Annotated in this window: 99 protein-coding genes, 1 tRNA gene and 1 riboswitch (1 of these 101 running past the window's edge); of the genes, 46 read left to right on the top strand and 54 right to left on the bottom strand. The window is 41.2% G+C overall.

The window, feature by feature from the left end; translation table 11 throughout:
* On the bottom strand, positions 1-1,534 hold the 5' portion of the coding sequence (locus B0O44_RS03085) for a SusC/RagA family TonB-linked outer membrane protein (RefSeq protein WP_110827214.1). It extends 1,601 nt beyond the left edge of the window; the window shows 1,534 of its 3,135 coding nt (coding positions 1-1,534); it begins with the start codon at positions 1,532-1,534; its stop codon lies off the left edge, out of view.
* A 427-nt stretch (positions 1,535-1,961) separates the two neighbouring features.
* On the opposite strand from B0O44_RS03085, the gene B0O44_RS03080 reads away from it, so the two are divergent.
* From B0O44_RS03080 to mgrA, 3 genes are all read left to right on the top strand, one after another.
* Positions 1,962-2,567, top strand: a complete 606-nt coding sequence (locus tag B0O44_RS03080; protein WP_146229757.1) for a hypothetical protein — start codon at positions 1,962-1,964, stop codon at positions 2,565-2,567.
* Between the two features lie 62 nt (positions 2,568-2,629).
* Positions 2,630-3,982 (top strand): Gfo/Idh/MocA family protein, encoded by a 1,353-nt coding sequence (locus B0O44_RS03075; RefSeq protein WP_110827212.1) that lies wholly within the window; start codon positions 2,630-2,632, stop codon positions 3,980-3,982.
* A gap of 76 nt (positions 3,983-4,058) precedes the next feature.
* Positions 4,059-5,057 (top strand): L-glyceraldehyde 3-phosphate reductase, encoded by a 999-nt coding sequence (gene mgrA / locus B0O44_RS03070; protein WP_110827211.1) that lies wholly within the window; start codon positions 4,059-4,061, stop codon positions 5,055-5,057.
* 8 nt (positions 5,058-5,065) lie between these two features.
* On the opposite strand, the gene B0O44_RS03065 is transcribed toward mgrA, so the two are convergent.
* The 11 genes from B0O44_RS03065 to B0O44_RS03015 form a co-directional block, all read right to left on the bottom strand.
* Positions 5,066-5,779 carry a HesA/MoeB/ThiF family protein gene (locus B0O44_RS03065; RefSeq protein ID WP_110827210.1) on the bottom strand — a complete coding sequence of 238 codons (714 nt, stop codon included), beginning with the start codon at positions 5,777-5,779 and terminating at the stop codon, positions 5,066-5,068.
* Positions 5,773-6,912, bottom strand: coding sequence for a 2-iminoacetate synthase ThiH (gene thiH, locus B0O44_RS03060; protein ID WP_110827209.1), 1,140 nt, complete (start codon positions 6,910-6,912; stop codon positions 5,773-5,775). Before thiH ends, B0O44_RS03065 begins: the two co-directional genes overlap by 7 nt.
* An 11-nt stretch (positions 6,913-6,923) precedes the next feature.
* The gene (locus B0O44_RS03055) at positions 6,924-7,694 is read right to left on the bottom strand and encodes a thiazole synthase (RefSeq protein ID WP_110827208.1); all 771 of its coding nucleotides are present in this window, start codon (positions 7,692-7,694) and stop codon (positions 6,924-6,926) included.
* Positions 7,660-8,319 carry a thiamine phosphate synthase gene (locus tag B0O44_RS03050; protein WP_110827207.1) on the bottom strand — a complete coding sequence of 220 codons (660 nt, stop codon included), beginning with the start codon at positions 8,317-8,319 and terminating at the stop codon, positions 7,660-7,662. The genes B0O44_RS03055 and B0O44_RS03050 overlap by 35 nt, the downstream gene beginning before the upstream one ends.
* Positions 8,312-9,061, bottom strand: coding sequence for a hydroxymethylpyrimidine/phosphomethylpyrimidine kinase (locus tag B0O44_RS03045; RefSeq protein WP_110827206.1), 750 nt, complete (start codon positions 9,059-9,061; stop codon positions 8,312-8,314). The genes B0O44_RS03050 and B0O44_RS03045 overlap by 8 nt, the downstream gene beginning before the upstream one ends.
* Positions 9,037-9,636 carry a thiamine phosphate synthase gene (locus B0O44_RS03040; RefSeq protein WP_110827205.1) on the bottom strand — a complete coding sequence of 200 codons (600 nt, stop codon included), beginning with the start codon at positions 9,634-9,636 and terminating at the stop codon, positions 9,037-9,039. Before B0O44_RS03040 ends, B0O44_RS03045 begins: the two co-directional genes overlap by 25 nt.
* A complete protein-coding gene (thiC, locus tag B0O44_RS03035; RefSeq protein WP_110827204.1) occupies positions 9,636-11,432 on the bottom strand; it encodes a phosphomethylpyrimidine synthase ThiC in 1,797 nt (598 codons plus the stop codon). Before thiC ends, B0O44_RS03040 begins: the two co-directional genes overlap by 1 nt.
* A 3-nt stretch (positions 11,433-11,435) precedes the next feature.
* On the bottom strand, positions 11,436-11,639 hold the full coding sequence (gene thiS / locus B0O44_RS03030; RefSeq protein ID WP_110827203.1) for a sulfur carrier protein ThiS: 204 nt from the start codon (positions 11,637-11,639) through the stop codon (positions 11,436-11,438).
* Between the two features lie 54 nt (positions 11,640-11,693).
* Positions 11,694-11,782: riboswitch (TPP riboswitch) on the bottom strand.
* Positions 11,783-11,840: 58 nt separating this feature from the next.
* The gene (locus B0O44_RS03025) at positions 11,841-13,346 is read right to left on the bottom strand and encodes a RagB/SusD family nutrient uptake outer membrane protein (RefSeq protein ID WP_110827534.1); all 1,506 of its coding nucleotides are present in this window, start codon (positions 13,344-13,346) and stop codon (positions 11,841-11,843) included.
* A 48-nt stretch (positions 13,347-13,394) separates the two neighbouring features.
* Positions 13,395-16,481 carry a SusC/RagA family TonB-linked outer membrane protein gene (locus B0O44_RS03020; RefSeq protein ID WP_110827533.1) on the bottom strand — a complete coding sequence of 1,029 codons (3,087 nt, stop codon included), beginning with the start codon at positions 16,479-16,481 and terminating at the stop codon, positions 13,395-13,397.
* Between the two features lie 298 nt (positions 16,482-16,779).
* A complete protein-coding gene (locus B0O44_RS03015; protein ID WP_211321297.1) occupies positions 16,780-17,406 on the bottom strand; it encodes a DsbA family protein in 627 nt (208 codons plus the stop codon).
* Positions 17,407-17,656: 250 nt separating this feature from the next.
* On the opposite strand from B0O44_RS03015, the gene B0O44_RS03010 reads away from it, so the two are divergent.
* Positions 17,657-20,794, top strand: a complete 3,138-nt coding sequence (locus B0O44_RS03010) for an efflux RND transporter permease subunit (RefSeq protein WP_110827202.1) — start codon at positions 17,657-17,659, stop codon at positions 20,792-20,794.
* 107 nt (positions 20,795-20,901) lie between these two features.
* On the opposite strand, the gene B0O44_RS03005 is transcribed toward B0O44_RS03010, so the two are convergent.
* Complete coding sequence (locus B0O44_RS03005) at positions 20,902-21,873, bottom strand: quinone oxidoreductase family protein (RefSeq protein ID WP_110827201.1); 972 nt, start codon at positions 21,871-21,873, stop codon at positions 20,902-20,904.
* 268 nt (positions 21,874-22,141) lie between these two features.
* Between B0O44_RS03005 and B0O44_RS03000 the strand changes: the two genes are divergently transcribed.
* Positions 22,142-22,594 carry a GNAT family N-acetyltransferase gene (locus tag B0O44_RS03000; RefSeq protein WP_110827200.1) on the top strand — a complete coding sequence of 151 codons (453 nt, stop codon included), beginning with the start codon at positions 22,142-22,144 and terminating at the stop codon, positions 22,592-22,594.
* Positions 22,595-22,769: 175 nt separating this feature from the next.
* Here the strand turns inward: B0O44_RS03000 and B0O44_RS02995 are convergent, their stop codons facing one another.
* Entirely contained in the window at positions 22,770-23,342 is a 573-nt protein-coding gene (locus tag B0O44_RS02995; protein ID WP_110827199.1) for a DUF5025 domain-containing protein, read from the bottom strand.
* A 251-nt stretch (positions 23,343-23,593) separates the two neighbouring features.
* Between B0O44_RS02995 and B0O44_RS02990 the strand changes: the two genes are divergently transcribed.
* The 3 genes from B0O44_RS02990 to B0O44_RS02980 all read left to right on the top strand — a co-directional run bounded on the left by B0O44_RS02990 (position 23,594) and on the right by B0O44_RS02980 (position 25,908).
* Positions 23,594-24,055, top strand: coding sequence for a sigma factor-like helix-turn-helix DNA-binding protein (locus tag B0O44_RS02990; protein WP_110827198.1), 462 nt, complete (start codon positions 23,594-23,596; stop codon positions 24,053-24,055).
* Complete coding sequence (locus tag B0O44_RS02985; RefSeq protein WP_110827197.1) at positions 24,042-24,533, top strand: hypothetical protein; 492 nt, start codon at positions 24,042-24,044, stop codon at positions 24,531-24,533. Before B0O44_RS02990 ends, B0O44_RS02985 begins: the two co-directional genes overlap by 14 nt.
* 151 nt (positions 24,534-24,684) lie before the next feature.
* The gene (locus B0O44_RS02980; protein ID WP_110827196.1) at positions 24,685-25,908 is read left to right on the top strand and encodes an FAD-dependent monooxygenase; all 1,224 of its coding nucleotides are present in this window, start codon (positions 24,685-24,687) and stop codon (positions 25,906-25,908) included.
* 36 nt (positions 25,909-25,944) lie between these two features.
* Here B0O44_RS02980 and B0O44_RS02975 read toward each other — a convergent pair whose 3' ends face one another.
* On the bottom strand, positions 25,945-26,565 hold the full coding sequence (locus tag B0O44_RS02975) for a DUF6624 domain-containing protein (protein ID WP_110827195.1): 621 nt from the start codon (positions 26,563-26,565) through the stop codon (positions 25,945-25,947).
* 102 nt (positions 26,566-26,667) lie between these two features.
* Between B0O44_RS02975 and B0O44_RS02970 the strand changes: the two genes are divergently transcribed.
* Positions 26,668-27,531: a helix-turn-helix domain-containing protein gene (locus B0O44_RS02970; protein WP_110827194.1), complete on the top strand. Its 864-nt coding sequence runs from the start codon at positions 26,668-26,670 to the stop codon at positions 27,529-27,531.
* 47 nt (positions 27,532-27,578) lie between these two features.
* Here B0O44_RS02970 and B0O44_RS02965 read toward each other — a convergent pair whose 3' ends face one another.
* From B0O44_RS02965 to B0O44_RS02925, 9 genes are all read right to left on the bottom strand, one after another.
* On the bottom strand, positions 27,579-29,495 hold the full coding sequence (locus B0O44_RS02965) for a tetratricopeptide repeat-containing sensor histidine kinase (protein ID WP_211321296.1): 1,917 nt from the start codon (positions 29,493-29,495) through the stop codon (positions 27,579-27,581).
* A gap of 169 nt (positions 29,496-29,664) precedes the next feature.
* Positions 29,665-30,222, bottom strand: coding sequence for a histidine phosphatase family protein (locus B0O44_RS02960; RefSeq protein WP_110827192.1), 558 nt, complete (start codon positions 30,220-30,222; stop codon positions 29,665-29,667).
* Entirely contained in the window at positions 30,219-32,828 is a 2,610-nt protein-coding gene (locus B0O44_RS02955) for an MGH1-like glycoside hydrolase domain-containing protein (protein ID WP_110827531.1), read from the bottom strand. Before B0O44_RS02955 ends, B0O44_RS02960 begins: the two co-directional genes overlap by 4 nt.
* Before the next feature lie 22 nt (positions 32,829-32,850).
* The gene (locus B0O44_RS02950) at positions 32,851-33,372 is read right to left on the bottom strand and encodes a DsbA family protein (RefSeq protein ID WP_110827191.1); all 522 of its coding nucleotides are present in this window, start codon (positions 33,370-33,372) and stop codon (positions 32,851-32,853) included.
* Positions 33,373-33,382: 10 nt separating this feature from the next.
* The gene (locus tag B0O44_RS02945; RefSeq protein WP_110827190.1) at positions 33,383-33,853 is read right to left on the bottom strand and encodes a redoxin domain-containing protein; all 471 of its coding nucleotides are present in this window, start codon (positions 33,851-33,853) and stop codon (positions 33,383-33,385) included.
* Between the two features lie 102 nt (positions 33,854-33,955).
* Positions 33,956-35,269, bottom strand: a complete 1,314-nt coding sequence (locus B0O44_RS02940) for a hypothetical protein (protein ID WP_110827189.1) — start codon at positions 35,267-35,269, stop codon at positions 33,956-33,958.
* Positions 35,270-35,387: 118 nt separating this feature from the next.
* Positions 35,388-36,230, bottom strand: coding sequence for a VOC family protein (locus tag B0O44_RS02935; protein ID WP_110827188.1), 843 nt, complete (start codon positions 36,228-36,230; stop codon positions 35,388-35,390).
* Between the two features lie 143 nt (positions 36,231-36,373).
* Positions 36,374-37,906 carry an ArnT family glycosyltransferase gene (locus B0O44_RS02930; RefSeq protein WP_110827187.1) on the bottom strand — a complete coding sequence of 511 codons (1,533 nt, stop codon included), beginning with the start codon at positions 37,904-37,906 and terminating at the stop codon, positions 36,374-36,376.
* 6 nt (positions 37,907-37,912) lie between these two features.
* Complete coding sequence (locus B0O44_RS02925) at positions 37,913-38,587, bottom strand: phosphatase PAP2 family protein (protein ID WP_110827186.1); 675 nt, start codon at positions 38,585-38,587, stop codon at positions 37,913-37,915.
* A gap of 241 nt (positions 38,588-38,828) precedes the next feature.
* Here B0O44_RS02925 and B0O44_RS02920 point away from each other — a divergent pair, with 241 nt between their 5' ends.
* The 4 genes from B0O44_RS02920 (at position 38,829) to B0O44_RS02905 (ending at position 42,371) form a co-directional block, all read left to right on the top strand.
* Positions 38,829-39,896 (top strand): DUF5694 domain-containing protein, encoded by a 1,068-nt coding sequence (locus B0O44_RS02920; RefSeq protein WP_110827185.1) that lies wholly within the window; start codon positions 38,829-38,831, stop codon positions 39,894-39,896.
* Positions 39,897-40,083: 187 nt separating this feature from the next.
* Positions 40,084-41,034, top strand: a complete 951-nt coding sequence (locus B0O44_RS02915) for an alpha/beta fold hydrolase (RefSeq protein ID WP_110827184.1) — start codon at positions 40,084-40,086, stop codon at positions 41,032-41,034.
* A gap of 1 nt (position 41,035) precedes the next feature.
* Complete coding sequence (locus B0O44_RS02910; protein WP_110827183.1) at positions 41,036-41,623, top strand: Crp/Fnr family transcriptional regulator; 588 nt, start codon at positions 41,036-41,038, stop codon at positions 41,621-41,623.
* A 70-nt stretch (positions 41,624-41,693) separates the two neighbouring features.
* Positions 41,694-42,371, top strand: a complete 678-nt coding sequence (locus B0O44_RS02905) for a hypothetical protein (RefSeq protein WP_110827182.1) — start codon at positions 41,694-41,696, stop codon at positions 42,369-42,371.
* 2 nt (positions 42,372-42,373) lie between these two features.
* Here the strand turns inward: B0O44_RS02905 and B0O44_RS02900 are convergent, their stop codons facing one another.
* Entirely contained in the window at positions 42,374-43,033 is a 660-nt protein-coding gene (locus B0O44_RS02900; protein WP_110827181.1) for a Rossmann-fold NAD(P)-binding domain-containing protein, read from the bottom strand.
* Between the two features lie 432 nt (positions 43,034-43,465).
* Positions 43,466-43,954, bottom strand: a complete 489-nt coding sequence (locus B0O44_RS02895) for a DinB family protein (protein WP_110827180.1) — start codon at positions 43,952-43,954, stop codon at positions 43,466-43,468.
* 128 nt (positions 43,955-44,082) lie between these two features.
* On the opposite strand from B0O44_RS02895, the gene B0O44_RS02890 reads away from it, so the two are divergent.
* Complete coding sequence (locus B0O44_RS02890; RefSeq protein ID WP_110827179.1) at positions 44,083-44,775, top strand: DUF1963 domain-containing protein; 693 nt, start codon at positions 44,083-44,085, stop codon at positions 44,773-44,775.
* 84 nt (positions 44,776-44,859) lie between these two features.
* Here B0O44_RS02890 and B0O44_RS02885 read toward each other — a convergent pair whose 3' ends face one another.
* From B0O44_RS02885 to msrA, 3 genes are all read right to left on the bottom strand, one after another.
* Complete coding sequence (locus B0O44_RS02885) at positions 44,860-45,981, bottom strand: pectate lyase family protein (protein ID WP_211321295.1); 1,122 nt, start codon at positions 45,979-45,981, stop codon at positions 44,860-44,862.
* A 269-nt stretch (positions 45,982-46,250) separates the two neighbouring features.
* Positions 46,251-47,126, bottom strand: a complete 876-nt coding sequence (locus tag B0O44_RS02880; protein WP_110827178.1) for an alpha/beta hydrolase — start codon at positions 47,124-47,126, stop codon at positions 46,251-46,253.
* Between the two features lie 10 nt (positions 47,127-47,136).
* Positions 47,137-47,628, bottom strand: coding sequence for a peptide-methionine (S)-S-oxide reductase MsrA (msrA, locus tag B0O44_RS02875; protein ID WP_110827177.1), 492 nt, complete (start codon positions 47,626-47,628; stop codon positions 47,137-47,139).
* Between the two features lie 177 nt (positions 47,629-47,805).
* On the opposite strand from msrA, the gene B0O44_RS02870 reads away from it, so the two are divergent.
* The 4 genes from B0O44_RS02870 (at position 47,806) to bla (ending at position 50,845) form a co-directional block, all read left to right on the top strand.
* Positions 47,806-48,300: a hypothetical protein gene (locus B0O44_RS02870; RefSeq protein ID WP_110827176.1), complete on the top strand. Its 495-nt coding sequence runs from the start codon at positions 47,806-47,808 to the stop codon at positions 48,298-48,300.
* A gap of 18 nt (positions 48,301-48,318) precedes the next feature.
* On the top strand, positions 48,319-49,176 hold the full coding sequence (locus tag B0O44_RS02865; RefSeq protein ID WP_110827175.1) for a helix-turn-helix domain-containing protein: 858 nt from the start codon (positions 48,319-48,321) through the stop codon (positions 49,174-49,176).
* A 110-nt stretch (positions 49,177-49,286) separates the two neighbouring features.
* Positions 49,287-49,901, top strand: coding sequence for a class I SAM-dependent methyltransferase (locus tag B0O44_RS02860; protein ID WP_110827174.1), 615 nt, complete (start codon positions 49,287-49,289; stop codon positions 49,899-49,901).
* A gap of 77 nt (positions 49,902-49,978) precedes the next feature.
* Entirely contained in the window at positions 49,979-50,845 is an 867-nt protein-coding gene (gene bla, locus B0O44_RS02855; RefSeq protein WP_110827529.1) for a subclass B3 metallo-beta-lactamase, read from the top strand.
* A gap of 8 nt (positions 50,846-50,853) precedes the next feature.
* On the opposite strand, the gene B0O44_RS02850 is transcribed toward bla, so the two are convergent.
* From B0O44_RS02850 to B0O44_RS02840, 3 genes are all read right to left on the bottom strand, one after another.
* Positions 50,854-52,278 carry a hypothetical protein gene (locus B0O44_RS02850; protein WP_110827173.1) on the bottom strand — a complete coding sequence of 475 codons (1,425 nt, stop codon included), beginning with the start codon at positions 52,276-52,278 and terminating at the stop codon, positions 50,854-50,856.
* Between the two features lie 79 nt (positions 52,279-52,357).
* Positions 52,358-53,479 carry a helix-turn-helix domain-containing protein gene (locus B0O44_RS02845; protein WP_110827172.1) on the bottom strand — a complete coding sequence of 374 codons (1,122 nt, stop codon included), beginning with the start codon at positions 53,477-53,479 and terminating at the stop codon, positions 52,358-52,360.
* A 147-nt stretch (positions 53,480-53,626) separates the two neighbouring features.
* A complete protein-coding gene (locus B0O44_RS02840) occupies positions 53,627-54,358 on the bottom strand; it encodes an LA_2272 family surface repeat-containing protein (RefSeq protein ID WP_110827171.1) in 732 nt (243 codons plus the stop codon).
* A 130-nt stretch (positions 54,359-54,488) separates the two neighbouring features.
* On the opposite strand from B0O44_RS02840, the gene B0O44_RS02835 reads away from it, so the two are divergent.
* Positions 54,489-55,442, top strand: a complete 954-nt coding sequence (locus B0O44_RS02835) for a helix-turn-helix domain-containing protein (RefSeq protein ID WP_110827170.1) — start codon at positions 54,489-54,491, stop codon at positions 55,440-55,442.
* 20 nt (positions 55,443-55,462) lie between these two features.
* A complete protein-coding gene (locus tag B0O44_RS02830) occupies positions 55,463-55,849 on the top strand; it encodes a nuclear transport factor 2 family protein (RefSeq protein WP_110827169.1) in 387 nt (128 codons plus the stop codon).
* A 20-nt stretch (positions 55,850-55,869) separates the two neighbouring features.
* Here B0O44_RS02830 and B0O44_RS02825 read toward each other — a convergent pair whose 3' ends face one another.
* A complete protein-coding gene (locus B0O44_RS02825; RefSeq protein WP_110827168.1) occupies positions 55,870-56,763 on the bottom strand; it encodes a DMT family transporter in 894 nt (297 codons plus the stop codon).
* A gap of 99 nt (positions 56,764-56,862) precedes the next feature.
* Between B0O44_RS02825 and B0O44_RS02820 the strand changes: the two genes are divergently transcribed.
* Entirely contained in the window at positions 56,863-58,287 is a 1,425-nt protein-coding gene (locus tag B0O44_RS02820; RefSeq protein WP_110827167.1) for an aminotransferase-like domain-containing protein, read from the top strand.
* A 2-nt stretch (positions 58,288-58,289) separates the two neighbouring features.
* Here B0O44_RS02820 and B0O44_RS02815 read toward each other — a convergent pair whose 3' ends face one another.
* From B0O44_RS02815 to B0O44_RS02800, 4 genes are all read right to left on the bottom strand, one after another.
* Positions 58,290-59,423, bottom strand: a complete 1,134-nt coding sequence (locus B0O44_RS02815; protein WP_110827166.1) for a PepSY-associated TM helix domain-containing protein — start codon at positions 59,421-59,423, stop codon at positions 58,290-58,292.
* Positions 59,404-62,121, bottom strand: coding sequence for a TonB-dependent receptor (locus B0O44_RS02810; protein ID WP_110827165.1), 2,718 nt, complete (start codon positions 62,119-62,121; stop codon positions 59,404-59,406). The genes B0O44_RS02815 and B0O44_RS02810 overlap by 20 nt, the downstream gene beginning before the upstream one ends.
* A gap of 84 nt (positions 62,122-62,205) precedes the next feature.
* Positions 62,206-63,198, bottom strand: a complete 993-nt coding sequence (locus tag B0O44_RS02805; RefSeq protein WP_110827164.1) for a FecR family protein — start codon at positions 63,196-63,198, stop codon at positions 62,206-62,208.
* 136 nt (positions 63,199-63,334) lie between these two features.
* On the bottom strand, positions 63,335-63,883 hold the full coding sequence (locus B0O44_RS02800; RefSeq protein ID WP_146229756.1) for an RNA polymerase sigma-70 factor: 549 nt from the start codon (positions 63,881-63,883) through the stop codon (positions 63,335-63,337).
* 176 nt (positions 63,884-64,059) lie between these two features.
* On the opposite strand from B0O44_RS02800, the gene B0O44_RS02795 reads away from it, so the two are divergent.
* The 3 genes from B0O44_RS02795 (at position 64,060) to katG (ending at position 68,328) form a co-directional block, all read left to right on the top strand.
* Positions 64,060-65,406 carry a DUF2268 domain-containing putative Zn-dependent protease gene (locus B0O44_RS02795; protein ID WP_110827162.1) on the top strand — a complete coding sequence of 449 codons (1,347 nt, stop codon included), beginning with the start codon at positions 64,060-64,062 and terminating at the stop codon, positions 65,404-65,406.
* A 73-nt stretch (positions 65,407-65,479) separates the two neighbouring features.
* Positions 65,480-65,899: a DUF6326 family protein gene (locus B0O44_RS02790; RefSeq protein WP_110827528.1), complete on the top strand. Its 420-nt coding sequence runs from the start codon at positions 65,480-65,482 to the stop codon at positions 65,897-65,899.
* 152 nt (positions 65,900-66,051) lie between these two features.
* The gene (katG, locus tag B0O44_RS02785; RefSeq protein WP_110827161.1) at positions 66,052-68,328 is read left to right on the top strand and encodes a catalase/peroxidase HPI; all 2,277 of its coding nucleotides are present in this window, start codon (positions 66,052-66,054) and stop codon (positions 68,326-68,328) included.
* A gap of 121 nt (positions 68,329-68,449) precedes the next feature.
* Here the strand turns inward: katG and B0O44_RS02780 are convergent, their stop codons facing one another.
* Entirely contained in the window at positions 68,450-69,748 is a 1,299-nt protein-coding gene (locus B0O44_RS02780; protein ID WP_245943544.1) for a M20 metallopeptidase family protein, read from the bottom strand.
* A gap of 128 nt (positions 69,749-69,876) precedes the next feature.
* Positions 69,877-71,298, bottom strand: coding sequence for an aminotransferase-like domain-containing protein (locus B0O44_RS02775; protein ID WP_110827159.1), 1,422 nt, complete (start codon positions 71,296-71,298; stop codon positions 69,877-69,879).
* A gap of 165 nt (positions 71,299-71,463) precedes the next feature.
* Between B0O44_RS02775 and B0O44_RS02770 the strand changes: the two genes are divergently transcribed.
* Positions 71,464-74,901, top strand: coding sequence for an eCIS core domain-containing protein (locus B0O44_RS02770; protein ID WP_110827158.1), 3,438 nt, complete (start codon positions 71,464-71,466; stop codon positions 74,899-74,901).
* Between the two features lie 66 nt (positions 74,902-74,967).
* On the opposite strand, the gene B0O44_RS02765 is transcribed toward B0O44_RS02770, so the two are convergent.
* Positions 74,968-76,125: an FAD-dependent oxidoreductase gene (locus tag B0O44_RS02765; RefSeq protein WP_245943542.1), complete on the bottom strand. Its 1,158-nt coding sequence runs from the start codon at positions 76,123-76,125 to the stop codon at positions 74,968-74,970.
* A 27-nt stretch (positions 76,126-76,152) separates the two neighbouring features.
* Positions 76,153-76,908, bottom strand: coding sequence for a helix-turn-helix domain-containing protein (locus B0O44_RS02760; RefSeq protein WP_110827156.1), 756 nt, complete (start codon positions 76,906-76,908; stop codon positions 76,153-76,155).
* A gap of 304 nt (positions 76,909-77,212) precedes the next feature.
* Between B0O44_RS02760 and B0O44_RS02755 the strand changes: the two genes are divergently transcribed.
* From B0O44_RS02755 to B0O44_RS02715, 9 genes are all read left to right on the top strand, one after another.
* Positions 77,213-78,271, top strand: a complete 1,059-nt coding sequence (locus tag B0O44_RS02755; RefSeq protein ID WP_110827155.1) for a serine hydrolase domain-containing protein — start codon at positions 77,213-77,215, stop codon at positions 78,269-78,271.
* A 240-nt stretch (positions 78,272-78,511) separates the two neighbouring features.
* Complete coding sequence (locus B0O44_RS02750; protein WP_110827154.1) at positions 78,512-79,312, top strand: penicillin-binding transpeptidase domain-containing protein; 801 nt, start codon at positions 78,512-78,514, stop codon at positions 79,310-79,312.
* Positions 79,313-79,355: 43 nt separating this feature from the next.
* Positions 79,356-80,180, top strand: coding sequence for a class D beta-lactamase (gene blaOXA / locus B0O44_RS02745; protein ID WP_110827153.1), 825 nt, complete (start codon positions 79,356-79,358; stop codon positions 80,178-80,180).
* Between the two features lie 364 nt (positions 80,181-80,544).
* Entirely contained in the window at positions 80,545-80,949 is a 405-nt protein-coding gene (locus tag B0O44_RS02740) for a hypothetical protein (RefSeq protein ID WP_110827152.1), read from the top strand.
* Between the two features lie 105 nt (positions 80,950-81,054).
* On the top strand, positions 81,055-81,543 hold the full coding sequence (locus tag B0O44_RS02735) for a DUF3347 domain-containing protein (RefSeq protein ID WP_245943541.1): 489 nt from the start codon (positions 81,055-81,057) through the stop codon (positions 81,541-81,543).
* 158 nt (positions 81,544-81,701) lie between these two features.
* Entirely contained in the window at positions 81,702-82,247 is a 546-nt protein-coding gene (locus tag B0O44_RS02730; RefSeq protein ID WP_110827151.1) for a DUF3347 domain-containing protein, read from the top strand.
* A 2-nt stretch (positions 82,248-82,249) separates the two neighbouring features.
* Entirely contained in the window at positions 82,250-82,720 is a 471-nt protein-coding gene (locus tag B0O44_RS02725; RefSeq protein WP_110827150.1) for a heme-binding domain-containing protein, read from the top strand.
* A 98-nt stretch (positions 82,721-82,818) separates the two neighbouring features.
* Positions 82,819-85,101, top strand: a complete 2,283-nt coding sequence (locus B0O44_RS02720) for a multicopper oxidase domain-containing protein (RefSeq protein ID WP_110827149.1) — start codon at positions 82,819-82,821, stop codon at positions 85,099-85,101.
* 18 nt (positions 85,102-85,119) lie between these two features.
* Positions 85,120-87,291 (top strand): copper-transporting P-type ATPase, encoded by a 2,172-nt coding sequence (locus B0O44_RS02715; RefSeq protein ID WP_245943539.1) that lies wholly within the window; start codon positions 85,120-85,122, stop codon positions 87,289-87,291.
* A gap of 166 nt (positions 87,292-87,457) precedes the next feature.
* Here B0O44_RS02715 and B0O44_RS02710 read toward each other — a convergent pair whose 3' ends face one another.
* On the bottom strand, positions 87,458-87,856 hold the full coding sequence (locus tag B0O44_RS02710; protein WP_110827148.1) for an NUDIX hydrolase: 399 nt from the start codon (positions 87,854-87,856) through the stop codon (positions 87,458-87,460).
* 188 nt (positions 87,857-88,044) lie between these two features.
* Between B0O44_RS02710 and B0O44_RS02705 the strand changes: the two genes are divergently transcribed.
* Positions 88,045-88,482, top strand: coding sequence for a RidA family protein (locus B0O44_RS02705; protein ID WP_211321294.1), 438 nt, complete (start codon positions 88,045-88,047; stop codon positions 88,480-88,482).
* A gap of 133 nt (positions 88,483-88,615) precedes the next feature.
* On the opposite strand, the gene B0O44_RS02700 is transcribed toward B0O44_RS02705, so the two are convergent.
* Positions 88,616-89,455: a DUF5694 domain-containing protein gene (locus B0O44_RS02700; protein WP_211321293.1), complete on the bottom strand. Its 840-nt coding sequence runs from the start codon at positions 89,453-89,455 to the stop codon at positions 88,616-88,618.
* 553 nt (positions 89,456-90,008) lie between these two features.
* Positions 90,009-90,084: transfer RNA gene (locus tag B0O44_RS02695), tRNA-Lys, on the bottom strand.
* Between the two features lie 328 nt (positions 90,085-90,412).
* On the opposite strand from B0O44_RS02695, the gene B0O44_RS02690 reads away from it, so the two are divergent.
* Together B0O44_RS02690 and B0O44_RS02685 are read left to right on the top strand one after the other, a co-directional pair.
* Positions 90,413-91,825, top strand: coding sequence for a serine hydrolase (locus B0O44_RS02690; RefSeq protein WP_110827146.1), 1,413 nt, complete (start codon positions 90,413-90,415; stop codon positions 91,823-91,825).
* A 161-nt stretch (positions 91,826-91,986) separates the two neighbouring features.
* The gene (locus tag B0O44_RS02685) at positions 91,987-94,128 is read left to right on the top strand and encodes a hybrid sensor histidine kinase/response regulator (RefSeq protein WP_110827145.1); all 2,142 of its coding nucleotides are present in this window, start codon (positions 91,987-91,989) and stop codon (positions 94,126-94,128) included.
* On the opposite strand, the gene B0O44_RS02680 is transcribed toward B0O44_RS02685, so the two are convergent.
* From B0O44_RS02680 to B0O44_RS02665, 4 genes are all read right to left on the bottom strand, one after another.
* Positions 94,125-94,490: a DoxX family protein gene (locus B0O44_RS02680; protein ID WP_110827144.1), complete on the bottom strand. Its 366-nt coding sequence runs from the start codon at positions 94,488-94,490 to the stop codon at positions 94,125-94,127. The genes B0O44_RS02685 and B0O44_RS02680 overlap by 4 nt on opposite strands.
* A 168-nt stretch (positions 94,491-94,658) precedes the next feature.
* Positions 94,659-95,699, bottom strand: coding sequence for an NAD(P)-dependent alcohol dehydrogenase (locus tag B0O44_RS02675; RefSeq protein WP_110827143.1), 1,041 nt, complete (start codon positions 95,697-95,699; stop codon positions 94,659-94,661).
* A gap of 108 nt (positions 95,700-95,807) precedes the next feature.
* Positions 95,808-96,581, bottom strand: a complete 774-nt coding sequence (locus tag B0O44_RS02670) for a DJ-1/PfpI family protein (RefSeq protein ID WP_110827142.1) — start codon at positions 96,579-96,581, stop codon at positions 95,808-95,810.
* Positions 96,582-96,646: 65 nt separating this feature from the next.
* A complete protein-coding gene (locus B0O44_RS02665; protein WP_110827141.1) occupies positions 96,647-97,570 on the bottom strand; it encodes a GlxA family transcriptional regulator in 924 nt (307 codons plus the stop codon).
* Between the two features lie 122 nt (positions 97,571-97,692).
* Between B0O44_RS02665 and B0O44_RS02660 the strand changes: the two genes are divergently transcribed.
* The 4 genes from B0O44_RS02660 to B0O44_RS02645 all read left to right on the top strand — a co-directional run bounded on the left by B0O44_RS02660 (position 97,693) and on the right by B0O44_RS02645 (position 105,075).
* Positions 97,693-99,033 (top strand): putative sensor domain DACNV-containing protein, encoded by a 1,341-nt coding sequence (locus B0O44_RS02660; protein ID WP_110827140.1) that lies wholly within the window; start codon positions 97,693-97,695, stop codon positions 99,031-99,033.
* Between the two features lie 75 nt (positions 99,034-99,108).
* Positions 99,109-100,392, top strand: a complete 1,284-nt coding sequence (locus tag B0O44_RS02655; protein WP_110827139.1) for a metal-dependent hydrolase family protein — start codon at positions 99,109-99,111, stop codon at positions 100,390-100,392.
* 111 nt (positions 100,393-100,503) lie between these two features.
* Complete coding sequence (locus B0O44_RS02650; RefSeq protein ID WP_110827138.1) at positions 100,504-101,373, top strand: ABC transporter ATP-binding protein; 870 nt, start codon at positions 100,504-100,506, stop codon at positions 101,371-101,373.
* Positions 101,374-101,379: 6 nt separating this feature from the next.
* Positions 101,380-105,075, top strand: coding sequence for an ABC transporter permease/M1 family aminopeptidase (locus B0O44_RS02645; RefSeq protein ID WP_110827137.1), 3,696 nt, complete (start codon positions 101,380-101,382; stop codon positions 105,073-105,075).
* Between the two features lie 66 nt (positions 105,076-105,141).
* Here B0O44_RS02645 and B0O44_RS02640 read toward each other — a convergent pair whose 3' ends face one another.
* The 4 genes from B0O44_RS02640 to B0O44_RS02625 form a co-directional block, all read right to left on the bottom strand.
* Positions 105,142-105,363, bottom strand: a complete 222-nt coding sequence (locus B0O44_RS02640) for a CDGSH iron-sulfur domain-containing protein (protein WP_110827136.1) — start codon at positions 105,361-105,363, stop codon at positions 105,142-105,144.
* A 119-nt stretch (positions 105,364-105,482) separates the two neighbouring features.
* Positions 105,483-106,391 carry a helix-turn-helix domain-containing protein gene (locus B0O44_RS02635; RefSeq protein WP_245943535.1) on the bottom strand — a complete coding sequence of 303 codons (909 nt, stop codon included), beginning with the start codon at positions 106,389-106,391 and terminating at the stop codon, positions 105,483-105,485.
* A 25-nt stretch (positions 106,392-106,416) separates the two neighbouring features.
* Entirely contained in the window at positions 106,417-107,181 is a 765-nt protein-coding gene (locus B0O44_RS02630; protein WP_110827135.1) for an SDR family NAD(P)-dependent oxidoreductase, read from the bottom strand.
* A 130-nt stretch (positions 107,182-107,311) separates the two neighbouring features.
* A complete protein-coding gene (locus tag B0O44_RS02625) occupies positions 107,312-107,707 on the bottom strand; it encodes an acyl-CoA thioesterase (protein WP_245943533.1) in 396 nt (131 codons plus the stop codon).
* 550 nt (positions 107,708-108,257) lie between these two features.
* Here B0O44_RS02625 and B0O44_RS02620 point away from each other — a divergent pair.
* The 3 genes from B0O44_RS02620 to B0O44_RS02610 all read left to right on the top strand — a co-directional run bounded on the left by B0O44_RS02620 (position 108,258) and on the right by B0O44_RS02610 (position 113,014).
* On the top strand, positions 108,258-110,132 hold the full coding sequence (locus tag B0O44_RS02620) for a M3 family metallopeptidase (protein WP_110827134.1): 1,875 nt from the start codon (positions 108,258-108,260) through the stop codon (positions 110,130-110,132).
* A 77-nt stretch (positions 110,133-110,209) separates the two neighbouring features.
* Positions 110,210-111,250: an LLM class flavin-dependent oxidoreductase gene (locus B0O44_RS02615; RefSeq protein ID WP_110827523.1), complete on the top strand. Its 1,041-nt coding sequence runs from the start codon at positions 110,210-110,212 to the stop codon at positions 111,248-111,250.
* A gap of 174 nt (positions 111,251-111,424) precedes the next feature.
* A complete protein-coding gene (locus tag B0O44_RS02610) occupies positions 111,425-113,014 on the top strand; it encodes an ABC-F family ATP-binding cassette domain-containing protein (protein WP_110827133.1) in 1,590 nt (529 codons plus the stop codon).
* Between the two features lie 30 nt (positions 113,015-113,044).
* Here B0O44_RS02610 and B0O44_RS02605 read toward each other — a convergent pair whose 3' ends face one another.
* Positions 113,045-113,956 carry a helix-turn-helix domain-containing protein gene (locus B0O44_RS02605; RefSeq protein WP_110827132.1) on the bottom strand — a complete coding sequence of 304 codons (912 nt, stop codon included), beginning with the start codon at positions 113,954-113,956 and terminating at the stop codon, positions 113,045-113,047.
* 176 nt (positions 113,957-114,132) lie between these two features.
* On the opposite strand from B0O44_RS02605, the gene B0O44_RS02600 reads away from it, so the two are divergent.
* Complete coding sequence (locus tag B0O44_RS02600; protein WP_110827131.1) at positions 114,133-114,411, top strand: hypothetical protein; 279 nt, start codon at positions 114,133-114,135, stop codon at positions 114,409-114,411.
* 13 nt (positions 114,412-114,424) lie between these two features.
* Positions 114,425-114,766, top strand: coding sequence for a hypothetical protein (locus B0O44_RS02595; RefSeq protein WP_110827130.1), 342 nt, complete (start codon positions 114,425-114,427; stop codon positions 114,764-114,766).
* A gap of 2 nt (positions 114,767-114,768) precedes the next feature.
* Here B0O44_RS02595 and B0O44_RS02590 read toward each other — a convergent pair whose 3' ends face one another.
* The gene (locus B0O44_RS02590; RefSeq protein ID WP_110827129.1) at positions 114,769-115,158 is read right to left on the bottom strand and encodes a hypothetical protein; all 390 of its coding nucleotides are present in this window, start codon (positions 115,156-115,158) and stop codon (positions 114,769-114,771) included.
* Positions 115,159-115,343 lie beyond the last annotated feature (185 nt).

The raw sequence follows: 115,343 nt of genomic DNA, 5'->3' as shown, positions 1-115,343 counted from the left end.
CTGAACGGGAATTGGTTGCTGTATAGCGGTTAGAGGTTGAAAAGCTAATCCAATCGGCGATTTTATAATCTAATTTTACATCTCCGGTCAGGTTTTGTCCTCTGGAATTGTTTCTGTCATACTGACTGGAAAACAAAAAGTTGTTTGCATCCCGGCCATACCATCCTTTAGTGGTAAAATCCACGTACTTTGGACTGCCGTCCGGATTATACGGATTATCCCATGGGCTATTGGTATAGGCCTGATATAAAGCACCGCTTGGATCGTTTTGTGTTTTACTAAAACTGCTGTTGATCCTTGCCGTTACTTTAAAACGTTTATTAATCTGATGCTCCAGATTAACCCTGAAAGTGAAATTTTTATAATCTGTGTTGATTAAGGTTCCCTGCTCATCGTAATAATTTGCCCCTACATAAAATTTCGTTTTTTCATCACCACCGGAAATATTAATAGCCTGATTGTTGGTGTAAGCTTGTCTGAAGGCAATATCTCTCCAGTTGGTATTCTCCGGTACTGCAGGAAGGCTTTGTGCCAGATAAGCACCTGAAGTTAGCGGAATGCCTTTACTGGTTAAATAATCGTCTATTTGCTGTTGCGTCGGATTGGGTACTGTTTTTTTTAAGGTTGTAATATTGGCATTGCGTTTAGTGGTATAATCGGTATTGTATAAAGGTGTATAAAAATCCAGGAGTTGTTGCCCGGTCATGAGCTTAAAGTTACCCTGAGAAGCATTATTAATACCAAACGAACCGCTGTAATCAACCTTTGTTTTTCCACTTTTTCCTTGTTTTGTTGTAATCACAAGAACACCGTTGGCCGCTCTTGAGCCATAAAGACCAGTCGCTGCTGCATCTTTTAGTATGGTTACCGATTCAATGTCTCTCGGGTTGGCCGAGCCCCCGATGATTCCGTCCACAACCGTTAATGGTTCTGCGCCAGAGGTAATTGTTCCGGTACCCCTAATCCGGATGGAAGGAGTGGTACCTGGCTGACCGGAGGTCGTGGATACCATTACACCAGAAGCTTTTCCCTGTAAAAGGCTCGCTGTACTGTTGCTGGTTACGTCCAGTAATTGTTTTGATGTTACTGTAGATACAGAACTCACAATCTGCGATTTGTTTTTAGTGGTGTAACCCACCACAATTACCTCATCCATTAATTTGGAATCTGGTTGTAAGGTTACATTGATGGTGTTTTGCCCTGAAACGGATATTTCCTGTTTCAGGTAACCTACGTACGTAAATTCTAAAATCGCTTTAGCAGATGCCTGGATATTGTATTTACCATTTACATCTGTCATGGCAGCCCCTGGGGCATTTTTTACTTTTACGGAGACGCCAGGTAGGGGTGCTCCGGTTTCATCTGTAACTTTACCTGTAAGGGTTGTTTGTGCATAAGTCATCACAGATAATAAGGTAAGAAGCATTAAAGGAATTGCCTTTTTTAATTGATTCAGAAGAGGCCGCTTTGCTTTTCTGAAATGAGGGGAGGTTCCAGAAGGAACCAGACCAGATTGCTTGTAAATCTTTGTCATGTGTTGAATTTTAGGTTTGGTTAGTTGTGTTTTCTTTTGGGAGCCGCTTCTCCCTCAAAAGAATAGTTGAAAGGTATAAAGCAAATGAACTGAAGCTTCAATTTGAAGCTTTCTAAATTCACGCAAACGTTTGATAGGGATTTTGTTGTTTTTTGGGTTGTGAAAGGAGTTGAAATCGAAAAAAAGTATGCTTTTTACAGCGCTTTTTTATGGTCTTTAAGGGGTTCTGGTTATGTTTTTGGATTTTTAGGCTTTTAGGGTGGATTTTTTTGCACTTAATCCAGGTAAATGTTGTTTTTCGGAAATTTAAAGCAAACGTTTGATTGCTTTGTTGTCAAACGTTTGCGTGATTATTGGAAAGAATGATTGATCACCTTGAAAAGAAAAACTCTACCTTGGAACAACTAAACCAAACCTAATTCCCTGAATGATGCACAGAAGAGATGTCTTTACGCTACTTTTTAAAAGCAGTTCATTCGATGAACCCATTGTGATGGAACCAAATCCGGTGATTTCTGCGCCTGTACATTTGTGTACAGATGGGACAGTAAGTACTTACAGGGAATGGACTGCGTTTCCTGCAGATGGTCGATTTACACATGATGTTGTCCCGGATTACGGTTTTTCAATTCATTTTCATTTTGTTTATAGTAAGGCTATAAAAAATGTAGGCTTGCTCGTTGGACTAAAAGCAAAACAAGAGCAGTCTGCTGAGCCTGTTAAAGTCGGACTGGATGTTGATGGGTGTCTTTTTATAGGCCCGCACAAAACAGAAAGGAAGCTTCCGGCAGAACAACTTATAGGGGATATGAAATTGATAATGGAAATCAGCCCCCGTGAAAATGATAAAGCCTTTGTAAAACTGAAAATCCTGGATAATGGAGGATTAACGCTGTCGACTTTAAAAACGGATTCCTTTAAGATGACAGACTTTTCAGGAGACATAGGCTTATTAGAACAAAGCTATGGAGGTGGTAAGGCGGTGAAATGGAGCTTTTTAAAAATTGAAGGAAGAAAATTAGAAAATAATTAAACAGAGGGCCAAAAGCCTCTTTGAAGAATTTAATAACGATAAAACAAAACGAAAACACAATTATGAACAGACGAGAATTTGTAAGAACAACCAGTCTGACTGCTGCAGCCCTGACCATTCTGCCTGAAAAGACACTTTTTGCCAACTATGCAGGTGAAAAGGTAAAAATTGCCATGATCGGAGTAGGTTTGCGCGGACAAAACCATTTAGCCTTACTTTTAAAAAGGGATGATGTGGATGTGGTTGCCATCTGTGATGTGGATGCAAGAATGCTGGATATGGCCAAAGCAATGATTACCAAAAGCGGAAAGCCGATGCCTAAGGTTTTTACAGGTGACAATAATGCCTGGAAAAAAATGCTCCAGATCAAAGATTTGAAATCTGTTCTGATTGCCACTCCCTGGGAATGGCATAAGCCAATGATTATAGGTTCGCTGGAAGCGGGATTGAAATATGTGGCTACAGAAGTTATGCTGGGTATAACGCTGCAAGATCACTGGGATGTTGTTCAGGCTGCTGAAAAGCACGACGCGCAAGTCATGATGCTGGAAAATGTATGTTACCGAAGGGATGTGCTTGCGGTTTTAAATATGGTTCGGCAAGGTTTGTTTGGTGAAATTACCCATTTGCAGGGCGGATATCAACATGACCTGAGAGAGGTGAAATTCAATGACGGTGTAAAACCCTATGGAGGAGGAGTTGAATTTAATGAAAAAGGTTTCTCTGAAGCCAGATGGAGGACAAATCACTCTGTACACCGGAATGGTGATCTTTATCCCACCCACGGAATTGGACCTGTTGCCCAGTGTATCAATATCAACCGGGGAAACAGATTTCTTAAGTTGAGTTCATTTGCAACACAGTCGAGGGGTTTGCATAAATATATCGTGGATCATGGGGGTGAAAATCATCCCAATGCTAAAGTGAAATTCAGATTGGGCGATATTGTTACAACAACCATACAGTGTGCCAACGGTGAGACCATCATCCTTCAGCACGACACAAACTCACCCAGACCTTATTCATTAGGTTTTAGGGTGCAGGGAACCAATGGTTTATGGATGGACCTGAACAAGAGCGTGTATGTAGAAGGTCAAAGTAAGCCGCACCAATGGGACAGCGCAAAAGAATGGTTGGAAAAATACGATCATCCATTATGGAAAAAGTATGGTAATGATGCGCAGGGTGCAGGTCACGGGGGAATGGACTTCTTTGTGGTCCATGCCTTTATTGAGTCAGTAAAGCGCGGGACGCCAACACCTTTGGATGTGTATGATGCGGCCGCCTGGAGTGCAATCACCCCTTTAAGTGAGCAGTCTATAGAGCTTGGAAATGAAACAATTGATTTTCCGGATTTTACCAGCGGTAAATGGATGACCAGGCAAGCTGTCTTTGCATTAAATGATGATTATTAATAGGTTAGAATAATAATTGAGTGAAAGAGCCCCTGTTAGGGGCTTTTTTTGTTATTTAGCATTAAAATAATAAGATATGACTTATATCCCCGCTGAAGACAGATACGAGAAAATGCAATTTCGCCGCTGCGGGCAAAGTGGCTTAAAACTGCCGGCTTTGTCCCTGGGGCTTTGGCATAATTTCGGTCATGTGGATGTGCTGGAAAACTCCAGGGCCATCCTGAAACTTGCTTTTGACCACGGCGTTACTCATTTTGATCTGGCCAATAACTACGGGCCGCCTCCGGGCTCTGCTGAAGAAAACTTTGGAAAAATTTTAAAAGAAGACTTTAAAACGTTCAGGGATGAGATGATCATTTCTACCAAAGCCGGTTATACCATGTGGAAGGGGCCTTATGGAGATTGGGGATCTAAAAAGTATCTGGTTTCCAGTTTGGATCAAAGTTTAAAAAGAATGCAGCTGGACTATGTGGATATCTTTTATCACCACAGGCCGGATCCGGAAACGCCCATTACCGAAACGATGATGGCATTGGACCAGATCGTAAAACAAGGAAAAGCACTTTATGTCGGTATATCGAATTACAATGCCGAGCAGGCGGCCGAAGCAATTAAAGTCCTTAAAGAACTGGGGACCCCATGTCTTATCCATCAACCCAAATACTCCATGTTTGAACGTTGGGTGGAAAATGGATTAATGGATATTTTGGGACAACAGGGGGTTGGCTGTATCCCATTTTCACCATTGGCCCAGGGCTTGCTTACCGATAAATACCTTAGTGGGATTCCAGCCGATTCAAGAGCGGCCAAAGCCCATGGTTTTCTACAGACCGGTCAGATCACAGAAAGTAAATTGCAGCAAATCCATGAACTCAACGCGCTTGCGAAAAGCAGGGGGCAAAAATTAGCGCATATGGCCTTGTCCTGGTTGTTAAAAGATCCGAGGGTAAGCTCTGTTCTGGTAGGGGCAAGTAAGCCAGAACAATTGGCCGATTCCCTGAAATGCCTGGATAATATTATTTTCACAGAGGCAGAACTTCAGCAAATCAACGAAATTTTAAACCGGAACTTGTAGTTCCGGTTTTAAGAAATACTTAATATCGTTCGATCCATTGTGCTTGTATTAAACACGATAAACTTATCCTGAAAAAGGAACCGTTTTAAAATAACATCAATGGTAAACTGGGCCATTAAAAGCCCTATGATGCCTGGTACGGTCGCCAAAACACCATTTTCAGAACAGGACGGGACGTCTTCAGGGTTTGGTGCTTCTTCAAAAAGGTCCCTGAGGTTTTTTGATCCATTGATGTTAAAACCGGCGATCTGACCATTGTAACCTAAAATACTACCATAAATTAATGGCTTTTCTAAATGGACACAGGCGTCATTTACAACATAACGGGTCGCAAAATTATCGCAGCCATCTACGATCACATCGTACGCAGAAAGGATTTCTGAAACATTTTCTTCATTAAGTAATACATGATGTACTTCAAAGACGGTATGCGGATTTTGAGCGGCGAGCTGTCTGGAGGCCGTTTCGGCTTTTTTTTGTCCAATATGTGCCTGACCATATAGTACCTGTCGGTGCAGGTTGGATTCCTCTACAACGTCGAAGTCAATAATACCTAGAGTGCCAATACCTGTAGAATTGAGGTATTGTAATACCGGGCATCCCAGGCCTCCCGCGCCGACAACGGCAACCCGGGCATTTTTTAATGTATTCTGACCCTCCAACCCAATATCATCCAGCATAACCTGTTTGAGGTATCTTTTAAATTCTTCTTTATTTAACATAATTTAGCGCCCAATGTTTTGTCCCAGTCTTTCCAAACGGGTTCATATCCTTGTTTTTTAATCATTTCTGCAACTTCCTCTGCACTGCGTTCGTCCGAAATTTCAAACTGTTCCAGGGAGCCTTGCTCCACTGCATAGCCACCAGGATTGGTCTTGGAACCCGCACTCATACTGGTGATGCCCAATTTTACAAGGTGGTTCCTGAAACGCTCTTCTTCCCGGGTAGAAATGGAAATTTCCAGCTCCGTATTGAACAGCCTCCATGCACAAATCAGCTGAACGAGCTCCCTGTCATTCATGTAATTGTCGTAATCCTTCAAAACGGTTTGTTCAGTTCCGGCCAGTTCAATTGGTCTTAATCTGGGAAAGGACACAGAGTATTTGGTTTGCCAGTAATTCTTTTCCAGGTAATTCAGGTGAAGGGCGGTAAAGAAACAATCTGTTCTCCAATCTTCCAGTCCAATAAGGGTTCCCAGTCCAATTTTGTGTATTTCTGCTTTACCCAGTCTGTCGGGTGTTTCCAGGCGATAATTGAAATTTGATTTTTTCCCTTTTGGATGATAGAATTTGTAATTTTCCTGATGATAGGTTTCCTGGTAAACCAAAACAGTATTTAATCCTTCTTCAATAAGTTCCGTATAATCAGTTGTATCTAGTGGCTGAACTTCAAGTGATACATTAGAAAAATAAGGCTTAATCAAACGAATGGCTTTTTTCAGGTATTCCACACCGACAGTTTGATTTGCCTCGCCGGTCACGAGTAAAACATGGTCGTAGCCCATCTTCTTGATCATTCTTACTTCTTCCAGGATTTCTGCATCGCTGAGGGTTTTTCTTCTGATCTTATTGTCCAGGCTAAAGGCACAATACGTGCATATGTTCTGGCATTCGTTGCTCAGGTACAGAGGAATATACATTTGTATGGTTTTTCCAAATCGTTTCTGCGTAAGTTTTTGACTTATTACTGCCATTTCCTCCAGATGGGGGGCAGCGGCAGGAGAAATTAATGCTTTGAAATCTTCAAGGTCCCTTTTTTCCTTTTGTAAAGCCATCCGTACATCATGTGCTGTTTTGTTAAGGATGCTTTGTTTTATTATTTCCCAGCTGTACTTGTTAAATTGTTCGGTGAACATATAAATCAGATTTATAGGTTTAAAAAGGCGGTGAGTGGGCTGCTGGCCTCAGCTTGGTTTCGGCTGGCACCGGTCCCGGCCAGAAAAGCTATTCTTCCGGATGTTACGGCTAGTTTAAAGGCAAGGGCCATTTGCACAGGGTCTTTGGAGCTTGCAATGGCGGTGTTCACCAGTACAGCGTCTGCCCCGATTTCCATGGCTTTGGCTGCATCGGAGGGGGCACCTATACCTGCGTCCACAATTACCGGCACTTTGCTTTGTTCAATGATGATCTCTAAAAAGTCAATGGTCTTTAGACCTTTGTTTGTACCTATAGGAGCACCTAGAGGCATCACTGCTGCTGTTCCGGCATTTTCCAGCTGTTTGCAGAGGACCGGGTCTGCATGGATATAGGGTAAAATGATAAATCCCATTTTTGCAAGTTCTTCTGTTGCCCTGAGGGTTTCAAGCGCATCGGGCATGAGGTATTTTGGGTCTGGATGAATTTCAAGCTTAAGCCAGTTGGTTTCCATCGCTTCTCTGGCCAGCTGCGCGGCGAAGATAGCTTCTTTTGCATTTCGAGCCCCGGAAGTATTAGGTAACAGATTAATATGGTGTGGTTTGAAGCAACTGGTTAAAGTATCTGTTTCTGTTTCTGCATCTATTCTTTTTAAAGCAATGGTCACCATTTCGGTTTCCGAGGCGAGTACAGCGGCCTCCATTTCGGCTATGGATCCAAATTTTCCGGTTCCCAGAAAAAGCCTGGAACTAAATTCCTTGTCTGCTATATTCAATTTTTCCATATAAGATTTCTTTTAATTTTTTGATAAGTTCAGCCTGGTGAGGGTGATGGGTAATCAATCCAGATAGGGCAATTCCATATACGCCGGCCTGCAGTAAAGCATCTACATCCCCGGGTGTTATACCGCCAATGGCAAATACCGGTGGGATATTGATTTTTTGTATACGGAGCGACTCCAATAAATGTTTATAGCCCTCAATGCCCAGAATGGGGCTTAATTTTAATTTGGTTGGGGTATACCTGAAGGGCCCAAGACCAATGTAATCGCATTGTTCTTCGTTCCGTTTCATCAGGTCTTCCAGGGTGTTTGCCGTGCCTCCGATAAGTTTATTCGGTCCCAGCAATATTCTTGCTTTTTTTACCGAACTGTCCTGAAGGCCTAAATGTACTCCCTCTGCTCCCGAAGAAAGTGCGGCAGCCGGAAAGTCATTGACAATGAAACGACATGCTGAAAAACTGCTGATGTGTTTTTTTACTTTGTCGGCCAATAGCTGTACTTCTGTTTCTGGTTTGTTTTTATACCTTAACTGTATCCAGTTACAGCCATTATCTAAAGCTTTTCTGATGTTGTTAAGCTGCTCTTTTTCGTTTTCTCCCTGAGAGATGTACTGTAGTTTTTCAAGCATGATAGGCCAATAAGTGGTGATTGCTATTGAGGATTTTTTCGGTGTATCGCTTTGCCTTAAAACAGGCTTCTTCGAGCCTCAGACCGTTGGCTACATTGGCCGCTATTGCGGAGGAAAGAATACAGCCGGATCCATGTTTTTGCGGTAAATTATCTGTCGAAGCGTTCAGGCTAAGGATTTTGTCTGCCGAAAACAGTAAATCTGTTCCTTTATGGTTTGGTGAGTGCCCCCCTTTGAGCAATACATTGCAGTATTGGCTTAGTTTTTTAGCGGCTTGCTGCTCATTCTCCAGGGCGCTAAGGCTTTGTGCTTCATTTGTATTTGGGGTTAAAAGATAAATATTACTGAGAATGTGATACAGAAGGTTCTTGTCTATTTCTGAAATAAAAGTACAGCCAGAACTGGCAGATAGTACCGGGTCCCAGATAATTTTAAGGGCAGGAGAGCAGTTCTTTAACCAGGTAATGAGTTTGTTCATCACGTTCAGGTTTTCTATCATGCCAATTTTCAGTACGGCTGGATGGTAGTGTTTGATCAGGGGTTCAGTCTGGACCAGGATCTGTTGAAAGGAGAGCCATTTGAGGTCGAAAAACTGATCTTCTGTTTGGGCGGTAAGGGCAGAGGCAACCCCAAAGCCCAGGCAATGGTGCTGCTCAAAGGTTTTGATATCGGCCAGTATACCAGCCCCGCCCGAAGGGTCCAGTCCTGCAATACTCGTTACAATATTTCTTTGGTATTCCATGAGTTTAACAATTGTTTGAAATTTTCTTCAGGCCGTTCCATTTGCCATAAGTAACCCATTAAAGCAAGTCCGTTGAAGCCATATTCCAACGCTTTTTTTCCATTACTTTGGGTTATACCGCCAATTCCAATTATATTCATCTTTTTGTTATACAGTTTGTTAGGGTGATTTGATTGATCTATTGATTTATATCCTTTTTTACTAATGCTATCAAATACCGGTCCGAGTAAAACGTAGTCAAACAGGTCTGAAATCCGTTCATATTCTGCAAGGTTATGGATGGAAGTGGAGTAAGTATAACCTGGTTTTTTCAAAAGCCCGGGACATTCTTTTCTTAATTTTTCAGGATAGTGTAATCTGCGGATTTTATATTCATTGATCAGTTCATGGTGATGGTGTAATGCAATTTTAGAATGGTACTCTGTTTTGATCTGCTGGATAAGTAAGGCCAATTGCTCCCTGGTATAATCCGGTTTGCGCAAGTGAAAAACAGAAAGGCCATGCTCAAAAAATGCATTGATAATTTCCGGCTCCCTGTTTAAGGAAGCCGGATTGGATACCACAATAACCTGCATCAGGAATAAATCTGACTGCCTTTACTTTTAAACTCTTCTGCCTTTTCAAATAATCCACTTGCTGCTGAATCCCTGATTTCCTGGGTGATTTTCATAGAGCAGAATTTAGGACCGCACATGGAACAGAAATGCGCAATTTTAGCACCTTCGGCAGGCAAGGTTTCATCGTGAAATTCCCTGGCTGTTTCGGGGTCAAGGGAAAGGTTAAACTGGTCTTCCCATCTGAATTCAAATCTGGCTTTGCTTAAGGCGTTATCCCTGTATTGAGCACCCGGGTGGCCTTTTGCCAAATCGGCAGCATGGGCCGCAAGTTTATAGGTGATGACTCCATCCTTTACGTCTTTCCTATTGGGTAGCCCAAGATGTTCTTTTGGGGTTACATAACAAAGCATGGCTGTACCAAACCAACCAATCATTGCTGCACCAATAGCAGAAGTAATGTGATCATAACCTGGTGCAATATCCGTGGTTAATGGACCAAGTGTATAAAATGGTGCTTCATGACATTCCCGGAGTTGTTTGTCCATGTTTTCTTTGATCAGGTGCATAGGAACGTGTCCGGGACCCTCTACCATCACTTGTACGTCGTATTTCCAGGCAATTTTGGTCAGTTCTCCAAGTGTTTCCAATTCTGCAAATTGTGCTGCATCGTTGGCATCTGCGATTGAACCGGGCCTTAACCCGTCACCTAATGAGAAAGCGACATCATAAGCCTGCATAATTTTACAGATGTCTTCAAAATGAGTATAAAGGAAATTTTCCTGATGATGGGCCAGGCACCATTTGGCCATAATACTGCCTCCTCTGGAAACAATTCCGGTAACCCTTTTTGCGGTGAGTGGAATATACCTCAGCAATACGCCGGCGTGGATGGTAAAATAAGATACGCCTTGTTCTGCCTGCTCGATCAGGGTATCCCTGAACAGTTCCCAGGTCAGGTCTTCGGCTTTTCCGTTCACTTTTTCCAGCGCCTGGTAAATTGGCACAGTGCCAATCGGAACCGGGGAATTGCGGATAATCCATTCACGGGTTTCATGGATGTTTTTTCCTGTGGAAAGATCCATAATGGTATCTGCGCCCCAGCGACAGGCCCATACCGCTTTGTCTACTTCTTCTTCAATACTGGAGGTAACAGCACTATTTCCAATGTTTGCATTAATTTTTACCAGGAAATTGCGACCTATAATCATGGGCTCACTTTCCGGATGGTTGATGTTATTGGGGATAATGGCCCTGCCGGCAGCGATTTCGGTTCTTACAAATTCGGGACTGATAAAGCCTTTTGGAGTGTTCGCCCCAAAACTATGACCGGGATGCTGTGTGCTGAGCATTTCGGTTGTTTCGGGAAATTGACCACTCATTTCGTTGATCAGCTGATTTTCCCTTATGGCAATGTATTCCATTTCGGGGGTAATGATTCCTTTTTTTGCATAATGGAGTTGCGTGACATTGAGGCCCTGTTTTGCACGCAGGGGCAATTTAATATGTTCAAACCTTAAATGGTCCAGCGAGGCATTCTCTTTTCTTTCTTTACCATAATGAGAACTTACAGCCGAAAGTTCTTCTACATCACCACGATCAAGGATCCATTGCTCCCTTAAGCGGGGCAGGCCTTTCTTTAAATCAATCTTTATGTTTTCGTCTGTATAAGGTCCGCTGGTATCATACACCGTGACGGGTGCATTTAATTCTATACCGCCGCTGTGCAGTTTGGTTTCTGTAAGCGTAATCTGACGCATGGCCACTTTGATGTCATGCAGCCGGCCACTGACGTGGATTTTTTTTGAGTTGTTCATGATCTATCCTCCCTGTGTGGCTTTAATGATTAAAATATCGTCATTGTCCCTCAGGGTGTAGCTGCCATAAAGGGGCCGGCTGATTACGGATTGATTGACCGCTACAGCTGTGCCATTCTGCTTTTCGCCTAAATAGTCCGAGACTATGTTTTGCAGGGTAATGTTTTCTGCAACTTCTTTTTCCTGGTTGTTGATTTTGATTTTCATTCCTGTTCTGATTAGCACTTTAGGAATGAATTAGGAGTGCCCGGTAGGCACACAGCGATTCATCTTACTTTTCCCTTCGGCGGTACTAACCGCATCAGGTTCAAAGGGTATTTCTCAGCACTAAGGCACCCCTAAAGTTTGACTAAGGTAGAAAACTTATTGATAAAAACAAAAGCTGTCTTTTCGGGACAGCTTTTGTTTTTAATTGCTCAGGTTTGGATTGGTGTTGAGCTCTGATTGAGGGATGTTAAACAGATAATAAGAACTGTTGGGCACAAATGGACTTCCATCAGGAAATTTCAAAGTGGTATGTTGTTTTGCAGCAACAGTTTTAACGGTCCCATCAGGCGTGGTTATACTTACCTGAAGCGGATCTCCTTTGGCATCGTTATAACTTAGTCTTTTTACGGCTGTTTGTGTTCTGAGGATATCCGAAAGAGAGAAGCCTTCGCCCCACAGTTCCTTTCTTCTTTCTATAAGAATTGCTGAAATTACATCTTCTTTGCTTTTTCCGGTAACATCAAATAGATTGGCCTTTCTGGCTGCCCTTAAATCGTTGAGGTAGCCAGCCGCACCGGTTAAATCTGAATTTCTTGCAGCAGCTTCTGCCTGAATTAAAGTCATCTCAGAAGCCCTCATTAAAACAATATCACCTGTCTGATCTGCCCGGAACTTAAATTTAGCATAACGCAGGTAACCTTCACGGCCGGGTCTTCCGTCCCAGGAGAAAAGTTTGCTCCTGATGTCGTTGTCGTCAAATAAAGTTTTAAAATTGGGATCCGCCATAAAACTATAATAATAGGAGGAAGAGGAGCTGACATCCAGAAAATTGAATGTATAACTGGCATTGCTTTGATCTGGTTTTTGTCCATGGCCCCAGATCCACTCTTCATTACTCAGCTCGTTAAACCCATTATAATAAGCTGTTGAGCTCATATAGGGATAATTTTTTCTTGCAGCAGCTGCCTTTTCAGCTGCCAGTGCCCAGTTCCCCATATTCAGATAAGTTCTAGCCTGTAAACCATGAACCACATCGATATTGATTTTAAATTTAGAAGCTTGTGGTCTTGAATAACCTGCCAGTAGTTTTTCGGCCTGGTTCAAATCAGAAGTAATGAGCTGGTATACCTCTTCCAGGCTGGACTTGGCCTTGCCTTCTGTGGAGCCCACAGTAGGTGTTGTATATAGAGGTACCGCCTTTGCCTGAGGGTCTTTCAGGTAAGAAAACTGATAATAAGTAGCGAGGTTTAAATAGCTATTGGCCCGAAGTGCATAAGCTTGTCCTTTGACTTGTGCTTTTTTGTCTTCAGAACCACTCGCTGCATCTGTCTTGGCGATAATGTTATTGCAGTTGTCAATAACCTTATAAAGAATGGTCCACATGGCATTCAGGCGTGTCTGGTTGTTGGCCTGGGTAAACTGGTACGCATCCCGATAGCCGTACTTATTGGTAATAATGGCAACATCATCGCCCATGGCATCACTGGTTCTTAAAATGGTGGTGTAACCGGGGTTGGCATACGTAAAAAAAGTATCATTCATATAAGCCCATGTTCCATTAAGTACAGTTTCTATATTGTCTGCACTGCTGTAAACCTGGTTTTCAGAAACAGCATTGGTGGGGGCCGTTGTCAATTCCTTTTTGCAACTGGTAAAAACCAGTGTAAGGACAGCGGCAAATAAGGTAATTCGTATATAGGATTTCATCTCTTTGTATTTTTTAATATTGTTCATTTGTCAGATGATGTAAGGCTTCTAGAAAGTTAAATTAACTCCTGCAGAGAAAGTCCGGATTGCCGGGTACCTGTAATAGGTCGCACCATTAACAGTTTGTTCCGGGTCCATACCTTTATGTCCGTAAAAGGTCAGCAGGTTTTCAGCACTCAACGTAAATTTCAGGTTCTGAAGACCAATTTTATCCGTAAGGGTTTTTGGCAGTCTGTAGCCTATAGTGACATTTTTTAAACGTGCATAAGTGGCGCTGTAAAGAAAACGTGTGGAGGCTTGTGTCCAGCCCAAATTATCGGTTGTTAACCTGGGCACATTTGTATTCGGGTTTTCAGGCGTCCAGTGACTGAGCATTTCTGTAGACCAGGCTGCTCCCGGATTGCTTCCGTTTTGCATCAGGGCAACATAATCATTGTCAAGTATTTTACCGCCAAGACTATAAGAAAGCAAAGCAGAGAGTTCAAATTGTTTGTAATTAAAGATATTGGTGATACCGCCTACAAGATAAGGGAGGGCGCTGGGCTGCACATATTGTTTGGCCAGGGTATAGTTGTTGGTGGTTACTTTATGGCCATTGGCATCGTCGGTATACCATAAAGGATCACCATTTGCCGGGTTCACGCCAGCCCATTCTCTTAAATAAAAATCATAAATGGTTCCGCCCACGCGAAGGAGTTTATTGCCAGAAATCAGGTTGTTCTGTGGCAAGTCTGTGATTTTGTTTTTATTGTGACTGGCATTCAGGCTGACGGTCCAGCGAAAATCAGTGGTCTGAACAGGTATTGCATTGATTTGTACTTCAATTCCTGTGTTTTGCAAGGCCCCAATATTGGCATCAATAGCTGTAAAGCCTGTGGAAGGAGCTTTGGGTTTACTGTATAAAAGGTCTTTGGACCTGCGGTTGTAATATTCAACTGTACCACTGATGCGGTCTTTTAAAATACCGAAATCAAAACCTACGTTAAAATTCAGATTGGTTTCCCATTTAAGGTCTGGTGTGGCAAGCCTGGAAGTAACCAGGCCGTTTTCACCCAGATTGTTGTTGATTCTGTACAATGCTTCATAAGCATAATAAACCCCGATATTGTCATTTCCCTGTGCACCGTAACTGCTCCGGAAAGTCAGGTTGCTTAGCCAGGGGAGGTCTTTAAGGAAATCTTCTTTAGATGCCCTCCACGATCCTCCTAATGACCAGAAGGTTCCCCAACGGCTTTGAGGGGAAAACCTGGAAGAGCCATCGGACCTTAAGGAGGCCGAAAGCAGGTATTTGTTTTTGTAATCATATTCAGCCCTGCCAAAAAAACTCAGAAGGGTATAGTCTACTGAAAAGCCACCAAAATCATTTAACTGGGCAGCAGCATCCGGTTCATATAGTCCCGGCAAACCAAAGCGCTGCCTGCTTCCGCTAAGGTATTTGGAATTGTATTTATACATTTCCTGGCCGGCAAGTAAACTCAGGTGATGCCCTTCGCTGAAACTCTTTTCGTATGTTAATATGTTGTTCCAGGTCCAGGAGTAGGTCCGGGTATTGCTTCTGGAAATGGATCCCTTAGTTTCCGCACTTTCTCCAAGAAGCGGATTTGCGTAATCATTGGTATTGCTGTTCAGATAGTCGCCACTATAAGTGGTTTTAAGTTTCAATTCCGGCAGGATGGTCGCTTCCAGAAATACCCGGGCAGAAACATTGTCTTTAAAAATTTCATTTTTGTCCAGGCCTACTGTAGCCGCCAGATTACTTCTTGGGATGGCCGCATTGGGCCTGTAATCACCAAAATCAAATATTTTCTGACCATTGGCGTCCAAGCGGTAGGAGCCGTCGTCGTTCCTTACATACACCGGATAAAAGCTCGGAATTGACCTGGAAAAGTTGATCACATTTGCGGTATTGCTGTCTTCAGACATTGGATAGTCCTGCTTGGAATTGGAAGCTGAAATATTCAGACCAGTTTTTAACCAGTTTTTTGCCTGGGTGGTTAAGTTAACCCTGGCGTTGTAGCGCCTGTAACCGGAACCAAGAGCGATACCCCGGTCATTCAGATAGCCACCTGAAATAAAATACTGGGTTTTATCTGTTCCGCCACTGAAACTCAAATCGGCCTGCGTCCTGAGGGCATTTTGTTCCATCGCTTTTTGCCAGCTGTCGTTCCATAAGGGCACAGCTCCGGCGGTGATTTTGCCATCCAATCCAACTGGCTGGGGATAATTTGCTCCATAGGGGTTAATGCCCAGATCAGTCAGGATATTTTGACTTGCGATACTGCGTGCCCTGGCATCTGTTAAACCATTGGTGAGCTGTTTGTTTTTTAAAGCCAGCCAGTAACTTTCAAAGTACTGGTCTGTACTCATTTGCTCATAATCCTTTACAGCACGTCGGGATATACCAGTGCTAAAATTAGCACTGATTTGTGTGTCGGTTGAATTTTTACCCGACTTGGTGGTTACGATAATCACACCATTTGCGCCTCTGGAGCCATACAATGCGCTGGAAGCTGCATCTTTGAGAATGCTTACTGAGGCAATGTCGTTCACATTAATGGAGTTAATATCACCAGAAAAGGGGTTTCCGTCCACTACATATAAAGGATCACTGGAAGCATTGATCGATCCGATACCCCTGATGCGAATGGAAGCTGTTGTTCCGGGTTGTCCGCTGGAAGAAACGGATTGTACGCCCGGGGCAAGTCCCTGAAGTGCCGAGGAAATATTAGACACCTGTCTGTTATCCAATTGTTCACTTTTGATCTGGGAAACGGAGCCTGCATAATTAGAACGCTTTGCTGTACCATAAGCAATAACCACAACTTCATTTAGGGCGTTTGCAGCAGTGGATAAACTCACGTTAAGCGTAGAAGAACCATTGACCTTAAGCTCTTTGCTTTCGAAACCCAGGAAAGAAAAAATTAAGGTTTGCTGACCCGCGGGCAGATTTAATTTGTACTGACCTTCAGAATTGCTCACTGTACCTGTTTTTGTACCTTTAATCAGGATGCTTACTCCGGGGAGTGGCAGATTGCTGCCATTTTCGGTGACCTGACCGCTTATTGTTGTGGTCTGTTGTGTATAACCGAACTGAAAGCTGATCAGCAATAATACTATTGATAAACTTAGTTTCATTGTAAAAATAATTGGTTTTGTTAAAATTTTGGACATAGATATCCACCCAGCATCCTGTTCAGGATATGGCAAAATAAACTATGAAATGATTCGTTTTTTTTGGATTAGTTGGTGCAACAACAACTGCACATATAACGGCCCGGTGTTCCGTTTAAAGAAGGGGTAGAGCGTAGCATGATGAATTGTAAAAGTGTTTTCATGGCGCAAAAGTAGATAAATAATAACTACTATTCCTATAGGATATTAGATTTGTGTTGCAATTCTGACAAAACTGCGCAGGTGATTCTTTTTGCCTGTTTTAATGGCCGATCAGGGATGTAATTTTTTCTTCTATGTCTTTTAAGCTGGCATAGCCTTGTTCTATTAGATATAATTTCCCTTCCTTTTCCAACAGTAATGTGGGATAGGAGGAAGCGTATTGAAGGGCCTGGTTGAAAGAAGCCAAGGTTTTTAAATGCATTTCTCTGGTATTGAATGCATTTGTAAATGCTTCCGGATCGATATTCAGCCCGCTACAAATGACTTTATAAGTATCCTGCGGATTAAGGTCTTTTCCATGCAAATACCTAGCCTGTTGTACAGCAACCATAAAATTTACATTTTGCTGTGGCCACAATTCCTGTACGGTTATAATAGCCCTGCTGGGAATTTCACTATCAAGCTGTACAGGATGTTGCTCAATGAAACTGAAATAGGCTTCGCCAAAAACAGTACCTGTAAGTCTGGATATCTGCTGATCATGTTTTTTAAAATAAGCGGCCATTTGCGGAGACTGCATTCGGGTGTTTGCCCCTGCCCACATGCCTGCGGGTATGATTTTAAAATTAAACCCAGTTCTGTGGGATTCAAACAGTGCAGTTATGTTGTGGCTGTTTCCATAACACCAACCACATAGAGGATCCATAATATAAATCAGTTGCGTCATTTCTGTTGTTTTTAAGGTTGAAGGTATCCCGGTCTTTAAAATTCTCCTCACCAGGAGAAATGCATTATGGTCTTTTGAATACTAAGGCAGATAAAGTTAAAAATTAATTATATTTAAACAGCAGATGCCTTTTTTATTGCGTATACTATTGTTGTATAACGATTGTGCTACACACCAAATTTTTTAACACGTTTTTCTCTTTGTATTGTTATCAGCTTGATCCTGGAACAGGATTAATTAATTGTGTTTTATGCTCAGAAGATTTATTGAAAGACCTGTACTCAGTACCGTTATATCGGTACTGATCGTATTGCTGGGAATACTTGGTTTAGTGAAGTTGCCCATTGCGCAATATCCTGACATTTCACCACCTACCGTACAAGTCTCCGCCACTTATCCCGGTGCAAATTCAGATGTGGTCCTTAAAAGCGTAATCGTTCCCCTTGAACAGCAAATCAATGGTGTTCAGGGGATGACCTACATCACTTCGTCAGCAACCAATACAGGTACGGCCTCTATTAGCGTGTATTTTGCTGTGGGTACTGACCCTGATCAGGCGGCGGTGGACGTTCAGAACCGGGTTTCCTCTGCAGTAAGTTTGTTACCCCAGGATGTAACCAAAACCGGTGTTACCGTCAGAAAACAACAAAGCAGTAACTTACTGATCATGTCTATTTATAGCGATGATCCTTCCTACGACCAGACTTTTCTTCAGAATTATGCCGCGATTAATATCATTCCGCAGCTGCAACGTGTAAATGGGGTGGGTGCGGCCTCTGTATTTGGTTCGGCCATGACCTATTCTATGAGGATCTGGTTAAAACCTGATGTGATGTCCATTTATGGAGTAACTGCAAGTGACGTGTCTACTGCAATTAATGAACAGAGCCAGGATGCGGCCCCGGGTAATTTCGGCGAAAATGACAAGCAGACTTTCCAGTATGTCATTACTTATACCGGACGTTTGCAGTCCACCGAAGAGTTTGGGAACATCATCGTAAAATCTACTGCTAAGGGACAATATCTCCGTTTAAAGGATATCGCCAGAATTGAACTTGGAGCGCAAACCTATACCGGGTCAACCGCTACAGACGGAAAACAATCTGTAGGCATTGCCATTAGCCAGACCCCGGGAAGTAATGCAAGGGATGTCATCAATAAATCGAAAGTGGTACTTGATAAGGCCGCTAAATCTTTTCCTCCGGGGATCAAATCTGTTTATCTGGTAGACATCAATCAATTTTTAGATGCTTCAATTGATAAAGTTCTGCACACCCTTGTTGAATGTTTTTTGTTGGTGTTTTTGGTTATTTTTATCTTTTTACAGGATTTTCGTTCTACCATTATTCATGGAATATCAGTGCCTGTAGCGATTACCGGTACATTTTTCTTTTTATATCTTTTTGGTTTCAGTATTAATCTTCTGACACTTTTTGCCTTGGTGCTGGCCATTGGTATCGTGGTTGATGACGCCATCGTTGTAGTGGAGGCTGTTCATGCCAAACTGGAAAGCGGTTATAAATCTCCTCGAAAAGCTGCAATTGATGCCATGAGTGAAATTTCGGGAGCAATTGTATCCATCACCCTAATCATGGCCGCTGTATTTGTACCAGTTACCTTTGTAACCGGATCGGCTGGGGTTTTTTACAAGCAGTTCGGAATAACCCTTGCCGTAGCCATTATGATTTCTGCTATAAATGCGCTTACACTTTGTCCAGCGCTCGCCGCCATGTTTCTCAAACCTCCTGATCATGGCAAGGAAGAAGAAAAAAGAACACTTATGCAGCGTTTTGGTGTTGGTTTTAATGCAGCATACGATGCCCTCACCTCTAAATACAGTAAAGCGGTTCATTTCCTGATGGCAAAAAAATGGATGGTTCTGGTCGCCATTGGTCTGTTTATTGGTGGTTTTTATGCGCTGATGAAATCGACACCTTCAAGCTTTGTACCCAGTGAAGATATGGGGACAATTTTTGTAAACATTACTTTGCCAGCCTCTTCAACAATGGAACGGGTAAAGGCCGTTGCTACTAAAGTAGACAGTATTGCCAGGCGGCTACCGGAAGTAGCCAATACCATGAGAACAATGGGTCAGAATTTTATAGGGGGTAGTGGAAGTTCTTATGGGATGGTGATCCTCAGGCTGAAAGCCTGGGACCAGCGACCGGGTATAAGTAACGATGATGTCATCAAAAAATTAAAAAAAGCAACCTCAGGCATAAAGGAAGCAAGCATACTATTTATGTCCCAGCCTACCATTACTGGTTTTGGTACCAGTGGTGGGTTTACTTTCCAGCTGGAAGACCAGGGCGGTCATTCCACAGCAGAATTTTATAAAGTAGCACAAACTTTTCTTGAGAAATTAAATGATCGTCCTGAAATACAATATGCGACAACACCCTTTAATCCTAATTTTCCACAGTATCAGTTAAAAGTGGATGTACCTAAATGTAAGGATGCGGGGGTATCGGTTACGGATGTGCTCAATGCCATGCAGGTTTTTTATGGAAGTTCATATGTCTCTAACTTTAATGAATTTGGCCAGCAGTACAGGGTGACCATTCAGGCCGATACAAATTATAGGGCAAATCCTGCAGGGCTTAACCAGATTGGCATCAGGACAGCCAGTGGTTTGATGTCCCCGATTACGGAATTTATCAGTTTGAAACGTATTTATGGCCCAGAGAGTGTGACCCGGTTCAATTTATTCAGCTCCATGTCCGTAAGTGGTTCACCAAATAGTGGATATAGCACAGGACAGGCTTTACTGGCCATTCAGCAGACTGCCGATCAGTATTTACCTTTAGGTTATGGTTTTGAATATTCAGGAATTAGCCGGGAAGAACAGAATGCCGGTTCCCAAACCCTTTATATTTTCATTTTGTGTCTGGTGTTTGTGTATTTACTGCTGAGTGCACAATACGAAAGTTATCTTTTACCTTTAGCAGTACTGCTTTCATTGCCAGTGGGCTTATCAGGTGTATTTATTTTTGCTAAAATCTTTGGTCTGGACAATAACATCTACATGCAGATATCCCTGATTATGCTTATTGGTTTATTGGCTAAAAATGCCATTCTGATGATCACTTTTGCTCTGGAAAGAAGGGAAAAGGGAATGAGCATTCTTGAAGCGGCTATTGAAGGGGCTAAAGCACGTTTAAGACCTATATTAATGACTTCTTTTGCATTTGTTTTTGGATTGATGCCCTTGATGTTTTCCACGGGGGTAGGTGCGAACGGAAACAGATCTATTGGTACTGGTGCAATAGGAGGAATGTTGTTTGGAACACTATTAGGTGTATTTGTTGTTCCTTCTTTGTTTGTTATTTTTCAAACGTTGCAGGAAAAAGCTAGGGGGTCGAAGAAAATTACCGAAGAAGAAGCCTGAAAATCCAGAGAATATTTTTTTTCGTACATACTGTCAGATAAATGATTACAGGTTAACCAGAGGCTGAAGATGGGCTTTCAGTCTCTGGTTTTTATTTTTAAAAGAAGTTAAATTTTAATAACCAGTCTTTTTCCTGATGGAACTTCCATATCCCATGCTGATGCTATGGCTTGCAGGCTGGCTGTGACGGTTTCAATTTTAAGTTTGCCTTCAGCTGCCAGTTGCAGTAGTTCAGGTAATACTTCCCTGAAAAGTTTTTGCATCGCGTCTTCCGGAAGACTTCCAAAGCCGGAACCCATTAATTCAATATTGGCACTTCTGAGAACAGCAGAGGACAGCTGTATTTTGTCACCAACCATAGCACCAACAGTGATAAACTTTAAGGCTGTTGTAAAGGTGCCGTTTCCTTTTAAAGCGGTGAGAATGAGTTCGGCCGGATGTCCCCATAAATAGTCTATAACAATATCAATTGGTTTAATCTGGTGCATATCCCGCAGTGTTTTTATAAAGAGCTGGTCTTCCTGTTTTAAGGATAGGAACTCATCGGCCCCAAGATCTTTTAATGCTTCAAGAACCTCGATGTTCCTACCTGTTACAATGACCTGGCTGGCACCATAATACTTTGCCAGCTGAATGGCAATTCTGCCGGTCACACCAGCAGCCCCGTTAATAAGTACGGTTTGGCCCGGTGATATTTTAGCTCTGTATAGCAAAGCGGCCGCAGCACCAAGTATTGCATTGGGCAATGCGGCTGCGGTAGCGTCATCGAGCTGAGGAGGCAGTTTTACAAGCCGGTCTTTGTCAATCAGTGCTTTTTCTGCCATCATGCCCTGAACACCCGGTGCATAAACCTTGCTGCCGTCCTCCAGTATACCTACGCCGTCCACACCAACCACAACCGGTTGGAAAGTATCCTTATTGCTGGAGTAATGTGCCCCACTGGCAATGGCCTTATCAAGGTTTTTAACGGCCGCGGCGGTCACTTTAATTAAAATCTGGTCCTCATTTAAAGGAACAGGGTCAGGAAAATCTGTATATATTGGTGCTTTACCTAATGCATGTAATACGGCTGCTTTCATGGCTTTTTATTTTTATTTATCAATAGGAACTTTTAATGATTTTTTACATCTGTTTTTTCCTGATTTTTTCTTTTAAAGATAGGGCTTAACTTATCTGTTTAACAATTGGACTATAGGTTTTGTGTAAAAGTTTTTTTTAAAAAAAAGAGCCACCAAGCTTGCAAATATTAAATAATTAATCGTAGACTTGCAGGGAGAGCGTTAATTAGTTAAGCGGGAGAGATCTTCGGATTTTTCCCGCTTTCTTATTTTAAAACTATAGCTAATTATGGAATTTATTGAGATCTGTAAACCGTTCAGTTCACTTTCTGCAAAAGAGCTTTATGCTATACTTAAATTAAGAAGTGAAATTTTTGTTGTGGAGCAGAAATGTGTCTATTTAGATGCGGATGGGAAAGATCCATCCTGTCAGCATTTAATGCTGTATCAGCAAAAGGAATTGGTCGCTTATGCAAGAATTGTACCCGCTGGGATTTCTTTTTCTGAGCCTTCCATTGGGCGTATTGTCAGTAGTGATGCTGTCAGGGGAAAAGGGTTCGGTAAGGAGCTTGTCCGTCTTGCTATCGAAAATTGTATACGCTTGTACGGAAGACAGCCCATTAAAATCGGTGCTCAGTTGTATTTGAAAAAATTCTATGAGTCTTTTGGCTTTATAAGTGAAGGGGATGTTTATGATGAAGATGGCATTGATCATATTCATATGCGGCGTTCGGTCATTTGAATGTAATTCTAAGAAGCTTTAAAAAACCAGCTTGAAAATTGCATCGTATATAAGGTTATCGTATAAAATTTAGGTTTAAGATTGACATTGAGAGTGGAAAGAGAGCAGATGAAACCCGGAAATCATTAAGAGGTCCGGGTTTTTTATGGTAATGGGTTTTCCCTTGTGGGAACAGTTATAAATTATGGACATCAAAATCTCCATCTCGAATGACAATTGAATCTGTGATGTCTTTTATATTATATAAAACTCCGTTTAGTGTTCCTTTTACATAAGGTAATCCACTGTTTTTAAGGTATTCGTATCTAGTTATGTTAATTTCGAATGGTTTTTTAAGATTGTTAGGCGTATAAAACTTGGCATCTTCATCATTAGGACCAAGTTTTTTATTAAGAAAAATATAAGAGTTACGAAGGTCCAGAATTGGTTCATGACCACTTATTTTAAAGGTCCGGTTTTTCATATTAAAAAGTTGAAACCGGAGGAAAGATGTTTGTAAACGGCCTGCATATGTTTCCTGTAGATTTACAATCACCCTATATACTTCCATATCCGGAGCGGAAACGCTGGAGAGACCTGTCCAATCACCGCTGATTCCTGATTGCGTGACGAGTAAAGGCTTCTCACTTATAAAGCCTTTAAAATATTGAACATATTCCTTTTCCGGAGGAGGCTTGGGGATGGGGTGTTCCTTTTTGCAGGCGCAGATCGTAAAAATAATGAACATGCTTAGTAATAATGATTTCATAGAAATAGATTTTCTTTATCTGAGATGTTGTTTATAGATATACAAATGGAAATGCATTAAGGACTAGTTGAAAATCAGTGGATAAGATTTTTTAAAGCAGTAAACACCAGGTAAATGAGTTTTTTGTAACAAAAACTCATTTACCTGGTGTTTGTTATTGGAAATTAATTTAATTTTTTTGATATTTAATCTGAAATTTATTTGCCGGCATAAAAACAGGCGAAAATTTTAATTAACGCAGTGATAACGATATGCTGAAAATTAATCAGGATGCCTTACATAGGGATAGTTCGGATGAAATCCATATAATTTATGGTAAGTACTCCGGCATGCTACTGGGGTATATTTTTGAAGTGGTAAAGGACCGGAAATTGGCAGAGCAATACCTTGCAGATACCTTTTTTGATTTTGCCAGAGAATTTAACCAGTTACATTGGCAGGGAACAAGTATTTGGTGCCAGTTGCTGAAGTTTACCCGGTCCAGACTGCCTTTGGTCAAAAATGATGAAGATCATGTTCATCTTGAAAAAAATTATGCCCATAGTAAACACCTCAATCATTTAACAGATGAACAAAAACAGGTATTCTGTGAAGCCTACATCTACAGATACCCTATTTCTGCCATTGCAGAGAGATTAAATAAAACAGAACTTTTAACCCGGAAGATTCTTAGAGAAGCCTTCGCTATGATGAAAAAAAGTGGAGAAAATTAAAGAATACATAGAAAGCGGAATACTCGAGACCTATGTACTTGGGATCAGTACCGAAGAGGAAGCCAGAGAAATTTTATTCTTGAAAAAGCAGCACCCCGAAATAAAGGAAGCCCTTTATTTGCTGGAAAATGACCTGGAAAGAATTGCACAAAAAATGGCTATTGAACCTCCTGCAACTTTATGGCCTGGTATAGAAGCTGAAATTAATGAACTGGCCAGGAGACCAAAAATTGAAGCTCTGAAAATTTCCAGGCAGGAAGAAAAAAAGGATAAGGCGCCTGAGCTGATCGATATTGAATCAAAGTCTACCCACATTCGTATCCACAAAATATGGAGGTGGATCTTTGCTGCGGTTTTTGTTCTTGGAAAGATATTTTTGGGTTTTGCTATATACTATTATCTTGAAAAAAGACAACAGGACCGGCAAATTAATGAATTGCAAATTGAATTAAGGCAGCTTAAAACGGCTGGAAAATAGTAAGCTTAAAAGGGAGGCTCTCATTTTTAGTTATCTGTAAAAATTTCACCGGTAAAAACATCCTTTTTACCGTCTTTTATGTCTGTTTTACCAATTTTGTCTATCATTTGTATAAATGATGGCTAGTTTTGCTGGCGCAAATTAGTTATACATGACGAGCGGCAATAGAAATTTACATGTTCTTATTTCAGGTGCGAGCATTGCAGGACCAGCACTTGCTTTCTGGCTAAATCAATATGGTTTTAAGGTAACGATAATAGAGAAAGCTGCCCAGCCGCGTACAGGAGGATACAGAGTGGACCTCAGGGGGGCGGCGGTTACTGTGGCAGAAAATATGGGTATTCTTCACCGGATAAAAGATAAAGCTATCCACATCCGTCAATCTGTTTTGATCAATAAAAAAGGGGGAACAATTGCCGGTTTTAATCCTGATGAATTTGGAATGAGGCAGGAGCGTGATGTTGAAATTCTTCGTGGCGACCTGGCCGAAATTTTATATGAGCAAACAAAAGAAGATACAGAATATCTTTTTAACGACTCCATTTTGAAAATTGAAGAACAAACCGGGGGGATTAAAGTTCATTTTCAGAAAGGAGGGACAAGACATTTTGACCTGCTCGTTGCAGCGGACGGCCTGCGCTCCAATGTCAGGAGATTACTTTTCGATAAAGAAGAGCATTTGGTCAAGCATTTGGGCTATTATATTTCTATTTTCTCTGTTCCAAATCACTTAGAACTTGACCAGGAAGAGGTTGGTTATCCAGGGGCTGGTAAAATTGTAAATGTGTTCAATGCCCATAAAAAACAGCCCTCTAAAGCACTTTTTCTCTTTTCCAGTAAAGGCCTGGAATATGATTTCAAAGACATTGCTCAACAGCAGAAAATATTAAAAGGCGCGTTTGAAAATGAGGGATGGGAGTTGGCTGCTTTACTAAAGGCCATGCCCGAAAGCCCTGATTTCTATTTTGACTCCTTAAGTCAGGTACATGCCCCTGAACTTTTCAAAGGAAGAACGGTTTTACTTGGAGATGCAGGATATTGTCCTTCTCCTGCATCCGGACAAGGCACCAGTCTGGCCATTGTTGGTGCTTATGTATTGGCAGGCGAACTATCCAGAACCGCAGATTATAGGGAGGCATTTGACAATTATAGCGATAAGATGGGCCATTACATTAAAGTGAACCAGGAACTTGGGCTTGCTGTGCTGGAGCAAATGATTGCAAAAAGTAAAACGGAACTCTTTATGCAAAATTTAGTACTTACTTTAATGAAATATATGCCATGGAAGAAAAAGCTTGTTAAATCTTTTATGAATAAAATGCAGAAGAAAGTTGATTATGCGGCAAACGCCATTGACCTGGAAAAATATGCTTAACATCCCTGGGAAGTTAAAAGAGACAGCGTTTCTGATTTAATTTTTTTTATTCATTTCCTTGTGTAGTGCTGTTGTTCTTGTCAAATAATCCTGTAGTTTTTCCATTCCAAGTTTTTTCCGTCTTTCGTCTACAGTTGCCGGATCTTTTAATCTTTTTGAAAAGGCCTTACCTTCCTTATCGTAGCCTACCTGTGTTCCATACAATTGTTCTTCCCCTTTATTAATATGCACCCTATCATATAGAAATGCATAATCCTGGGCTTTAATCAGATTTAAATCGGACCTTTCTTTAAGAACCGGGAGCATTTCTGATTGAAAATCAAGATCTGCATCGGAATGCTGTATCAGTAAAAAAAAATGTTCTACACTTTCCTGGCCAATAGATTCAGTACTTGGATAGCCATTTTCTTTATAAATGTGTTTGATTAAAAGGGTGTGTCTTTTAAAGGTCTGCTCTTTTAGTTCCATAAGTAATTTCAAGCTGTCCTGATTGTGGTGTCTGTTGTAGGCCGACACGATGTCCCATTGTACTTTTTGATCCACCATAAACAGGCTGTCGATATAAGCTTGCAGCTTTGGGTTTTTAATTTTATCCTGTGCCTGACAAAGCCACACAGAAATTAAAAATAAGCTAAGGGTTAAGAATATTTTTCTCATATTTTCGTTTATTTTTCTTCATCAAATAGAATAAATTAACAGACCGAAAAATTGTATTTTTAAGACAGGGAAATTTTAAATTTTATCAAAAATTGGTTGAGAATGGCAAATGAAATAATGGATCCCGTTCTATTCTTCCCAAGACATGAGTTGTTGAAGGAACATATTGAATATTATTATTTTTTAAAGACAGAGGACCCCTTGTTCGAGGTCACTTATTTTGCTTTTCCTTCTGTGAATACGCCGCTGAATATTCATAAGAATGTAGATATTAGCATTTTATCTAACTTTACTTCTGTTTCCGGAGTGCAGAATGAAAACTATTTTTCTATTATACAAGGCATTAGGTCAGTTCCTTTAAAGGTGACTTTTAAAGGGAAAATTGATAAAGTAACCATCGCTTTTAAGCCGTTGGGTATTAATCATTTTTTGGATTGTTCTTTTTTTGAGGTTGCTGCAAAGGATTCCCAAATGTTCTCTCTTTGGGAGGACAGGGATGATTATAAAAAATTTATTGCCGATTTCTACAGTATTAATGACCTGGAGGAAAGGGTAGGGCTATTGGAGAATTTTTTAATCTCTATGTATCGTCCTTTTAGCAGGTATAAGCACCTTCGCGCTGCGATTGATTTGCTGATCAATTTTGAAAGCGAAATGTCTATTGCCGAGGTGGCATTGAAGGTAGAGTTGAATTCCAGAACGCTAAATCGGCTTTTTAGAGAACATATAGGTATTTCTCCTGCTGGCTTCAAAAAAATCGCGCGTTTCCGTCATGCACTTAACAACAAGCTTTTTAAAGACCAGTTTAAAAGATTGACAGATATCGGCAACCAAAGCAATTTTTACGATCAAAGTTATTTTATTAATATCTACAAAAAGATGTCAGGTTCCAGGCCCGGTGAGTTTTTTGAAAAGGTGCGGAAATTAGGAAATGATCAACTGTTGTTCCGCTTTCTAGAAATTTGATGCCCGAGCTTGTGCCCCTTGACAAAGTTTTCGGAAAATTGACAATTTTAAATACGAGCAGGCCAGCTGAAATAAAAAGTCGCTCCTGTTTCTTCTTTGCTTTCCAACCACATTTTTCCGCGGTTGGCGCGGACAAATTCTTTGCTGAGGGTGAGGCCTATACCAGTACCTTTTTCTCCTTTTGTACCAAAGGAAACCTCCAGCTCCGTACTGATAAACTGTTCCTGCTGGTGTTTACTGATTCCCTTTCCATAATCTTTTACAGAAAAAATAAACTCCGAATTTTCTTTTTGTTCTATGGCCGTAATTTCAATGTCTTTTCCGGGATAACTGAATTTAATGGCATTGGAGAGTAGGTTTCTGATGATAAAATCAAAATGATTCACATCTCCAAAAACCTTTAGATTTTTTGGATAATTCTCTACGATGCTTAAAGATTTGTCCTTGAGCATTTTATCAAGTGCTTTTGTGTTTTTTGCGATGATCTGATCTGCGCTAAATTCAGTGGCTTCTATCTGGATCCCTTTAATCTGTGACTGGCCCCATTGCAACAGTTGTGTCAGGATATCAAAACTGGCATCTGCCTGCTTTCGGAGTTCTGGTATCATTTCCACTTGTTCCTGGCTGCTGAGACCTTCATTTTCCATGATGGCGAGTAAACCAGCTATTCCACCAACATGATTGCGCAGGTCATGTCCTATAATGGAAAACAGCTTGTCCTTCAAAAGATTAGATGCTTTTAGCTTTTTATTTAATTTATGAATACTAATGAGGTACAGCAGGAAAGCAACAAGAACAAGCAATACAGCTACCGTAATAAGTATTAAGGAATTACGCTGGTAAATTTTTTCCTGTTCGGCAAGCTCCAGCTGTTCCACCCGTAGTTTGGTTTTGGAGAGTTCATAACTACTTTGAAGCACATTGATTTTATGGGTGATATTTGCATTTTTCAAACTGTCAATGATTTTGTAATGCATTTCCAGCATATTTAATGCTTCTTTGTATTTTGCCTGTTGCCGGTAAACCGTGGATAGCCCTTTGTAAATTTCAGCACTCAATTGTTTATGGCCTATTTTGTGGGCAATTGAAAGGGCGTTTTTTAGATGGCCAATACTTAAATCTGTCTTTTTATCATCACCATTAGCGGCCAGACCGATTAAGGCATATACCTGCTGCTCGGCGAGGCCGGCCTCTGTAGCTTTTTTTAAAGCCCACTGGTGGTATACAACAGCCTTTTCGTGTTTGCCATCAGCGGCCATAGCATTGGCCGCATGATTTATAAATTGTATATTCTTTTTTGTAAATGTTTTAAAGGTGCTTTTGTCTATTCCTTTCTGGTAATAAAGAGTCGCTTGTTGATGTTGTTTAAGTTTACTGTGAAGCTGGGCTATTTTGTCGATCAACAAGAAAAACTCATCAGAGGACCCGTTTCCAGACTGTAGGCTTTCTGCTTTCTGGTACCAGCTGATGGCTTGTGGAGTATCGCCTTTTACTTCTTCCCATTCACCCATTCTGACGTAAGTTCCCAAAAGATTAAGTGTATCTTTATGGCGCTCAAAATAACGTATGGAGTTTTGTATTAAATCTCTGCCCTGATTCAAATTTCCTAATTTTGCTTTGTTTAATCCAATGCTTGAGGAAACATTTAAAGATGAAACCGAGTCGCCCAGAACTTGGAATAGGAGCAAGGCGTGGTTTTGATAATCTACAGCGGTTTTTAAATTTCCGTATTGTTCATTTATACCTGCAATTTGGATTTGAAAATGAGCCTCACTGCTTCTGTCTTTAATCTTTTTTGCGAGGTTTAAGCCTTTCTCTGCATAGAAAATGGCAGAGTCAGGTTTGTTGTTCCAATAGAGTGAAATTTTTTTTCTGTAGAGTTCGATGCATCTGTTTTCGGAAGCAAAATAACGATCTTTCGACTTTTTATATCCTTTACAACCTGTTACAAGCAATAAGCTCATGACAATAAACAGATGAGGATAACGCCGGATCATGATTTGTTTTTCTTTTAGGATAGGTGTTGTTTTCTGTTGCTGATATTTTAAACATCTGAAGTTAATAAAATTAAAGAAACAATACGTATAGGATCAACAATACTTATAAACACAATCCTTAAAAGGAAATAATGGGCTAAAAAGAACAGTTTATTCCTGGTTTTAAGCCCTGTTTGTCTTTGGTGAGCACTGCTTTACCCTTTGGAAAAGTAAGTATCCAGATGCTGTCATAATCGTCATCAGGCCATTTTCCGGTTTCCACGCCCAGGTAACTCACCAACGATTGGATCCAATGATGCTCCCAGACAATGAGTACGGTGCCTTGTTCTTTTAAAAGTGCCTTGCCGGTATGTTTATAGTCATCCTCTTCATAAGAAGAATTAATAGACAAATTGTATTTAACTGCAAAAGGCGTTATGGTTTGAAACATTCTTGACCTTTTGGTTTGGTCTCCCTGATGAATGGAGGGAATGTAGATGTCATCTGGTTTCCCAAATTTTTTGTACAACAGGCTTGGTAAAAGCAAAGAGCGGTTTAAGCCTTTGCAATTTAGGTTGTCGCCATTTTCAGGACGTTCCGCATGACGGATAAAAACAAGTTTAAGGTTTTTTGCCTGGGCAAAATTTTTCAGCGGAAGACTGATGGAAAATGAAAAGAACAGCAGGTATAGGAGCGGTATGCTTTTTAACTTCATGACTGTTGTATTAAATTGGCTAGAAGGGCTGTCCAGCCGGTTTGATGGGAGGCGCCCAAGCCTTTACCTGAATCGCCGTGAAAATATTCATTAAACAAAAGATAATCTTTAAATTCAGGATCTTGCTGCAACTTTTCATGCTCACCAAAGCAAGCCCGTTTGCCTTGTGGATCTGTTTTAAAGATATTGATCAGCCTTTGTGAAAGGGCGAGGGCAATTTCTTTTAGGGTAAATGCTTCACCCGAACCGCTTGGATATTCTATTTTAAAATCATCGCTGTAGTAATCATGAAAACGCAGCAGGCTCTGAATGAGCAGGTAGTTTACTGGCATCCAGATGGGGCCCCGCCAGTTGCTGTTGCCACCAAACATTCCCGAATCACTTTCTCCCGGCACATATTTTACTTTAAATTCCCCTTGTTCTGTCGGAAATACATAGGCTTCGGTTTCATAGGTTTTCGACAAACTTCTGATCCCGTAATCACTCAAAAATTCCTTTTCATCCAGCATTCTGTATAAAATCCTTTTCATTCGGTGGCCACGAAGTAAGCTCAGTAAATGCTTGTTGTCTGTTCCTTTTTCTGTCCAGCGCGAAACAAGAGAGGCCAGTTCAGGACGGTGTTCGAGAAACCACTGCATTCTTGTTGCAAAAGCAGGGAGTTTTTTAAGGGTTTCATCACGGATCACCTCTACTGCAAATAAAGGGATCAAACCCACCATGCTCCGTAATTTCAGTTTGACGGAGGGTTTTCCTTCAATAGAGAGGACATCGTAAAAAAATTCGTCTTCCTCATCCCATAACCCGCTATTGTCCGGGCCGAGGTTATTCATTACCGCACCTGCAATATAGAGGAAGTGTTCAAAGAATTTTGTGGCCATATCTTCATAAACCCGGTTATGTAAGGCCAGCTCTAGGGAAATGTGCATCATATTGAGCGCATACATGGCCATCCAACTGGTACCATCTGCCTGTTCTATGCTCATTCCGGCTGGCAGTTTCATACTGCGGTCAAAAACCCCAATATTGTCCAGGCCCAGGAAACCACCTGAAAAGATATTGCTTCCTTTATCGTCCTTCCGGTTTACCCACCAGGTAAAATTTAAAAGCAGTTTTTGGAAAACCGACTCTAAAAATGGGATATCTCCTTTGCCATTGTTCTTTTTTTGGTCTGCTTTATATACCTCCCAAACAGCCCATGCATGGACTGGTGGGTTCGTGTCGTCAAAATTCCATTCATATGCCGGCAACTGGCCATTAGGGTGCATGTACCACTCTCTGGTGAGCATCATCAGCTGCCCTTTTGCAAATGTGGGGTCGACCAGGGCCAGGCTCAGGCAGTGAAAGCCCAGGTCCCAGGAGGCATACCAGGGGAATTCCCATTTATCGGGCATAGAAATAACATCGGCATTATTGATGTGTTTCCAGTTCTGGTTTCTGGAAGTACTATGGCCAGCGGGGGGCGGGGGTTGCGCTGGATCTCCTTTTAACCATTTTCCTACATTATAATCGTAAAACTGTTTGTTCCAGAGCAGGCCGGCCAGGGCCTGACGATGGATTTCACCTTCCTGCTTTCCTCTGATGCCTGTTTGCAATGTATTATAAAAATGATCTGTTTCCTGTTTACGTAAGTCAAAGAGGGACCCGAAATCTGAAAAAGGCTTTTTTTGCATGCCCTTACAGAGTCTGAATTCCAAAGTGGCACACTGACCACCTCCCAGCTCAAGATCATAACAGGCGGCTGCTTTTGTACCTGTTGAAGCGGGGTTAACGACATTTTTTAAACCCTGAACTACATAATCATTGATGGCATCTTTATAATATTTTTTCCCGTCGTCATAATTGTACAATCTGATTGTATTGGTTTCATTTTCTGTGAATAGCCATTCTACGGGTTTTTCGGCATATAAGAAATAGGTTCCCAGTTCTTTACTGCTAATTTCTATCTCATTTTCGTTGTTTTCAAAAATAGAGGCATGCTTTTCATGATAACCCCAGGTCCATCGGTTGCGGAACCAAAGGGTAGGCAAAATGCAAAGTCTGGCTGTCTGGAGGGCCCTGTTGTGCGCGGTAATCCGGATCAGGATATCTTCCTGGGATGCTTTGGCATATTCTATAAAAATATCAAAATAGTTGTTGTCCTTAAAGACACCGGTGTCAAGCAATTCATACTCGGGCATTAACCTGGTCCGGCTGGCATTTTCTCGAACCAGTAAATCGTATGGATAAGCCTGCTGCGGATACTTATACAGCATTTTCATATAGGAATGGCTAGGGGAAGAATCCAGGTAGTAAAACAGTTCCTTTACATCCTCTCCATGGTTACCTTGTTCATTGTTCAGACCAAAAAAAATCTCCTTTATTATTTTGTCTTTCCCGTTCCAGAAAGCGGGTGCAAAACAAAGCAGTTGCTGGTCATCGGAAATTCCCCCAATTCCTTCTTCGCCCCAGCGCCAGGCCTTACTTCTGGCCATATCATGGTTGGTATATTTCCAGGCATCTCCGTCGGCACTATAGTCTTCCCTTACTGTTCCCCATTGCCGGTTTGACAAATAGGGTCCCCACTTTTTCCAGTTCTTTTGTTCAATACGATCCGATTCGGGATTCATAGTTCCGTTGTTTTTAAAATCATCAGGAAGCATTTTCACTGATCATCACATACAAGTCCGTTGCTGCACCATCAAAACGGATGCCATCGACAAAAAAGGTAGGGGTACCATTGACGCCGCTGCGTGCTCCACTTTCAAAGTCATTTTCTATTTTTTGAAGCACTTCCGGGCTCTGTTGGTCGTTCCGGAACCGTGTCATATCCAGGCCCAGATCAGAAGCAATCTGGATCAGGTGCTGCGCATTAAGCGTATCCTGTATGGCAAATATCCGATCGTGCATTTCCCAGTATTTTCCCTGTTTTGCAGCGGCCTCGGCCGCAAGAGCAGCATCATAAGCTTCGGGATGTGTGTCCCTGAGCGGGAAATTTCTGAAGGTAACAGAAACCGCAGTTCCGAACTGTTCCAGGATCTCCTCAACAATAGGCTCTGCGGCACCACAATACAGGCATTGAAAATCTCCGTATTCTACAATTTCCAGTTGAGGATTGCGGGCCCCCCTGGTGTGATCAGAAGGAGAGACCCCTGGTTTTAATTGTTCGGGCATAAACCTGGTATTAAACGTTTGTTTCCTTTAATTCTTCCAGCGCATCCAAAACCCCATCTGCTCCCGGATTAACTTCATCCGGTGCAAGGTAACTCCATTGTACGGTACCGGATTTGTCAATTAAAAACAATGCGCGGCTATTGTATCCTGCCTTTTCATTATAAACACCATATTGTCTGGCCACTTCGCCCTTGGGTTCAAAATCTGCCAGCAACTGAAAGTGTATTTTTCTGTGCGCCGTATAAGCCTTATGGCAAAAGAAACTGTCAACCGAGATGCCCAGCAAAACAGCATCTTCTTTATCGAAAATGGGCTTCATTTGACTGAACAGAGAAATTTCGTCACCACATACCGGACTCCAGTCGGCCGGATAAAAAAGCAGGACCACATTTTTTTTATTTTTAAAATCGGATAAGGATACGACTTCTCCTTCTGGATTCAATAATTGAAAATCAGGGGCGGGCGTGTTCTTTTTCAGCATAGGTTTTGATGTGTTTGACTGAAGAACTAAGCTAATAAATATTTATGGATCTCTATTAGAAATTTGGCAAATAAGCTCAAATTTTAAAACAGTAGCACGCAGTTATTTATCCCTGGTTTTGAATTCGATGGGGTAAGGTTGAAGTGAAATCCGATCCTGACTTCTGAAGCCATCGCCAACAATAAACTGATAGGATTGCCCGGCTTTTAGTTTCAGTTCAAAAACTGCTGTTTTTCCGTCTGGCGAAAAACTAATCAGTTTATTGATCTGGGGAAAATGATCCGGACCCAGACTACCATATTTAAAGTTTCTGATTTGCGTGTTCATGGGAACGGAGAATTCAATGCGTAGTTCAGTAGTACCAGGATCTACTTCCTGATCTTTGTTTTTGAAAGGGCCAACGCTGATGACCCTGGGTCTTTCTTTTTCGTATCGTGCTTTCAAATCTTGTACAGGTGCATTGAAATAGCCGGACTTGTCTACAAAAGCATATAATTCAGCAGGGTTGCTATAATCCAGTTCAATCATTTCTTTAATGGCCAATTGGTGATCAGTGGCCTGTTCATCGTATTTTTTGCAGATGTTGTAACCAACGTAATAACCCAAATCTCTTAAATTGAACTCATTTTCTTCATTTGAATACAACCAGTAGCCGGAAAACCAATTAAACATTTGACGGGAAAACCGGTCTTTTACTTTTTCCTGATCTAATGAAGGGTCACTGAGTGCTGGCAGGGCAGATTTTCTGCCAGTGGCTTTTACCGAAACATATTCTGCAACGCCCTCCAAAAGGGATTGTCCTAAAAGATTGTCTGCCTGATTCGTTTTTTGCTGGGTATGTACATATTCATGAACATTGGTCAGTACTGTATTTTCGGTGTTGTTGTTTTGCAAATAGGTAACCAGATTGGAGAAAGCTTTGGGAAATTCAGAGGTGATGGTGCTTTTGTCGGCCATGGCAATTTCACTTCCAATAAGCACCATATCCCTTAGCGTTGTACCGCCGGTTCTCAGGGCGCCTATGGTAAAGTAAATTTTTGCAGGTTTTAATGCAGGGTACAATTGCTTGAGCTGGTGAATTCCTGCGAAAATTTGTTTAGACAGGGTTTTTACTTTATAGGTGTTTGCCCTTACAGAGTTCCAGAACAGGGGATAATTGTTAATGGCATCTATATAAGATTTTGCTGTATAATTTCTGGCTTGTCCAATCGCTTTAAGCCCGGGGGTGCCTTTTTCCAGAAAAAAATTATTCAGGTACTGGTATTGAAGTGTGGTGTCTTTTGTAAGACGTATTTTATCATAAGCCGTCCAGAAATTATCAATATCAGTGGTAATAATCGTATTCTTCTCATTTTCCTGTGCGAATGACGAAGTTATAGCTAAAAAGAGGCTTAAGATAAGGAGTAGTTTCTTCATGTGGATATTTAGGGGGATAAGTTTATTGGGTATATGACACCCGAAATTTCAAAAAGTTGCATGAAAACCAACTGAATTCTTTTTAAATAAAAAAAGACCCTTTAAGGTCTTTCTTTATTTAAGCATTTTCCAAATCTGAAATGATCAGTTTTTTCATTTTCAATAATGCAGCCATTACCCGCTGTGCGCGTTCAGGTTCTTTTAACAGACTGCCCAATGAGGCAGGGATGATCTGCCAGCTGAGGCCATAACGATCAGTGAGCCAACCGCAGGCGACCTCTTGTCCTCCATGAGCGGTTAGTTCCAGCCAATAACGGTCAATTTCTTCTTGTGTCTCACATTCTACCACTAAAGAAACGGCATCATTAAATGTAAAACCATGATCTGCAGAACTGTCCATGGCCATGGCGGTAAAACCCTTGATTTTAAATTGTGCATGTTTGACAAAAGAAGTATCGTCCCCTTCATTTTCACCGTAATTAAGTATACCCTGGACATCCGACTGCGGGAAAAGTTTGGTGTAAAGGTTTATCGCTTCGGCTGCTTTACCCACCTGTGTACCTGTAAACATCAGTGTCGGGTTAAATTTTTGAGGATTGTCGTTTTTATTGCCGGTATACAGTTGCCAGGATACACCGTACTTGTCTTCTACCCAGGCATATTTAGGACTCCAGGGATAGGCATCCAAAGGCATCATGGTATTTCCTTGGGCACTTAATTTATGGTAATAAGCTTCGGTTTCTTCAGCAGTTTCGCTAATCACCATAAAGGAAATTGCAGCATTTGGACTGGAAGCCGGGCCATCTTTGAGCAGCATAAATTTTTGTCCGCTCAATTGAATTTGTATCACGTAAGGTGAAGTCTGGGTAATGCCGCCATTGCCAAATGTCTGGATATAAAAATCTGCAGCTTCTGCAATTTTGTCCTTAATGGCCAGGCAGGGATAAATTGAATTGTTCATAATACGAGGTCTTTGGTTAACTAAATTTATCTTTATTCTTGTAATTGCTCAAGTTATATTTCAAATTTATCAGTCTACAAAAACTTTTGCGCGGTGTGCTCAGGACAATTCACGGGGGATATCCTGCCAGAGATCATCTTCAGCTATTTCCCTTTAAATCCCTTTAACCTGAACAACAGGATGTTTTTACAAATGACACCGTTTCGTTTTACCGGAAGGATAACAGGAGGACTACATGTCGTGTAGTGGGAACATACCAGGTCTGCGTCATCTTTATGGTATAAACTGGAAGGGACAATATAATAAGCCGCACTCCCTTTGGTGGGTTGTTTTTTTGTTTGGTTGTACAGATAGTATTGATGAAGGTCAAATATTTTACCCAGTGCATAGGTTTGCTGGCTGGTAAGAGGGGCAACATAATAATCTAAATGTCCGGCAGGAAACCATTTTGTGATAACAATAGGGGCTGAGGCGGGCATATTTCCTTTGGAAACATCCTGTTTATATACAGAATCCACCAGTTCTCCGGTTTGTTTCCATCCATAAAGATCCAGCGTCGGATCTCCATGGCCATATTCCAAAGGATCTTTTTCCGGAGAAAGTGAGCCGGGATAAAAATTAATCAGAAGCAAACCACTGATGACAACAAGTACATAGGTAAACAGGGAGGCTTTAATGATTTTGGGTATACCGGCAGGATCATTTAAGGAAAGTTTTAAAGAAGCAAGTGCAATCAAACTGGCATAAGCTGGCCCTGACCAATGTGGAAGGGTATCGCGGAATAAAGAAAGAAATACAAGAACCACGATAAGTGGAAGGGAAGAGGCCAGAAGGATCAGGGTTTCTTTTTTAGGGGCAGGATAATTTCCTTTGAATACCGCAAACAGGCTTAGCCAGACCGTAAAAAATACAAAAGGATTGTTGTAAAGAATTTGTCCGGCCAACTCACGCAAAAAGCTTAAACCATTGATGCCGGCGTGGCTAAGACTAACCCTTTCACTGTGGTAGGTATAGGTTATAAAGTCGTGCTGGAAGTTCCAGATTACAATGGGTGAAATGAGGATGGCCGTTAACAAAGCCGCCATGTACATTCCGCTCTGCTTAAAAAAGCCAGGGTTTAGGAATAGGGCAGTCAAAGCGACCGTCAGCCATAGAAATATCCCATGGACCTTACATAAAATGCAAAGACCGGCAGCAAGGCCAAAAAGGCACCACAATTTAAAATTAGGTGAGTTTTTTTCGGTTGCCCGGTTTATTTTTAAAAGCAGGAAGATACTCCAAAGCCAGAATACCATTTGGGGGCTGTCGGGCAAAATAAATGTACCGGCAATGATGCTGCAATAAAAAGAAGAGGCATACAACAGGGCGGCATACCAGGCTGCACGCTGATGGGCTACAAATGAGGTCATGCGGTAAATAAGCAGTGTACAGATTCCTGAAGAAAGAATAGCACCCAGGCGAACAGCAACCTCCAAATGAATTGCCGAATTCAAGGTCGTTAACCGGATGAGCCAAGCTACAAAAGGCGGATGGTCAAAATAATTCCATTGGAGGTCCTGGGCATAGGTCCAGTAATAAACCTCGTCATTTCCGAGTGTCGTGTTGCAGGCAATCAGTAATTTTATAGCGGTGCAGGCCAAAACAAGCCACCAGACTTTAGCAGGGATTTCTCGCATATAAATTTAAAGGGCCTGCTGAGGTGTGGATTCTGCACCCTTTTTCTTGTAACCATATCTGATTACCCTCCAGAATTTCTGGTGATAAACCTGATGATAACTGAACAGGGCCGATAAAATGCCCAATAAGGCGCCAAACATTACATCCTGAAGAAAATGCTGGGCAAGATAGATCCGGGAATAGCCAACCATAATGGCAAATATGGCCATTAAAAATGAAATATTTTTCTTTTTGTAAACCAGTACCAGAGCAGTGCCCAGTGCAAACACCGAAGCCGAATGACCTGATGGGAATGAGTTTGAGCCGGCAAGACTTACACCTTCTACAAAGGATGTGTATTTTATAGCACTGAGCTCCAGAAACACTTTTGGACGGGGCATATGAAATAACCTCTTCAGGATCTGGGCTGCAAGTCCGGAATAGACATACGCCAAAAGGATACAAAGCGATTTTTTCTTTTTTCCAAATACTAAAGTCGCAGCAACCACAAGAAGGACAAAAATTCCGTCCCCAAAATTGGTGATCACTTTGAAAATTTCATCAAGCCAATGACGATGGAATTGGTTCAGGATTAAAAATCCATCGGCTTTGGAGAAGCAAATGTTAAATACAGATGCCGTTAAAAGAAATACAAGTAAAACGCCAAAATAGTATGGCCGTTTTAATATAGGTTTAATCATGCCTGCGGGGATGCTGCTGTACAGGCAAAAGTAAAAACCTCAGATAACCATAATATTAAGGAAACATCACCTCTACATTAACCTAGTTATTTAGATTTGAAAATTCAGTTTTAAAATTAACCGATACTGATTTTATTGCTTAATGGTCCTGATTGGGATCATGATTTGAGGGTTTGGGATAAAAATATTCGTTTGGGTGATGCGATCATTCAATTTTGTGCTGTTCAAACAAAACAACGATATGAAAATCCTGATTAAAACCCTGACTTTTTTTAGTCTCCTTTTTAGCCTGAATACAGGCTTCGCACAAAAAATTGAAATTGTAGTGGTGGGTTCCTCACACAGCAACCCAGAGGGATATGATGATTTTAATGTCATTATCTCCAAACTCAAAGCCTTTAAACCTGATATGGTTTTTGGAGAATACCTTTCTGCATCCGACTACAAGACCCTTCCAGCAGGAAACTGGGCTTATGATGCTTTTAAAATAGGAAGGGACTTTATTGCCAGACAACATCCTGACAGCAGTAAAAATCCTGAAAAGAAAATCAGACAGGCCAATAAATCACTGGCCAAGTTCGCCTATCTGCATAAACTGAGAATGGACCTTGCGTTGGATTACATGCAAATTGGGGACCGGGGCAATGCTGAGTATCAATTGTTTGTTATTGAAAATTATATGAAGAAAGGTTTCGCAGAACAAGAGATGGCTTATTACAAACGTCACTTCAATAGTCCAGATTCCCTGAAAAAAGCCCGTCTTTACCGTGTGGATTCAGAATATTCAAGGATTTATTTTCCTTTGATTTATGCTTTGGGGCAAAATGAGATTTATCCTATGGATTGTCAGAAATATGACGGGCCATGGTCCCAGGCCTGGAGTTCGGCGCGCAAAAGGATCGCTGAACTCACAAAAAAAGCCAATCAGGACAGTACCTCCGCAGAAAGAAAACTAATGGCTGAAATTGACAGGTATTCAACTATTACTGATCAGGACAAGAAAAATATGAGCCCGTCCTCTTATACCAATATGGCTTCCAAACGCTATGAAGCTCTGATTGATGCCTGGAATTTTTATGGCGGTACTTATTTTTTTGAATATCCTTTGTTTCCGGTTCAGGAAATTAAAGCGATGTACGCACAATGGGCATTGAGAAATGAAAACATGTGCGAAAATGTATTGAAGCAGGCGAAAGATAAAAAGGCTAAACGTATTGTCATCGGAGTAGGAGCTGGGCACAGAAAGACAATGGAAGATATTCTTTCCAGGGACCCTGATGTGAAACTAGTGAGTTACGCGGAATTGTAGTTTTTTAATTTTTTAATTTAATTGCAAACAGGTGTAAACCTGTTTGCAATTGTCAATCTGCATGAAACTGATTCTGATTTTGTGTGGTTGAAGGTATCTAATAGATTTTTTTGATTTCATTGCTTGTGAATTTTTTTTCCAGTGAAAAGGAATTAGTTTTGTTTTTTTAATAAAACAACTTTACGTCTTGAAAAAACTATTCTTCCTTTTTGTATTCCTATTTGCAGGATTTTCCACTTTTGCCCAAACTTTATATATTAAAACATACGGTAACCCCAAAAATGACCCCATCATTTTTATTCATGGTGGTCCAAGCGGAAATGCCACCTTATTTGAAGGTACCGCCGCTCAGAAGCTTTCTGAAAAAGGCTTTTATGTGATTGCTTATGACAGAAGGGGTGAAGGCAGATCGGCAGACCCGGGAGCAAAGTTTACCTATCAGGAAGCTTTTGATGATTTGAATGGTATTTTTGAAACTTATCACCTGAAAAAAGCAAATATTTTGGGTCATAGTTTTGGGGGGCTGGTTGCAGCACTTTATTCCGGAAAATATCCTCAGAAAGTGAAATCCCTGATTTTGGCCGGGGCATTGGTTTCCCAGCAGCAAACCTATGATCATATTTTGGATTCGGTAAGTACCATTTATAAACAAAAAGCCGATTCGGGTCAAATCAGTAAATTGCAGCTGGTCAAATCACTGGCAAAAAATTCTGCTGAATATCGTAAAGGATGTTTTGAATTGGCCGGTGAAAATGGTTTTTTTAAGGTTGCCCATCCAAGTGCAGAATGTGACCGGTTATACAAAGAATACCAGGAAGGCATTTTTAATAAAACAAACATCAGGAACAAAAATGCGCCTTTTGCGTTTTATAAAAATGAAAGCCGGAACAATATTGACACCAAACCTGTTTTAAGGAAGCTTAAGGAACAAAAAGTTCCTTTGTATGCCATTTATGGTAAACAGGATGCAATATTTTCGGCAGTACAAATTACAGACCTGAAAAACATCACCGGAAAGAATAATTTCGCTTATCTGGACAATTGTTCTCATTATCTTTTTGTGGACCAAAGGCAGATGTTTATAGATCAGCTGGCAAAATGGCTTAAGCCGCAAGCTCAGAAGGATAAAAAATCCTAAAATGGAAGAAAACAGGAAAAACCTGGTTGATTTTATCCGGAATGCTTTGCCAGTGGCAGAAGATAGAGTCCTTTCCATTTCCTCCAGTTTTGAAGCGGTACACGCAGAAAAAAATGACTATCTGTTAAAAATCGGTCAGGTTTCCAATGATTTTTTTTACCTGGAAAGCGGATTTTTAAGAACTTTCACTTATGATGCCAGAGGCAACGAAGTCACCACTGGTTTTTATAAAGCAGGCGCTCTGGTTGCAGATGTGGTTTCCTTCTTCAAACAAAAGCCAGCTCTGGAAGACATGCAGGCGCTGTCAGCATCAAAGTTATGGAGGCTAAACTATGCGCAGTTTCAGGTGTGGTTTCATACCGTCCCTGAATTCAGGGAATTTGGCAGGGCCAATCTGGTGAATGGATTTATTGCCTTAAAAGAAAGGACGCTTTCGATGATCAACCTGACGGCAGAACAACGCTATGAAAATCTGCTACGGACCAGGCCGGAGATTTTTCAGCAGGCCTCATTAAAGCATATAGCCTCTTACCTGGGCATTACCGACACCTCATTGAGCCGGATTCGCAAAGAAATTGTACGAAAATGATTTCTTGCCAAATGACAAGAGGGTTTTAATATGCATTTATGATCTTTAACCTAAAGAAAAATTAAAGATCATGGAACAGGTTTCAGTACAATTACAGGGTGTTTTTATCTTAATTACTTTATTAACTGTATTTCAGTTTTACAGGGCCACTGCTGCCCGAAAATCTTTTTTGCTGGTTGTGATCCTGTGGATGCTTTTGCAGCTTATATTGGGTTTAAAGGGGTTTTACTACTTGAAGGAAACCATTCCCCCAAGGTTCATCCTGTTGGTATTTCCACCTTTATTGCTCATCCTGATGCTTTTTGGAACCCCGGGAGGTAGAAGATATATGGATAAATTGAATACAGCAGAACTGACTTTACTGCACTGTGTACGCCTTCCTGTAGAAATTGTGCTGTATTTTCTTTTTATCTCGAAAGTAATTCCGGAATTAATGACTTTTAAGGGCTATAATTTTGATGTGCTGATGGGATTGACGGCGCCATTTGTCTATTACTTTGGGTATTTAAAAAGAAAACTATCCCGGACTGTATTGCTGATCTGGAATTTAACAGGATTGTGCCTTTTGCTAAACATTGTAGTTCTTGCAATTTTATCAGCACCGACACCATTACAGCGCATTGCTTTTGATCAGCCCAACCTGGCGGTCAGTCATTTTCCTTTCAACTGGCTTCCATCTGTAATTGTACCATTGGTTTTGTTTAGCCACCTGGCAAGTATCAGGCAGTTGCTGTTTAAGGATAAATAAATCTATCTTTTTGCCAGTTCAACAATATCCTTTACCTCTATATGGTGTTTGGAATAAGGGCTTAAACTGACTGCAATCATTGCCTGGGCAACCTCTTTAAGGGTACAGAAACCAGCGGGATAAAGCCATCGGCCAATAGGGTACATCCAGGCAATAAAACTATAAAAGCTTTTTACATTTTTTTGCCCTGGGCTTGATTTCATAAAACCCGGACGGAACATGTAGGCGTTTTTAAACAGGCGGAGCAATGCATTCTCTGTAGCCCCTTTTACCCTTGCCCAGGCAATGCTTCCCTGTTCGCTGGTATCGGTCCCGGCACCACTAACATAACAAAAAGTCATTTCAGCATTTAGTGTTGCCAAAAGCTGCCCGGTATGGAGTGTAAGGTCATAAGTAATGTGTTTATATTCTTCTTTTCCAATACCCACCGAGGAGATACCTAAACAAAAATAACAGGCATTATAGCCCTGAAGGTCCTGTGCAATTGATTCCAGATTAAAAAAATCAGCATGGATGAGCTCACGCAGCTTGGGATGTTGCAAACCACCAGGTTTACGGTTAATGACAAGAACCTGTTCTACTTCTGGATGTTCCAGGCATTCCAGCAAAACACCCTCACCAACCATACCTGTAGCGCCTGTTATAATGGCTTTAATTTTCATGTGCCCTGAATTATTTATCAGTTGTAATTTACGCCCTATTCATGAAAGGTGCAAGCTCTTAAATCACAGCTGATGTAAAAGTCTGGCAACGGAGGTTTCTTGGCCGCTCTGTCCGCTCCTGAAATTCACCTGTATGCCACATTTTGTCACCAAAAAGATCCTGAAAAAATAAGAATATTTCAGGCTCAGAGCAGGGCGGTATACATGTTTTACGGAGGTCTATAAATTCTTTTGAAAAAACTAGGTGACAATAGAATAATTATAAGGTGACAACACTATAAAAACTATATAAATGACCCTGTTACCACCCTGTTAAGACCCTGTTAGCACCCTGTTACCACCTAGTTATTTTTAAACCATAAATCTGCCGTTTATCCGCCTTTTTGCTAGGGGATAAATGACGGATCTGAAAGGATTTTCAAGAAGAAAGTGCTAGTCTTTTTTCTGTTGTTGATCTTGTTGTAAAAGAATCTTTTTAATCAGGGCAATTTGCCCCAGATGATAATGGGTATGTTCTATAATCCCCTGGATGTTCCGGTAATAAGTCCCGTACTTTTCATCTGTAAAATTTTCCCATAATTGCTCCTGAGGCAACTGTTCAATCAGGTCTGCAAAAATTTCAGCTTCTGCCCAGGTTTTCTCCTGCAGGTCCTGCCAGTCCTGTGCAGATTGAATGGGTGGTAAATCAAAACTATATTGATCACTGGCCTGTAGCGGGGCACCTTGTAATACCTTCAGCACCGCACTGACATAATAGTTTACATGGAATACCAGTGTGGCAATAGTGTTAAAGGAATGAACAGGGGTAATCGCCTGTTGCCAGCTGACATTTTTAAGGTTATCTTTTAGATTGGATGTTGTCCAGTTTCCTCCAAAATGGACGTCCCTTAAGTGTTTGGCAAGTTGTTGACTTAGGTTCATAATTCTGGGTTGTCGTTAATCTTAAACCTAAAATAAAAATTAAAGCAGATAACTGAAAATAAAAAGTTAATCGTTTTTGTTTCGAAATGACATTATATTAGAGGAAAAGCAATTATAATGAAGCTACCATGAATAAAAATGAGAAGAAATTTAAGGTGATCCGTTTTACTGCTGACCAAAAGCAGTATTACCCGGCATCCATGAAAAAACAGATCTGGATGGACCATCGTCATGTTAAGCATACTGAAGTTGACATTCCTTTGGGTAAATCGCGGTATGGAGGGCCGGTTATAGACCTGCCGCCCGGTCTGGAACATCCTGAAAATCTAAGGTTTGCAGCACAAATTGGTTTGAGTGAATTTTCAGCGTATGACAGTTCGGGGCTTCTTCCTGAAAAAGGTCATTTATTCTTCTTCTCTAATCTGATTGATGATACAGGTAAAGTATTTTATGTCGATGTCCCGAATGATCAATTGGTCAGACATATTTATGAACATGAAGACCATTTTTTCTTAGGGGTTTTGGTAGACCGGATTTTTGCAGAGGAAGAAAGCCTTGAAAGCCGGTTTATCGATGAGGAAGGAGAAAAGCAATGGGATTATTTTGCGGGTTCCGATCAGTCAAAAATATTTGGCATTTATACACATTGCCAGTATTCACAGCAAGAGATTGAAGCGGTTACTTTCTCTGACAAAATATTGCTGCTGCAGGTTGGGGAGGATGGTTTTAATGATGAGGGCGTTTTTAGCGTACTGATCGAACGAAATGATCTTGAAAGGCTCAATTTTGAGGACTGTGAGTTTGCATGGGGGCAATCATAATCCGGAACAAGTTATATTAACTTATTTCGGATAAAAAAAGCCCCGACACAGTCAGGGCTTTTTTGCAATCCTTAAAAATAAAAATTAAAGAACAGAGCAACTATTGCCAGATAAGGTTGCTCCAGCACCTGTTGAGGCGGTTACCGTAGTTTTAACACTTGACGCAGCCAGTATGGAAAGCGTATAAGGAGGTGTGAAGGCATTTACACCATTTCCTGCTGTATTTCCGGTTACCATGCTGAAGGTATTGTTTTTTGCCTGAACAGCCGTTGCGGTATTGTCCATCAGGTCAATCGGGTTTTTCACGTTTTCGAAAACATTGGATTCAACCAGCAGATTGGCTTCAAAACCAGCCTGTATACAACTTTTACTTACAGTACTGTTAAAATAATTGTTCATCATGTGGACTTTACCAAATCGTACACGTGGCATTCTGGCTACGCAGCCCTGAGCCCACCAGCAGCGGGCAAAAGTAATTCGGAAATGCCCTCTGTCGGCAGTTGCGCTGTCACTGGAACCAATCAGATCGGAAAAACGATGGTCATCAGAACCTCCCGGGCCACCTGGTTTCGGTGTTTTCAAATAGGTAAATTTACAGTAAGAAACGGTGATGTAATCAGAAGTGTTTTTGATGTCGAAATTGCCGTCCACACCGTCTCTAAATTCGCAATGGTCTACCCAGACGTTGCTGCTGGCATCCAGGGTGGCATTGTCCCAACCATCTACATCATAGGCGCCGGGGCCTTCAAAAATAAGGTTCCGGATGATGATATTTGTACATCTTTTGATGTATATGATGCCCGAATTGTCTTTGGTCTGGTCTGTGGATATCAGTTTTGCACCGGCCGAACCAAACAGGGTTTTTCCGTTCTGGTCCTGGAAAGAAATCCTTCCGCCCGAAGGGATGGTAATGGTTCCATTCACCTGTACAACCTTAACATTGGTATTTTGAATGGCTGCTTTAAGGTCGGCATAAGTGCTGACTACAGTTACTGCTGCTGAACCACCACCGCTGGTCCCTCCGTTTTGCGATGCCCAGCCAGGAGCTGTACAAATGGCATCTGCAGCGGCTGTTGTCATTATTGCAGGTACTTTTACATCGCCAGTTGAACCGGCTTTCAGGTCTTCACTTTTTTGACAGGAAAAGAACATACAAGTCATTGCTGCTGCAGCAATGACGCTGGAAATCAAATAATTTGTGCTCATTTAAGTTTGGGTTTAGATGATTAATTAGGGTTGATTAATTTTATATCCCAATAAATTATGAAGTAAATGGCAGAAAATAAATGAACTGCTCAGGAATAACTTTGCAATCGTTACCGGCAACGATTGCAGGCAGAATAGTGGAAGCACTTTTAGCAAGAATTTAGCTTTTTGCCTTGTAAATGAGGTATTAAAACGTATTCTTTTGGTGTTGTTACAATAGAAAGAAGCCGCATTTTTAGTGATGCGGCTTCTTTTTTTATGTATAGAATTTACTTTTGGTAGGCTGTATGCGGATACAAGAGTTTAAAAGCATTGTATACCGCTTGATGGATAATGGTGGAATGAATTTCATCCGGTAAATAATCAAAGGAAACTTTCATATGGCTGCCGCCGTTTTTCTTTAACGTTTCGCTTAAAGCCACTGCGTCATTGTACATGATCAGGTCTTCTTCTTTGTTGCTGGCACCTATATACACTTTAATTTCCTGATCATTTGCTATACTAAGGTCTTTTGGTGCCGATGCGATTAGACCTTCATTTCCCCACCAAAGACTTGGGCTGATGATGATATAGGTATCAAAGAGCTTCCTGTGCTTTAAAAGAATTTCTGTGGCCATAAGGCCGGCAAAGGATTCCCCTATAATAGTTTTACCTTCGGTGGTTCTGTACTGCTGGTTGATGTAGGGCTGCAGTTCATGTTCCAGAAAAGAAATAAAATTTGCGGATCCGCCATATAATGGGTATTGCTCTTTTTTAAAGCCCATTCTGGCCAGGAAATCCAAATTGGGAACAGGGTAGGAAAAATCCCTTCTCCGGTTCGTATTTTCTATCCCCACGACTATGGATTTTGGAAAGCGGTTGATCCAGGGCTGGGTATTGTAACGTACCAGTCCGGCCACATGAACAAAATCTTCTTCAATACCGCCATCTAAAAGATAAATGACCGGATACTTCTCTTTTGAATTTGTCTGGTAGTCATCGGGCAGGCTAATGTTGATGACCCTGGTTTCATTGAGTTTTTTTGAAGCAATGGTCTGGGTAATGATGTTAAATGAAGGGTGTTTTGATGGGCTTTGGCCAAAACAGGTGCCCACCGAAATCAGAAGGTTTAACCCTAATAAGGTAAAAATGGAGTTTTTGTACATTGTAAGGGGGTTAGTTGAGTTTCCAGTCGGGTCTTTCAAAGTGACAGGTATAGCCATAAGGATGTTTTTGTAAATAGTCCTGATGCTCCTCTTCTGCGTTCCAGAAATCACCGGCCGGTACAACTTCAGTTACAATTTGCCCAGGCCATACACCCGAGGCTTCCATTTCAGCTATTAAAGTTTTTGCAGTCGTTTGCTGAGCCTGATCCATAAAAAAAATAGCAGAGCGATAGGAGGTACCTATATCGTTTCCCTGTCTGTTTTTTGTTGTTGGATCATGGATCTGGAAAAAGTATTCCAATAGTTTTCGGTAGGATAATATTGCCGGATCAAATACAATTTCTATCCCTTCGGCATGTGTACCGTGATTTCTATAGGTTGCATTTAAGACATCGCCTCCGGTATAGCCCACGACCGTCGAAATGACACCGGGATAATGCCGGAATAACTCTTCTACACCCCAAAAGCAGCCTCCGGCCAAAATGGCCTTTTCAGTATTCATATGGTTTTATTTTAATAGTATAAAGGTACGGTACAAATTCTATCCGGCAAATCATTTATACAGGATAGTAGATTTCTTTGACGATTTATAATGGGAATATTTTGTTTGATATACCAATTATGGTGTATCTTGAGGGCCTGTTAGCCTTCCTTTAAACTTGTTAACAGAAATTAAAATATGGCCTCAAATGTTCCCGTAATTAAACAAATCGCCTGGATTTCACTTGTTCCCCAATTACTTGTCGCGGGATTGTTTATTTATCTGTTTTATCTGCTGAATTTTCCCGAATACCTTTTGGCAGGCATGCTCGCTTATTATCTCTTATCAACTATTTTGAGAAATGTGGTTGGTAAGTGGCACAGAATAGCCATGAAACTGGTGAAACAACAAATGTTTCTTGAAGCTGTTCCTTGCTTTGAAAAAAGTGTGGCTTTTTTTACCAAAAATCCCTGGGTAGATAAATATCGCTTTGTAACGCTTTTAAGCTCTTCAAGAATGACTTACCGGGAAATGGGGCTTTGTAATATTGCTTTCTGCTACAGCCAGATCGGCGAGGGCCTAAAATCAAAGACATACTACCTGCAGGTACTGGCCGAATACCCAAACAACGGACTTGCTATTGCTGGTTTGAATGCATTGGAGGCGGGTAAAGGCGATTCGTCTGGTAAATAATAGAATCTTTTGACCAGGATGGAAAAAATTCCGGTAAGGCATCTTAAAAACAGAGAACGGAAACCGGAGTCCCTGGAAAATTTCGGCATAGAAGATCTGGTGGTTTTATTGGATGGAAAAGATATGCAGCAGGAACTGCATCGCCATGATTTCTTTTATGTTCTGGTTTTGAAAAAGGGCAGAGGCCTGCATGATATAGATTTTAAGCACCATGAAATTTCTGATCATTCGGTTTACTTTATGAAACCGGGGCAGGTGCACCGGCTTACGCTCAAAGTGGGAAGTGAAGGGTATATGATGCATTTTGGCAAGGATTTTTATGCTGCGCTGGATAAAACATTTACAGAATTGCTGCAAAAGGTTTCTGCCTTTAACTTTTATCAGTTTGAGGAGAACAGTTTTCAAAAAGTGTTTTCTGTGCTGAGTGAAATTTATAACGAATTCTCAGGAAAAAAAGAGGCTTATATACAGATCATCCAGGCAAACCTTTGTATATTTTTTATCGAATTGCGGCGGCAGCAAAATAAAGAAACGCCTGACCATACTGGTTTATACCTGCAGGAGGTTCTTGAAAAATTTTTAGAGCTTGTTGAAATACACATCACTGAATTTAAACGGGTGTCAGATTATGCCAAACTGATGAGCCTGTCTGTTTATCAGTTGAATGCAGCCTGTAAAGCTGTGCTCGGAAAAAGCGCTTCAGCACTGATTATTGAGCACATATTACTGGAAACCAAAAGGTATTTACTGGCGACGCCAAATCAGATCAATCAGGTCGCAGACCTGCTGGGATATGAAGATGTTTCCTATTTTATCCGGTTTTTTAAAAAACACAGTGGCTTTTCCCCTGAAGCCTTCCGGCAAAATTTCAAATAAGTCCGGTACAACTTTCTTTTTGTCCTATTTCTGAAGTTTATGAACCACTAATTTTGTGCTGATTAAAGGATGAATGTCCTTTACAACTGTAAACTAAAAGGATTGATAGGATGAACCAGGTATGGGATGAAAGATATAAAGAACAGGAGTTTGCCTATGGCAAAGAGCCTAATTTGTTTTTTAAAGAATGGCTTTTAAAGTTGAAACCGGGGGCTATATTGATGCCGGCTGATGGAGAAGGGCGCAACGGTGTCTATGCAGCAGGGTTGAACTGGCAAGTGACTTCATTTGATTTTAGTGAGCAGGGGCAGTCCAAAGCCTTAGGACTTGCAAAAGAAAGAGGGGTGAATTTGGAGTATCGTGTTGGAGATTTAAAGGAGCTGGAATTCGGAAAAGAATCTTTCGATGCGATCGGGCTTATTTATGCTCATTTTTCAACAGAGAATAAATCTGCATTTCACCATAAATTAAATGCCTATTTAAAACCCGGTGGTATGGTTGTTTTCGAAGCTTTTAGTAAAAATCATATCGCTTACCGCGAGCGTAATCCCAAAGTGGGGGGGCCAACCGATGCGCACATGCTCTATTCCTGTTCAGAAATAGAGGCAGATTTTGAAAACTTTGAAATCCTTTTGTTAAAAGAAGAGGAAGTACTTTTAAAAGAAGGTAAATATCATATTGGAATGGGTTCTGTAATCCGGTTTATAGGACGAAAGCTGTATTGAAATTTAAGGAGGATCAGCGCAATAAATTCGGCGAATATGTAAACCGGATTTTTTATCTTCGGCTTTATTTGTTTCCTATGTCAAGGCATCCTTTTAAGCTTGTTGTTTCTGTTTTGTGGCTAACGTTTTATTCCTTTGTGGGCTTTGCCCAGGAAGTTGAAGAACCCGGAGATACCCCTGTTGAATGGTCTAAACCTTATCCGCCTTTTCGGATTGCAGGTAATCTGTATTATGTAGGTACCCAGGACCTGGCCTGTTACCTGATTACAACACCGAAAGGCAATATCCTGATTAACACTGGTCTTGCTTCGTCTGTAGGGCAGCTAAAAACAAACATTGAGGCTTTAGGATTCAAATTTAAATCGCTTAAAATCTTGTTAACCACGCAGGCTCATTATGACCACATGGGCGCCATGGCTGCTGTACAAAAAATAACCGGGGCAAAGTTTATGGTCGACCAGGGCGACAGGGAAGTGGCCGAAGATGGGGGACGTTCGGATTATGCCATTGGCGCAGATAAAAGTACTTATAGACCTGTAAAAGTTGATCGTGTTTTGCACAATGGTGATAAGATTACTTTGGGCGGTACCGAACTGGTTATGCTGCACCATCCAGGTCATACAAAAGGTTCCTGTAGTTTTCAGTTTATAGTTAAAGATAAGAAGAGGACGTATAAGGTTTTGATTGCCAATATGCCTACTATTGTTACGGATAAGAAATTTTCAGAGCTCCGCAGCTATCCGCAGATTGCTGCTGATTATGCTTATACTATAAAATCTATGAAAAGTTTATCTTTTGACATTTGGCTTGCTTCCCATGCCAGTCAGTTTAAGTTACAAGCTAAGCATAAACCAGGAGCCCCCTATAATCCGGAAGCTTTTATGGATCATAGGGGTTATAACGATTCGTTAAAAAAACTGGAAGAACAGTTTTTAAAGAAATGACATTCTTTTTAATCCCCTGGCCATACATAAAGTTTGGAATAAATTTTTTCCCCCGAACCGGTGTATAAAAGATTGAGCTGATCGGCCAGATACTCCTTGTTAACCAGGAATTTATAATTGTATTCACCAGGCGGTACTTCTATCTGACAGGTCCATAATCCATGTTCCTTTTTCATTGGAATGGCCTGCCATTTGGAGAAATCGGCTAAGATGAAAACCTGCTCAGCCGCCTGAAAATCATTCATCATGAAAGTGACCTGATGGGCCTTCTGTTTTCCAAAAAGTGTGGCGATATAGTTGTTTGGATCTAAGGCGAGTACAGATGCAAAACATTTGTTGCTTTTTTCTGTCTGACCCTCACGACGGTAAGCCACCCCGAGCCAGGCATTTATTGCGATCCCATTGGGGTCGTAGCTTTTCAGGCATTCCAAAAACCGGATGGCATCTTTAGTCTGATCTGCGGCAATGGCACTTATGGCCAGTTCCAGGGCGTCGTTGTTCTTAAAATTGTATTTGCCTGGATCATTTTTCCTTAGTGTTTGATACGCAGATAGAACTAAATTTATTCCTCCAAGGGTATATTTTTTGACCATAATATCCTTAATGCTCAAGGGAAAGTAGGCAGCCATATCCCTGTAGTGCTTGCCTTTTTTTAATTCTTTTTCTAAAGAAATAACCCTGGGTGTACTGAAGTCGTTTTTATAGTAAAGGTGGATCACTTTAGCAGGCAGATCTGCCGCCATAGAATAATTGGAAATGATGTTGCTTGGTTTCTTCTGACTGGTTTTTTGCAGGAGATCTTTGATTTCAGTTAAACTGTAAGTACTGTTTTGATTAAAGTACTGTATGGCGGCATCCCTTCTCCAGCAAGCTTCGTGGTAATTGTTTTTTACGCTGTAGTTGGTCAATGCAAAGTTTTTGCTTTGTTTGTTGAGCACGTAACCTCCGTGAACTACGGCATAATCTCCGGAAGCGTCCCCAATAAAAAGTTGAGCGCCAGTAAGACGGATCAGGTTAAATTGTGCAATGTATTTTAAAGCCTCTGCTACTGTTTTACATTGTTTCAAAATATCAGTAACGACTTCTTCTTGCCGGTCTTTCTTTTTTGGGTCTTTTGTAGCCGGTAGTTCCGCTATGGCCGTATAGTCCATAAAAAGTCCATATTGATTCATCCCGCCCTGCGGATTTTTGTACATGATGCGGTTCAGGCTTTCATTGTCTGAAAGTTCTGTCCAGAGCATGTAACCATAGTCTTTATGAAAAGCAGGATAGTACCATAATCTGTAGGTAAGAACGGGAGATTCGTCTTCATTATTGCCAACCCAGACATGGTGTCCATCGTTGGCCATAAATATGGTGCAGGCAGCGATGCGGCCATTTAGAATAAAGAGGTTGATGAGCAGCATCAGGATAACAGAAAATTTCGCTTTCATTGTTTTTAATGATTGATGCAGCAAATCTCTGTTCTAAGCACCTGGATGTTGTTCGTCTGGATAAATCGGAACAGCTTTTTTAAGTACTGCCATACCTTTTTGCATAGGTCGTAGGTGACATGCCACAATATTTTTTAAAAGCTGTGTTAAAAGCCGTTTTGGAATTGAAGCCGGAAGCAAAAGCAATACCAAGCATATTCAGCTCACTGTTTTTTCCGGAACTGAGTAATTTTTTTGCTTGCTCAACGCGCTGTTGATTAATAAAAGTATAAAAATTCCCGTCACTGAGTTTATTGATCAGAAAAGAAGCATCATGAATACTGCAGCCCAGTTGGTCTGCAAGCATAGGAAGACTTAGGTTATTATCCAGAAAAAGCTGGTCCGTGGTCATGAGTGTATGGAGTTTTTGAGCGTATAAGTCCAATTCTTTGGCGCTGAGTCTTTCCGTTTTCTGTAAATCGGTCTGCTGAGGCCTTTCCAGTAAGACCGAAATTTCCTGAAGTTCCTGTTGGTTAAATGCAAAAACTGTTCTTTGGCGTATAGAGAAATAGGCCAGAAAAAATATAGATCCGGTATAAATGAGCGGAGTGATCTGGAGTAGTAAAGAGAATCCCAGGAGGGCATCATTGATCCAGAAAAATGTAATAAGAGCTAAAATGAGTAGAAAATATCTGAGCCAGTTTAAATTTATGCCTTTGAAAGAGGCCGTTATGCGCTGTAAGTTTTGTTGATGGTTGAGCAGGACGCGGTAAGACAACAGCACGTAAATCAACAGTTGTAAGGGTAAAAGGTCTCGAATAAGAATAGTGTTGTCTCCAATATCAAATAGCCGCTGTTTCATGAAATCTGATCCCCTGGCTACAAAGAGGGCTTCAATAAAGACATACAGGATAAAGGGGGCAAAATGGGATAGGTCTTTTTTTTTGAAAATTTTTACCGGATCAGCAAAATACAATGTGCTCAGGAAAAGTGCAGGTGCCATAATAAATTGAAGACTGTTAATGCACTGAAAAACATAGGGGTAATTTATGCCTGCGGTCGTTTTACTAAAATAGACCCCGATAAATGCCGTACCCATCATAAACAGAAACAAGGCCAGCCATCTATTGGCATAAAGGTTCTCTTTCAGAGGGTGAAAAAAAAGTAAAAAACTAAGCAGGAAACATTCTCCCGCAGTAAAACACATCAAAAAAAGGTTCATCTATTTAATCTTTTTTAAGAGATAAGCAGCTTTTTAAAGATAGAAATAGTATTTATAAAATTGGCCCGGATGTTGAATAGAAAAGCCCCGAAATGACTGGGGCTTTTGTTGATCCTACCCTTGGTTTACAGATTGGTTTTTAGCCCGTCATCCCTTAAAATTCCAGTTGATCAAGGGCATTTTCCTTTTTTGATTTTTGTTCCACAGTCCAAGTTGTACACCTTTCAGATCATCGGATTCATTGAATAAACCAATTTGTAAACCCCTGACCCGTTTGCCGGAATTACCACTTAATGCGATTTGAAAACCATTAATAGCATAACTCTCATTAAAAAATAAGGCCAGCTGTACCCCATTGTGTTTCTGGGCCAGGTTTCCAAATAAACTCACCGAGATGCCATTGACCTGCCGGGTGAACTGTCCGATAAAACCTGCACTGATACCGTTGGTGAGGCAATCGCAAACGGTTCCTGAAGCAGACAAGTTGAGTCCATTGATCTGCTCGGATACCGGATGGCTCATTAGGGCCCTGAACTCTTTTTCAGTTGTTGGGATTGGGTCTGTGGGTATAAGCGGAAGAAGGATGCCTAAACCAAGAGCTTCGATTTTAATTCCGTTGGTATGGACATTTTGTCCTGTCCGGTCATCCCCCTGTTCAGAAAAGGCGCCCACAGAGAGTCCATTGATGTTGACGTTTTTTTGATGGTAAGTCCAGGCCCCAAGATGATTTTTTCTGGCTGGTGATTGGGCGTTGCTGAACATTGTACTTCCAATGATCAGCAGCATAATGAATTTAAGTTTCATATTTCCGGGTTTTTGTTTGGTCAAATGTAAAGAAGGAGAAAAGGGAGAATTATTCTGTAAAGTTATATGCATCATAGGGGATAACTTTAAAGTTGATTTTAAAGTTAACTTTGGTATATGATTAATCTTAAAGATTAATTGTATCTTGAATTTGAATTCTGATATTAAACAAAATTGATAAAATCATCTTTTAAGATATTTTTTTATGAATGTTCCGCAGATCAATTTCTTTGAAGCACTTAAAATAGCTTTGCCTGATTATCAGAACCTTGCCCAAAGTGTAGCTGAGGTTTTAGAAATCAGTACAAATGAAGCCTATAAGAAGATCCGGGCTACAAGTAGTTTGAGCTTGCCCCAGCTGATTAAACTCTCTGATTATTTTGGAGTGCCTTTTTCCTATCAGCCCCGTCAGTTACCTGTTGTAAGTTTCAATTACCTGAGCATAAACAGGGAAAAACCCGATATGCTTGACTATTTGAAAGACCTGCTTGAAAATTTGAAACTCATTCAGCAGCGAAAAGACAAACATATCCTGATCACTACGGACGATATTCCCATTTTTCATTTTTTTAAATACCCTGAGCTGACCTGTTTTAAACTTTTCTTTTGGGCCGATAATTCTTCGCTAAAGTTTGATACTTCTGCCATATCAGAGGAAATTATCCATGTTTCTCAGGAATTGAACAGGATTTATCTGGAAATTCCCAGCACAGAGATATGGGCTAAAGATACCATTCATGGAACCATAGAACAGGTTCGATATGCTTTTGAAGCAGGTCATATCAGTGATAAAACACTTGCAGGGAAAATAGTGGAACAGATCCGGTATTGTCTTACGGACATGAATATGTACGCAAGTGCGGCAAAAAAAACAATTGATCCGGCCCATAGTTTTAACTGGTATAATTGTGATGTCCTTGGCAGTATTGCTTATTTAATAGAATTTAAAGAAAATATGGTCTGTTACAACCGGTTCAATACCTTTAACTATCTTAGAACCGATGATCAGTTTTATTGTGCACAGACCAGGGACTGGATGCAGGGCCTGATCAAAAAATCGGTGTCTTTTAGCGGACAGGGGGAAAAACACAGAAACAAGTTTCTTTACAATGCTTTTTCTGCCTGTGATCATTTAATTGAAGAAATGGGCAGGGCATAACACACGAAACATAATTTAAAATGGAAAATATCAATTATTTACAGGAAGTTACCCTTGCTGAAAAGGAGTTGCTTAAGGCCATTGGCAGCAGTGACATTTCGCAGCTCGATACATTGCTTCATGATGATTTGCTTTTTACTAATCCAATGGGACAAACCATCAGCAAAGAAATGGACCTTCAGGCTTATCGTTCGGGAGAAATGCAGGTGAACAGCATTGAATCCAGTGAATTACAGGTTGCCTTGGTTGGAGACAACGCGGTAGTCGCTGTAACCATAAAATTGACCGGAACGTTTGCCAGATTCCCATTGGATGGAATTTATCGCTATACCAGGGTTTGGAAAAAATTCGATAACAGCTGGAAAGTTATTGCGGGCAGTTGTGTTATAAAATCCGCTCAGGTATAAGCCGAGGTAGTTAAATCTGTTTATTTCGCAAATTTCTTTGAACCGGCCACACAAACAATAACACCAACGGTCACCCCCATCATTTCAGGACTAACCTGTTCATGCAGTAAGGTGGCTGCCAGTACCAACCCGAAAAATGGCTGTAGCAATTGTAATTGCCCGATGGCTGCAGTACCACCCTGAACCAGTCCCCGGTACCAGAATACAAAACCAATCAACATGCTGAACAGGGAAACATAGGCCAAGCCCATCCATGCTGCTGTGCTAACCTGTGTGAAGGAAGCTGGAAGGAGTGAAAATGTTGCAAGTGCCATAAGGGGTAAAGACAGAACCAATGCCCAGCAGATGACCTGCCATCCGCCCAGTATTTTTGAAAGTTTTGCACCTTCTGCATAACCGAGTCCGCATAAAATGATGGCCAGTAACATCAATACATCACCAGTTGGAGAGGCAGAGAGGCCTTGGGAAATTGCAAAACCGATAACAAGCAAACTGCCCAAGACCGAAAATACCCAGAAAGCCGGACGGGGCCGTTCCCCATTACGCAGCACTCCGAATAGGGCTGTACTCAAGGGCAACAGACCAATAAATACGATGGAATGCGCAGATGTTATATGTTGAAGGGCCAGCGCGGTGAGTAGGGGAAAACCAATAACCACGCCAATGGAAACGATAATTAAAGAGGAAATCTGTTTACCCGAAGGTTTTTTTTCTTTGCAAAAAGCTAAAATAAAAAGTGCCAGTACCCCGGCAATAGTGGCCCGGATCACGGTTAAAAATACAGGGGAGAAATCCAGTACCGCAGCCCTGGTTGCAGGTAAGGAGCCACTGAAAATCAGTACCCCGATCAGACCGTTTAACCAGCCTTTATTGTTGTTTTTTCCGGATAAATCAGTGGTGGATTGATTATTCATAACCTTCGGTTTAATTGTTCTTTACAAAAGTAGAGGAGACACAATAATGAGTACAGTATCAGTTTTGTTTATTTTTATGGATACAGTTATATTTGTGTTATGGTCAAGGAATATCTATATGACGAAATTGCCAATGGCATTGCCAGCCAGATTAACAGCGGCGTTTTAAAATCCGGTGATAAATTACCTTCTGTAAGGATGTTGTGCAGGGATTATGGGATTAGTATGAACACAGCCAAAAGGATATTCCTCGAGCTGGAAGCCAGGTCCCTCATTGATTCAAAGCCCCAGTCTGGTTATTATGTGAGCAGGTTGCCTTATATGAAACTTCCTCTTCCTGAGGTCAGCAGGCCCTCTCAAAAGGCCAACAGTAATGATCCCGATGAATTGATCAGAAAGGTGTATACCAATATGGGGAAAGAGGGGTTGACGCTCTTTTCTATCAGTGTACCTTCAGGCCTGCTTTTGCCTTTGGCAAAACTAAAAAAGGAAATTATCCATGCAACAACTGCACTTAAGGATGGTGGTGCAGGCTATGAGCCCTTGCAGGGCAACCTGGAACTGAGAAGAATGATTGCTGCCCGTTCATTATCCTGGGGAGGAAATTTATTGGAAAGTGACCTGATTACCACCAGCGGTGGAATGCACGCGCTTTCCCTTTGTCTAATGGCCCTTGGTAAAGCAGGAGATACCGTTGCCGTGGAAAGCCCGTGTTATCCTGGAATTTTACAGGTAGCAACAGGGCTGGGCCTTAAGGTTCTGGAGCTACCCACACATCCGGTGACAGGACTGGAAATAGAAGCTTTAAAAAAAGCCATTCCAAAAATTAACATTTGCCTGCTGGTCCCCAATTTTAGTACCCCTTTGGGCAGCTGTATGCCCGAGGAACATAAAAAGGAAATGGTTAGTCTTTTGGCTAAACATCATATTCCTTTAATTGAAGATGATGTTTATGGCGATCTTTGTTTTGGTATGCAAAGACCAAAATGTTGTAAATCTTTTGACGAGGAAGGGAATGTTTTATGGTGCAGTTCTGTTTCAAAAACCCTTGCACCTGGCTATCGTGTTGGCTGGATTGCACCGGGAAAGTATAAAGAAAAGCTGTTGCAATTAAAACTCGCCCATGCTATATCTTCCACCTCTATTGTTCAGCAGGCTGTGGCCAGTTTTCTGAAAAGAGGTAAATATGAAAATCACCTGCGTCAGCTCCGAAAGGTGTTGCAGGAGAACTACCTGAATTATGTAGAGGCCATTACTGCGTATTTTCCGGAAGGAACCAAGATCAGCAGGCCCCTGGGCGGACTTGCACTCTGGGTTGAATTTGACAAAAAGATCAATACCGGACAATTGTACGACCTGGCCATTAAACAAAACATCAGCATCGCCCCTGGGCGGATGTTTACCCTTCAAAACCAATTTGAAAATTGTATGAGGCTTTGTATTGGACTGCTTTGGTCAGAGGAGGTAAAGTTCAAACTCAGGCAACTGGGAAATCTGGCTTGCATGATGTTGTCGGCCTCCTGATGCTAGGGCAGGGCTTTATTCTGTTTATTTTTTTTCTTTTTTTTATGAAGCCAGATGAATAGACCCGTAAGCGGTAAGCTGCCTGCAACAAGGCTGGCCAGAAAAGCCATTATTTTTCCGGGAAGCCCAAGGGCCGTTCCGGTGTGAAGATCGTAGTTCATTGCAATGAGCTGGCCAGATAGGCTGAGGTTTTTAAAAGACGGGCCCTGCATTAACAATTCACCACTGTAACGGTCAAATTTATAGGATATGCGGTCATAAAGATGACGCTCACTCTGGTAGGCCGTAAGGTTTATCGTACCCGCTTTGGCAGTAGGAAAATTGTATAAAAAATAAGCTGTACCTGGGGCTGTCTGAATGGCTTTTTGAAGGATTAGGTCTGCCGGGAGCTTTGCTGCTTGTCGGGTGGTATCGGATTGTAATGTCGACTTCTTTTCAGTGGTCAGTCCGAAAGACCACATTAAACCTGTTAGACCAATAATCAGCAGGAGAAAAAAAACATAAAATCCTGTAACGTTATGCAGGTCGTAGTTCAATCGTTTAAATTTAGCGTTCCATTTTATAAGAAGGCCTTTTTTAAAGGATTTGAGATTTGCTTTTTTAGGCCACCAGAGCACAATTCCGCTAAACAAAAGGAGGATAAAGCAGACCACCGACCACTTGACAATAAAATGTCCGGTTACATCACCCAGCATCAGGTTCATGTGCATGGCTAAAACCAGGGTGAAAAACTCCTTTTTGGCATTTTCAATATAAAGGACCTGGCCGGTATAGGGGTTCAGATACACTTTGTCGTAATACACATAAGAATTCCAGTAACCAAAAGCTTTACGGTTTAGTTTCATGGCGCGGAACATATAACTACGCCCTGGCTTTTGGGAAATCTCGGCTCTGGAAATTTTCCGGTCTTTGCCAAGGGCCCGTTCTGCAATGTTTAATAGCTGGCTGAAAGGAAGCTTTTGGGTGTTTCCGGGGACCTCTATATACAGACGTTGCTTATAGCAAAGTGCTTTGAGTTCATCGGAGAAAGTATAAATACATCCGGTAAAGCCAACGATGAACACCACCAGCCCGGACAACAGTCCGAGCCAGAGGTGTATAAAGGATAGGATTTTTTTAAAATTTAAGCGTAACATTCGCTGAGATGGTTCTTGGCATTTGCGCACTCAATACGCCCTGGCCTGTAAAATAAAGTTCATTGCCCAGGTTGTCTGCTTTTACACCTACACGGCAGCGACGGGTTTCGTAAAAAATGGTCGCATTGAGCAGGGTATAGGCAGGAAAAATGAATTCTCCTGTGATGGCCGAGTTGCCTGACAGGTATTTTCCAGCATAGTTTCCACCAAAACCGGCACCTAAGCCTTTGAGCTGACCATCAGGCTGTACATAACTTGCCCAGAAATTGATCAGATCCGAAGGTCCTGCAGAGGCAGGCCTTCTGTCTTGTAATGCTGCTGAAGAACGGGTCAGTTTGCTGTCGTTATGGCTGTAGCCGGCTATGATGTTTAAGCCGGTAACCGGATTGGCAATCAGCTCCAGTTCTATACCTTTGCTGGTCTGGGTACCATCTTGTACAACTATATTATAATCGACCCCTGCTCTTTTTGTAATTTCGTCCCTCAGAACATCTTTAACCTTTATGTCATAGTAGCTGGCGGTGAAACTCAGCCTGTTGTTGAAGACATCCATTTTAACACCGCCTTCAAACTGATTGGCTTGTTGGGGTTTAAATACCCCGGAAATGTCATCAAGAGGTTGGGAAACCGGTGCAACATTACTAAAGCCATTCATGTAATTTCCAAAAAGAGATATTTTGTCTTTAACAATTTGATAGACCACGCCAAATTTTGGTGATACTGCGGTCTGGTTGTATCTGGTATTGGTCTGTTGTGTATTGGTTGCCAGATTCATGGTGCCCAGGCTTTGAAAACGGTCAATCCGTAAGCTCAGCATAGCCAGCAGTTCTTCATTCAGATTAATGGCGTCCGAAACATAAACACTATAAATATTACTGGAGTTATAGTTTTTGATGACTGCTCCTGCTGCACCCACTCCTGTAATCGCTGCAATTTTTGCTTCTGCTTTTGCCCGGGTTAAATTTCCGTATTTTGCTGGTAACACCCCATTTATGGCGCTTACCGTATCGAATTTTACAATTGCAGAGTTGTTGTTATAAGTCGTTTGGTTTAAATAATCCAAACCGGCAACCAGACGGTGTCGCATTCCCGCCAGTTTAAAATCGCCATTAAAGTTTTGCTGTATAGCTGTAGAGGTACCTTCATAATTCTGGTACTGTACATTTCTTTCCACCAGATCATCACTGGTTGCCCCTCTGATAAACTGATACTGATATAAACCATCAGTTTTACGCGTATTTCTGGAGATATTGGTATGTGAGTTCCAGTTGCTGTTGATTTTATAGTTGAGCTGACCGTGTATATTGGAGGCCGGTGCTTTCAAGGTAATGTCATTAGAAGTAAAGGACCGTTTCCAGTCGTAATTGAGTTCTTGTGGTGTGGTGGCAATATACTTGCGGGTACGGTGCAGGAATACAATAGAAGGATTGGTCCCTTCGTAATCGTAAAATTCTGCATTGAGGACCAGATCTAGTTTTTCGTTGAAGCGATAGGAGATCACCGGCGCAATAAAAGTCGATTTTCTAAAACCGGCATCTTGAAAACTTGCCCGTTTATGGTATGCAGCGTTCAACCTGAACTGAAGACTTTTATCTTTATTGACAGGACCGTATACATCTGCTGTCAATCTGTTTAGACTGAAATTTCCTGTGGTATAACCGATTTCACCTCCAAGGGTATCAATAGGTTTTTTGGTAACCACATTGATTACTCCTCCAAAAGTGGTCAAAGCCCCTCCAAATAGTGTCCCTGATGGCCCTTTGATCACTTCAATTTTCTCAATATTGGCGGGATCGATATCTCCGTTGGTTTGGCCGGCAATACCATCAATCATAGAAATTTTGGTTGGGAAGCCGCGAAGGTTGTAATAAACCGCACCGTCTCCACTCCGGCCAATACTGCCCTGCATTTTTAATATACCAGGTGTGTTTTTCAATACATCTGTCAGATCTGTAGTGATCTGCTCATTAAACAGCGATTTGGTAATGGTTGTATAAACCTGGGGGTTTTCCAGGTTGCCAAGTGGAAGTTTGGCTACTGTTTCACTTTTTTTAGTGACAAACTTATTTACCTTTTTTCCGTTTACCTCTACCTCGCTGAGCTCCTGACTGTTTTCGGCCAGTATAAAGTTGGCGCTGCTCGTTTCCGAAGCGTTTACTGTGACTTGCCTGTGCTGGGTATCCAATCCAATATAACTTAAACTTAGGGTGTGATTTCCTTCTTCAATGCCTTTGAGGATATAAGTTCCCTGCGCATCTGTCTGGGTACTTTTCAGGCCTTTAATACCAACTGTAACATAGGCAACCCCTTTTCCGTCTTTGCTCTTAACATTACCTTTTATACTTCCAGACGGTCCGTTTACCTGTATGGTAATCTGTTTTCCATTTACGCTAAGTCCTTTAAGCTGACGGCCCAATAATTCAGTTAAAATGTCCTTTAAACTGCGGTTTGTGTAATTCAGATTTACCTTCTTTTGCAGGTTCAGCAGGCTGCTGCTGTAGGAAAAACTAACTGCGGCCTTGTCTGCGAGAATGTCCAGGGCTTCTGAAAGGTGGACATTTGCGGCCTGAACACTAATGGTTTTCTCCAGTACGGATGGCTGCTTGTTTTGCCCAAATGTTGGGAGGGTTAAAAGAGTGCTGAGCAGCAGCAGCAGGATTGTTGTGATTTTTTTCTTTGAGGTACAGGGTTTGTACATACTTTTGTTTGTTGTTAATTAATTAATGTATTGATTGATGATGGCCCGGGATGAAGTTTGGCGACCGAACCCGGGTTTTTCTTTTTAATTTCTAATGATCCATGTATTACCCTGTTGCTGGTATCGGGATTTTAGGGCAAAGGTTATGCTTTGGATGACTTGATGAACGGTTGGATTTTCAAAACTCCCGGTATATCGCTTGTTAGTGAGTCCGGGACTGGCTACTTTGAGTTCAATTCCATACCATCTTTCCAGTACGGGCACAATTTCCTTAAGTAGCAGGTTATCCAGAACGAGTTTGTTATCCTTCCAGTTGATGTATTTGGTTGTGCTGTACACGCTTTGTATGCTAAGCCGCGGCTTCACACTTTCAGCATAGGTTCCTTTCTGGTTGGCCGTTAGGATCAGATGTTCCGGGCCCTTCAACCCTGAAAAACGCACTTTGCCTTCTTCAACGACCACAGCACTTGAAGTTTCTGAAGCATAATCCCTAAGGTTAAACCTTGTACCTAAAACCTGGACTTTAGTTCGTTTTGAATTGATGATAAAAGGTTTTTCCGGGTTTTTGGCCACTTTAAAATAAGCTTCTCCACTAAAGCTGACCATCCGCTGGTTAAGGGTAAACTGTTTTGGGAAACGCAAGGTACTTTCTGAATTCATCCAGACCTGTGTACCATCTTCTAAAATAACCTGTAGTTTTTCTCCTTTTTTGGTACTGATTTCTTTGTAGGCCAGTAAGGGGCTTCCTTTGGTACTGTCGTTTTCTGCTTTAAAATGGAACAGAAAATAAACACCTGTGGTGAGCAAAACAATAATACTTGCAGCGATTTGCCAGTTGAAAGGGAACAATCGTTTTTTTGTATGAATTAATGGCTCTTGAATCTGTGGGCTAGACTGCAGGTTAAAACGGGAGGAAAGTTCTTCCCAACCTGTTTTTTCCAGTTGCTTTAATTCCGGCTCCTGCAGAAATGTCATATCTGCCTGATCAGAGTTGAGCCAGTCTTCAACAGCTGCAATTTCATTGGGGCTGCACAGGCCAAGATGATAACGTTGAATGATTTCTTTATTGATTTTCATAGGTTTTTCCTTCTGCGCGGGAGAACGCCTTCTATCAATAAAGTTGTATTGGTCTGACTTTTTCCTAGGCGCTGTTAGATGAAAAATTGAATTTATTTGTAACGATCTGACCGTAAGTGAATTATTTTTTGCTGAATTAAGATGTTTTCAGGTTTGTTCTGATAAAGGTCATGGCTTTGTACAAATGATATTCTACAGTTTTTTCTGAAATCAACAGGGCAGAGGCGATGGTTTTATTGTTGAAACCTTCCTGCTGACTAAGGCGGTAAACCTCTCTGCAGCGGCACGGAAGCTGGTCAATCAGATCACTGAGTTTTCCGTGAAGTTCATTGTAGGCAACTTTTTCTTCTGTACAATTATGAGAATCGCAGTAGTCTGTAAGGGCGCATTCCATCAACTGGCTTTGCCGTGTACTGGTCCTGAGATAGTCAAAGGCCTGAAGTTTGGCCGCGCGCAGCAGGTATTGCTCTATACCAGTTTGAAGAGTGAGCACTTTTCTGCGTTCCCAGATGGAGGCAAACAGGTCCTGGGTAATTTCAGCAGAAATTTCTTTGTCCGTAATGTAATGGTAAATAATGCTGAATACCTTTTTCCAGTAACGTTTGTAGAGTTGCTCAAAATCAGCGCCATCCATATGCTGGATGGAGTTCTTATCGTCTGTATTGAAATGAGCTTTGTCGGACACTGGTGTATTTTTTGCCCAAAGCTAAGCATTATATGGAATTGATCTAAATAAATTTCTGAAAAAAATAAAAGACAGCTGCAGGCCGCCATTTCAGGTAATTTTAAATAAACCACAAAGGTGATGGATGCAACATAAGGCCTTTTTGGGTGTCATTTGACAAATAAAATTCCATACAGATGAAATTTAAATTCTACTTTTTACTTATTATACTCCCAGCATTAAGCAATGCGCAGAACATTGAAGTCAACAGGAAATATGAAAATATTAGCTATACTGGTGACAAAGACATCCGTTTTAAAGTCAACTTAAAGAAAAACAATTCTTATTTAATTACTGTTTTTCAGCATAAAATTGATGTGGAGGTTATTTTACTGGGGCCAGATGGTAAAGTAGAACAGCGCACTGATTTGGCAGACGAGGATTCGGGATATGATAAGATAGATTTTATTGCAAAACAAGATGGTGAGTACCAGATAAAGGTTCAGGCATTTGACCAGAAGGTTTTTCCAGAAGGCGTAATCAATGTGTCGATATCAGAATATACAAAAAAACAGCTTAGCCGAAGGAAGATCATTCAGGACAGTTTACGGATAGAAAATAATAAAAGTGTTCAGGTACTGGATGTAAAACATTTCTGGGAGGCATTTGACCAATTGAGTCAGTGTAAAACTTTTCAAGACAGTGTTCGTATTGTACAGACTTTATACCTGGACAGAGGTACCAATGGACTGAAAGAGTTTGCCCGGGCCAGGGATTTTTCGGCCGAAATGTTTGTGAAAAGAATCGGGAAGTATAAAAAATATTATAGTTCAATAAGACAAAATTCTTTGGTGGTTTACCAGCTGAGCGGTTCCATAGATGGGATCACTCAAAGATTTAAAGCCATATATCCGGATCTAAAAGCGTTCAAAGTTGCATTTGTTATAGGCCCCATGCTCAGCCCGGGTACCATCTCCTCCAATTTTGTATTGATCGGATCAGAAATGCAGGTGGCTTATAAGACCGCAGATCTCAGTGAAATTGTAAACCCAAACCTTAAATCGGATATCCTGTTGACCAATAGTTTGGAGGAAGTAAAGACTAAACTGGAAGAAACGGTAGCCCATGAACTTGTTCACCTTCAGCAAAAAGAAAAAAGTAAGCAGGCTTGTTCCTGTCCTTTATTAGAGAAGGTGATTAAGGAGGGGGTTGCAGAATTTATAGCAGAGAAAAACCTGTCGCTTCCTCTTAGAATGACAAGGTCCAGGGTTTATGGTCAGCAGAATGAAAAAATATTATGGGAAGAATTAAAGAATGAACTTTGCTCTGGTAAAACCAGCAATTGGCTTTACAACAGTACTGCCAGTAAGGAGCGGCCAGGTGATTTGGGTTATTTTATCGGTTATAAAATTGCAAGTTCTTATTATGAACAAGCTGCAGATAAACAAAGGGCCTTAGTAGAAATGATCGAAATGGACAACCCTTTACTATTTCTCGATAAAAGTAAGTATGATCTTAAATTTCAGGTTGCGACAGGTAAATAATATTTGTTTTACACCGTGCAACCCTAATTGTCAGTTTTTCGTCTTTACCATTTGAATGATTAAATTTAATTCTATGAAGCAGGCGCAGCAATACCAGAACACTGAAATTAATCCAAAAATCAGGCTTGCCCTTTTATGGGTCGCCGTAACCTTATGCTACCTTTATGGTGATTATTTTGAATTGTATGTTCCTAAAAAAGTAGAAGGACTGATCAGCGGGGATAATTTATTAAACACACCTTTTAAGCTCTTTCTGGCCGCTCTTATGCTGGCCGTTCCTGCTTTAATGGTTGTTTCTTCGATTCTCCTCCGGCCGGTTTTAAACCGCGTTCTGAATATCATTTTTGGAATCTTTTATACGCTGATTATGGTGCTAGTGGGGGTATCATCCTATGATAAATGGATGCTTTTTTATATTTTTCTGGCTTTTGTAGAATGTGTAATTACCTTGTTGATTGTCAGATATGCCTGGATTTGGCCAAAGGAGCGATAAGAAGTTTTTATAGAATTTTCCGGTTATTTCCAATAGGTTTTAGCTATTGAAATATAGAATTAATTGATTGTGATTATTTTTCTTAATACCATAACTTTATATAGAAACACCAGCTATAGTAAAGTGTTCATTTAATACATAAAGTGATCAAAATGGAAAAAGAATCAAATGACATCAGTAAATGCCCGTTTCATAACGGCAGTATGAAACACAATGTTGGCGGTGGTGGGACCAGGAACCGCGATTGGTGGCCTAACCAATTGAAATTAAATATCCTGCGCCAGCACTCCGCACTGTCAGACCCAATGGGTAAAGATTTTAATTATACTGAAGCTTTTAAAAGCCTTGATCTGGAGGCGGTTAAAAAAGATCTTCATGCCTTGATGACCGATTCGCAGGACTGGTGGCCAGCGGATTTTGGACATTATGGTCCGCTTTTTATCCGTATGGCATGGCACAGCGCAGGTACTTATCGGGTTGGTGATGGCCGTGGTGGCGCCGGACAGGGGCTACAGCGTTTTGCTCCTTTAAACAGCTGGCCGGACAATGTGAGTTTAGATAAAGCCCGAAGATTGCTCTGGCCTATTAAACAAAAATATGGCAGGAAAATTTCCTGGGCGGATTTGCTGATCCTGACCGGTAACATTGCGTTGGAATCTATGGGCTTTAAAACATTTGGCTTTGCCGGCGGAAGGGAAGATGCTTGGGAACCGGGTGAGGACGTGTATTGGGGTTCGGAAAGGACCTGGCTTGGTGGCGACTTACGTTATGCGCACGGTTCAGAAGGTGCAGCAAAAGAGCACGGGGTACTGGTGTCGGATGATGATGCTGATGGTGATGTCCATTCCCGCAATCTGGAAAAACCGCTTGGAGCAGTACAGATGGGGCTTATATATGTAAATCCGGAAGGTCCCGATGGGAACCCGGATCCAATAGCCGCAGCCAGGGACATTCGCGACACTTTTGGCCGCATGGCGATGAATGATGAAGAAACCGTGGCGCTGATTGCAGGGGGACACAGCTTTGGCAAAACCCATGGCGCTGCTCCGGCAAGCCATGTGGGTAAAGAACCCGAGGCCGCAGGTCTGGAACAGCAAGGCTTGGGCTGGAGCAACAGTTATGGTTCGGGTAAGGGTGCCGATGCGATTACCAGCGGGCTTGAAGTGATCTGGACGACAACGCCTACTCAATGGAGCAATAATTTCTTCGAGAACCTTTTTGGATTTGAATGGCAGCTTTCCAAAAGTCCGGCAGGGGCACACCAATGGGTGGCCAAAAATGCAGAGTCAATTATTCCGGATGCCTTTGATGGTTCAAAGAAACATTTACCTACTATGCTGACAACAGATCTTTCTTTAAGGTTTGATCCGGCCTATGAAAAAATTTCCAGACGCTTTTTGGAAAACCCTGATGAATTTGCCGATGCCTTTGCGCGCGCATGGTTTAAATTAACCCATCGGGACATGGGGCCGCGGGCCCGTTACCTTGGTCCGGACGTTCCTCAGGAAGAATTGCTGTGGCAGGATCCCATACCAACTGTTGACCATGCATTGATTAGCGAAAATGAGGTTGCCACTTTAAAAGCACAAATATTGAATGCTGGTTTGGGTACCACTGAACTGGTGTCTGTGGCATGGGCATCGGCTGCCACTTTCCGAGGATCTGATAAACGTGGTGGTGCAAATGGTGCCCGCATTCGTCTGGCACCTCAAAAATACTGGAAAGTAAATCAACCGGCACAATTACAAAAGACCTTAGATGTATTGGAAAATATTCAGCACTCCTTCAATTCTAGCCAAACCGGGGATAAAAAAGTTTCTCTGGCCGATTTGATTGTATTGGCTGGTTGTGCGGGTGTCGAAAAAGCGGCGAAGGATGCAGGACATGCTGTTCAGGTGCCATTTACACCTGGCCGTATGGATGCCAGTCAGGAGCAAACAGATGTGGAATCAGTGGGTTATCTGGAACCTCTTGCCGATGGCTTTCGTAACTACCGGCAGTCAAAATTGCCTGTATCTACCGAAGAACTACTTATAGATAAGGCGAATTTGCTTACCCTAACTGCTCCTGAATTGACCGTTCTGGTTGGAGGTATGCGGACATTAAACGTAAATTTTGATGGTTCGGATATTGGTGTTTTTACCAAACGTCCGGGTTTACTGAGCAACGATTTTTTTGTCAATCTATTGGATATGAACATTGCATGGAAGGCAGCTTCTGAAGATAAGGAACTTTATGAAGGCAGTGACCGAAAAACCAATGAAGTAAAATGGAGGGGAAGCCGGGCTGATCTGGTTTTTGGTTCTAATTCGGAGTTAAGGGCTATTGCCGAGGTGTATGGAAGTGCGGATGCGCAGGATAAATTTGTTAAAGATTTTATTGCGGCCTGGAATAAAGTGATGAATCTGGACCGGTTTGACCTCGCCTGATTGAACCCTCATTAGGCGAATTTGATCAGAAAGGACACTGCTAGGCAGTGTCCTTTTTTGTAGGGTTTTTGAATTACAGCTGATTATAGTGTTTTAATCTTCTCTTTAGCCAGTGGACATTCTAATTTTTATTCAGGCGTTCCACAATTAAAGATGAAAAGCATTTGACCCCCGTCCGGATGCTTTCCTCATCGACCTGGAAATTAGGGGAGTGATTCATTGCAATAATACCTTTCTCCATATTGGAGCCTCCCAGAAAAAAATAAACACCAGGGACTTTTTGTTGAAAATAACTAAAGTCATCATTAAAATAAGGAACCTGACCATTGTCTGTAGTGATCACATCATTTCCGTAAATATTTTTAAGCGCCTTTATGGTTAGGTCTGTTAATTTTTCATTATTGACTACTGTTGGGTTTTCCTGCACAAATGAAACAGAAAGCAACTGGTTTTGGTAACCATTATTTTCGATCAGCTGTTTAACTTTAGGAATGATGTCTCCTAAATTGGCCAGTTTGGTCTCGTACATATAGGTTTCAAGGAAAAGAATATCATTTTTAGTATAAGTGCTAAAATTGTTGTCAGTGAACAGGTAATCTTTATAAATGGTGTTGGGATTGCTTAGCCCAATTTTTGGGTCAATCATATGTTGTATTTCCCAGGGTTTACTGCCTGGATTTAAACGGGATAAAGAAGTTTGGATTTTTTTTGTCAATTCTTTACTTTGTTCTTTTGATAAACCATTTTTTAATTGAATCCTTATCCTTTTTTGATAGGCAAACACTTCATTGGGCTTGACCATGATTTGCCCAACGGGAAGCGCACTTACATGTAGTGCATAGATTTCTTCGGGCTTTATTTTGGAAAATAGGCCGTCATTAATCATACCTTTTGCCCCGATAAAAGTTTCTTCTTCAGGCTGAAATATAAAATAGACCGTTCCTTTTAAAGATGCTTTATGTTTTGCAAGAACTTCGGCTATTCCCAAACCAATTGTCATATGGACATCGTGTCCACAGCCATGCTGAATGCCTTTATTTTGGGATTTAAAAGCTACAGGATCTGGGTAATTCTGTAGCAGGGCATCCATATCAGACCTCCAGGCAATCTTTTTCCCTTTTTTTTTACCTTTTAGAATACCAACCACACTATGCCCATAAATGGTTGTATCTACTTCAAGACCCAAATCCACTAAATATTGTTGTATAATTTTTTGCGTATTTATTTCTTTACCTGCGAGTTCGGGGTTTTCATGAAAACTCCGTCTTATTTTAATCAGTTTGTTAAAGATATGATCCGTTTCAAGTTTAATAGATTCGTGAATTAAGCTGTTTGTTGATTTTTGTGGCTTCAGTCCCTGCGCAAATGAGGTTAAAATGAAAAGTATAAAACACATGAATGTCAATGCAGATTTGTTCATAATATATAAGCCAATTGATTTAGACTGGCAACAATTAGACATACGAACGAGCCGGGCGGTTGCAAACCTGCACAAATCATTGACATCCAAAGGAAAAGATTGAACTAAAGCCTTGTTATGATGCCAATCTATCTGTGCAGATGTTGTTCCAATTGCTGTCCGGCAAGTTTAATGGCTTCAATTTTTTTTGCTGAGAATTTATCTGCAAAGACCAACCTGAAATGTTTGTCAAAAGCGCCTGAAAATGAAAAGGTATATCCCGGGGTAAACCTTATGCCAATTTTTTCGCACTGTTGGTAAAAATGTGGCACATCAGTAGTATCAGGCAATTTTACCCAAAGGTTATAACCTCCTGAAGGTGTTGCTATAACCGTTTTTTCTGGAAAGTATTCCGCTAATAAGCTGATGGCTAAGTAGGCATTTCTGGCTAGCTGCATTCTAAAAGCCCGGACATGCCGGTCATAGCTGCTAGTTGACAATAAACGGGTTATGGTTTCCTGATATACCGGTGAAACCGTACTCCCCATTGCAAATTTTATCTGTTCGGCACGCTGCGTAAATTTTCCTGCAGCTAACCAGCCCAGGCGTAATCCGGGAGCCAGTGTCTTTGCGTAAGAAGAATAGGAGAGCACCAGTCCGCTGTCATCCAAGCTTTTTATCGTTGAAGGCCTTAGCCCGCTGAAGTTCAGATCCCCATAAATGTCGTTTTCAATAATGGGGATGTGGTAGTGACGGGCAACAACAAGTAAATTTTGTTTTTGATCGTCGTTTAACGACAAACCTGTTGGGTTATGGAAATTTGGTGTGATAACGACTGCTTTAATGGTATTGTTTTGACAAGCCTTTTTCAAAAAATCGACATCAAAGCCAGTCCGGAGATCAACAGGAATTTCAATTACTTTTAGTTGCAGCACTTTTATTACTTCCAGTACCGAAAAAACGCAAGGACTTTCCAGTGCTATAACATCACCTGCATTACAAACAGAAGCTAAAGCAATGTAAAGGGCCTGTAAAGCGCCATCGGTAATCAGGAGTTCTGCGGGATCAATAATGGTCTGGTAAGCCACGGCCCGTTTAATGATCTGGTCCTTTAGTTCTATGGAACCGCCGGGGGGGTAATACCGCAATAAATTTGCACCCTGCGCCCTGATCACCTGCTGCATGGTTCTGAGTAGCAATTTTTGTGGTATCAACAGGTCTCCGGGAGCGGTTACATTAAATTCAGAAAACTTCTGCCCGGACCTCAGTGAAGTAGTTAACCCAAGATGATGTTTGAAAATGGCATCTCTTACCACCGGTAGTTTTTTTGTTTTTACCTGAGGGGCTGCGATGTCTGGTCTGCTGCGAACATAATAACCTGATTTTGGAATACTTTCTACCAGTCCGCGAATAACCAGGTGCTCATAACCATTTTGTATGGTGCTAATGCTGGTTTGATATTGATCTTTCAACTCACGGATAGAGGGCAGTTTCTGACCGGGTTTTAAAATACCTTCCCGGATTTGTTTTTCAATGACCGCAGTAAACACCTCAAATTTATATGTCCTCATATCTGTACTGATAATTTTTACAAAAATTGTACCTGTATGCCAAATCTAGGCAATTTAATATGGTACATAAAACTGATGCAAAAAGTAGATGAGTTTCATTAATGGTAAAGGAATAGATTTAATTAGAAATTTAATTGTAAATTGTTACGCAATTGTTATTTCACAATGAGTGTACATTCGGACAAAATCCAGCAGAATAAACCCAATAAAGAACCTGTTGCTGTTCAGAAAAGTAGCAGGGAAGGAGCTGCAGCTACCTTTACAGATGACAGACCGGAAGCCATTACGCAAAGGAAATTAAAGGAAGCGATGAACCAGAGCCCTGCTGTACAGCAGCTGAGGACTTATCAGGCATTAGCAGACAATTATGTAGGGGATAAAACCACTCAGCGAAAAGAAAAAGCTACACAAGGCCCTCCAATAAAAAGACCTGCACCTTTGCAAAAAGAACAGAACAGTACGGGTTTACCAGGCCACTTAAAAAAAGGAATCGAGCAGCTTTCAGGTATAGGTATGGATGAAGTGAAAGTTCATTATAATTCATCTAAACCTTCAGAATTACAGGCGCTTGCATATGCTAAAGGTACGGATATACACCTTGGCCCCGGACAGGAAAAATACCTTCCCCATGAGGCATGGCACGTTGTACAACAAAAACAAGGAAGGGTACAACCAACCCTGCAAATGAAAAACGACCTGATTAACAATGATCTGCATCTGGAGCGGGAAGCAGATGTAATGGGCGAAAGGGCATTACAGAAGATGGACAGCCATAGGACTGATATACCTTCGGCTGGCTGGTCCGGTGCTTATGGCGCAGGTGGAACTGTACAGTTGTATAGCGGAAAACTGGTCATCCAGCCAAATGGTTTTGTTGCAGCAGTGATTTCAGGAGAAGAAACCGGTGATATGAGTACCGACATGCTGCTTAAAATATTGCGCAGCCAGGTCAGAAAACTGGAATGGGAGGATGTAATTATCATAGCCCTTAAAGCATTTGATTACTCCGTTGGTAAACCGGCTGCAGATGGTTGGATTTCCTGGGCCTATTCGAAACTCTCCGGTGAGTTCATTAGTCAGGTAATGGCTTATGCATCACCGGTCTATACTGGTTTGCAAGGGCTTTACAGAATCTTTAAATTATTACCTGAACCTGTTCAGAATCTTATTGTTTTTGCGATGGGTAAGGGGATGCGTAAGTTTTTGGCCTGGATGGAGCCAAAGCTGTCCCCCGATAATGCAGAATGGATTATAGATACTGTTTTTGTTTCGGACCCGATGGCTTCCATGACCCTTCTGATGGAGTGGTTTAAAGGACTGACCAGCAGTCCTGCCTCATTTCTGTTTAACAAATGGAGGGCTTCTCCTTCATCTTCAGGCGCATCATCAGGAGCAGAAACGGTTAGCAGTACTGGCCCGGTTAAAGAAGAAAGCCCGCAACCCAAAATGGACACATTGTTTACCATGGATACGAGCATTCTTAAAATGCAATTGGGCAAACCAAAAGTACAGAAAGGGAAAAAAACGAAAGAGCTGCAGACCGCCAGTCCAGGCGGATTATCAGTTCCTTTTAATTTCAGTATCCATTTATTTGACAAAGATTTACAGGCCAAGAGTGGAAATGAGGTAATTCTTCCCTGGAATGGGGGTGTTTATTTGAATATCCCTTTAGCGCAGCTAACCATTAACGGAGAACTGGCCAATGTTTTTAAAATAGGTTCAGTGGTGGTAAGTAATCTGGTGGTTACCGACAAAGGGTTGCAGAGCCTTGGTATAGCGGTTAAAGACATTTCAATAGCGAACGGTACGGTAGAAATTGCCTCCATAGGGGGCCAGTGGAGCAAAGAGGAAGGGGTTGCCTGGGAGGCCAATGGGAAAGTAAATGCGTTAGGTCGTGAATTTCCCGTGGGCATGGGTTTGGTAATGGATAAAAATGGAAAGTTTAGCAAGGCTGATCTGAGTATTGCAGCATTGGGCCAGTTCCAGATTATTGATGGGGTGTTTTTTCTGGATAACCCTGCCTTCAGTGGAAAAGTTGCAAAAGGAGGTGCATTGGATCTCGCATTCTCAGGTACACCTAAAATAACCATAGCTGACCTGCTTTTCCAAACAGAGCAGTTGAAAATGGAATATAATAAGGCAGCAGGTAAAAAAGGAGAATTTAAGATATCGGCGAGTTCTTTGAGTTTGAAATACGGTAAGCTTGGCCTGGATGTGATTAATCCGGAGTTTAAAAGTAGCATTAAGCAGCTGCATGCTGATGAGGCCACCTTGAGTTATAAAAAATCAAACGAAGAGCCGACCAAAGAAGCTGGTTTGATGGAGAAAAGTACAAGTGCAGGTGATTTCACCTGGGCGGATATGCTGAAAGTGACTCCTGAGGGTTCCTTTACTGTACCGGAGCTCAGGATTATGGGAACTGCGCCCTTTATAAAAATGGGTAAACCAAGTGTAGCGAGTATTTCGTTGTCTATGATGGGCGTAAAAACAGAGCTTGATTTTAAGAATAAAAAAGGATCACTTGATGGTCAGTTTAAGCACGAAACCAAAATTCCTGTATTGTCTTTGCCCATTCCCATTATGCCAGGTTTGGAGGCCTTTGTGGATATCGATGTTGCCGCATCTATAGAAGCCATATTAAAAGGAGAATTAAGTAAACCCCATAAAGAACAACCACCATGGCATGCTAAAGGTAAAGCAGGGCTGAACGCAAGTGTATCTGCGACTTTATCGGCGGGTGTACAGGTAGGCAGCCAGTTGCTGATGGCAATTTCCGCAGGACTGTTTGCCAGGGGGAAGGGCGAATTCAAGAACGATTTTTCCATTAAAGGCGGGTTACAATTTATCAATACCAGCATTAAAACTGTTCCGGGAGATCCGATTAAAATATCGTACGAAATTGGCCCTGTGATTACCGCTGCCCTGGGTATACAAATTAAGGCAAAAGCACTACACGTGTACCAGAAGGTCTTGTATGAACGCGAATTTAAGCAATGGACATTAGGTAAATACCTGATGAAAGGGGATGTGACCTGGGATGGAGAAAAATGGGAGACACCAAGTCCTGAAGGAGGTTTTGATGAAAACAAACTCAATGATCCCAATTATAAGGACAAAGCCATTACAGACCAGGCCGAGTTACGGCAGGTACTTTTATCGGCGAAAGTTGCTGTTGTGGGAAGTTCAGAAATGCGCAAGGCCTTGGTGAAAAGTGTGATAGAGGATTATAAGCATAAGGATGAGGAGGTATACAAACAGCTGGATATGTATTCCAGGGAACTCGCTGAAATGAAAGGCAACCGGCACGATTTGAAGAGGGTGTTCCTGGGGTCGTTGCGCAACAGATCGGATATTGCCGAAATCGAAAAGAAAATAACGGATCTTGAAAAAATTGTGAATGCACTTCAGACAAATTACAGGGAAGTATTGTTAGTACTGGTAGATGTAGAGCGGGTATTGGATGCGCTCAATGAAGATCAACTGAACCTGGGCTTAGCTGATTTGAACGGGCAGCTCGAAAAGCTATATCGTGAGGGGCCTAAACTGACCCAAATCAAAGAAGGCACTTTAAATGTCGGCCAGTCTCTTAAAAAAACGGAATAGAAATGGGTTTCCCAAGAATTAAAAAAGGAAGTCATTTGCGACCTGTAAACGACTTCCTTTTTAGTGTTATTCTTTTACTTGCATAAAAAAACCAAGCATTTGTTCCAATGCCAGCTTGGAGTGCATCTTTTCGCCATTTTCTACACTTTCTTGTGTAGCTTCTGCCGCCCTTGTAATCATTTCTTTTTCAAAATGGGAAATGGCCGTTTTCAGGTCGGAAAATTGATTGCCAGTTAAACATGCGGCCAGTTCGAAGGCATCCTGCATGGCTACATTTGCGCCTTCACCTGCAAATGGCGGCATACGATGGGCGGCATCGCCAATCATCGTGAGGTTTTGCCGGCTTTCCCAGCTTTGGTCAAGTGGAAAATAGTATTGTGGGCGCAGGATGTAATTGACTTCATCACCTGAAAAGAATTCATGCCATTGCTCACTCCAGCTGTCAAATTCTTTTTTGAACCAGTTGTAAACCTGTTCTTTGTTCCTGAAATCAATACCGTTTTCTACTGTCCATTGTTCGGGTGCTTTAAAACTCGCCACAAACATCATAGAGCCATCGCCTTTTGTACCATATCCTATAAAATGCTCCCGTTCAAAGGCCATTACTTTGCCTCCCTTGGTAAATTCGAAAAGGTTTGGGGCGTTATTTTTAGCATCATAAATATTGCCCTCAATTAATGTAATACCCGAATAGATTGCTTTGGTATCGCTAAGGTAAGGACGAATTTTAGAATTGGCGCCATCAGCGGCAACCACGATATCTGCATATGCAGTACTGCCATTATTAAAATTTAAAATCCAGCCTTCATTTTGTTCTTCCATAGAAACAAAATGACTGTCCCATACTACTGTTCCTGGTTGCAGGGAGTTTAGCAGGATATCCCTCAGTGGGGCACGGTCAATTTCCGGACGGTCTTCTGTAATTGTTTTTACGTGGTCATGATCATCAAATTTTATGTTCAGGGCCCCGTCTACGATACGCATTTTTGATGCAACTGGACGATGGTGGGCGTAAAACTCCTCAGTCAAACCGGCACGTTTCATCGCCTCCAGGCCCGAACCTTCGTGTAAATCGAGGGTAGATCCCTGAACACGGACATCCCGGTTTACGTCTCTTTCGTATACATTAACTTCAATATTTTGCATTTGCAGAAGGCGGGCCAGTGTTAACCCGCTCATTCCACCGCCAACAATGGCGACTTTTTTATTTTGTAGTAACATCATTTTCTGTTTTAAACTTATGATGCAAAATTATTTTGAAGTGAGGGAGGATAATAGTATAAATCGGTCGTTTTTATTTTTGGATAACTCTTTAGGTACCACACCAGTAAATTTTTTTATCTCCTTAATGAAATGTGTCTGGTCGAAAAAGTGTTCTTCAGGAAAAAGTTTTCCTTGTGCAATGTGTTCCAGAGAAGCCCGAAAACGTAGAATGTTACAATAGGTTTTTAAGGAAAGACCAAACTGCTGATTGAAATAACGGTTAATTTGACGGCTGCTCCAAAAAACCTTTTCGGAAAGTTCTTTGACCGTCGCAGCGCCTTTTGAAGTGTAAATCAATTCAAATAGTTTTTGTTTGCGTTTATCAATTTCTTTAGGTAAAAGTGATTCAATTTTTTGGGTAGCCTTTTGCACAAAAGACTCAAAATGCTGCAGGTCGTTTTCCGAAAAGCCCCAAAAATCGGAGGAGAAAGTTTTACCATAATCCAGGATGTCTGAAATGGTTTCATGAAAAATATATTCTACCGCAAGCAATTTAAAACTAATGACAAACATGCGGGTATGCGCTGGTATAACAGCCTGATCATATTTCGTATTTAAACCAAGGAGCACAATACGGAAAGGGGCCGCTGCCGATTTGGCCAGGGATAAATCAATGCGACCATCTGGGAGTCCTGTTGTTTCTATATCCCGATCGCTCTGATTGCACAGAAACCAAAAGCTATCTACGAAGTCCGAGAGCGGTTTGCCGGGTTCTATAATTTTGTAGGTTAAATTTTGGTCCATCTGTCTGCCTTAAAGTGCTTCCCAAGAGTATTGATTTTAGCCTTTAACAAGGATTTAAAACCTCAACTCAAATTTAAGACTAAAGTTTAACAATTACATCAGACCAAAAATATACCATAAATGCATCTGTATCTTATTGTAAACACGTGTAATGTAGCTGTTTGTAATTATTCGTACGCGTACTTTTAAATACTCGTACCCATTTTTTAAAACAAATGAGTACGAGTGTTTTTACTCGGTCGCATGGCGTTACCCTCTTCCACATATTTGTATCGAAATAATTTTTAACCTAAAATACGATACAATGAAAACGTCATTAAAACTTTTAGCAGGGCTATTATTAATAAGCAATTTTTCTTTTGGACAAACCTTTACCAAAAAAATTGATTCCATTATAAAGGATAACTATAAAAAAAATCCAGAGGTGGGCATCAGTGTTGGTTTTATCAATAACAATGAAGCATATTATACGGCCTATGGTCAGTTAAATGCAGACACTGGAATGGCAATTAACAAAAATTCCATATTTGAAATCGCATCGATTACTAAAATTTTAACTTCAAATTTAATCGCCCAAGCGGTTGCAGAGCATAGGATTAAACTTGATGATTATATCGACGGTTTCCTGCCAAAGGGTTACGTTTTAAATGAAAACCTTAAGAATAAAATAAAAATTTCAGACCTGGCATCTCATCAATCTGGTTTGCCAGACATAGATTTTGGAAAATTAATAGAACAAAATCCGCAACAACCTTTAACCGGAGTCAATGAAGAAACATTGATCACTATAATTAATAATTGTACTGAGCTAAAAGATTATGGCAAGTATCGTTATTCTACAATTGGGTATACCTTACTGGGACAGATCTTGGAAAAACTGTATAACAAAAGTTATGATGAAATTATAAGAAAAAAAATCATAACACCATTAAAGATGACAAATACGCTAACAAAAGATTTTAATGTACAAAACAGGACAGCAGGCCATAATCCAAATGGTGGTACGCAGGAATTTTTCAACTGGAATGTTACAGCACCTGCCGGATTGATAAAATCCAATACTTCTGACATGATTACCTTTTTAAAAGCGGTTTTAGATAAAAAAACTGCAATTGGAAAAGCAGCCATCCTGACCGAAAAAACCTTCTACAAAGATAAAAACAGAGAAATGGGCTTAGGGACAAACATTGTAGCTGATGATAAAAACACGATTTATTTGAAATCAGGAGATTCTATGGGACAGTCTTCAATTATATTTTATAACAGGGAAAAAAATTGGGGTGTAATCATACTTCTAAACCAAAGAAATTCTAAAATGAGACAAAACTTGTTGACTGCAGTTTATGAGACCGTATTGAAATAGACGGACAAGGGGAGGGACAAATCAAATTCTTTAATAGTTCTTAGCAACAAAAGCTTCAATGTAAATTGAGGCTTTTGTTGATTCCGCTGGAATAAACATTTTAGTCGAAAACAAGGGGTATTAAATGTTTGTAAGATTTTGGGGGTAGTAGACAATTATGTGGATTACTTTGTACATTACACTCTTTGAGATGAAACGATCAAATGAGGAATAAAATTCAACTTTTAACAAACTGACTGGATGAACAAATTAATTTTAATCCTGTTATGGATCAATATACTGGTCAGCCAGTCTAAGGCCCAGGTCAATCTTGAAAAACCTTTTAAGGATTGTAAGATCAAAGGAAGTATCACCATATATGATTTAAAGGAGAAAAAATGGATATCCAGTGATATTGCAGATAGCAATAAACCGAGTTTACCGGCCTCGACCTTTAAAATTATAAATACGCTGATCGCTCTTGAAACAGGTATCGCTGTTGATGAAAACCAAATAATCAAATGGCCGGGCTCAACAGATACCTTGAAATACGGCTATCGCCCGGATATTTATCATGATATGAGCATGAAGGATGCTTTTAGGCTGTCAGCAGGTTGGGCATATGTTGAAATGGCGAAGAAAATCGGTAAAGAAAGATATAAAAAATACCTTGAAGCCAGTAAATATGGCAATGCAGATCTTTCAGTAAATGACCCTGACTTTTGGAATTTTGGAGATTTTTCGATTTCTCCCGTTAACCAGGTAGAAATATTGCGTGGTGTTTATGAAGAAAGCCTGCCTTTTAAAAAAAGTTCTTTTGGAATACTCAAAAAAATGATGATTGAAACAAAAACCAAAGACTATACCATAAGGGCTAAAACAGGGTGGACAAGAGATAGAGGCAAAGACACAGGGTGGTGGATTGGATATGTGGAGCGTAAAGGAAATGTATATTTTTTTGCAACACGTTTGATTAAAGACATGGCAGATATTAACCTGGGATTCGGTAAGTGCAGAAAGGAAATTACAATGAAAATTTTCAGGGAGCTACATATTCTGTAGTGTATAAAAAACCAAAATAAAGTTAATTATTCTTGAAAACAGCATGAAATTTATAAAACTATATTCTTTAGTTACGATCGCAAGCCTAGTTTTACTGGTTTCTTTTAAGCCCGGATCATCCAAAATAATCCGGGAAGATTTTAAAAGATTCTATGATAAATATAAAGTAAATGGTTCATTCATTATGTATGACCAAAAGAATGACCGATATACTATATATAACCAAGAGCAAATAGTTGAGCCATTTACACCAGCCTCTACTTTTAAAATATGCAATTCATTGGTGTCCTTAGAAACTGGATTTGTTAAAGACGAACATGCCATTCTTAAATGGGATGGAAAGGAACGTCAGCTTCCGGCATGGAATAAAGATACAGACATGAAAAATGCATTTAAAAATTCTACAGTTTGGTATTACCAGGAGTTGGCAAGACATGTAGGTGAAGATAGGATGAAGAGCTGGTTAGAGAAGGCCAGGTATGGTAACGCTGATATCGCAGGAGGCATTGATGCTTTTTGGTTGTCTGGAAAACTTAGGATTAGCCCCAATGAACAAATTGATTTTTTGAGGAGACTTCATGACAACAAACTTCCTTTCTCAAAGCGATCAATGAATATTGTAAAGGACATTATGATTGTTAAAGATACCTTAGGTTCTGTTATGAGAGGAAAACCAGGTTTAGGTAAACAAGATCAACAATATGTTGGTTGGTATGTAGGGTATATTACAACCAGGGATAATGTCTATTACTTTTCAAATTGCATCCAATCAACCGATAAAAACCCCGATTTTGGAAAAGCCAGATTTGATATTTTAAGTGATATTCTTAATGAATTGGAAATCTTAAAGAAAAAGGGCAAAGATTGAAATAGATTTTTTTGTTTGATCAGGAATTCTACCTCAATTTAATTATTGTAATTCTATATCTTCGGCTTAACTTAGCATTACTACTGAATGGAAATAGTTTTTAGACCAGGTATAAGTGAGGATAAAAATAAGCTTCAACAGTTAGGCTTAAAATCTTACGGGTAATTTAAATCGATATTAAGTCCGGAAGGCTGGAATAAAATGCATGGTTTTCTGACTGCCCAAAATTCCTATATAGATGTGGGATTGTCCTGCTGGTGTGGTCAATAAAATCCATCAGGTAAAATGTCGCTCAAAATGATGTAAGTTATATACGGAATTATGTAAATTTAATTTTGCGTTCATGGACTAGATTTGTATAGTCATGAAAAGTAAAGCCGTATTTCTGTTGGTCCTATTTTTACTCCACACCCTTGTGGGCTTCGGCTGTGCTTTGGGAATGGAGCCTAGCGGCCATAAAGATCATGACCATGACCATGCGCATGCACACGTGCATGAGCACAAAACGGCCCCTGTATCCGGCTTGAATATTTCAAAACAAGATCCTTGCTGTAAAAATTTAGTCAATGATCTGGTCGCTCAAAGCAAACTGGTTCCTGAAAGTGGTAAAGTGCAGGTGGTTTTACCAGTCTTATGGCTGCCTGATTATTCTTATTCTTTAGGGGTTCGGGTAGCAAGTACTGAACTTAAGGAGAACATCTTTGCAGATCAGAAGGAGCGGCCGCCCAACAGGGATATCCGCATAGTGATTCAAAGTTTTCAGATATAAGATTTAATGTTTTGCCAGGGCGCTGTTAGGGCTCCAGGCGCACAAAGACATGTACATGGTTATTGCCATGTGCGGAAATAAGTATAAACATTAAATAATTACACCATGAAAAAGATATTTTTAATCATTGCTTTAGTGGCAACTGTATCGATCAAGCCAGGTTTTGCTCAAAGCAACCAGGCAACAACTTTATTAACCACCTATTACGACATCAAAAATGCACTGGTAAACGCCGATGCAACTCTGGCAGCGTCTAAAGCGGGCGAATTTTCTAAAACATTAGGTAGTATAAATATGAAATCCATGCCTGCAGCAGAAATGACTGCTTTTATGGGGCTTCAGGACAAACTCGCATTTGATGCCAAACACATCTCAGAAACAAAAGATATTGCTCACCAAAGAGAACATTTTGCTAATTTTTCTGCCAATCTTTTTAAACTGGCCAAAGCTGTAAAGCTGACTAATGAGGCCATTTATTATGATTATTGCCCAATGAAAAAGAGTTATTGGCTATCTGATAACCCAGCCATCAAAAACCCTTATTTCGGTAAACAGATGCTCACCTGCGGCTCAGTTAAGGAAACTTTAAAGTAATTCTGTTTGTTAATTGTACAGCTTCCTATTTATTTGGTGGGGCCGGCTGTACAATTGACTTCAGGGTATATTAAATCATTCTGCTACAGGCGAAGCCTATGCGCTGTATTCCTTGAGCAGGTTATTCATCATTAAAAATATTTTTATTAAAAAATACAATGAAAACATTAATTTATAGCCTCGTTTTTTCTTTATTATTTCTAGCCGCCTGTTCTAACGGAGGTCAAAAAACTCAAACCGCTGCTACATCGGTTTCCTCAGAAAAAGGAAGTTCTGCTGCAGCAATATTAAATGCATACCTAAAGCTAAAAAACGCCTTTACAGCTGACAATGATAAAGATGCAGCTGCTGCCGGAAAAGAAATGGTTGTGGCCTTTGCAGCTTTCGATAAAAAATCCTTAACACCCCAGCAGGATAAAGCATATAGTGACATATATGATGATGCTAAAGAACATGCCGAACACATAGGGTCCAATGCCGGAAATATTATACATCAACGTGAACATTTCGATATGTTGAGCAAGGATATGTACGATTTGGTTAAATTACTTGGAAGTCCTCAACTTTTGTATGTTGACCAATGTCCAATGTACAATAACGATAAAGGGGCAATCTGGTTAAGCGAAGTAAAGGACATTAAAAATCCTTATATGGGAAAAACCATGCCGACTTGCGGTTCGCTTAAAGAGGAGTTGAAACCATAAAAATGAAAGGCATAAAGAAAATATCGCTGGGATTATTGGTGGTTTTTATAATGATACAGCTTATACAACCTGCCCGCAATCAAAGCGGGCAGGTTATGCCCAATGACATTTCTAAAGTACTTGCCATGCCGGAAGAAGTTCAGGGAATTTTAAAAAAAGCCTGTTATGACTGCCACAGCAATCATACAGATTATCCATGGTACGGTTATATACAGCCTATACATTGGTTTATGAATGCCCACATACAATCTGCGAAACAGCAGTTAAATTTTAATGAATTTGGCAGCTACAGTCCAAGAAAACAGCAAAATAAATTACGTTCTGTGGAGAATAGTCTAAAAGAAGGCACAATGCCTTTATCTTCTTATACGCTGATCCATAGAAATGCTGTTTTGAGTGATGCAGAAAAGAAGATAATGATAAACTGGGCCCAGGATTCAAAAGATAGCTTAAACAAAAGAATCTCTAACTGATCTGATCACTAAAGAAATGAAGCCATCACCAGGACACCTACAGAAAACAAAAAACGGGTTACCGATCGCTTCATCACCAAAAAACAAATCATAAAGTTATGAAAAACATATTAACGGCCTTTCTATTGATTCTTTATACTGTAGCCTCTGCTCAGGACAAGAAGGAAATGAAAGTGCCACCACGCACCGTTCGTTACGATCTCTACGTTGCAGATACAACGGTAACCTATGGAAAAAAAACGAAAAGGGCAATTGCTGTAAATGGGCAAATACCTATGCCGACATTAACTTTTACTGAAGGAGATACGGCATTGATCTATGTGCACAATAAACTGAATGAAGAGACCTCTTTACACTGGCATGGCTTGTTTTTGCCAAATAAAATGGATGGGGTTCCCTTTCTTACACAAATGCCGATTAAGCCTCATTCTACCTATGTATATAAGTTTCCCATCGTTCAGCATGGTACACACTGGTATCATAGCCATAGCGAATTGCAGGAACAAATTGGTATGTATGGCGCGTTCATTATCAACAAAAAGAAAGAATGGGATATTCCAACTGTTCCTATAGTGATCAGCGAGTGGACCGATATGAAACCGGAAGAGGTTCACCGGCGCCTGAAAAATGCCGACGATTGGTTTGCCATTCAAAAAGGCACGACCCAAAGTTATGCAGAGGCCATTGGAACAGGCCACTTTAAAACAAAACTAAGCAACGAGTGGAAACGGATGAACGCCATGGATGTAAGTGATGTGTACTATGACACATTTTTGATTAATGGGAAGAACCAGAATGTTCAGCCACAGTTTAAGGCAGGCGATAAGGTGAGGTTAAGGATTGCCAATGGTGGGGCATCGGATTATTTCTGGCTGAGTTATTCAGGTGGTAAAATAACTGTAGTTGCTACAGATGGAAATGATGTGGAACCAGTTGAAGTGGACAGGCTGATTATAGCGGTGTCTGAAACCTATGATGTGGTGGTGACCATTCCCGAAAATAAAAGTTATGAGTTTTTAGTTACACCCGAAGACCGGACCAAATCGGCATCACTTTGGTTGGGCAGGGGAGAGAAAGTCTCAGCGAAGAAGCTGCCAAAGTTGAAATACTTTGCAGGAATGAAAATGATGAATGACATGATGGATATGGGTGGTAACATGGTGGAAATGGAAGGTATGAAGATGCAGAACCAGGTCATGGATATGAACACGGTCATGTACCCAGAAGTAACAGGCGAAGAACACCGTAAAGGGAAAGCAAAAAAAGCCGAAATGCCTGGTATGCAGATGCCAAATGATCAAAGCATGGCTGGAATGAATATGGGAACCGACAACTCTGATATCGTTACTTTGAACTATGCGATGCTCCGTGCCCCGAAGAAAACGACTTTGCCGGCTGGTCCATGGAAAGAATTGAAATTTGACCTTACGGGTAATATGAACCGTTATGTGTGGACTTTGGACAACAAGACGGTTTCGGAAAGCGATAAAATCCTGATAAAAAAAGGTGAAAACGTAAGGATCATTTTATACAACAACAGTATGATGCGTCACCCAATGCACCTGCACGGGCATGACTTCAGGTTGGTTAACGGGCAAGGTGAGTATGCACCAATGAAAAATATCATTGACATTATGCCAATGGAGCGGGATACGATCGAATTTGCGGCAAGGGAACCTGGCGGCGATTGGTTTTTTCATTGCCATATTCTTTACCATATGATGAGCGGTATGGGTCGGGTATTCAGCTATGAAAACTCAGCGCCCAATCCCGAAATTCCTAATCCTAAATTGGCCCAGCGCAAATTGTTTAGTGATGACAGGGAATTTCATCCCATGGCCAGAATTGGAATTGAAAGCAATGGCAGTGACGGACAGATCATGCTGGCCAATACCCGGTACCGGTTTACAACCGAATGGCGGGTTGGTTTTGATAAAGAGATGGGCTATGAAACTGAAAGTCATTTTGGAAGATACTTGGGAAGAAATCAATGGCTTTTCCCATACATAGGCTGGGACTTTAGAAAGAGGACCATAGATCCTTCAGACAAGAATATTTTCGGGCAATCTGTAGCACCGGGAGATAATCTTTTCGGACAGCGAAACACCAAAAACTTCAGGCAGGTGTTTCATTTGGGCCTGCAGTATACTTTACCCATGCTGATTGTAGCAGATGCATCTGTTGATCATAAAGGAAATGTGAGGTTCCAGCTGAGCAGGGAAGATATTCCGGTATCCAGCAGACTTCGTTTTCAATTTATGGTCAATACAGATAAAGAATATATGGCTGGTTTGAGATATATTGTTACAAAATATTTTGGACTATCTACCCACTATGACAGCGACATGGGCTATGGCGCTGGGCTAACATTGAATTATTAACCTAATCCTCATCACATCATGGAACATTTACATCCAGTTCATCATACAAAAATAAACAACGCTGACCACAGGGGGCAATTTACCTGTCCCATGCATCCGGAAATTATCAGGGAGAAGCCCGGCGCGTGCCCAATATGCGGAATGGACCTGGTGCCCTTAGGTGTTAATGTAGAACAGGAAGATAAAACTTATGAAACGCTTTTACGGAAATTTAAGATAGCAACGGTCTTTACTGTTCCTATATTTTTGATTGCAATGTCAGAAATGATTCCTGGTAATCCGATTTTTAGGCTAATGGAATTAAAATATTGGAATTGGGTTCAGTTTGTTTTTTCCATCCCGGTAGTTTTTTATGCAACATGGATGTTCTTTCAGCGGGCATGGCAATCTGTAAAGACCTGGAAGCTGAATATGTTTACCTTAATTGGCATTGGTGCAGGGGTGGCCTGGCTTTTTAGTCTGGTCGCCCTGCTCTTTCCGGGAATTTTTCCTGATCAGTTTAAGACCCACCATGGAACAGTGTACGTGTACTTTGAAGCTGCAACGGTCATTCTTACCCTGGTCTTGTTGGGGCAGCTTTTAGAAGCCAGGGCACACGGTAAAACCAACAGTGCCATTAAGGAGCTCCTGAAATTAGCACCGAACACAGCCACCAGAATACAGGGTGAAAACGAAACGGTAGTAGCTATTGAGGACATTCAAAAAGGAGACCTGTTAAGGGTGAAACCCGGAGAGAAAATACCTGTAGATGGGAGTATTAAATCAGGTGAAGCCATTGTCGATGAATCCATGATTTCCGGTGAGCCTGTTCCCCTGGAGAAGCAGCCTGGGGATAAAGTTAGTTCAGGTACAATTAATGGGAATAAAAGTTTTGTCATGATTGCCGAAAAAGTTGGTTCAGAGACACTTCTGTCACAGATTATTGAAATGGTGAATTCTGCGAGCAGGTCCAAAGCACCCATTCAAAAAATGGCGGATAAAATTTCAGGGTATTTTGTTCCTGTTGTGGTATTGATCGCTATAGCCACATTTATGATATGGGCCATCTATGGGCCTGAGCCGGCTTATGTTTATGCTTTTGTAAATGCCATTGCGGTATTGATCATTGCCTGTCCGTGTGCCCTTGGTCTTGCTACGCCTATGTCGGTAATGGTGGGCGTAGGAAAAGGTGCACAAGCAGGTGTGCTGATTAAAAATGCAGAGTCATTAGAGAAAATGAATGCCATTGATGTGGTCATTATTGATAAAACAGGGACAGTAACTGAAGGTAAACCCTCCGTTGAAAAAATCGTTAGCGCAGATCCCGGTTTTACCGAAATGGAGCTTCTTGAAAAAATAGTGGCATTAAACAACAGCAGTGAACACCCTTTGGCACAAGCTACCTTACGGTATGGACAGGAGCATAAAATCGCTGTTCAGCCCATATTCAATTTTGAAGCGGTAACCGGTAAAGGGGTAGTGGGTCAGCTTCAAAAGGAGCAATTGGCCTTAGGCAACCTGAAATTAATGGAGCATGTCAAAGCTCAAATTGATCCGATATTGAATGGGCAAGTCGAATTAGCTCAAAAACAGGGAAAGACCGTTTCCTATCTGGCTATAGGGCAGAAGGCTGTAGGCTTTGTGGTCATTTCTGATAAAATAAAAGAATCGGCTAAAGAGGCCATTGGCAAACTTCAAAAGGAGGGTTTAAAGGTCATTATGTTTACAGGGGACCATGAAGATACAGCAAAAGCAGTCAGCTCAGCGCTGAACTTAAATGGCTTCAAAGCTGGGATGCTTCCCGAGGATAAGTTGAATGAAATAAAAAAGCTACAGGCTGAAGGTAAAAAGGTTGCTATGGCCGGCGACGGGATCAACGATGCCCCGGCATTATCACAGGCAGATATTGGCATTGCCATGGGGACAGGAACAGATGTTGCCATTGAAAGTGCTGCCATTACTTTGGTCAAAGGTGATCTGAATGGAATTTCTAAGGCAAGATTATTGAGCCATAAAGTGATGGGCAATATAAAGGGAAACCTCTTTTTTGCACTTGGATATAATGTTCTGGGGATCCCGGTTGCAGCGGGGCTCCTGTATCCGCTTTTTGGAATTTTATTGTCACCAATGATCGCTGCACTTGCCATGAGTTTTAGTTCCGTATCTGTAATTCTGAACTCCCTGCGTCTTAGAACGGCTAAGATTGAGTAATTTTAACCGAACGTATGAGAGAAATTTAATGATCTATAGAACACTAAACCAAAGCCCGTTATTATTGCCGGGCTTTGGTGGTAGAATGCTGTGTTGTAAGTGGTAACTCTTTCGAATTATAACAAGGACCAACAAGCTTTTTTAATAGATTTAGACATGGGGCTTACTAGTCAATTAAATCTTGCTCCTTTAAAAAGTCAAATATCAATTTATCAACCTCAGAGATTTTATCTTTGTCAGAATACTTGAGCCATTCAAAATGTTCTATTTCTGAACATGCTTTCAATTCTCCTTTGTAATTTGCCATGTAACAGGTCATTTTTACATTAACTCCATCGGGATGACTGTCGGCCTGTGCTTCAAATGTTCCTATGTATTTTATCGTTTTCGCTTCAAGTTCAACACTCAACTCTTCTATAATTTCACGACATAATGCTTGTTCATCGTTTTCTCCCTGCTCTCTTTTTCCCCCTGGAATGTAATACTTCTCTTTTCCTAAAGATTTTGTAGATAATATAGATTTATCTTTAATTTCTATCCAGGCGAGTTTGTCAATTGTTTTCATGTTTTTTTCGGAATGTGCTATAATGTAAAATAAAAATCGCCGCAATATAGGAATATCTTAATCATGCGGGGCAGGGGCCTTATGCCTACAGCATGGTTTTAATGGATTCAAAGTCTTTGTGAGTTGCGCATTTTGTGAAACTTTCAGATATTTAGGCATTAGCTGAAACATTTTAACTAAAATAAATCATGATGCGACATTTTATCCTGGCCACTTTTCTCTTCATTTCTTTTAAGAGTTTTTCACAAGAAGCAAGCATTAAAAAAGAAAAATGGCATTGGAACAAAGCGTCCAAACAAGATACTACTGCTGGTTATACTCAGGTTTTAAAAGTTGACAATATTCTTTACATTTCTGGCGCGGTAACAAATGATATAAGCCCTGAAGGCATTACATCTGTTTATAACGCTTTAAAAGCTTCACTATTCAGTTATGGTGCCACCTTTGAAAATGTTGTAAAAGAAAATTTATATACAACAGATATCGAGGCAATGAAAAAATACAATTATGTTAGAAAAAAGTTTTACAAGCAGGACTTTCCAGCAGCTACATGGGTACAAATAGGACGACTGTATATGCCGGATTCTAAGTTAGAGGTTGAATTGATCGCGCATTTGCCGAAATAATCTGCTGAAAAAGCTTTAGGGAACCGGAGTGAACCAGTTAGCTTAGCTCTTCTGTTCGAATATCAGCCTTTAAATAACACTTATAGGTGTTTTTTAATTCGACTCCCCGAAATACACACTTAGCTTGCTCAACTTATTTTAGTTTGTCAAACTCTACCCATTCATATTCTGGTGAGCTTTCCAGTAGTTGCCTGAGAATGGAACCATGTCCATTTCCAAATATGACCAAAATCCTATCTTTAGGACCTTCCGTTATTTCTTGGAGGTTTCTGAATATTCTCAAATTTCTACTGTACCAGTTCATTGTAAGCGCATCGGCACCTCTTTTATGGTCTAACTTGAAATCTCCTGTTAGATAGGCTCCGTGTCCGGCCTGGTGGTAAGTTCTGGAATTGATGTGTTTAAAATAGTCAAGCAAATTTAGTCTTAACTGCAATTTGTCTTCGTAAGCGTACCATTTTTCGTATATCTTACTATAAGGGTCGTCGCTTTTATAGTCGTAATCTTTGAATAGGTTTTTAATGTAGACCGGGTCAAACTTTCCAGGGTCTGATACCATTGGATTATCGTCAATTGCATAGATCGTATCTAAGTGGAGTTCATTTGCAATCCGAAGCCCGAGCTGATATCTTTCATCACGTTCCATTCTGTACGCACCCTTTTTGTAACCCCTTAATTTTTCTGTCGACTCCCACTTTGGAAAAGCCTCAATGGCGATTTTTGTGGGTTTGAACCTCTTGATGTAGTTGACCAGTTCGGTAACCTCTTTTTTTCTGGATTCGGAAAGCACATCAACTTTGTTGCTATCGGCAATGACATGGGCATCTAATCCCGGATAGTGAAAATGAAAGGATCCAACGAACAATACTTTTACCTGTTTTGGGAAAAACGATGACAGCGGTAATATGTCGGTTTTATGCTGTCCGAAAGATAGGGAAGCGTTTAGTAAAAACAGGGAAAGAAATAATAACATCTTTAAGCGGGTATTTTTCATAATAATCATAATGTTTATCGTTAAAAGACAATGTAAAGAAGGAAACGTTGCATGATAGGTGAATTTTATCTATGGAATGTGCACCATGGAGAACCATTCACGAGTTTTTACTTACTCCGTAACGCCGCTATGTTATTTACTCACCGAATCACTCAGTTTGTATGTGTGATTTGATGTATATATTAGGATTTTCGATAAAAAACAAAAGCCTTACAATCATTTGATTTGCAAGGCTTTTATCAGTTATGATACTGTTTTTTATAATCCCGCTGGGATTTTTCGCTCACTCTTACCCAAACTCAGCCTGCTCAAGAACCAGTTTCGAACCTGTCCGGCCCTTCTGTTCGAATCCGTTTTACTGTAAACAAGAAAGCCTCAGATTTCTCTGAGGCTTTTGGTGATCCCGCTGGGATTTTTCGCTCGCTCTTACCCGAACTCAGCCTGCTCAAGAACCAGTTTCGAACCTGGCCGGCCCTTCTGTTCGAATCCGTTTTACTGTAAACAAGAAAGCCTCAGATTTCTCTGAGGCTTTTGGTGATCCCGCTGGGATTCGAACCCAGGACCACTACATTAAAAGTGTAATGCTCTACCAGCTGAGCTACGGAATCATCTTCGTTGTTTGAAGGAGTGCAAAGATATTAATTTTTCTATATGCTGCATAAATAAAACACTAAAAAAAGATGAATGAGATTCAAAATACTGATTTATAGAGAGAAAATTTTTCTTCAGTTAACAACATAGTATTGAATGATGTCATTATAGCCTCTCTTTGTTTAATAAAAAAGCATTTGTTTTAAACTATAAGCTAAGAGTTTGTGTTATTAAACGCTGACGATAAGTATTAGCCTATATAGGTTTTGCTTTATTATTCGTTACAATAGGACAGAATTAAGCCGATGGTCAGTACTGAAATGGAATACTCAGGCTGAGAATATTATGAAAGACTCTTTAAAATGTATACTTTTTTATGCCCTGCTCTCTTTGGTTTTGACCAGCAGTAGTAAAGCCCAGGATAAAAAAGTTCTTAAAATTGATTCCCTGGTAGACCGTTATTACCAGTTTGGTTTTTTTAATGGAAACCTGCTTGTCGCAGACCAGGACAACGTCATTTATAAAGGTTCTATGGGCTTCGCAGATGCTTCAAAAAAGAACAGGCTTAGTGAAGAGTACCGGTTTGTACTGGGGCCCCTCACCAGGGAATTTGGCCTGGTAGCCCTGATGCTGTTAAAAGAGGAGGGAAAGCTTAATCTGGAGGATAAGCTGTCCTTGTATTTACCAGATTTGCCGGCATGGGCGGAAAAGATCAGTATTAAAAACCTGATTCAATGGAGCAGTGGGATACCTGAACGCAAAGAAACAACTTCGAAAAATGATCCGGATGGTATGGCGCTCTTAAAAGAAATAAAGGAACTCGATTTTGATCCGGGCAGCAAATACCAGTACAGTGACCTGAGTGTATATGTTCAACAAAAGCTTATAGAAAAAATTAGTAAACAGACTTTTGATAAGTTTTTAGAAGAGCATGTTTTTAAACCAAACAATTTAAAAAATGCACTGGTAAGCCCCACCTCAAAAGATGTACTGATTGCAAGGGCTTTTAAAAATGACGGAACAGAGGATCAACCCTTCAAACCGGTATATAAGATGCTGTCTTTAACCCTGGATGATTTTTATAGATGGACCGAAGCCTTGTATGGCTTAAAGATTATAAAATCGGAATCACTTAAATTTCTTTTTGGTTCCGCTCAGCCCGGAAAGCAGAATGTCAGCTGGAACGGTGACAAACTTATCCGGCACACCAATACCGGGTCCTTTTTGAGCAATAGTGTGCTGCAAGTATCAGATCTGTCTGAAAAAAGGACAGTGATTCTTTTTTCGAATCTGGAAAATGCCAGGCTCCAGGAATTGAATACAGGGATACAGGCCATTTTGGATGGCTCGGCCTATCGTTTACCCAAAAGATCTGTTTTTATAAAGATCGAAAAGCAGCTGAACTCCTTAAATGGCAGACAGATTATTGCATTTTATGAGTACCTGAAAGCAAAAAATGAACAGGACTATAATTTCGATGATGATGCTGAGCTGTACAAAGCCGGCTTGTTTTTGTTCTCTAAATCCAGGTACGAAGATGCCCTGGTCTTGCTGGAACACAACACTAAGTTGTTTCCCAAATCGGTTAAAACACTAAATTTACTGGCAGAGGTTTATTTGAAAAAAGGAGATAAAAAAAATGCCTTAAGCAGCTATAAGAAGTTGTTGCAATTGAATCCTTCGGACAAGACTGCCAGGGAGGGGATTGAAAGTCTTGAAAAACCAGTTTTACAAAAAAATGCAAAGCCTTTAAAATAATTCAGTTTCCTCCTGTGAAATTTTTTCTCATCAATTATTCTTTTTAGAGATAATAAATATGCAAATAGTTAAATATCAGGTCTTGTGCAGGATAAATGGTTATACTTGCTGATTAATCAGTAAGGAAGCGATATCTTTACTTGTTTTGCCAATGCATCTTAATGAAAATTACATACACACAAATTTTATCCAGAAAAATCCTTCTTGCCTTTCTGGCCTTTGCTATTTTACTTGCCATTGCGGCCCTGATTGTAAGGGATTCTATTTCTAAGAAATTAGAGAACATATCAAAGGTAGCCTATCATTCCCAGCGTGATGAAGCCAGACCTCAGCAGGCCCTGTTATTTTTACATCAGGCCGAAGATGATTTTCAGGAATCCATGGTCAGCACAGACACTGGTGCAGCCACAAATTACAAATTAAAGTTATCCAGCGCTTTTAATGAAATTGATACCCTGGTCAGAGAAAATAAAGATACCTCGAGGTTGTCGGCAGAACAAAGAAAAAAAGTGCAGCACTGGTATTACAAAAAACTGCAGCTATCGGATAAACTGGCGCTTTTAAAGCATAGTTTTGATTCTTTGTTAACCGTTTACGCAGATTTTAAACAAGCAGGGGCAAAGCCTCAATTGAGTTATATTAAGGATGTTCATGCCAGTAATAAAACCACCAAAAGCAAAAGTGATACCATAAAAAAGGAAATAGAAGTCAAAAGAAAGGGGTTCTTTTCGAGGATAAAGGATGCAATAGCCAATAAGGATGGGGGCAACCGCACCGGGGTTATTGAAATTAACCACAACCAGACCAATAAAATTGTCGATTCGACCATTCGTAAAATTGTTGACCGCGACAAAGACAATTATGTGAAAAAGCTGCAGGAGCTGCAGGGTAAAAATCTGAAGTTGCTGAACATGCAACGAGAGCTGATTAATCTCAATTCCCGGATTACAGGTGAACTCGAAAGGATCATCAATGATCTTAAAGAAATTAATTACAACATTTCCGATGAGTTTAAAAGCATGGCTTTTAAAAGCTATGAAGAAAGTACTGCCTTGTTGAACAAGTTCTATCTGGTTGCACTTTTTCTCGTCCTGGTATTTGCCACTCTGCTGATCATTTTTGTGATTAAACTCGATAAGTCTGAAATCCTTTTGCGTAAAGAAAATGAGCGCTCGGTAATTATTGCGCAGCAAAAAATGGATCTTCTGTTGCACATGAGCCATGAAATCCGGAACCCACTGACCGCCATTAAGGGCTTTTTATATATTTTTAGCCAAACGAGCCTATCCAAAAGGCAATCGGATATGCTCGACTCCATCAGGTTGTCCTCAGACATGTTGCTGGGCACACTCAATGATACACTTGATGCGGCAAAAATGGAAAATAGTGAGTTTAAGATTAATAATGATCCTTTTAACCCCGATTTTACTTTAAAGGCAGTTATAGAAAGTATGGAGTTCAGCGCCACAAAAAAGAAGTTGTCCCTGGACTATCATTTTGAAGGAGATAAGGAGGCCGTATTGCTTGGCGATGGGTTCCGTTTAAAGCAAATTATAATCAATTTGTTGAGCAATGCCATCAAGTATACAGCCACAGGTGGGGTAACGGTACAGGCAAAGCTATTCAAAGAAGGAGATCAGGACAAACTTCAGGTGGATGTGATAGATACAGGTGCCGGTATTCCCGCAGACCAGCAGGCGAATTTATTTTCAAAATATTATCAGACCAATTCTGCCAAAGGCAAAAGAGGGACAGGATTGGGGCTTTACATCTGCAAACAGTTTGTTAAACTGCAGGGTGGAAAAATCCATGTAAAAAGCGCAGCAGATAAAGGCAGTACTTTTAGTTTCTATATCCCATACAAAAGAGCTGATCAACAAACAGATAATGGCGTAAAGCAAGTGTCTGAAGACCCGCTTTCCCTGTTAAATGGCATTAGTATCCTGGCTGTTGACGACAATGAGTTGAATTTGAAGTTTCTGGAAATGATGACCAGCAAATGGAACATTAAGTTTTTTAAAGCTGCTGACGGAAAACAGGCATTGGAGATCATCGCCCGCGAAGACATTAAAATTGTGATGACAGATCTTCAAATGCCCGAGATGGACGGACATGAATTGATCAAAGCCATAAAAGGCTTAAAAGCCCCTTTAAACCGGATGCCAGTGATTGTGATCAGTGGAGAAACGCAACCAGCGCAGGTAAACAATTTACGGAAACTTGGATTTGCAGGTTTTGTGAATAAGCCCTTTGTGGAATCCGAGTTAATCGATCAGATTGTAAAGGCGCTAAATATCAGCTAATTGTCTTTTGTGTAAATCGCGGCCCAGAACAACAAAACAAACTGTCCTAAAAGACGCGCTATGCTGGCTAAAAAATATTTGTTCCCGCTTTTGTAAAAATCAATCGACATTGGAATATGAATCATCAGTAAATAGACAACAAGCATGGCAATGATTAACCATGCCGCTACTTTTCTCGTGGAATCCATAATCAGCAATACAGCAAGCACTATTTCGATAAGACCCGATAAATAGATCAATGTGCTTTTAAGGGGCATCCAGGAGGGCATGACCCTCAGGTAAAAGTCAGGATTAAGAAAATGAACCAGGCCTGCCGAAAAATAAAGTAAAGCCATTAAGTACAACAAAACCTTTGTTTTCATCTGTATATGTCATTTGAAACGCATGATTAATATAAAGATAATAAGGCTTTTAAAGAAATCAATTTTAAAAATGGCAACCAGCATTAAATGGCGGTTAAGGAGCTGGAAAGCCTAAAACAAAAAAGCCCGACCGAAATCCGGTCGGGCTTTTTTAACTTTGAAAACAGATTAAAGTGTGGCCATGTCAATAACAAATCTGTATCTGACATCACCTTTCAGCATTCTTTCATAAGACGCTGTGATGTCTTTAATATCAATAAGTTCTATGTCAGACACAATGTTGTGTTCTGCGCAAAAGTCCAGCATTTCCTGAGTTTCGGCAATACCGCCAATCCCAGATCCGGCAACACTTTTACGTCCGCCCAATAAAGAAAAGGGCTGAATGGCATAGGCTTCAGAAGGGACACCAACACAAATGTGCGTGCCATTGGTTCTCAATAAAGACAAGTACATATCCATATCGTGTACCGCAGAAACCGTATCAAGGATAAAGTCAAAGGATCCTTTTACCGCTTCCAGCTGGGCAGGGTCGGAGGTAACCACAAAGTGGTGGGCGCCTAATTCTTTAGCGGCGGCTTCTTTGGAAGGGGAAGTACTCAATACAGTAACTTCGGCCCCAAAGGCAACTCCAAATTTAACACCCATATGTCCCAAACCGCCCAGGCCAAGCACGGCAAGCTTGTGACCTTTACCCACTTTCCAGTGTCTGAGCGGAGAATAGGTGGTAATCCCGGCACATAATAAAGGCGCAGTGGCTGCCAGGGAAAGCTTTTCAGAAACATGCAAAACAAACTCCTCACGGACCACAATAGAGTTGGAATAACCCCCATAAGTAGGCACGCCTGCTCTGTCGTTACTGTTGTAAGTCTGTGTGCTGCCTTCCAGACAATATTGTTCCAGTCCGTCTTTGCAATTTTCACACACCTGGCAGGAATCAACCATACAGCCCACACCAGCAAGCTGTCCAGGTTTAAAGTTTTTGACATGATCACCGGTTTTTACAATACGGCCTACAATTTCATGTCCGGGAACCATTGGAAAAATGCCTGGAAACCAATCGTTTTTAATTTGATGAAGATCAGAATGACAGACACCACAGAACAGAATTTCGATCTGTATGTCATGTGGCCCAACCTCCCGGCGCTCAAAATTCCATGGCGCTAAATCTGTTTGTGCATCTTGTGCAGCATATCCTTTTGCTTGTATCATTATTTAGTTTTTGTTTGAAACAAAATTAAGGGCTAAACTTTAAAACGCAATTGTGCGTTTCAAATGAATACTTGCAAAATTCAAACAATTATAAAAGGAGCGCTGCAATTAGTGAACAATGAGGCCTTGTTCAGGTACATATTTATCATATTCCATCTGTTGGGCTATTTTTAAGGCAACCTCTTTGCCTTTCAGTTTGGCAACCAGGTGCAGGGCACCATCTATACCAGCAGAAATTCCGGCCGTAGTAATAATCCGCCCATTGTCTATATACCTTACATTTTTCAGCACCTTGGCGGTAGGAATTTCCTTTTGCAGGTTTTCTATGCTCCGGTGAAAGGTAGTGACCTGAAGATGGTCTAATAAACCAGCTTTGGCAAGAATGAATGCCCCGGTACATACTGAAAAATAAGAATTTGTGAATTTATCCCGTGATTTAATCCAGGAGATCACCTCAGGATCATCTGCTGCGACATCGTCATTGCCTCCAAAAACGGCAAATATATCTGCCTGCGGGGCATCAGCGATGCTGTAATCTGGAAGGACCTTGAGAATGCCCTGGGAGGTTAAGGCTTCCTTTTTTTTGGAAACTGTAAACACCTTAAAACCGGCATAAGAAAATACTTCCATTGGACCGGCAAAATCAAGAACTTCCACACCTTCGTAAAGATAAAAACAAATGGTCGTTTGATGTTCTTTTGGAGCATCAGTAGTTGTTTTGTGGAGAAGCGCCATGCCACAATCTGAGCAAGTTCCGGCCTTGTCAAAAGAAAGTGTATCACAACTGCCTGAGCATGGCGGACAAATGAATACATCGGGTGTTTGCTTACGGGCAAGTAAAACACCTGGAAAAAGAAGTAAAGCAATGAGTAGTCTTTTCATAAAAAATAAATGAGAAACAAATCTACAACGCTTTAATATACAAATCAGGACAAAGCAAGCACGGATCAGGCCAGCTGTGTTTGTTGTTTCACAAGCTGCCGAAGCTGATTTGGGCTTTTATAACCACATTCCCGGGCAATCCAGTCCATTTTATGATTGCTCTGCAACAGGTTTAATGCTTTTTCCAGCCGAAGCTGCTGAATATACTGTCCAATGGTAAGGTCTGTAGCAGTTTTAAATAGACGCGTAAGCGTTCTTGGGCTCAGGTGTACCAATTGGGCAAGTTCACTGATGCTGATTTTTTGCTTGAGGTGTTGCACAATATAGTCTTGAACCTGATGTATTTGATGATGAATATGTTGTCTGTTTTGAAGATAGATGCTGTCTTGCCGGGCCGTACCTTCTCTGCGCAGGTAAACCACCATTTCTTTGGCTACTTTGCAGGCAAAAGCTATTCCGTGCTCTTCTTCCACTAAAAAAAGGGCCAGATCTATACCGGTAGCAATACCCGCACTGGTATAAATTTTCCCGCTCTTCACATATAATCTGTTTTCTATGACTTTAATTCCCGGATATTGCTTTTGCAAAGTGCTGGTCCAGGCCCAGTGTGTAGTGCATTGGCGCCCTTCAAGTAAGCCAGCGGCGGCAAGGGCAAAAGCCGCTGTACAAACTGAGCAGATGGATGCACCCATCGCAGCGGCTTTTTGAAGCCAGGGAATCCAGCGTGCATCATCATTGCGGTCCCACCTGGCAATTTCCATTCCGGCCACAATAACAATATCACCGGAAACGACCTCTATGTCTTCAAGTGGGCTTACATTGTTAAAGCCCAGACCGCTCGAAGTATTTGGATGGGTATAAGGAGAAACATAACAAAGTTCATAGGGTTTTCCGCAGCAACCCGATTCATAAAATACAGTTACTGCACCTGCAAGGTCCAGAAGATGAACGCCATCAAAGAGAAAAAATATAACACGTCCTGTTGCCATGAGGCTAATTTAATCGTTTCTGCCGGAAAATAAGGTGTTTAATGCAAACCAAAGTTTATCTGGCATATTTTGATTTCCTGCTTTTTATTCGGCAAATTTGTACTTAACGAATTATCCGGATTATGGCCAAACATTTTACGCCAAACGATCTTGCCTTTTTTGTTTCCAGAGAACTTAGCCGGTCGCGGATCAAAGAAAAAAAACCTTCCGAGCCGATCCTTCGGGAGCTGTTCAATACTTTGTTTTACACGAGCCTTCAAACTGAAGAGGGTCAGTTTATTAAGGTGACGGTTACCCTATTGGACCACCAGTCCATTGACCCCCTGGAAGAAGGGATGGACCGGCATGACAACTGGAAATTTTTTCCATTTGAGCCAGCTATAGAATTTTCTATTAAAAATCTGATTAAACTCTCCAAGGCCGCAGATCCCTGGAGCTCCAGTCTTTCGGTGTATTACGATGAACACAATAAGCTGTTTATTTATGGAATGATAGACCAGACCGTTCATTATCAAAGTTTTCTGAATTATGAAAGGGAGGAGAAACCCCTGCATCCGGGAATCATTCAAACCATGATCAATGGGATCGGGATTCTGAATGTTATGCTCGATTATCATCCCATAGCTACTTTAAACCAACATTCGCTGGTTAAACTTTATCCGAATGTATTTGAACACGGACCTGTTTCGGCTTTTATCCAGAGAAAAACAGCTTACTCACATCAGGCACTGGAAAAGAAGTTCAACAGCAGCCTGAGCCCCAACGAAACAGAAATATTTAATGACATTATTTTCGAATATGTCATACAGTCGATTTGCAGGATCCTGCTCAAAATTAAAAGCTATAACCATGGAGGGGCATTGCTGATTACCGGCGATTTTGAAGCCGACCTGAGCACCAAGTATAAACTGCAGTACGACAGGGTGGAATCGGCCATTATGAATATTCTTACTGCAGTAACCAATAAAGATTTGCTGGCAGATGAGGTGGCTAAAATGTCAAAGAAAAAGGGACTGATGACGACCGAACTTTATGCAACATGTGAGGACAACAAGCAGGCGGGCATAGACAGCCATAACGAACTCATTGGTGCCATCCGTTTTGTATCTTCTTTGAGTTGTGTAGACGGCTTGGTGCTCCTGTCCCCACATTTGCAGATTAAAGGTTTTGGTACGGTCATTACAGAAAAAAAACTTCCGGAGCATGTTTGGGTGAGTAAGTCGTCCAGGCCATCCCAAAAAAGCAGCAGAATAGATGCCGCACACTTTGGGACCCGACACCAGTCGATGTTTGCTTATTGCCTCAAACATCCCGACAGCTTAGGTTTTGTGGTATCACAGGATGGAGAAATCAGGGCCATCCAATCGGTAAATGGCAAAGTCATGATGTGGGAAAACATTAAGGTGTACCAGTTTTTAACCAGCAATAAAATGCCTAAGTTTATTTTCAGAAAGCGTTTTTAGTAAAGTTTGGGCAAGGGGCTGGCATTGTAAATAATTAATTATATTTACCCTAAACCTAACCAAAATAGACCCAGAATGAAAAAGACCTTATCTCTGCTCAGCGGCCTTGCCATGGCTTGCCTGAGTGCCTATGCCCAGCAAACCATTCTTCATTGCGGAAAACTGATTGATGTCAGAAACAAAAAAGTGCTCGAAGCGGTATCCGTTGTTATTGAAGGCAATAAGATCACCGATGTAAAAAGCGGTTATGTGGAGCCGGGCTCTGCCGATAAGGTCATCAACCTAAAAAATAAAACCGTGATGCCGGGGCTCATGGACATGCATGTGCACCTGGAAGGAGAAACAAAAAAGGGGGGAGTGGTGGATAAGTTCACCAAAAACCCGGCCGATATCGCTTTTGATTCTGAAGGATATGCCCGGACAACCCTTATGGCAGGCTTTACAACTGTTCGTGACCTGGGTGGCAGTGGGGTAAACATCGCTTTACGTAATGCCATTAACAAAGGCCTGATTGTTGGGCCAAGAATTTATACCGCTGGAAAGTCTATTGCCACTACGGGCGGACATGCCGATCCGACCAATGGGTACCGTAAAGACCTGATGGGAGATCCGGGGCCTAATGAAGGGGTGATCAATGGGGCCGATGAGGCCAGAAAAGCTGTCCGTCAACGTTACAAAGATGGTTCCGATCTGATCAAAATCACCTCAACTGCAGGTGTATTGAGCCAGGCAAAGGATGCCTCCGGGGCCCAGTTTACCGAAGATGAATTAAAAGCGATTATGGAAACAGCCAAAGATTATGGCTTCCGGATTGCGGCCCATGCCCATGGGGCAGAAGGCATGAAAAGGGCCATTAGGGCAGGAGTGACCTCTATTGAACATGGTACTTTTATGGATGATGAAGCGATAGAGCTGTTTAAAAAATATGGTACCTGGTATGTGCCCACCATTATTGCCGGAAAATCTGTGGCCGATTCAGCCAAAACACCGGGCTATTTTTCAGATCTGGTGACCCCCAAAGCGCTGGCGGTAGGGCCAAAAATACAATCAACCTTTAGCAAAGCCTGGAAAGCGGGCGTAAAAATAGCCTTTGGTACCGATGCAGGGGTGTATATGCATGGAAAAAACTGGAAGGAATTTGTGTACATGGTGGAAGGTGGAATGCCCGAAATGGATGCCATTCGTTCGGCTACTTTCAGTGCAGCTGAACTGCTGGGCGTAACGGATATTCTGGGTGTGGTCGAAAAAGGAAAACTGGCAGATCTGATTGCCGTTCATGGTGACCCCATTAAGGACATCAGCAGCATGGGAAATATAGGATTTGTCATGAAAAACGGAGTGGTCTATAAGAACGATTGAGATTTGCAGGCTTTTTATGTGTTTAATTGGTCATGAATTTGTAACACCCGAAAAACTTTTTCATCTTATACAAGAAAACCAACTAATTCATAAAAAACCTAAATCTAAACTATGCAACTTCACATTTCTAATGTCAGTAAAACCTATGGCAATGGCCTGAAAGCTTTAAACAATATTAACCTGGTCATCGAAAAAGGGATGTTTGGTTTGCTTGGCCCTAATGGGGCGGGCAAATCGACCTTAATGCGGACCATTGCCACTTTGCAGGATCCCGACAGCGGTACGATCAGCCTGGGTGATATTGATGTGTTGCAGCAAAAAACAGAGTTAAGAAAAATACTGGGCTATCTGCCACAGGATTTTGGTTTTTACCCTAAGGTATCTGCGTTAAGCCTGTTGAACCACTTCGCCGTTTTAAAAGGAATTACTTCAGCGCCGGAACGAAAAGAACTGGTTGAGGCATTGCTTCAGCTGACGAATCTGTTTGAGGCCAGAAAGCGGAATGTCAGTGATTATTCCGGCGGAATGCGCCAGCGCTTTGGCATTGCACAGGCTTTATTGGGCAATCCAAAACTGATCATCGTGGATGAACCAACAGCAGGCCTGGATCCGATGGAACGCAACCGTTTTCATAATCTGTTGAGCGAAATTGGTGAACAGATCATTGTGATCCTGTCCACGCATATTGTGGAAGACGTCAAAAACCTTTGCAAAAAAATGGTCGTGATGAACAAAGGAACCATTTTGCTGGAAGGTACCCCTGCGCAGGCCCAGGCCACTATACAAAATAAAATATGGAGCAAAAGTATCGAAAAAAGCGAACTGGAAAACTATCGCAGCCAGATGAGGGTCATTTCCTCCCATACGGCCGAAGGTAAAGTCGTCGTGCATGTCTATGCAGACAGCAATCCGGGAGCAGGTTTTGATCAGGTTGCTGCCGATCTGGAAGATGTTTATTTCTCCACCATCACCAAAAAATAAAGGCTTATGTTTAAGGAAATATTTCTTTTTGACCTGAAGTTAAACTTCAGAAAAATACCCACATATATTTATTTTGGTGTATTATTTGTCATCAGTTTTTTGCTTGGCCTGAACGAGGCCGGTGTTTTTGACGTAGCCCGTGGCGATTCCAATTTGCTGGTCAACTCGGCAGTAGCAGTTGCAGGTGTAATTATCAATTTAGGGGATAATATCTTCGGCTTAATCAACAGTGTGATTTTGGTTTCCATTATGGCTACCGCCATACAAAAGGATTACCAGTACAATACCCACCCGCTTTATTTTACAAAACCGATCAATAAAGCAAGTTATTTTTTCGGAAGGTTTAGTTCGGCCTTTCTGACGGCACTTTTTGTGTTCTCTGCGCAGGTACTTGGCTATCTGGCAGGCTGTCTGTTTGGAATAGGCAAACCTCAGATGGGTGAATTTTCTGTGATGAACTTTCTTGAGCCTTTTCTGATCTTCACCCTCCCCAATGTATTGTTGCTGGGGTCTATCTTCTTCTCGCTGACCACTTTTACCAGAAATACCTTGCCGGCATATTTATTTTGCATTGTGTTACTGGTGATTACTTCGATTACCGCAAGTGTTACTGCAGATTTGAACAATAAGGCTGCTGCTGCCATTTGGGAGCCATTTGGGAGCCAGGCCCTGCGCCATCTTACCCAGTACTGGACACCGGATGACCAAAATACCCGCATGATTCCATTGGAAGGGAGCCTGTTGTATAACCGTCTGCTGTGGCTCTGTATTGGAGTTGCCATTACCCTGATCAGCTTTTTTAAATTCAGCTTCAGTCAGTTTCTGACACCTTTTACCTGGTTTGGAAAAAAAGATAATGAAGCGCGTTCGGCAGATGAAACACAAGCCCATTCACTGGCTTTATTGCCAAAGAGCCGTCAGAACTTTGGCGTAAAAGCAAGCTGGAGACAACTATTTTATCTGGCCCGCTTTGAATTTGTAAAAATGGCAAAGGGACCTTTTTTTATTGTCATTTGCCTGCTGGGTATTGTTATGATGTACATTATTTCCAGATTTATGGGGGCGATGTACGATACCGAAACCTATCCGGTCACCTATCAGATTTTAGAAAGTGCAGCAGGTGTTTTTCTGTTTTTTATCATTATTTTGATTGTATTTCTTTCGGGAAACCTGATCTGGAAAGAAAGGGAACAAAAAATGGATGAATTTACCGGTACAGCACCGGTGAGCAACGGTGTACTCTTTTTCTCCAAATACCTGGCCCTGATTTATGTCATTGCGACATTGCTGGGCGTGGTGATCCTTACGGGCATGGGCATACAAATTTCAACGGGTTATTTTAATGTGCAACCATTGTTGTACCTGGAGTCTATGTTAAGGACCCTGGTTGGTTTCGCCATTATGGCGGCTGCCTGCCTTTTTGTGCAGGTCCTTACGCCCAATAAATACCTGGGTTTCTTTTTGTCTTTAATACCGGTATTGCTGGTCAGAATTGTATTTAAATTTCTGGAGTGGAACAACGACCTCTATATTTTTAATTCTTCCGGGCCGTCAATGCCTTATTCAGAGATGAATGGATTCGGACATACCGTAGCCAGCTGGTTTTTGTATAAAGCGTATTGGTTAAGCATTATGCTGGTCCTTTGTCTGCTGGGCTTAACCATCTATGCCAGGGGTAAAGAAAAAGGCATAAAGGCCAGGTTCAATCTTTCCAAATCTTCATTTGATGCTGTTCATAAATTTGCCGTAGCTTTCTGCTTTCTCTTTGCAATAGCTTCAGGTGTATTTATTTATTACAATACCAATATTCTTCATCAATACCTAACGCCTAAGGAACAGGAAAAGGAAATGGCTGCTTTTGAGAAAAAGTACAAAGTTTTTGAGAAAACGGCCCAGCTTCGCATCGTTGAATCCCGGCTGAACGTTGACATTTATCCAGAAACACGAAATGTACAGGCCAATGGCTTTTACTGGTTGAAAAATAAACACCAACAGCCGGTAGATACCCTTTTTATCAATTATGAAGGAGGAAAAAAGAGCGCTTACAGCTATAGCAGTCTGGAGCCGGAGCAAAAAGGATTTAAATTAATCAGCGACGATCAGAAATACGGAGTTAAAATATTCAAACTTCAACAACCAGTTCAACCTGGCGATTCCATCAAATTTGTATTTGAGATGAAGTACAGTCCTGTTGGATTTGAAAATGGCTATACAGAAACCCAAATGGTTTACAACGGAACGTTCTTTAACAATTCGCAGTTTCCGTCAATAGGTTATAATCCGGCTATGGAGCTGGGTTCCAATACCGCCCGTAAAAAGTACAAGCTGAAGCCTAAGCCCCGCATGGCAGCTGTTGATGATGCTGTGGCCAGGATGAACAACTATATTTCCAATGATGCCGACTGGATCCGCTTTGAGACTACTGTAAGTACGGCTGAAGACCAGATTGCGCTGGCCCCCGGTTATTTACAAAAAGAATGGACAAAAGGAGGAAGGCGGTATTTTAATTACAAAATGGACAGCCCGATCCTGAATTTCTATGCTTACCTCAGTGCCCGCTATGAAGTAAAGAAGGACAAATGGAAAGGAGTGAACATCGAAATTTATTATCAAAAAGGCCATGAGTACAACCTGGACAGAATGATTAAGGGGATTAAACGCGCATTGGATTATTATACCCTAAACTTTGGACCTTATCAGCACCGTCAGGTCAGGATCCTGGAATTTCCCCGATATGCCTCTTTTGCGCAGAGTTTTCCAAATACAATCCCCTATTCGGAATCTGTTGGTTTTATCACTAAGGTAGAAGATAACGATCCTGAAAAAATAGATGTGCCTTTTTACATTACGGCTCATGAAGTTGGCCATCAATGGTGGGCCCATCAGGTGATTGGTGGCAATGTACAGGGAAGTGTGCTCATGTCTGAGACCATGAGCCAGTATTCGGCCCTGATGGTGATGGAAAAGGAATACGGGAAACAGGCAATGAAAAAGTTTCTGAAGTATGAAATGGACAAATACCTGCAGGGCAGGACTTTTGAAAGCAAAAAAGAAGTGCCTTTGATGCTTTGCGAAAATCAGGGTTATATTCACTACAATAAGGGAAGTGTGATTATGTATGCTGTAAAAGATTATCTGGGTGAAGAGGTATTGAACAAGGCCATTAGAACCTATTTGCAGAAAACAAAATTCCAGGAGCCGCCCTACACCAATGCGGTTGAATTTGTAAACCAGATCCGGGAAGCGACACCGGACAGTTTAAAATATATTATTAAGGATATGTTTGAAACCATTACCGTTTACGAGAATTATGTAAAAGACCTGAGTTACGAAAAAACCAAAGAGGGAAAATATAAAGTTTCCCTTAGGGTGGGCAGTGCGAAGTTCAGGGCCGACAGCCTGGGTAAAAGTACCCGCGTCCCTGTTGCAGATTACATAGATATAGGGGTGTTTTCCAGTCAGATGGTCAAAGGGAAACAGCAGGCTAAAGAATTGTTCCTCAAAAGGATAAAAATGGATGAGCCTGAAAAAACATTTACCCTTTTGGTGGACGAAAAACCAGAAAGCGCAGGGATAGACCCTTATCATAAACTCATTGACCGTACACCGGACAACAACAGCTGGAAATTTGGCAGTAAACCTCCGGCAGTTTTCATTGCATCTGACAAACCCGTTAAAGTTCAGACCAAAACCAAAAGCTAGTTTGAGCAGCTGCCCTAAACACAAAAGGCCTTGCGTTTGCAAGGCCTTTTCATTTTTAAATCAATTTTAAACTTTTTTAGGGGGCAGGTCAAAAGCTACCGCTTCGTGATCAAAATTCCCGTTATGGGCACCATCGCAAAATGGTTTGTTTTTGGACAGTCCGCAGCGGCAAATGGAAAGCACCGTTCTTCCGCCTAAACCATAGTTGTTACCACTTTTATCTACGATTTCAAAATCGCCTTCTATTTTCACAGATCCGTTATTGTTGATTGTTAATTTTGTTGACATGAGTTTTATGTTGTTCTGCCGCAAAACTAGCTCAATGATCCCAAAGGCAAAGAATTCAATGTCAGTTTAGAAACATTCCATCTGCTGGAAGTAAACAAGGGGCGGGGATGCTGTTTTAGTCAGGTCCGAAAGCCGGCCGGCGTAAAAGACGTTTGTTTTTTGAAAAAGTGTGAAAAATGGGCCTGGTCTTCATAACCCATTACATAAGCGATCTCAGAAATGTTCCAGTCGCTTTGCTTGAGAAGGATTTTCGATTCCTGTATAACCCGGTTGCTGATGATGGCAGTGGTGGTTTGTCCGGTGACCTCTTTGAGTACTTTATTCAGATGATTGGTATGTACGGCCAGGCGGTCGGCATAATCTTTTGCGGAACGCAGAACCAGTTTTTGCCCTATGGACTCTATTGGAAATTGTCTTTCCAGCAATTCTATAAACAAAGCCGCGATCCTGTCAGATGCATTGGCCGTTGATTTAAGGGCCGGCATGGGCTGTAATTTCTGACCATAGTGGATCAGTTCGAGGACCAGGTTGCGGATCAGGTCGTATTTATAGGCATAATCACTGTTGATTTCCCTGGACATTTTCCGGAAAATATACTCCAGATCTGTTGTTTGTTCGGAATTCAGCTGGAATACAGGTAATTCGCCAGGCTGAAAAATAGGAAGATCATCCAGTGCGACCCCAACTTTGCTCTTGGACAGAAAGTCTGCAGTAAAGATACAAAACAGTCCCGTTTGATGGTTGTCCTGAGGAATCCAGTGGTAAGGAATTTTAGGTGTGGCAAAAAGCAGGGCATTTTCCTGAATGTCGATTGTTTTATCTGCGTATTCGGCCCTGTTTTTTCCTTTAATCAGGCTGATCTTATAATAGTCCCTTCTGCTGTAGGGCATGGTTCTGACCCCGGTTTTAAGGTCAAAGAGCTTCTCGGTTTCAAAGATGTTAAAATGACCCACCTCCTTCGAAATTCCTTCGGGAAGCTTCGTTTTGGCTTCTTTATAAAAATCCTGAAGGGAGGTATTGGTCATCATTGTCTTTTGTGTAATTCAAATATACTTAAATAATCATTCCACCGGAAACTTCCAGGCGCTGGCCTGTAATCCATCCAGCTTCATTGCTACATAAAAAGGCGACTACGCCTCCAATATCCTCTGCGTTGCCCGGACGGCCTAAAGCCGTCATACTGCTCACAAAGTTATTGGTCTGCTCATCGTCCCGGACTCGGCCTCCTGAAAAATCAGTTGCTATGGCTCCTGGTGCAACAATATTTGCCCTGATTCCTCTGGGTGCGAGTTCTTTGGCCAGGTATCTTGTAAACACTTCTATAGCACCTTTCATACTGGCATAAGCCGAAGCTCCCGGAAAGCTAAAGCGGGTAAGGCCTGAAGAAATATTAATGATCCTGCCTCCATCAGCCAGTAAAGGGAGTGCCTTTTGTGTTAAAAAATAAACGCCTTTAAAATGCACATTGAGCAATTCATCAAACAATTCTTCTGTCGTTTCCTGTATGGCCGAATGACCGCCAAAACCAGCATTATTGATTAAAAAATCCAGATAATCGGCCTTAAAAACATTCTGCAATACCTCTTTTAGCCTTACTATAAAAGGATCAAAACTTTTAATGTCGCCTGTGTTTAATTGCAGTGCAAAGGCTTTTTGTCCGTTCTGCTGGATCTGCTGAACAACATCAGCTGCTTCCTGCTCCTTACTGTTATAGGTGATGACCACATCAATTCCTTTTTCGGAAAGCCTTAAGGCCATATCTTTACCCAAACCACGGCTGCCGCCGGTCACCAGGGCTATTTTACTTTTGTTTTCCATTTTGATTTGTATTTATGAAACAAAGTTAAAGCATATCCTGCTTCCAGATTTGCGCGCATCAATCTGTTGTTTGCGAAATTCAAATCATCCTTTGAATTTCCAACACACACACCAGTTAAGAGGCAGTTTTTTAAAGGTTCAGCGTGTCGAAAATTTCTCCACGACTGAGTTTTCCTTCTACTTTGGCAATGGCCTCTACTTTGCCCTTCAAACATAAAGCGCCATCACCCAAGCGGAAAATATCCTGAAAAAACACCATTTTTAAGCCCTGTCTTTCCAGTCGCAGTTTTACGGTAAACACATCGCCAGAGGTCAGTGACTGTTTAAAATCCATTTCTATACGGGATACCATGAGCAGAATGTTTTTTTCCGTTAGTGCCTTAAAAGAAATGTTTTTGGATTGCAGGTATTCATGACGGGCATGTTCAAGATAGGATTGGTAAACCGCATTGTTCACAACCCCTTGTATATCACACTCGTAATCCCTTACTTTCAGTTGAATTTCAAATATATAGTCTTGCATCATTGTATAAAGATCGGGAAAAAATTCAGGATAAGGCAGGGACAAAATAAGGTTGAAGGTTATTTTAATGCTGTTTTCTTTAGTCGAAATGAGGTTTAAGGTAGGGCGGAATGCAAAATTCAGTAAAACTTTACTCAGGTTACTCTTTTCTTCAGCTTTTCTTTGGGCCCCATCGGGCAAGATACGGCGCAGACCCCTATCTGATACGGCTTATAGTGAACCCAGTTATAGACTAAACCTCAAGCGCAGGATGACGATCCTTTAAGCCCGCGTAAAATTCTTTTTGGATGTTAATTTTGAAAAAAATGCGAATATGAAAAATTGTATGTCACTTATAACAAGCATTCTGATGCTGCAATATAGGTTTTTTTACTCAAATAAAAAACAGGCCATCGTTACTGGTGGCCATGTTATGTTCATTTACTTTAAGCCAACAAAATCCGGGTTAACTTTAATAAATTCAGAAGCTGTTCCCTATGTTTTTAAAAACAGGTTAATTTGATTCAATTTTAAATCTTTATCTGGCGCTATCTTCGTAAAAACAAATCAGTTTATGTATACCATTCTCTCCGGTCACCGTTATTTTAAAAAAGTAATTTTATTTTTTGTTTTCATAATGGGTAGTTTTATCCTGAAAGCTCAAAATACACCAGTTAAAGAAAGTCAAATCAGCGCAGATCTGACCCGGTATTTTAAAAGCGCAGCACAGGAACAACAGTCCAGGGTTAAACTACTGGATAGCGTCCGCGAGTTTAAAAGCGACAGCACCTGGTCTTTGGTAAATCTTCGCGCCAAGCTGGACGCCTATCAGCATTTTCTGGTGGAGCTTAACCGGCATAACCTTTACCGGCAGCTTTCCGCGTATCGAGACAATACGGATACCTTAGCCAGAGCAGACCTTCGGCAAATCGGCCGGGCAAAAAGTCTTCTGATCGCTTTTTGTGAGAAAAGACTCGATCAGCCCGTCATTTACAATTTATCGGCCCAGGAGCTCAAAAAATTTGAATTGAACAGATACCGTTTTTTAATTGGCAATATTAAAGATGCGGCCCTTCATAACCTTTCTGAACACGATCAGGCGCTTGTCGATCAGTTGTCCGACCCTGTTCAGGAAAGATTAACCGACAGATATGATCATTTAATTGATGAAATTCAGGCAGATCCTGTTTTTAAAATGAAGGCTAATTTGGATACCGTAGGAAAAACTATGCTGGATAAGCAGCAAATGATGGCGGCATCCAGAGCGGTAAGGAATAAAGCGTTTTTGCAGGCTTACACGGCTCATGAAGAAGTTTTTGGAGCCATTCTTATTGACATTGCCGCCCAGCAGAACGCTTTGGCTAAGGTTCATGGTTATTCCAGTGCGCCATCCAGAATTTATAAACGTCGTTTACAACTCGATGAACCGGAAGTAAAAGCGCTTCTGGCTGAACTCACAAAACATGCGGGGGTATTACAGCAATATCAAAAAACAATTGCGGCACTTGTTCAGCAGAAAACCGGGCTTGATAAACTGCACAGCTGGGACCTTTCTGTGTCATTGGGTTTTCTGCCGCCAAGAAGAGATTTTTCCTCGGCCAGAAACAGTTATTTAAAAGCCTTAAGGCCTTTGGGTAAGGAATATGTGGATCATTTTGCTCAGTTGACGAATCCGAAAAATGGTTCTCTGGACATTAATGGAGGCCCCAACAGGGTTACGGAATTTACCGCGCTTCGGTATCCGGGGGTACCTACAACCGTTTATATGAAGGAATTTGATGGAAATCAAAGGAGTGTGAGTGTGCTTATTCATGAAGCTGGCCATGCGGTGCATGGACAATTGATGAGTACGAATTTAATAGTGCCCCGGTATGCTTCGGGTCCGAATTTCTTATCAGAGGCTTATGCTATTTTTAACGAGTTACTGTTGTTGGATGAACTGCAGCGTCAATCGAAAACAAAAGATGAACAGGCCTATTACGTAAAGCAGTTTACAGATATGCTGGCTTTTGAGCTTTTTACCTCTGCTGAAGAAGGTGCTTTTGAACAGGCGCTTTACGAGGGGATAGCTGCCGGTAAAATTTTAAATGCCAAAGACATTGATCGTATCTATTCAGTTGTGATGAACAGTTATGATCTGTTTTTTAAGGATGAACCAGAAAGACATGGGGAATGGATAAAAAAACGGCTTTTGTTTGATGACCCGATTTATAATGTGACCTATTTGTATTCTATGCTCGTGGCTTGTAAACTGTATAAAGAAGTACAACGGGATCCTGTAAATTTTGGGGCTCATTATACGGCCTTATTAAAAAATGGCTTCGATGCACCAGCCGATGAGCTGCTCCTTAAGTTTATGGGCTTTGGGTTAAACCGTAAAGACCTGATTGATGGGGCACTTCAATTGATGGATGATAAAACAAAAGAATTGACGAATTTATCCCATTAGACAGTTCTTATCCTAGATCAAGGCGGGGAGATTTTTTGTTGCTTAACTTTGAGGAAACAAAAAATAAAGGAGTATTTATGGAATTAGGAATAGGAATGTTTGGCGATTTGTCGTTTGATCCACAAACCGGGGAACACCGCAGTGCAGGTTTGAAACTGCATGAAATTCTGGAACAGATTAAGCTGGCAGATCAGGTGGGACTGGATGTTTTTGGCCTGGGAGAACACCATCGTCCGGATTATGCAGTTTCTTCTCCGGAAATTGTTTTGGCAGCAGCAGCTGGCATTACTAAAAATATTAAGCTGACCAGTACAGTGACCGTATTGAGCTCCGCAGAACCGGTGAAGGTTTATCAGGATTTTTCAACCATAGACCTGATATCCGGCGGGCGGGCAGAGATCGGAGTGGGCAGGGGAAGTTTTATCGAATCCTTTCCATTGTTTGGTTATGATTTAAAAGATTACAATCAATTATTTGAAGAAAAGCTAGACTTGTTGTTAAACATTAACAATAACCAGGTGGTCAACTGGTCGGGGAAACTTCGTGCGCCGCTTAAAAACCAGGGGGTATTTCCAAGGGCGGTAAATGAGGGCAAACTGCCCATATGGATTGCCGTCGGCGGAACACCTGAATCGGTGTTGAGGGCTGCAAAATTAGGTTTACCCTTAATTGTTGCTATTATTGGCGGGATGCCAAAACAGTTCCAGCCTTTGATTGAATTTTATAAACAGGAATATGTAAAAAATGGTCATGACATCACTAAGATGCAAATTGGAATCCATTCCCACACTTTTTTGAGTGAGCAACCTGTAACTGTGGAAGGCTATTATGCCAATTATGCAGCTCAGATGAACAGAATTGGTGCTTCCCGTGGCTGGGCCCCCTATACAAAAGCCCAGTATGATGCTGGCCGGTCAAAAGAAGGAGCTTTGTTTATTGGCTCTGCAGCTGAGGTAACCGACAAAATTTTATACATGCACGAGCTGTTTGGAATTACCCGTTTTATCGGACATATGGATGTTGGGGATCCTTCACACCAAGACATGATGAAAGCCATTGAGCTTTTTGGAACCAAAGTGGCACCTGAGGTGCGAAAAGCGGTTAAACAAGCCGTTTAATGGAGTAAAAAACCGTTTCTGAAAAGAAGCGGTTTTTTATTTGTCCGGATTCTTTTATCTTTGCGTGTAATTCTAAAAACTAGTCTATAGTGTAAGATTTCATTTCTTTTCTGGAAAAAACAGGGTTCTATCAAGGGGCCGGAATATTTTATTTACCATAAAAAGAGATCTTTTATGCTTCTTCTTCAGGATATGAGTTACATGCAGCCCAATGGGGAGCTGCTGTTTTCCGATATACATTTTACACTTCATAAAAATGATAAAATTGCCATAACCGGCCACAATGGTTCGGGCAAGTCTGTGCTTTTAAAACTTATGGCAGGAGACCTTCCATGTACAACAGGGTATTACAGTGCGGTGCATAAACCTTATTATGTTCCACAGCTTTTCGACGACTATAACGAGCTGACTTTGGCTCAGGCGCTTCAGATAGACCTGAAAATTAAGGCTTTGGAAGAAATTTCAAAAGGTAATGCATCTGTAGAACATTTTGAAACCCTGCAAGAGGACTGGACCCTGGAAGAACGTTGCAAGCAGGCTTTTGCCTATTGGAAATTACAGGACCTAAGTCTCCATCAAAAAATAAAAGATCTTAGTGGGGGCCAGAAAACGAGGGTTTTTCTGGCAGGAATTCGTATTCATCAGGCCAAAATCGTTTTGCTGGATGAACCCAGTAACCATTTGGACAGGGCAGGCAGGGCCTTGCTTTGTGCAGAGCTTCTGTCGGCAAAGTGTAGCATGGTGGTGGTTAGCCACGACCGGGTGCTGCTGGATTTACTTGAACCGGTTTATGAACTGAGCAAAAAGGGATTAAAGCTGTACGGAGGTAATTACAGCTTTTATACAGCACAAAAAAAAGTAGAAAGTGATGCACTCCAAAGGGATTTGCAAAGCAGGGAGAAAGCTTTTCGCCATGCCAAAGAAACGGAAAGAACAGCAATGGAGCGACAGCAAAAACAGAATGCACGTGGAAAAAAGAAGCAAGAGAAGGCGGGCCTTCCGACCATTGTGCTCAATGGCCTTCGAAACAAAGCAGAGCAAAGCACTTCCCGGCTGAAAGGTGTTCAGGCAGAAAAAGTGAATACAATCGCTTCTGAAATGAGGCAGTTGAGGTCGGCTATGCCAGATCAGGATAAAATGAAAATGAATTTTGATCATTCTGCTTTGCACCAGGGAAAAGCATTAATCACCGCAAAAAAAGTAAATTTCACTTATCAAGCGCAGTTGTTGTGGAAACAGGATTTAAATTTTCAAATCAGAAGCGGGGAACGACTGGTGATTGAAGGGTTGAACGGATCTGGCAAAACAACATTAGTGAGGATAATTCTTGCCCAACTCCAACCATCAAAAGGAGCGATAGAGCGTCAGGACTTTAGTTCTGTTTATATTGATCAGGATTATACTTTGATTGATCCAAAACTGAATGTTTACGATCTGGTCCGGGAATTCAACAGCAGTGGTCTGCAGGAACATGAGCTAAAAATCCGTTTAAACAGGTTTCTGTTTTCAAAAAATGATTGGGATAAAAGCTGTGCTTTGCTAAGCGGGGGCGAAAAAATGCGTTTGATCCTTTGTGCATTGACCATTGCCCGGCAAGCCCCGGATATGATTGTCCTGGATGAACCCACCAATAACCTGGACATCCAAAGCATTGAAATTTTAACCCGGGCCATTCAGGATTATCAGGGGACACTCTTGTTGATTTCCCATGATGAGTACTTTTTGAAAGAAATTAATGCAGTCCGTTTAATGGATTTAAGCTGATCCAACACAAACTGGCCAAAGAAGCAGGGATCATTGTTTAATTTTAAGATGCGCTGATCCCTGTTTCCGGTAAAGTGCCGGTGAGCAACCAGCGTAACGCCTGAAATATTTTCCAAATACAGATGCATCGCTAAAATTAAGGGCCTCAGCAATTTGATTGATATTTTCTGAACTTTGCCTTAGCCTAACTTTAGCTTCCAGGATCAGTAGTTCGTGAATCCATTGTCCTGCCGTTTTGCCCGTACTTTCTTTAATGCTTTGACTCAGGTGCTTGGAGCTGATGTTCATCAAACCGGCATAGGCATTTACACCGCGGAACTGTAGATAATTCTCCAGAAGTAATTTCTTAAATTGCTGTACCGTTTTATCAGGTGCTTTTAGCAGGTGCTGGTTTTCGGGATAGTACTGGTCATAAAGATCGGCAACCTGGTTTAAAGCGATACTGATGTAATTCCTAACGATTTTTTCCTGGCGTGAGCTTTTGGAATGGTTTGTGTTTTTAATGTCTCTTAAAAGATGTCTGATCAGCGCAGCTTCCTTGCTATTCAAATGAAGTACAGTGGGATATTTGGCATCAAAAAAACTAAAATCTTCCAAAGAGTTCATATTTCCGCCAGTCTGTGTTTCCAGAAAAAAGGCTGCCGTGAAAAACAGGATTTCTTCTGCATAATCAAAAGATTGTGCTTTCCAGCTTCGAATGACTTCCGGTCCCATAACGATCAGGGCGTTGGTGCAGAGCGTATATTGCTCTAAATTAGCCGTCAGTTCTGCACTTCCATTTGTACAAACCGCAACTCCAAAATAAGTTGCCCGGTGCGGGAAGGTGCTCAGCTTCATGGGAGCAGAAAAAGAAGCTGAAAAATATTCCATCGCCTTTTCATGGCCAGACAACAGGGGGTTGATGACCTCGGCAAGACTGTATTCGGGGATGAGTTTTTTCATGGACCATTATTGAACTTGTCAGAAAGAAATCTGTTAGTGACGAGTTTATTGGATAAAAATAGAAGTTATAATCATAAAATCAGTGTTATTGACCATAATTACCGAAATATTGCTCTTTTGTTCATCGAGCCCCTTTGCGATTTTTGCAGGTACTATAAAGTATCAAATTCAGGTGTATGTCTAAAAGGGAAATCAAATGTCCGCATTGCGCGGAATGGGTCAAATGGGAAGGGGAATTATATGAACGCTGCATTAAATGCAATAACTTACTGGAACAGGAAAAAATAGACAAAATAAAAGCATTGGACGCACTTAAAAAAGCTAAAGAAGAAATGGAAAGGGCCCGGATTGCAAGGCAAAATCCCTTTTTAAGAAAAGTAGAGGATTATGCCACCAGCATTTTTATTGGTTTGATCATGCTGATTATCTCTGTAGTCGTACTGGCGGCAGGTTAATGGAGCTGCAGAAATGAATACCTTTAAATGGTTCTCTTTGTTTTCTTTTATCGCACTGTTTATTTATCTGATGAATAAGGCAGGATATGTTTTCAACGACTTTGTTCAGTTTTATGTAAATGACCTGCTCGTTGTACCGCTGACAGCCACACTGGCCATGTGGTTCATGAGAATGCTGTTACAGCAAAAAAAACTGGCTCTAAGGTCCTGGCAAATTCTTTTTATTGTAATGATGTACAGCCTGTTGTTTGAAGCTTTACTTCCGCATTTTATAAAAAGATATACAGGTGATCCGGTGGATGTACTGATGTATATTGCCGGCGGCCTGTTTTTTTATAAAGTAATGAACTGCTAAATTTATTCGGGTTTTACCCAGTGTTTTTTATAAGTCTCCATGTCCTGAGCCGAAGGAGTAGAGATCTCCGCTACTTCACTGGTGTTGTCTTCAAACACTTTTGCCCGCACTGGCATGTTCGCCTGACTTGCCCGCCGGATCAGGTCCAGATAATGGTCACTGTCCCGTAGGCCAAGATCAATAAAAAACACACGTGCATTTGGATATAGTGCCAGGTCCACGGTATCGTTTCTGCGGTTCCTGATTTCCGGTAAAACAATCCCAATATCTATTTTGGCTACTTCTTTTATTCTTTTTCCCTGGGTATCGCTGTTGTGCTTTGAACAGCAAACCAGAGAAAAGATAAGGGCGGTGCAAACCGAAAAGGATAATAAACTGGATACTTTGTTCATCGCAGAGTTGATTTGTAGTTTTAACGCCTAAACTTAATTAATATTTTCTTGTTGTGAAAATTGTTATTGAAATAAAACATTTAACAGGATTTGTTTTTCTTATTTCCCCATTACGACCGCCACACCGAGTATAGAAATAGAATTACTTTAGTCTGAAATAAAGAATTTTTATTTTAGATCTGTTC

This window comes from Pedobacter nutrimenti, assembly GCF_003208655.1.
Lineage (GTDB): Bacteria > Bacteroidota > Bacteroidia > Sphingobacteriales > Sphingobacteriaceae > Pedobacter > Pedobacter nutrimenti.
Note: the sequence above shows the minus strand (reverse complement) of the source record. Positions and strands in the feature narration are given on the sequence as shown.

Coding starts and splice junctions, on each gene's coding strand:
- B0O44_RS02740 (WP_110827152.1), top strand. CDS start 80,545: ATGAAAAGTAAAGCCGTATTTCTGTTGGTCCTATTTTTACTCCACACC.
- B0O44_RS02730 (WP_110827151.1), top strand. CDS start 81,702: ATGAAAACATTAATTTATAGCCTCGTTTTTTCTTTATTATTTCTAGCC.
- B0O44_RS03010 (WP_110827202.1), top strand. CDS start 17,657: ATGCTCAGAAGATTTATTGAAAGACCTGTACTCAGTACCGTTATATCG.
- B0O44_RS02840 (WP_110827171.1), bottom strand. CDS start 54,358: ATGATGCATATAACTTTACAGAATAATTCTCCCTTTTCTCCTTCTTTA.
- B0O44_RS02705 (WP_211321294.1), top strand. CDS start 88,045: ATGATGCGACATTTTATCCTGGCCACTTTTCTCTTCATTTCTTTTAAG.
- B0O44_RS02970 (WP_110827194.1), top strand. CDS start 26,668: ATGGCAAATGAAATAATGGATCCCGTTCTATTCTTCCCAAGACATGAG.
- thiH (WP_110827209.1), bottom strand. CDS start 6,912: ATGTTCACCGAACAATTTAACAAGTACAGCTGGGAAATAATAAAACAA.
- B0O44_RS02590 (WP_110827129.1), bottom strand. CDS start 115,158: ATGAACAAAGTATCCAGTTTATTATCCTTTTCGGTTTGCACCGCCCTT.
- B0O44_RS03000 (WP_110827200.1), top strand. CDS start 22,142: ATGGAATTTATTGAGATCTGTAAACCGTTCAGTTCACTTTCTGCAAAA.
- B0O44_RS02950 (WP_110827191.1), bottom strand. CDS start 33,372: ATGCCCGAACAATTAAAACCAGGGGTCTCTCCTTCTGATCACACCAGG.
- B0O44_RS02810 (WP_110827165.1), bottom strand. CDS start 62,121: ATGTACAAACCCTGTACCTCAAAGAAAAAAATCACAACAATCCTGCTG.
- B0O44_RS02625 (WP_245943533.1), bottom strand. CDS start 107,707: ATGATGCAAGACTATATATTTGAAATTCAACTGAAAGTAAGGGATTAC.
- B0O44_RS02850 (WP_110827173.1), bottom strand. CDS start 52,278: ATGAAAGCGAAATTTTCTGTTATCCTGATGCTGCTCATCAACCTCTTT.
- B0O44_RS03040 (WP_110827205.1), bottom strand. CDS start 9,636: ATGCAGGTTATTGTGGTATCCAATCCGGCTTCCTTAAACAGGGAGCCG.
- B0O44_RS02735 (WP_245943541.1), top strand. CDS start 81,055: ATGAAAAAGATATTTTTAATCATTGCTTTAGTGGCAACTGTATCGATC.
- B0O44_RS02930 (WP_110827187.1), bottom strand. CDS start 37,906: ATGCGAGAAATCCCTGCTAAAGTCTGGTGGCTTGTTTTGGCCTGCACC.
- B0O44_RS02620 (WP_110827134.1), top strand. CDS start 108,258: ATGTATACCATTCTCTCCGGTCACCGTTATTTTAAAAAAGTAATTTTA.
- B0O44_RS02655 (WP_110827139.1), top strand. CDS start 99,109: ATGAAAAAGACCTTATCTCTGCTCAGCGGCCTTGCCATGGCTTGCCTG.
- B0O44_RS02610 (WP_110827133.1), top strand. CDS start 111,425: ATGCTTCTTCTTCAGGATATGAGTTACATGCAGCCCAATGGGGAGCTG.
- B0O44_RS02750 (WP_110827154.1), top strand. CDS start 78,512: ATGAACAAATTAATTTTAATCCTGTTATGGATCAATATACTGGTCAGC.
- B0O44_RS02640 (WP_110827136.1), bottom strand. CDS start 105,363: ATGTCAACAAAATTAACAATCAACAATAACGGATCTGTGAAAATAGAA.
- B0O44_RS02635 (WP_245943535.1), bottom strand. CDS start 106,391: ATGATGACCAATACCTCCCTTCAGGATTTTTATAAAGAAGCCAAAACG.
- B0O44_RS02990 (WP_110827198.1), top strand. CDS start 23,594: ATGCTGAAAATTAATCAGGATGCCTTACATAGGGATAGTTCGGATGAA.
- B0O44_RS02890 (WP_110827179.1), top strand. CDS start 44,083: ATGAATAAAAATGAGAAGAAATTTAAGGTGATCCGTTTTACTGCTGAC.
- msrA (WP_110827177.1), bottom strand. CDS start 47,628: ATGAATACTGAAAAGGCCATTTTGGCCGGAGGCTGCTTTTGGGGTGTA.
- B0O44_RS03080 (WP_146229757.1), top strand. CDS start 1,962: ATGATGCACAGAAGAGATGTCTTTACGCTACTTTTTAAAAGCAGTTCA.
- B0O44_RS02865 (WP_110827175.1), top strand. CDS start 48,319: ATGGAAAAAATTCCGGTAAGGCATCTTAAAAACAGAGAACGGAAACCG.
- B0O44_RS02935 (WP_110827188.1), bottom strand. CDS start 36,230: ATGAACAATTCAATTTATCCCTGCCTGGCCATTAAGGACAAAATTGCA.
- B0O44_RS02685 (WP_110827145.1), top strand. CDS start 91,987: ATGAAAATTACATACACACAAATTTTATCCAGAAAAATCCTTCTTGCC.
- mgrA (WP_110827211.1), top strand. CDS start 4,059: ATGACTTATATCCCCGCTGAAGACAGATACGAGAAAATGCAATTTCGC.
- B0O44_RS03020 (WP_110827533.1), bottom strand. CDS start 16,481: ATGAAACTAAGTTTATCAATAGTATTATTGCTGATCAGCTTTCAGTTC.
- B0O44_RS02760 (WP_110827156.1), bottom strand. CDS start 76,908: ATGGACCAAAATTTAACCTACAAAATTATAGAACCCGGCAAACCGCTC.
- B0O44_RS02720 (WP_110827149.1), top strand. CDS start 82,819: ATGAAAAACATATTAACGGCCTTTCTATTGATTCTTTATACTGTAGCC.
- B0O44_RS02920 (WP_110827185.1), top strand. CDS start 38,829: ATGAAAATCCTGATTAAAACCCTGACTTTTTTTAGTCTCCTTTTTAGC.
- B0O44_RS02675 (WP_110827143.1), bottom strand. CDS start 95,699: ATGATACAAGCAAAAGGATATGCTGCACAAGATGCACAAACAGATTTA.
- B0O44_RS02700 (WP_211321293.1), bottom strand. CDS start 89,455: ATGTTATTATTTCTTTCCCTGTTTTTACTAAACGCTTCCCTATCTTTC.
- B0O44_RS02665 (WP_110827141.1), bottom strand. CDS start 97,570: ATGGCAACAGGACGTGTTATATTTTTTCTCTTTGATGGCGTTCATCTT.
- B0O44_RS02630 (WP_110827135.1), bottom strand. CDS start 107,181: ATGGAAAACAAAAGTAAAATAGCCCTGGTGACCGGCGGCAGCCGTGGT.
- B0O44_RS03025 (WP_110827534.1), bottom strand. CDS start 13,346: ATGAAATCCTATATACGAATTACCTTATTTGCCGCTGTCCTTACACTG.
- B0O44_RS03055 (WP_110827208.1), bottom strand. CDS start 7,694: ATGGAAAAATTGAATATAGCAGACAAGGAATTTAGTTCCAGGCTTTTT.
- bla (WP_110827529.1), top strand. CDS start 49,979: ATGTCAAGGCATCCTTTTAAGCTTGTTGTTTCTGTTTTGTGGCTAACG.
- B0O44_RS02895 (WP_110827180.1), bottom strand. CDS start 43,954: ATGAACCTAAGTCAACAACTTGCCAAACACTTAAGGGACGTCCATTTT.
- B0O44_RS02835 (WP_110827170.1), top strand. CDS start 54,489: ATGAATGTTCCGCAGATCAATTTCTTTGAAGCACTTAAAATAGCTTTG.
- B0O44_RS03065 (WP_110827210.1), bottom strand. CDS start 5,779: ATGTTAAATAAAGAAGAATTTAAAAGATACCTCAAACAGGTTATGCTG.
- B0O44_RS02815 (WP_110827166.1), bottom strand. CDS start 59,423: ATGTTACGCTTAAATTTTAAAAAAATCCTATCCTTTATACACCTCTGG.
- B0O44_RS02775 (WP_110827159.1), bottom strand. CDS start 71,298: ATGAGGACATATAAATTTGAGGTGTTTACTGCGGTCATTGAAAAACAA.
- B0O44_RS02830 (WP_110827169.1), top strand. CDS start 55,463: ATGGAAAATATCAATTATTTACAGGAAGTTACCCTTGCTGAAAAGGAG.
- B0O44_RS02680 (WP_110827144.1), bottom strand. CDS start 94,490: ATGAAAACAAAGGTTTTGTTGTACTTAATGGCTTTACTTTATTTTTCG.
- B0O44_RS02995 (WP_110827199.1), bottom strand. CDS start 23,342: ATGAAATCATTATTACTAAGCATGTTCATTATTTTTACGATCTGCGCC.
- B0O44_RS02755 (WP_110827155.1), top strand. CDS start 77,213: ATGAAAACGTCATTAAAACTTTTAGCAGGGCTATTATTAATAAGCAAT.
- B0O44_RS03075 (WP_110827212.1), top strand. CDS start 2,630: ATGAACAGACGAGAATTTGTAAGAACAACCAGTCTGACTGCTGCAGCC.
- B0O44_RS02870 (WP_110827176.1), top strand. CDS start 47,806: ATGGCCTCAAATGTTCCCGTAATTAAACAAATCGCCTGGATTTCACTT.
- B0O44_RS02860 (WP_110827174.1), top strand. CDS start 49,287: ATGAACCAGGTATGGGATGAAAGATATAAAGAACAGGAGTTTGCCTAT.
- B0O44_RS02770 (WP_110827158.1), top strand. CDS start 71,464: ATGAGTGTACATTCGGACAAAATCCAGCAGAATAAACCCAATAAAGAA.
- B0O44_RS02880 (WP_110827178.1), bottom strand. CDS start 47,126: ATGTACAAAAACTCCATTTTTACCTTATTAGGGTTAAACCTTCTGATT.
- B0O44_RS02960 (WP_110827192.1), bottom strand. CDS start 30,222: ATGAAGTTAAAAAGCATACCGCTCCTATACCTGCTGTTCTTTTCATTT.
- B0O44_RS02605 (WP_110827132.1), bottom strand. CDS start 113,956: ATGAAAAAACTCATCCCCGAATACAGTCTTGCCGAGGTCATCAACCCC.
- thiC (WP_110827204.1), bottom strand. CDS start 11,432: ATGAACAACTCAAAAAAAATCCACGTCAGTGGCCGGCTGCATGACATC.
- B0O44_RS02715 (WP_245943539.1), top strand. CDS start 85,120: ATGGAACATTTACATCCAGTTCATCATACAAAAATAAACAACGCTGAC.
- B0O44_RS02925 (WP_110827186.1), bottom strand. CDS start 38,587: ATGATTAAACCTATATTAAAACGGCCATACTATTTTGGCGTTTTACTT.
- B0O44_RS02790 (WP_110827528.1), top strand. CDS start 65,480: ATGAAGCAGGCGCAGCAATACCAGAACACTGAAATTAATCCAAAAATC.
- B0O44_RS02795 (WP_110827162.1), top strand. CDS start 64,060: ATGAAATTTAAATTCTACTTTTTACTTATTATACTCCCAGCATTAAGC.
- B0O44_RS02885 (WP_211321295.1), bottom strand. CDS start 45,981: ATGAGCACAAATTATTTGATTTCCAGCGTCATTGCTGCAGCAGCAATG.
- B0O44_RS02660 (WP_110827140.1), top strand. CDS start 97,693: ATGGCCAAACATTTTACGCCAAACGATCTTGCCTTTTTTGTTTCCAGA.
- B0O44_RS03005 (WP_110827201.1), bottom strand. CDS start 21,873: ATGAAAGCAGCCGTATTACATGCATTAGGTAAAGCACCAATATATACA.
- B0O44_RS02940 (WP_110827189.1), bottom strand. CDS start 35,269: ATGAAGAAACTACTCCTTATCTTAAGCCTCTTTTTAGCTATAACTTCG.
- B0O44_RS02600 (WP_110827131.1), top strand. CDS start 114,133: ATGTCTAAAAGGGAAATCAAATGTCCGCATTGCGCGGAATGGGTCAAA.
- B0O44_RS02805 (WP_110827164.1), bottom strand. CDS start 63,198: ATGAAAATCAATAAAGAAATCATTCAACGTTATCATCTTGGCCTGTGC.
- B0O44_RS02980 (WP_110827196.1), top strand. CDS start 24,685: ATGACGAGCGGCAATAGAAATTTACATGTTCTTATTTCAGGTGCGAGC.
- B0O44_RS02820 (WP_110827167.1), top strand. CDS start 56,863: ATGGTCAAGGAATATCTATATGACGAAATTGCCAATGGCATTGCCAGC.
- B0O44_RS02975 (WP_110827195.1), bottom strand. CDS start 26,565: ATGAGAAAAATATTCTTAACCCTTAGCTTATTTTTAATTTCTGTGTGG.
- B0O44_RS03015 (WP_211321297.1), bottom strand. CDS start 17,406: ATGACGCAACTGATTTATATTATGGATCCTCTATGTGGTTGGTGTTAT.
- katG (WP_110827161.1), top strand. CDS start 66,052: ATGGAAAAAGAATCAAATGACATCAGTAAATGCCCGTTTCATAACGGC.
- thiS (WP_110827203.1), bottom strand. CDS start 11,639: ATGAAAATCAAAATCAACAACCAGGAAAAAGAAGTTGCAGAAAACATT.
- B0O44_RS02645 (WP_110827137.1), top strand. CDS start 101,380: ATGTTTAAGGAAATATTTCTTTTTGACCTGAAGTTAAACTTCAGAAAA.
- B0O44_RS02780 (WP_245943544.1), bottom strand. CDS start 69,748: ATGAACAAATCTGCATTGACATTCATGTGTTTTATACTTTTCATTTTA.
- B0O44_RS02910 (WP_110827183.1), top strand. CDS start 41,036: ATGGAAGAAAACAGGAAAAACCTGGTTGATTTTATCCGGAATGCTTTG.
- B0O44_RS02650 (WP_110827138.1), top strand. CDS start 100,504: ATGCAACTTCACATTTCTAATGTCAGTAAAACCTATGGCAATGGCCTG.
- B0O44_RS02905 (WP_110827182.1), top strand. CDS start 41,694: ATGGAACAGGTTTCAGTACAATTACAGGGTGTTTTTATCTTAATTACT.
- B0O44_RS02965 (WP_211321296.1), bottom strand. CDS start 29,495: ATGAGCTTATTGCTTGTAACAGGTTGTAAAGGATATAAAAAGTCGAAA.
- B0O44_RS02710 (WP_110827148.1), bottom strand. CDS start 87,856: ATGAAAACAATTGACAAACTCGCCTGGATAGAAATTAAAGATAAATCT.
- B0O44_RS02955 (WP_110827531.1), bottom strand. CDS start 32,828: ATGAATCCCGAATCGGATCGTATTGAACAAAAGAACTGGAAAAAGTGG.
- B0O44_RS03045 (WP_110827206.1), bottom strand. CDS start 9,061: ATGGAATACCAAAGAAATATTGTAACGAGTATTGCAGGACTGGACCCT.
- B0O44_RS02690 (WP_110827146.1), top strand. CDS start 90,413: ATGAAAGACTCTTTAAAATGTATACTTTTTTATGCCCTGCTCTCTTTG.
- blaOXA (WP_110827153.1), top strand. CDS start 79,356: ATGAAATTTATAAAACTATATTCTTTAGTTACGATCGCAAGCCTAGTT.
- B0O44_RS02945 (WP_110827190.1), bottom strand. CDS start 33,853: ATGCTGAAAAAGAACACGCCCGCCCCTGATTTTCAATTATTGAATCCA.
- B0O44_RS02900 (WP_110827181.1), bottom strand. CDS start 43,033: ATGAAAATTAAAGCCATTATAACAGGCGCTACAGGTATGGTTGGTGAG.
- B0O44_RS02825 (WP_110827168.1), bottom strand. CDS start 56,763: ATGAATAATCAATCCACCACTGATTTATCCGGAAAAAACAACAATAAA.
- B0O44_RS02670 (WP_110827142.1), bottom strand. CDS start 96,581: ATGAAAAGACTACTCATTGCTTTACTTCTTTTTCCAGGTGTTTTACTT.
- B0O44_RS02725 (WP_110827150.1), top strand. CDS start 82,250: ATGAAAGGCATAAAGAAAATATCGCTGGGATTATTGGTGGTTTTTATA.
- B0O44_RS03050 (WP_110827207.1), bottom strand. CDS start 8,319: ATGCTTGAAAAACTACAGTACATCTCTCAGGGAGAAAACGAAAAAGAG.
- B0O44_RS02595 (WP_110827130.1), top strand. CDS start 114,425: ATGAATACCTTTAAATGGTTCTCTTTGTTTTCTTTTATCGCACTGTTT.
- B0O44_RS02615 (WP_110827523.1), top strand. CDS start 110,210: ATGGAATTAGGAATAGGAATGTTTGGCGATTTGTCGTTTGATCCACAA.
- B0O44_RS02765 (WP_245943542.1), bottom strand. CDS start 76,125: ATGATGTTACTACAAAATAAAAAAGTCGCCATTGTTGGCGGTGGAATG.
- B0O44_RS02845 (WP_110827172.1), bottom strand. CDS start 53,479: ATGAACCTTTTTTTGATGTGTTTTACTGCGGGAGAATGTTTCCTGCTT.